The sequence below is a fragment of the Saccharothrix algeriensis genome (assembly GCF_016907655.1).
GTDB classification, from domain to species: Bacteria; Actinomycetota; Actinomycetes; order Mycobacteriales; family Pseudonocardiaceae; genus Actinosynnema; species Actinosynnema algeriense.
Window position 1 is genome coordinate 2,674,409 of the sequence record NZ_JAFBCL010000001.1, and the last position, 111,821, is coordinate 2,786,229.

Genomic DNA, 111,821 nt, shown 5'->3' on the forward strand with positions numbered 1-111,821 from the left:
GCGGATCCTCGCCTCCAGCGCGGCGACGGCGGCGCGGCGGAGATCACCGAGTTCGGGGGAGCTGAAGACCAGGCAGCCGCGCGGGTGGTCCGGGTCGGTGTACCGGGCGGCGGCCTCGCGCAGGACCCGCTCGACGGCGGCGCGCGCGGTGGGCTCCTCCTCGGCGGCGCGGGCGGCGAACGCGCCGCGGGTCCGCGCGTACCGCTCGACGACCTCGGCGAACAGCGCCTTCTTCGCGCCGAACGCCGCGTACAGGCTGGGCGGGTTGACGCCGGTCAGCTCGGTCAGGTCGGCGACGGAGGTCGCGTCGTAGCCCTTCCGCCAGAAGGCGCGCATCACCTGGTCGAGCACTTCTTCCCGGTCGAACCCCCGCCTGCGCCCCGCCACGGCCTCATTTTATAACGACCGCTACACAGACCTGTCCGGTGACCGGCGCGGAGCACGGGGCCCGCTGCGGACTGCGGGACGCCGGAGGCGGTGTCGACGGCGGTGGGCATCGCGGTGGTGACGGCGGTGGGGCTCCGTGACGGGCGACGCCCGCCGGAGCCGGTCCCCGGGACGACCGGCGGCTCGGGCCTCCGGCGCACCCGGCCCGCACACGTGTGCGCCGGGTGGCCTCCCGACGGGCATCGCGACCCCGCGATCCGCCGGACGACCACCCGGCACACGACCACCCGGCTGCGCGCCGGGAGGGTTAGTGGGGGCGGGGCGCCTCCGCAAACGCCCCGTCATCCCCGGTGAGCGCGTGGAAGGGGGGCCCGACGCGAGTCGGGCCCCTCCCCCGCGCGCGAAGCTTGCCGCTAGTTCGCGCGCGCCCACAGGGCGGGCACCGAAGGCGGATCCCAGCCGGTTTGGGACGTGTGCCCCTGCAAGCACCTGTACCCGACGCCGTCGTACGTCACGGTCGTGCCGATCGAGTACGCGACGCCTGGCTGCCAGGTCGTGCCGCCGGGGTTGCTGGAAGTCGTGGTCGGCGAGGTGGTGCTGGTTGGAGGCGTGCCGCCATCGAGGACCAACTGGAGCCCGTAGACCTGGAGGATCTCGTTCACCGGCTGGTAGTACGTCGTGCCGCCGGACGAACAGTTCCCGGAACCGCCGGAGGTGACGCCCTGGGCCTGGTCACCGGTGAGCCACGAGCCGCCCGAGTCGCCGGGCTCGGCGCAGGCGTTCGTGCGGACCACTCCGGTGATCGTGCCTTCAGGGTAGGTCACGGAGGTGTTCTTCTGCTGGATCGTGCCGCAGTGCCAACCGGTCGTGGAGCCGGACCGGCAGACCGACGCGCCGACGGGGGACTCGGTGGAGCCCTTCACCGGGACGGTGCCGGGGTACCGGTTGACCAGGCCGCGCATGGTGTTGCCCGCGCCGACCCGGACCCAGGCGTAGTCGTTGCCCGGGAAGCTGGAACCCGCGAAGGTGCCGGTGGGCTGGGTGGTCCCGGACCCGGTCCGGCCGCAGTGGCCGGCGGTCACGAAGCCGCCGTTGACCGAGAAGCCCACCGAGCAGCGGCCGCCGCCGCTCATGTAGTACGCGTTGCCGCCGATGACGTCGATCAGCGGCCGGGGGCTCTCGGAGGACTGCTCGATGCGGACGTCGGCCACGTCGACCCCGCTGGCCTCGGCGAACGCCTTGGCGCTCTCGGGGTTGTGGGCGAGCATGACGACCGAGTTGGCCTTCACGTCGACGTACCAGACCGGCACGTCCTTGGGCGCGTTCTTGTTCGCGTCCAGCTTGGCCTTCAGCTCGTCGAGCCGGGCCTGGCTGCGCTTGACCACCTTCGGCGTCGCGCCGGCGGCCTTGACCGCCTGGATCTGCGCCGCGTCGGTGACCGCGACGACCAGCTCGGTGGCGTCGTCGTTCAGCCACGAGCCGCCGTAGCCCTGGCCGAGCCGGGACTTGAGGCCGAACTCGGTGGTCGCCGCCTTGGCTTCCCTCGCCAGCCGGGCGCGGGCCTGGTCGGGCGTGATCTTGAAGTCGCGGGCCATGGCCGCGACCAGACCGCTCTCCTCTTGTTGCAGCGTCGGTGGGCCGGCCGTCGCGGTGGAGGTCAGAGCCACTGCCACGCCGGCAGCGCTCAGGACCGCCACGGCGACAGCAGCCGTGATGCGTCGAGTCATCCGTTGTCTCCTTGCAGGGGTGGTGACACGGGATGCGGGGCCGTGCGGAAGACGCTAGCCGGCGGAAGCGGACGGCGGATATGCCAGTCCGGTCATACCGCGGGCTTATGGTCCAGTCCACTTGTGATCTTGGGAGGACGGTTGGAGCAGGCTGAGCTGCGTCCCCCGCCTGCGCCGCTTCGGCTGGGCGTCGCCGATCCGCGTGAACTCCCGCAGCGACGCCAGGAACGGCGAGGGCGGTCGGTCTGCGGTGCGGCTGAGGAACAGCAGCCGCTGGGCGCGGGTCATGCCCACGAACAGCAGCCGCCGCTCCTCGTCCACCTCGTCACCGTCCTCTGTGGAGCCGGGCCGGCGCAGCGGGAGCAGCCCGTCCGCGCAGCCGACGACGAACACGACGGGGAACTCCAACCCCTTGGAGGCGTGCAGGGTCAGCAGCGAGATGCGGTCCGCCCGGGGGTCCCACGCGTCCACCTCCACGCCCAGCGCCAGCTCGGCGCGGAAGCGCCCGAAGTCCGGACCGCACTCCTCGGCGAGCGGCTTGAGCAGCTCGTACGCGGAGTGGTCGGAGCCGGCCGCCGCGCGCACCCGCTCCACCACCGAGCCGCCCGGCGCGGCACCGGCCTCCCGCACGATCCGGGCCACGCCGGGCCGGTCGGCCAGCCGGTCGTGGGAGCGCTTCTGGAACGGCAGCCCCGACCGGGTCAGCGCGTCGACCAGGGCCCGCGACTGCCGGTCCGTCCGGTACAGCACGGCGAAGTCCGAGAAGCCCAGCCCCGACACGCCTTCGGACACCGACACCCGACCGCTGTCGAACGCGTGGAACGACGTGCCGCCGAGCACCTGCTCCACCGTCCGCGCCACGAACGCCGCCTCGGCCTGCTCCGACGCCGCGTGGTGCACGCCGATCGGCGCGTCGCCGTGCGCGCCCACGGCCCGCAGCTCGCGCCCCGGCACCAGCGTCGACGGCGAGATGACCTGCAGCGCACCGGTCACGACCGGCTCGCTGGACCGGTAGTTGCGGGTCAGGTGCACCAGCCGGGCGCCGGGGAAGTCCTCGCGGAACCGCAGGAAGAACCCGACGTCCGCGCCGCGGAACCGGTAGATCGCCTGGTCCGGGTCGCCGATCGCGGTGAGGTTGCCGTCCGCCGGCGCGAGCAGCCGCAGCAGCCGGTACTGCCGCTCGTCGACGTCCTGGTACTCGTCCACCGAGATCCACCGGTACCGGTCGCGGTAGGCCGCGACCAGCCCGGGGTCGCCCTCCAGCAGCGCCGGCGGCAGCGCGACCAGGTCGTCGAAGTCCACGAGGTCCTGCGCCCGCAGGGCTTCCCGGTACCGCTCGCCGCCCTCGGCGACCAGCCGGCGGGCCGGCTCGCCCTCGCCCACCACGGACGCGGCGACCTCCAGCTGCCGCTGGGGGTCGGCGATGCCGAACGACGCCGACAGCCCGAACCGCGCGTGGTGCTCGCGCAGGATCCGCAGGCCCAGCGAGTGGAACGTCGCCACGGTCAGCCGGTCGGCGTGCCCGGGCGCCAGCGCGGCCAGCCGCTCCGCCAGCTCGCCGGCGGCGCGCCGGGTGAACGTGATGGCCAGGCACTCCTCCGGCGCGACACCGCGCTCGGTGACCAGGTGGGCGATGCGGTGGGTCAGCGTCCGGGTCTTGCCGGTGCCGGGCCCGGCGATGATCAGCAGCGGCCCGCCCTCCGCCGCGGCGGCGGCCCGCTGGTCCGGGTCCAGCCCGTCCAGCAGGGACCGCGCCGGCGCGGCGGCCACCGGCGCGGCTTCGTCCACAGTGGACACCGCCGGCGCGGCGGGTGCGCGGGCCGGCGCCGGGGCGGGTTCGGCGGGGGCGCACTCGAACAGCGCCGGCGACGCGCGGCGGCGGTCCAGCTCGCCCGGCTCGAACAGCCGGATCACGCCGTACTCGCCGTCGAACCCGGCCTCGCGCACCACCTGCCCGCGCCGCAGCCGCGCCACGGCCTCGCCCAGCAGCGCCGAGCGCGCCGCCAGGTCGTCCACCGGGACGTCCTGGAGGATCCCCAGCTCGGGCCCGAACGCGGCGGTCAGCCGGTCGACCTCGCCCAGCACCTTCTTGCTCTTCGGGCCGGTGCCGACGATCTCGCTCACGATCTCCGGCAGCGGCACCAGGTTGCGGAACCCGGCGGCGCCGGCCGGCCGGAACCCCTCGGCGCGGTCGGCCAGCTCCTCCACCCGGCTGAGCACGCCGACGGTCAGCGGCTTGCCGCACTCCGGGCAGGTCCCGCCGTGCGCCAGCGTCTCCCGCGGCTGCATCCGGACGCCGCACTTGCGGTGCCCGTCGACGTGGTACTTGCCCTCCTCGGGGAAGAACTCGATGGAGCCCGCGTGCCCGTCGCCGGTCTCCAGCGCCCGCTTCACCGAGTGGTAGTCCAGGCCGGTGTCGAACACGGTCGCCTCCCGCCCCAGCATCGGCGGCGAGTGCGCGTCGGAGTTGCTGACCAGCCGGTACCGGTCGAGGCCGGACACCCGCCAGTTCATCTCGGGGTCGCTGGACAGCCCCGTCTCCACCGCGAAGACGTGGTCGGCCAGGTCGGCGTAGCAGTCGGCGATCGCGTCGAACCCGGATTTCGAGCCCAGCACGGCGAACCACGGCGTCCAGACGTGGGCGGGCACCAGGTAGCCGCCGCACTCCAGGGTGATCTCCAGCAGGTCGCGGGAGTCCAGGCCCAGGATCGGCCGCCCGTCCGAGGCGATGTTGCCGATCCGGGCGAGCCTGCGGTTGAACCCCGCCGCCGAGTCCAGGTCCGGCATGTACACCAGGTGGTGCACCTTGCGGGTGCGGTCGTCGCGCTTGTAGATCGTGGAGATCTCCACCGACAGCATGAACCGCACCGGCGCGGCGGCCAGCGAGGGCGGCAGCGTGCGGTCGATGTCCCGGTCCAGCTCGGCGCGCAGCCGGAACAGCCCCGGCTCGGCGGGCACCAGGTTCTCCCGCAGGTGGTCGTGCCAGGCGGGGTGGGTGAAGTCGCCGGTGCCCAGCAGCGAGATCCCCTTGCGCCGCGCCCACCAGGTCAGGTGTTCCAGGTCGCAGTCCCGGCTGCACGCCCGGGAGTACTTGGAGTGGATGTGGAGGTCGGCCACGAAGCGCACCGGGACGATGCTAGCCGCGCTCCCCCGGGACTCGGCCCACGAGGCCCGGGAGCACCCGGGCCAGCTCCTGGGAGTGCTGCGGGCCGAGCCGGGCCCAGGGGCCGCACACCGAAAATGCGACGAAGCGAGCCCTCCACCCGACGCAACCACGGCACCGGGAGTCCGGGGGCGAAGCCCGCCGGGCGGGGCGTGGGGGTTGCACCCCCACAAAGCACAACGGGCGAGATGGTTCGCGCTTTCCGCGAACACACCTCACCCGAGCCCGTGGAGCTGAGGGGAATCGAACCCCTGACCTACTCGATGCGAACGAGTCGCGCTACCAACTGCGCTACAGCCCCGTGTTCTTTTGTCGCTCTCGCGTCGTGCGGGGGAAGCATATCAGTAGTCGGGGGGTGGTTCCGCCACCCCCCTCTACTCGCCCACCGCCCGCCGGTACGGGAGGGTCTCCGGGCCGTCCAGCTCGACGAACACCGGGTCCTCGTCGTCCGCGTCGACCACGACGGTGCCGGGGCGGACGTGGTGCTGGAAGCGCGGCTGCGGCGCCAGGCCGGACTCCTCGTGCTCCTCGTCCTCGGCGGCGCGCTCGTCCGCGACCGGGCGCGCGGGCCGGCGGCGGGCCTGGGCGAGCCGGGCCTGCCGGCGCGCGCGGACCTCCTCCTCGATGCGGACCTGGCGGCGCAGGTAGCCGAGGTAGCCGACGAGGGCCAGGTCGACCGCCGCGTGACCCCACCACACCAGCGAGTACAGCGCGCCCGCGACGACGCCCGTGACGATCGCCACCAGCAGCAGCGTGCCGACGACGCGGCGGCGGAACGCGTACTTCGCCTGCGCGACGATGGCGGCGCTCTCCGGGTCGTACCCGCCGCGGCCGGGGCGGTAGGGCCGGTGGGCCCACTCCTCCTCGAAGTCCGGGGCGTGGTCGGCGAAGTCCTCGTAGTCGTCGTACTCGGCATCAGGCATGGCGTCGTACTCCTCCTCCATGCTGCTCCGCGCGTCGGCGCGCTTGCGCGCGACCATCGGGACGAGGACGACCAGCCAGGCCACCACCAGTCCCACGACGATCAGCGAGCTCGGCATCCCCGTCACCTCCCCCTGCCCCGTGGCACGCGAACCGCGTACGCCACGCTAGCCACAACAGTCACACCTGTCTCGGAGGCTCGCCGACCGGCGTACGTACCAAAGTGTGGTCTATCACCCACTTTCGGGTGAGCGAACTGCGCTGCTCGGCCCTGTGATCAGGCAGTTCGGACGTACCCCTGAGCAACCAATCGGCGTACCAAACCCTCCGGTGAGGTCTCCTCGGCGGTCAGCGCGAAGCACAGGTGGTCCCGCCAGTCGCCGGCCACGTCGAGGTAGCGCCGGAACAGCCCCTCCTCGCGGAACCCGGCCTTGGTCAGCACCCGCACGCTCGGCGCGTTCTCCGGCCGCACGGTGGCCTCCAGCCGGTGCAGCCCGCCCTCGCCGAAGCAGTGGTCCACGACCAGCGCGAGCGCCGCGGTGGCGACGCCGCCCCCGGCCCGGTCCGCGGCCACCCAGTAGCCGACCCAGGCCGACCGCAGCGACCCGCGCACGACGTTGCCCACGGTGATCTGCCCGGCCAGCTCGCCGTCCACGGTGATCACGAACGGCAGCGCCTGGCCGCGCCGGGCCAGCGCCTTCAGCGACGACCACTGCGGCGGCCACGACAGCGCCGAGTTGCGCTCCGACCAGCCGTCGACCGCGGTGGGCTCCCAGTTCTCCAGGTAGACCTGGTCGCGCAGCCGGAGGCGGGACCACGCGGAGGCGTCGAACAGCTTCGGCGGGCGCAGCGCGACGACGCCGGCGTCCACCCGCAGCGGACCGAGCCGCGCGGGCCAGCCGGGGTGCCTGCCGCCCTCCCACGCCGGACCCGAAGCCATCCGTCCCTCTGCCCCTCCGCCGCGACCCGCACCCGGCTCCACCGGGCGCGGCCCTTCCGAGACCGGCCCACCCCGGGTCCGCGCCCGACCCGGCTCCTCCCAGCCCAGCCCACCAGAGATCGACCCCGTCGGGTTCGACCCTGCCGGGTTCAACTCTTCTGGGCCAGGAAGCTGACCGTCACCTCCTCGCCCACGGAGACGTCGGTCACGTCCTCGTCGACCATGATCAGGCAGTTCGCCTCGGCCAGCGACGCCAGCAGGTGCGAGCCGGAGATGCCCAGCGGCTGCACCAGGTACTCCCCGCTCTCCGCGTCGCGCAGCAACTGGCCCCGCAGGTAGCCGCGCCGGCCCTTGGTGGAGGTCAGCGGCGACAGCAGCCGGGCGCCCACCGCCCGCCGGTACGGGTTGCGCTTGCCCAGCGCGGCCCGGATCAGCGGGCGGACCAGCACCTCGAACACCACCAGGGCGCTCATCGGGTTGGCGGGCAGCAGGAACGTCGGCACCGCGTCCGGCCCGAGCCGGCCGAAGCCCTGCACGGAGCCGGGGTGCATGGCCACCCGCGTGACGTCCACGTCGCCGAGGTCGGCCAGCGCGGCCCGCACCTCGTCGCCCACCACGCCGCCGACGCCGCCCGCGACGACCACGACCTCCGACAGCAGCAGCCGGCCCTCGACGACCTCGCGCAGCCGGCGCGGGTCGGCGGAGAGGATGCCGACCCGGCTGACCTCGGCGCCGGCGTCCCGCGCGGCGGCGGCCAGCGCGTAGGAGTTGACGTCGTAGACCTGGCCCTGGCCGGGCGCGCGGTCGACGTCGACCAGCTCCTCGCCGACCGAGATCACCGAGACCCGCGGCCTCGGGTGGACGAGCACCTTGTTGCGCCCGACCGCGGCGAGCAGCCCCACCTGGGCCGCGCCGATGGTCGCGCCGCGGCGCACCGCGACGTCACCGGTCTGCACGTCCTCGCCGGTCCGCCGCACGAACCCGGCGGAGGGCACGGGCCGCTGCACGGTCACCTTGGCCGCGTGCCCGTCGGTGAAGCCGACGGGCACCACGGCGTCGGCCAGGGTCGGCAGCGGCGCGCCGGTGGCCACCCGGACGGCCTGGCCGGGCTGCAGCCGTCTGGGCTGGCGCGACCCCGCGGGGATCTCGCCGACCACCGGCAGCTGCACCGGTTCCTCGCTCGCGGCCTGCACGTCCACGCTGCGCACCGCGTAGCCGTCCACCGCCGCCTGGTCGAAACCGGGCAACGCCCGTTCCGCGACGACCTCCTCGGCGCAGAGCAGGCCCTGCGACTCGGAGATCGCCACGCGCACCGGCGCCGGCCGCACGGCGGCGGCGATCACCTTGGCTAGCTGCTCGTCCACTGACCTCATGTGTCGACCCTCGTTCAGGAGTTGCCGAGGCGTTCCCGCAACCACTCCCCCAGCTCGGGCCCGTAGTCCGGGTGCTCGAGTGCGAAGTCAACCGCAGCTTTGAGGAATCCCGCCGGATTGCCCAAGTCGTGTCGCCCACCCCGGTGCACGACGACGTGCACCGGGTGACCCTCGTTGATCAGCAGCGCGATGGCGTCGGTGAGCTGGAGCTCGCCGCCCGCGCCGGGCGTGATGCGCTTGAGCGCGTCGAAGACCGCCCGATCGAGCAGGTACCGGCCGGCCGCCGCGTACGTGGACGGCGCGTCCTCCGGCTTGGGCTTCTCGACCATGCCGACGACCCGCTTGACGTCGTCGTCGTCCGTCTCGTGGACGTCGAACACGCCGTAGGCGGAGATCTGCTCCTTGGGGATGTCGAACGCGCACAGCACGCTGCCCCCGAACCGCTCGCGCACGGCCGCCATGCGGGACAGCACGCCCGTGGGCAGCACCAGGTCGTCCGGCAGCAGCACGGCCACGGCCTCGTCGTCACCCGTCAGGTTGCCCTCCGCGCAGCCGACCGCGTGGCCGAGGCCCAGGGCCTTCTCCTGCAGGGCGGTCTCGACCCGGAGCAGGCCGGGCGCGCGCCGGACCTTCTCCACCAGGTCGGACTTGCCGCGGGCCTCGAGCGTCTGTTCCAGTTCGGGCTGCGGCCGGAAGTACTCGGCCACCGCGTCCTTGCCGGGGGAGGTGACGATCACCAGCCGGGTGGCGCCCGCCTGCGCGGCCTCGGTGGCGACCAGTTCGATACCGGGGGTGTCGACGACCGGCAGCAGCTCCTTGGGCACCGCTTTGGTGGTCGGGAGGAAGCGCGTGCCCAGTCCCGCCGCGGGCACGATTGCTGTCTGGAAGGCGCTCATGGGAAATGAGCGTAACGGCGTTCATAAGGTTACTCGGCATGACGTCCGATCAACGTAATCGGAAGAACACCCTGCGCACCCGGCTGCGGGCCGCACGGCGCACAGCGGCGCCCGCGCCGTTGTCGTCCGAGGTGCTGCAGGCCGTTGCTGCTTTTGACGTCGTTCCCGGTCGGACGGTGTGCGCGTACCTCGCCATCGGGGGCGAACCGGGGTCGGCGGCGATGCTGGAGTCGCTGCGCTCGGCCGGCTACCGCGTGCTGCTGCCGGTCGTGGTCGGGGACGCGCCGCTGGACTGGGCCGTGCACGACGGCGAGCTGCGCCCCGGGCCGCACGGCCTCCGGGAGCCGGCGGGGCCGCGGCTGGGCGCGGCGGCGATCACGGGAGCGGCGTTGGTGCTGGTCCCGGCGCTGGCGGTGGATCACCGGGGGGTGCGGTTGGGGCAGGGCGGCGGCCACTACGACCGGTCGTTGCCGCTGGCCGCCTGCCCGCTGGTGGCCCTGGTGCGCGACGAGGAGTTCGTGCCGGACCTGCCCGCCGAACCGCACGACGTCCGGATGAACGCGGTGCTGACGCCGCGGGCCGGCGTGGTCCGCCTGCCGCTGTGACGTTGACCAGCCATGTTTGCGCGGCGTATACCAGCCGGCGCATCATCGTGTTGGCACTCGTGATGTCCGAGTGCCAACGAGAACCCGCGGAGGGGCGAACCGTGCCGACCTACCAGTACGCCTGCACCGAGTGCGACCACCGGTTCGAAGCGGTGCAGTCCTTCTCCGACTCGGCGTTGACCGAGTGCCCGGAGTGCAAGGGCAAGCTGCGCAAGCTCTACGGGGCCGTGGGCGTGGTGTTCAAGGGCAGCGGCTTCTACCGCACCGACAACCGCGCGTCCTCGGGCTCGTCGTCGAAGAGCGAGTCGTCCAAGAGCGAGTCGTCCTCCTCGTCTTCCTCGTCCTCGGATTCCTCCGGGTCCTCGGCGAAGAAGAGCGAGACCTCGTCGGCGCCGGCGGCAGCCGCTTCCTGACCCGAGTTGTCCACAGGCCCCCGAGTTGTCCACAACTCGGGGGTTCGTGCTTCCCGCCCTCCGCCGGCCTTCCCTACCGTCGACCCCGTGAACCTCACCCGCAAGCTCGCAGCCCTGGCGTTGGTCCTGCTGGCAGCCCTGGTAGCGGCCTGGCCGCCCCCGCCGGCGGTGTCGCTGGCGGTCGCCGCGCGCGACCTGCCCGCGGGCGTCCCGCTGGCCGCCGAAGACGTCCGGACGGTCCAGGTGCCGCCCGAGTTATCCCCAGGCGGAGCCGTCAGCCGCGAGCAGGCGACGGGCCGCGCCCTGGCGGCGGCGGCGCGGTCCGGCGAGCCCCTGACCGACGCCCGCCTGCTCCCCGCCGACCCGGGCACGGCCTCGGTCGCCGTGCGTCTGGCCGACAACGCGGTGGCCGCCCTGCTGAGGACCGGCAGCCGGGTGGACGTGGTCGGCCCGGAGCAGGCCGTGCTGGCCGACGACGCTTCGGTGGTGGCGGTCCGGGGCGCCGAGGTGGTGCTCCTGTCGATGCCGCGCGAAGCCGCGACCCGGGTCGCCTCGGAATCCCTGGCCCAACCCCTGGCGGTGACCTTGCGCCGGCTGTGACGACTGATGGGGGTGCTGACGGCGCGTCGGGTCGAACACGGAGGACTTCCGGGCGGAGTGAGCGTGTCCCACGCACCCCATCGGCACGCGAAGGTCCTCGCGTGCGCAGCGACACCCGTACGACGGTCCACGTCCACAGGCCGACCGCGGCCCGCCGGGCGGTCGGGTGGCCGGGTGGCCAAGCGGTCGGGCGGCCAGGCGGTCGGGCGGCCAGGCGGTCGGGCGGCCAGGCGGTCGGGCGGCCAGGCGGTCGGGCGGCTGGGCGGCCGGACGGCTGGGCGGCTGGGCGGCTGGGCGGCCGGATAGCAGGGCCGTCGGGCGGCTTGCACCGCCGCGCAGCCGGGGCGTTCCTGGCCACGGCGCGCAGGTGGCCGTCTGGTGTCGGCGCAGGGGCCGGTATCGGTGCGAGGCCGGTATCGGTGCGGGGGCCGGTCGGGTCTGCTCGACCGTTCCTCACGCCCACATCGCAGCTCCCGTCGCCTCCCGGTCCAGGTGGAGCAGCGCACCCCCGCCTCCCTGCGGGCGGTGCGACGAGGCCCGGAGCACCCGGCGAGCGGCGCGATTGGCCCGGAGCACCCGGCGAGCAGTGCGGCGGGTCCGGAGCACCCGGCCGGGTTGTCCGGTCTGCCGCGAGCGGATGTGCGCCAGCGCCCTGGTGGGCTCGGGGGCTGCCGGCTCGTCGGCAAGGTGCCCCTGGCGACGCTGCGCCGGATCAACAGCGTCCTGGGCGCGGACTTCATCACCGGGTACGGCGCCAGGCAGGGGATCACCTTGTTCGGTCGGGTGGTCCCGTTCGACATCGGCGCGGTGATCGGCGGCGGCGCCAACACCGCCGGGGACACCGCTGGAGTCCACTCAGGAGCCCACGCAGAAGACACCACCAGAACCCACACCGTCGCCACCCTGACCGGAGCCCACGCCGGAAACCCTTCAGGACACCCCCCCGGGACACCCCAGGAGACACCGCCGGAAGAGGTGCCGAGGATGGTGCCGGAGTCCGCACCGGAGTCGAACCCGGGACCGAGGCCGCGGACCGGCTGAGGCCCCGTCCGAGCGATGCGGTCGTGCGGTCGGTGCGGTCGGTGCGGTCGGTGAGCGGTCCGGGTCTACTCGGCGGGGCCGGAGCGCCGGCGGCCTGCGGCCGGCACCGGCCCGGAATCCGGTCGTGTCCTGTTCGGACCGGACGGGAAGGGGACACGCCGGCTCGTGCCGCAACGGGGGTCCACCGGAGCCGTTACCCTCCGCTGGCCCCCACTCTCCCCCCGAACGGAGGAACCGGCTGTGATCAAGGGCTTCAAGGACTTCCTCATGCGCGGCAACGTGGTCGACCTCGCGGTGGCCGTCGTCATCGGCGCGGCGTTCAGCGCGATCGTCAGCGCGTTCACGAACAACCTGATCAACCCGATCATCGCGCTGTTCGGCGGTCACAACGTCCACGGCCTGGCGGTCCAGCTCGGCGACAACGAGAAGACCGTCATGGACTTCGGCGCGATCATCACCGCGGTGATCAACTTCCTGATCGTGGCGGCGGTCGTCTACTTCGTCTTCGTGCTGCCCATGAACAAGCTCAAGGAACGCCGCGAGAGGGGCAGGGAGCCCGGCCCCTCCGAGCCGACGGACGTGGAGCTGCTCAAGGAGATCCGCGACCTGCTGGCCGCCCGGCAGCGCCACGACGACACCCGGCCCTGACCCCCGCGGCCCCGGGCGGCCGGGTGCGCGCCGGCGTGGTCGGGCGGGGGCGGCTACTCGTGGTGGGGCGGGCGGTTCTCCAGGTACCACCGGTCGTCGCGGCGTTCGGCGGCGGGTTCGTCGGGGGTCTCCGGCAGGACCTCGCCGAACACCTCGGCCAGCCGACGACGCCGCTCCGCCTCCTTCGCGGCAGCGGCAGCGGCGTCGTCACCGGGCTCGCTCATGCCTCGTCGAGCCCGGACAGCTGCTCGATGACGTAGGGCACCAGCGCCGACAGCGTGGCCATCCCGTCCCGCACCGCCGAGCGCGAGCCCGCCAGGTTCACCACGAGGGTGCTGCCCGACACGCCGACGAGACCGCGCGAGATCCCCGCGTCGACCGCTCCCGCGGCCAGCCCCGAGGCGCGGAGCGCCTCGGCGATGCCCGCGATCGGCCGGTCCAGCACGCCCTGCGTGGCGTCCGGCGTGACGTCGCGCGGCGACACGCCGGTGCCGCCGACGGTGACGACCAGGTCCACGCCGCCGATGACCGCGGTGTTGAGCGCGGCGCGGATGCCCACGACCTCGCCCTCCACCGCGACGGTGCCGTCGACGATGAACCCGGCTTCCTCCAGCAGCTCGGTGACCAGCGGTCCCGTGCTGTCGTCGTGCTCGCCGTGCGCCACCCGGTCGTCCACGATCACGACGAGGGCGCGTCCGAGGCGCTGAGCGCTGCGTTCCATGCGGGTCACCGTAGCCAATCGGAGGAGTGGGCGGTTCTGCGACGTCGCGCTGCCACCGCCCGTGGGACAACGCCGTTCTTCACCGGATCCGGTGACGTGCGGATTCACCCGCCCGGTACCCGCCACGAGCACCCGACCGCACCTCCACCGGCCACGCCTGTGGCGCACCTGACAGCCGCACCTGACAGCCGCACCTGACAGCCGCACCTGACAGCCGCCCCTGACAGCCGCACCGGCCGGCGCCCCGCCGGCGGGCACGACGAGGCCGCACACCGGGGGGCGAGGGGACACCCGCCGGGATGCGGCCTCTGCACCGGCTCGGGGCACGTGAGCCGGGGTCTCTCGGGCGAGGGTTACTTCACCTCGACGGGCTGGCTGCCCAGGGTCACGTCGACCGTGCGGCTGCCGCCGACCGTGAGCTGCACCCTCTCCCCCGGCGCACGGGAGCGGACGGCCGCCACCAGGGCGTCCGAGCTGTCGATCGGCCGGTCGCCGAACTTGGTGATCACGTCACCCGTCCGGAGGCCGGACTGCTCGGCCGCGCCGCCCGGCGTCACCTCGCGGACCTGCGCGCCGCCGTCGGGGCCGTCGGTCACCTGGACGCCGAGCACGGTCTGCGTGGCCCGGCCGGTCTCGCTCAGCTCGGTGGCCGTGCGCCGGGCCTGGTCGATGGGGATGGCGAAGCCGATGCCCACCGAGCCGCCCTGCGACGACTGGGTGCGGTTGGGGCTGTAGATCGCCGAGTTGATGCCGACGACCTGGCCCTGCATGTTCACCAGCGGCCCGCCGGAGTTGCCGGGGTTGATCGCCGCGTCGGTCTGGATGGCGTTGAGCACGGTCGCCTGGCTGCCGCCCTCGCCGCCCGCCCGCACGGGGCGGTTGAGCGAGCTGACGATGCCCGAGGTCACCGTGCCGTTGAGGTCGAAGGGCGAGCCGACGGCGACCACCTGCTGGCCGATCCGCAGGTCGCCGGAGTTGCCGAGTTCGGCGGTGGGCAGGCCGGAGACGCCCTCGGCCCGCACCACGGCCAGGTCCGACGACGGGTCGCGGCCGATGATCCGCGCGCTCGCCGACCGGCCGTCCTGGAACTGCACCTTGATCGCGCCGCCGTTCGCGGCCGACTCCACCACGTGGTTGTTGGTCAGCACCAACCCGTCCGAGCTGAGCACGAAGCCCGACCCGGCGCCACCGCTGACCTGCACCTGCACCACCGTGGGCAGCACCTTTTGCGCCACCTGCTCGGTGGACCCGGCGGGCGCGTCGCCGGTCCGCTGGGCGGGCGGCGGGGCGTTGAGCGCGTTGGTGACCGGCGCGGAGCGCTCGGCCGCCTGGTAGCCGACGTAGCCGCCGAGCCCGCCCGCGACACCGCCGACGGCGAGCACGAGCGCGGTGACCCCCGCCAGGAGCTTGCCGCGGCCCTTGGCGCGCGGGGCGGCCGGCGCTTGGCCGGGCGCCGCGTAGTACGGACCGGGCGGGGGCTGGTGCGCCCCCTGGTGCGCTCCCTGATGCACACCCTGGTGCGCACCCTGGTGTGCACCGCCCCAGCCGTCCTCCGGCCGCGCGGCGCCCGGGAACCAGGCGCCGGACGAGCCGGTGTCGGGGGTCCCGGGGCTCCCCTGCGGAGCACCCGGCACCCCGACACCCGATGACGCGGCGCTCCCCTGCGAAGCGCCCGGCATCCCACTCACCGGTGGCGCGGCGCTCCCCTGCGAAGCACCCGCCACCCCGTACTCCGACGGCGCGGCGCTCCCCTGCGAAGCACCTCGCGCGTCGGTCACCGGAGGCGTGGCGCTCCCCTGCGGAGCACCCGCCTCACCGGTGCGCGGCGGCACGGCGTCTCCCTGCGAAACGCCCTGCGCGCCACCCGGTGGAACGGGGTCGCCCTGCCCGACCCCGTGCCCTCCGGTGTCCGGCCCACCAGCACCCTGCTGCCGGTGCCCGGCGTCCTCACGACCGGCGCTGCCCCTCGCCCAAGGGCTCGGCTGCGGCTCGGGCTGCGGCTCGTTCTCGGTCATGTCCACCACTCTGGGGTGTGCGCCTGAGAGCAGCCTTAAACAGACCTGGGCATCAGTTGTGAGTCCGCCGCCGGCCACCCGGCGCCGGCCGCCCTCCGCCGGTCACCCGGCGGCGCGCAGCCGTTCGGCGATCCGCTCGGGCGTCGCGTCGTTGATCCAGACGCCCATGCCGGACTCCGAGCCGGCCAGGTACTTGAGCTTGTCGGCGGACCGCAGCACGGAGAACACCTCCAGGCGCAGCCACGCCAGGTCGCGCCCGGTGCGCACGGGGGCCTGGTGCCACGCCGCGATGTAGGGCAGCGGTCGCCGGTAGAGGCCGTCGAGCCGGCGCAGGACCTCCAGGTAGAGGTGCGCGAAGTCGTCGCGCTCGGCGTCGGTCAGCGCGGGCAGGTCGGGCACCTGGCGGTGCGGCACGACGTGCACCTCCACCGGCCAGCGGGCGGCGGCGGGCACGAACGCCGTCCAGTGCTCGGACGCGCCGACCACGCGCGTGCCGGCGGCCCGCTCGGCGGCCAGCACGTCGCCCAGCAGCGGACGGCCGTGCCGGGCCCGGTAGTCGGCGGCGGCGGCGAGCACCCGCTCGGTCCTGGGCGTCACGAACGGGTAGCCGTAGACCTGGCCGTGCGGGTGGTGCAGGGTGACGCCGATCTCCTCGCCCCGGTTCTCGAACGGGAAGACCTGCTCCACGCCCGGCATCGCGCCCAGCGCGGCGGTGCGGTCCGCCCAGACGTCCACGACGGTCCGCACGCGCGAGGGCGGCAGCTCGCCGAACGACTTGTCGTGGTCGGGGGTGAAGCACACCACCTCGCAGTAGCCCCGGCCGGGCGCCCGCGCCACCATCGGCATCCCCTCCACGGTGGGCGGCAGTTCCGGCACCCCCTGGGCGAACGAGGGGAACCGGTTCTCGAACACCACCACGTCGTAGTCCGGCTCGGGGATCTCGGTGGGCCGGCCCGGCGCCGACGGGCACAGCGGGCACAGGTCCGCGGGCGGTTTGTAGGTGCGGGTCTGCCGGTGCGCGGCGATGGCCACCCACTCGCCGGTCAGCGGGTCGCGGCGCACCTCGGAGAGCGGCTGCGCCCGCGGCAGGTCCCTGGTGTCCACCGCCGTCCGCGGCGGCGCGCCCGGCGTGTCGTCGAAGTAGATGATCTCCCGGCCGTCGGCGAGCCTCCGCGCCGTGCGCTTCACCCGAGCCCTCCCTCTCCCCGTCCCGGCACGCGCGCCAGGACCAGTTCCCCGACCTGCTCCGCCAGCGCGGCGCGCGCCTGCTCGGCCAGGCCCTCGTCGGTGACCAGGACGTCCGCCCGGTCGAGGCCGACGATGGTGGAGATGCCGACCGTGCCCCACTTGGTGTGGTCGGCGACCACGACGACCCGCCCGGCCGCGTCGACCAGCGCCCGGTCGGTCTCGCCCTCGTCCAGGTTGGGCGTGGTGAAGCCGGAGCGCTCGGCCATGCCGTGCACGCCGAGGAACACCACGTCCAGGTGCAGCGACCGCAGCGCCCGCACGGCGACCGGGCCGACCAGCGCGTCCGACGGCGTGCGCACCCCGCCGGTCAGCACGACCGCCCGGTCGGCGCGCCCGCTGCGCTGCAGCACGTCCGCCACGCGGACCGAGTTGGTGACCGCGGTCAGGTCCGGGACGTCGTCGAGGAACCGCGCCAGCGTCCACGTGGTGGTGCCGGCGGACAGCCCGATCGCGGTGCCCGGCCGGACCAGCCGGGCGGCCCGCGCGGCGATGGCCTCCTTCTCCGGCAGCTGGCGCACCGACTTGGCCTCGAACCCCGGCTCGTCGGTGCTGCGGCCGACCACGGAGGTGGCGCCGCCGTAGACCTTCTCCACCAGCCCGCGCGCGGCCAGCACGTCCAGGTCCCGGCGCACGGTCATGTCCGAGACGCCCAGGCGCACGACCAGGTCGCCGACCCGCACCGCGCCCGTGCGCCGCACCTCCTCCAGGATCACCGCTTGCCGTTGCCGCGCCAGCACCGCCACACCTCTTCCCCGAGGACAGCCCCGCACCCGGCGGGCGGCCCGGCGCCCGCGTGGTCGATCAAGCCACGATACGGGCGTCGCCCCGACCGCGGCACGTCCTCCGGTCACGCCCCCAGGGTCGCCACCGGGTTCCCGCGAGTCAACACGAGCAAACAAAACCGATCGTTCGGGTTGTTCTCCACCACCCCGCTGCCACACAGCGTCGACGGGCCGGGCACGGGCGAGGGTCGGTGTCGCGGCACGGGCCGGGCGTGTGCGTTCTTGTTGGGCCCCGGACCCGGCTACGGGCGGCCGGGCAGGCGGAGGACGAACAGCGCGCCGCCCTCCGGCGCGCGCCCCGCGTAGGCCGCGCCGCCGTGCCGCTCGGCCGCCTGCTTGACGATCGCGAGCCCCAGCCCCGAGCCGGGCAGCGTGCGCGCCTCCGACGAGCGGTAGAAGCGCTCGAACACGTGCGGCAGGTCGTCGTCGGCGATGCCGGGCCCGGAGTCCGCCACCTCCAGCACCGCGCTCCCGTCGCCGAGCTGGCGCAGCTCCAGCCGCACCACGCCGTCGGACGGGCTGAACTTCACCGCGTTGTCCAGCAGGTTGAGCACGGCCCGCTCCAGGGCGCTGGAGTCGCCCAGCAGCGACCACGGCTGCAACCGCACGTCGAACCGCACGTCCGCGGGGGCCCGCCGGCGCGCGCGGTCCAGGGCGCGCTCGACCACCTCGACGAGGTCCACCGGCTCGTGCACCACCTGCGGCGCGTCCTCGCGGGCCAGCTCCACCAGGTCGCCGATCAGCGTGGTCAGCTCGTCCAGCTGCGCCCGCACGTCGGCGTTGATCTCCGCCTTGTCCTGGTCGGACAGCGTCGGCGCGTCCGGCCGCTCGGAGGCCAGCAGCAGCTCCAGGTTGGTGCGCATGGACGTCAGCGGGGTGCGCAGCTCGTGGCCCGCGTCGGCGACCAGCCGCCGCTGCCGCTCCTGCGAGTCGGCCACCGCGGCGAGCATCGCGTTGAACCGCTGGGTCAGCCGGGCCAGCTCGTCGTCACCGGTCACCGGGATCGGCCGCAGGTCGCCGGTCATCGCGACCCGCTCGGTGGCCTCGGTCAGCCGCTGCACGGGCCGCAGCCCGGTGCGCGCCACGGCCGTGCCCGCCGCCGCCGCGACCAGCACGCCGATGCCGCTGATCACGAACAGCACCACGGACAGCTTGCCCAGCGTCGTGTTCAGCGGCCCCAGGGACTGGGCGATCACCATCGCCCGGCCGTCGTCGTAGGGCACGGAGATCACCCGGAACCCGCTGCGGGTGTCGTCCCACAGGTTCTCGGCCAGGACGCCGCGCGCCACCTCCAGGTCGTCCGGCTGCCACGACGGCGCGGTCGTCCCCTTGGGGTAGTACATCTGGCCGCTGACCTCCAGCAGGCCGATGCGCACGTCGCCGGCCGCCAGGAACGCGCCGGGCACCTCGGTGACGTCGGTGTTCACCCGGGGCGCGGTCACCGCCGCCTTGGCCCGCTCCCGCAGGCTCAGGTCGAACTGCTCGTCCAGGTTGCTGCTGACGGTCATGTAGGCGCCCAGCGAGACCACGCCCACCACGCCCGCCACGCAGAACGCGGCCAGGAGGGTGACCCGGGCCCGCAGGGAGACCCGCTGCAGCCGCTCGCCGGCGGCGTTGATCACGGAGGCGTCTCCCGCAGCACGTACCCGACGCCGCGCACCGTGTGCAGCAGGCGCGGCTCGCCCTCCGCCTCCGTCTTGCGGCGCAGGTAGCCCACGTACACCTCCAGCGCGTTGCCGGAGGTCGGGAAGTCGTAGCCCCAGACGTCCTCCAGGATGCGACCGCGCGTGAGCACCTGCTTCGGGTGCGCCAGGAACAGCTCCAGCAGCGCGAACTCGGTGCGGGTGAGGCTGATCGGCCGCTCGCCGCGCCGCACGTCCCGCGTGCCCGGGTCCAGCTCCAGGTCGGCGAACCGCAGCACCGCGCCCGAGGGCTCGGCCGCGTCCGAGGCCGCCCGCCGCAGCAGCGCCCGCAGCCTGGCCAGCAGCTCCTCCAGGGCGAACGGCTTGGGCAGGTAGTCGTCGGCGCCCGCGTCCAGCCCGGACACCCGGTCGGACACCGCGTCCCGCGCGGTGAGCACGAGGATCGGCAGGTCGTCGCCGGTGCTGCGCAGCCGGCGGCACACCTCCAGCCCGTCCAGCCGGGGCATCATGACGTCCAGGACCATCGCATCCGGACGCTGGGCGACGACCGATTCGAGGGCCTGCCGGCCGTCGCCGGCCAGGTCCACCTGGTAGCCGTTGAACTGCAGTGAGCGGCGAAGCGACTCACGCACGGCCCGGTCGTCGTCGACAACGAGGATGCGCATGGGGGTCAGTCTCGCTCGTGGTCCTGAGAGCCGCCTGAGAAGGTGGTGTGAGCGGGCCGTCATGTCGCGCCGGGGCGCCCCCGGGCCTCACGCGCCGTCGGTCCTGCGCGCGATCGGCGCGTTCCACTTGCGCCACAGCGCCAGCACCCGCACCGCCACGATCAGCGCGGACGCCACGACCGCCACCGGGCCGGCGGGCAGGCCCAGCCAGTGCCCCACCGCCACGGTCACCGCGCCGCCCAGCGCCGCCACCGCGTAGATCTCCCGGCGCAGCACGAGCGGGATCTCGCGCAGCAGCACGTCCCGCACCGCGCCGCCGCCGATGCCCGTGGTCATCCCGACCAGGCACGCGGCGTACGGCGGCGCGCCCAGGTGCAGCGCCGTGGACGTGCCCGAGGTCACGAACAGCCCGAGCCCGACGGCGTCCAGCAGCAGCACCGACCGGCGCAGCTTCTCCACGGTCGGGTGAAACCAGAACACGATCAGCCCGGTGCCGCCGGCGACCGCGAGGTAGGGCCACGTCACCAGGGCGCTGGGCGGACGCACCCCGAGCAGGATGTCCCGGATCAGCCCGCCGCCCAGCGCCGTGGTCATGGCCAGCACGATCACGCCGAACAGGTCCAGCCTGGCGCGGACCGCCGCCACCGCGCCGGAGGCGGCGAACGCGGCGATGCCGATCAGTTCCAGGGCGGTGAGCACCCGCCGAGGCTAGAAGAAGTCCGCCAACCGGGGCACTCCCGGCGCGCCGACGAGCCGGTCCAGCAGCGCCGCGTCGCCGTCGAGCAGCCCGGCGCGGCGCAGCGCGTGGCTGTCCTGCATCCCGCTGAACCACGGGCCCAGCGCCCTGGCGCGCAGCCGCACCGCGCCGCTGCCGCCCGGCTCGACCCGCACCGCGCCGTCCTCCACGACCAGCCGCTGCCTGCCCGCGTGCCACGGCGCGTGCTCGTCCTGCACGTCCAGGTCCACCGCGGCGGGCTTGAGCGCCGCCGCCGCGGGCCAGCCCCGCGCCGCGACGGCCGCCGGCAGGTCGACCACCCGCAGCAGCCACGCCGAGGTGGTGACGGTGTGCCGGATGCCCTGGTTGGTCAGCAGGCCGGTCACCGCCGGGTCGACCACCCGCAGCGACACCCGGTCCAGCAGGCCCGCCCAGGTCGTCAGCTCGCGCAGCAGGCCGAGCTGGGTGGCCGCGTCCCGCCCGACCAGGTCGAGCACCCGCAGGCCCTCCCGGTCGCGCTCGGCGGTGAGGTACCCGCGCAGCTCGCCGTCGTGGCCGGGCACGACGGAGGCCACGTCCAGCCCGAGCACGTCGGCGACGTCGATCGCGGGCGGGGTCCGGTCGAGCAGCCCGTCCACGGTGGAGGCCACGTCGGTGTAGCAGGCGTGCAGGGCCGCCAGGTCGCCCCGCTCCACCGCCCGGGCCGCCACCCTCGGCGCGGCGGGCAGCCGGTCGATCGGGACGTCCAGCCACTCGAACACGCCGGCGCGCTCCCAGCCGCGCGACCGGTACAGCGCGGGCACCGTCGCGTACAGCGCCGACAGCGGCTGCCCGTGCTCGCGCAGGTCCCGCAGCGCGCGGTCGAGCAGGCCGCCGGCCAGGCCCCGGCCCCGCGCGTACTGGTCGACGGCGACGCCGCCGATGCCGCCCATGGGCACCGGCGCGCCGCCGTAGAACTGGTGGAACCCGTGGACGGTCAGCACCGCGGCCGGGCGGCCCGCCAGCTCGGCGACCAGCCCGCGCCTGCCCGGCCGCAGCGGGTCCTCCTCGGACGTGCCGCCGAACGCGACCTTGCGCAGCCTGCGCACGTCGTCGGCGTCGTCGTGGGTCAGCTCCCTGATCAGCACGCCGTCCTGCTTACCAGGTGAAGAAGCCCCGACCGCTCTTGCGACCCAGTTCGCCGCGCGCGACCTTGTCCCGCAGCAGCGCCGGCGGCGCGAAGCGCGGCCCTAGCTCGGCGGCCAGGTGCTCGGCGATGGCCAGCCGCACGTCCAGGCCGACCAGGTCGGTCAGCCGCAGCGGGCCCATCGGCCAGCCGTAGCCCAGCCGCATCCCCGTGTCGACGTCCTCGGCGGTGGCGACGCCCTCCTCCAGCATCCGGATCGCCTCCAGGCCGACCGCGACGCCGAGCCGGGAGGTCGCGAACCCCGGCGAGTCCCGCACCTCGACCACGGTCTTGCCCAGCTGCTCGGCCCACGCGCGGGCCCTGGCCAGGACAGCGGGCGCCAGGCCGTCGTGGCGGACCAGCTCCACCAGCTCCTGCACCGGCACGGGGTTGAAGAAGTGCATCCCGACGACCCGCTCGCCGGGCAGCCCCTCGGCCAGCGCGCCGATGGACAGCGACGACGTGTTGGAGGCCAGGACGGCGTCCGGGCAGGCGCTCGCGGCCGCGGCGAGCACCCGCCGCTTGAGGTCGAGGTCCTCCGGCACGGCCTCCACGACCAGGTCGGCGGGCACCCGCGCCAGCCGCCCGACCACGGTCAGGTTCACCAGCAGGTCGGCGGGGTCGCGATCCAGCCGGCCCCGGGCGGCGGCCTTGGCCAGCGACGCCTCCACGGCCCGCCGGGCGGCGGCGACCCGCTCCGCCCCGGCCTCGGCGAGCACCACCTCGTGCCCGCCGGCGAGCAGCAGGTGCGCGATGCCCGCGCCCATCGTGCCGCCGCCGATCACCACCGCGATCATGCTCCGACGACCTCCGCGGCGAACATGGCGACCAGGTCCAGGCCGCCGATCCCGGACAGGTTCGCGCCGGCCGCCTGCCACTGCGGCGAGGCGAACGCGGCCTTCATGGCGGCGGCGGACTCGAAGTACATCTCGGCCACGAGGTGCGGCTCGTGCTCGCCGAGGAAGCCGGGCACGAACACCCGCTCGACCTTCGCCACCTCGGCGCGCAGCAGGCCGGGGGTCTGCGCGACCAGGGGCAGGTGGGAGGAGAAGTAAGCCTCGTCGAACTCCTCGGCGTTCTCCGGTTTCCGGTACAGCGCGATGTACTTGATCATGTGACACCTTCCGTCCGGTTACGCCGCCGGACTGTAACACCGGCACGATGTCGGGGTGCGGATCATCCTGCTGCGCCACGGGCAGAGCCTGGGCAACGTCGACGAGCTGGCGTACTGCCGGGTACCCGACCACGCGCTGCCCCTCACGCCGCGCGGCGAGCGGGAGGCCGCCGAGGCCGGGCCGCGGGTGAAGGCCCTGCTCGGCGACGAGCCGGTGGCCGTCTACGTCAGCCCGTACGTCCGCACCCGCGCCACCCTGCGCGCCCTGGACCTCGGGGCGCGGGCCGAGCGCGTGGTCGCCGAGCCGCGGCTGCGGGAGCAGGACTGGGGCAACCTCCAGGACCCGGTGCGGCAGGAGGTGCTCAAGCACCAGCGGCACGCGTTCGGGCACTTCTTCTTCCGCCTGCCCAACGGCGAGTCCGGTGCGGACGTGGACGACCGGCTGGCCGCGTTCCTCACCGACCTGGAGGCCCGGGCGGAGCGGCCCGACCACCCGGACTCGGTCCTGGTGGTGTCGCACGGCCTGACCATCCGCCTGCTGTGCCGGCGGCTGTTCGGGTGGAGCGTCGAGCTGTTCGAGTCGCTGTCGAACCTGCGGACCTGCGAGCACCGGGTGCTGACCCGCGACGGCGGGCGCTGGACCCTGGACCGCCCGTTCGCCCAGTGGCGGGACTCCCCCGACGGCGACACCCAGTGCTGACGCCTCGACCCGGTCGGCCGACGGGGTCACGGCGACCGCCTCCGGTTGCGGGGCGCGGCGGACGGCGGTGAGCTACGGGTGTGCCCGCGAGCCCGGCCCGGTAGGAGGAAGCACGTGCCCAGGATCGAACGGCCGCCCAAGCGCCGGGTCAACCTCCTGCGCAAGGAGGGCGTGACCACTGTGGACTGGAAGGACGTCAACCTGCTGCGCAAGTTCATCTCCGACCGCGGCAAGATCCGCTCGCGCCGCGTGACCGGGCTGACGCCGCAGCAGCAGCGGCAGGTCGCGACCGCGATCAAGAACGCGCGGGAGATGGCGCTGCTGCCCTACCCCTCCCAGGGCCGCTGAACGTCGCGGCGCCGGCCGCCGCCAGCACCGCCAGCGCGGACCAGTCCGGCACCAGCAGGCCCGCCGAGCCGACCACGAAGCTGCCGTACAGGCCCCAGCACTGCGCGGCGGTCAGCGCGGCGCCCACCGGTGTCGTGACCAGCGACACCGCCGCCACCACCCCCGCCAGCAGGACCAGGGCGACCGGAGGCCACTGGTGCGCGACCACCGTCACCCCCACCCCACCGGCGAAACCGAGCGCGGACCCGTGCACACCGCCGACCCTGGACATGGCGGACCATTCAACGCCGGGTTGAGACCGACGCCACCGCCCGCACGCGAAGATCACCGGATCGCGTGAGGCACGATCGTCCGAATGAGCTTCTACGACGTGCTGCACCGCCGCCGGGACACCAGGGGCGAGTTCACCGGCGCCCCCATCCCGCCGGACGTGCTGCGCCGGGTGCTCTGCGCCGCGCACGCGGCCCCCAGCGTGGGCCTGTCCCAGCCGTGGGACTTCATCGTCGTGCGCGACGAGCACACCCGGCGCGCCTTCCGCGACCACGTCCAGGCCGAGCGCAGCGTGTTCGCCTCCGGGCTGGACGGCGAGCGCGCCGGGACGTTCGCCCGGATCAAGGTGGAGGGCATTCTCGAGTCGACCCTGGGCGTGGTCGTGACCTACGACCCGGAGCGCGGCGCGCCCGCCGTCCTGGGCAGGCACGCGATCGCCGACGCCGGCCTGTACTCGGTGTGCCTGGCGATCCAGAACCTGTGGCTCGCCGCCACCGCCGAGGGCCTGGGCGTCGGCTGGGTGAGCTTCTACCGCGAGGACGCGCTGCGCCGCCTGCTGGGCATCCCGCCGGCCGTGCGGCCGGTGGCGTGGCTGTGCGTGGGCCCGGTGGACGCCCTGCCCGACACCCCCGACCTGGAGCGCCACGGGTGGCGCAACCGGCTCCCGTTGGAGGACGTGCTGCACGAGGAGCGGTACACGCGGCGTCCGTCCCGGTAGCCTGTTGGGGCCGTACCGCTGGTGGGCGGGCCCGCGTACCCGCCCACCGAGTCGGAATGGAGTGTCGAGCACGGGTGGAGCAACGAGATCCGCTGGTAGCGGTGCCCCAAGAGGACCTCGAGGTCAAGGCGTTGCTGAACGCCGGCCGCCTGCCGGAGGCCAACACGCTGTTCGACGAGGTCGTGAGCCGCGTCCCGCCCGGCGCGGACCGGTGGTCGCGCTCCGCGGTGCTGGTCTACCGGGCCAAGCTGGCGTGGCGGCTGGGCCGCATCCCGCTCGCGCTGGAGCTGGCCGCCGAGGGCTGGACCGACCTGGACGCCGAGCACGCCGACAACCCGGCCGCGGCGCAGGCCATGCACGCCCTCGCGTACCTGCTGGAGGGCATCGGCGACCGCCGGGCCGCGGTCGACATGCTGCGGCTGTCGGTGCAGGTGGCGCGCCGCGCGGGCATCTCCGAGGTGCTCGGCCACTGCCTGCAGGGCCTGGGCGGCACGCTGAACTTCCGCGCGATCTCCTCGCCGCCGGACCTCGCCCCGGGCATCTTCGCCGAGGCCGCGGACCACCTGCGCGAGGGCTTGGAGCTGGTGCGCGACCAGCAGATGCGCCGCGCGCTGCTGGGCGCGTACAGCCGCTCGCTGGCGGGCGTCGGCGAGCTGGCGGCGGCGGAGGAGGCCGCCCTGGAGACCCTGCGCCAGGCGACCGGGGCCGACGACAAGTGGGCCCAGGCGGTGGCCAACTGGGTGCTCGCCGTGGTGCGCCGCGACCAGGGCGAGCTGACCGGGGCGCGCACCCTGGCCAGCCGCGCGGTCGCGGCGGCCCAGGCGATCAACGACACGTCGCTGCTGCTGCGGTTCTCCCTGGACCTGGCCGACATCTGCGCCCGGATGAACGACCCGGTCGGCGAGTCGGCCGCGCTGCGCTGCTCGGTCGCGGCGGGCCGGACGGCCACCGAGACCCTCCAGGAGGGCCTCGCGCAGGCGTTGGAGCAGCGCCGGGTCGCCGTGCAGGCCCAGCGCCTGGCCGTGGCCGCCCAGGAAGCCGCCGCCCGGGACCCGCTGACCGGCCTGGCGAACCGCCTCGGCCTGGAGCGCGCGGCGGCCGGCCTGCTGGAGGCCGCCGCCGCCCGCGGCCGGGTGCCGTGGCTGGTCCTGGTCGACGTCGACTGGTTCAAGGGCGTCAACGACGACGCCGGCCACGCGGCGGGCGACGCGGCGCTGCGCGAGATCGCGCGGCTGCTGCGCCGGGAGTGCCGGGCGGGCGACCTGGTGGCCCGGTGGGCGGGCGACGAGTTCGTGGTCCTGCTCGGCGACGCCGACGGCAATCCGCTCGACGTGGGGCCGACCGTCGCCGAGCGGATCCGCGCGGCGGTGGACGGCCACGACTGGACGGTGGTCCTGGGCGCCACCCGCCGCCCCACCGTCAGCATCGGGGTGGCGGCGGGCCCGGCGAAGCTGGACCAGCTGTTCGCCGCCGCCGACATGGCCCTGTACCGGGCCAAGCGGCACGGCCGCAACCGCGTCGAGGTCGAGCCGCCGGTCGGCCTGCCGGGCATCCGCAGCGGCTGACCGGCCCGGCGGTCAGGCGATCAGGCCGCCCCGGAAGGCCACCAGCGCCGCCTGCACCCGGTTCACCGCGCCGATCTTGCCCAGCACCGACGACACGTAGCCCTTCACGGTGGCCTCCGACAGGTGCAGCGTCCCGCCGATCTCGGCGTTGGACATGCCCTGTCCGATCAGGACCAGCACCTCGCGCTCCCGTTCGGACAGCGAGGCCAGCAGGCGCCGCGCGGGCTCCGCGGCCCGCTCGCCGTCCGCCACGGCGGTCAGCACGCGCGCGGCCACGCCGGGGTCGAGCACGGCGCCGCCGACGGCGAGGTCGCGGACCGCGCGCACCAGCTGCTCGGGCTCGGTGTCCTTGAGCAGGAAGCCCGACGCGCCCAGGCGCAGCGCCTCCGACACGTACTCGTCCACGTCGAACGTGGTCAGCATGGCGATCCGCGGCGGGTCCGGTATCGAGCGCAGCCGCCGCAGCGCCATGAGCCCGTCCGAGGACCTCATGCGGATGTCCAGCAGCACCACGTGCGGGCGGTGCTGGCGGGCCAGGTCGGCCACCAGGTGCCCGTCGTCGCACTCGGCCACGACCTCGATGTCACCCGCGCTGCTGAGGATCATGCGAAGGCCGGACCGGACGAGGTCTTCGTCGTCGGCCAGCATCACCTTGATCACGACGCCTCCCCGCTTTGGCGTTTCGTGCTCGTACCCGCCCAGCATCGCGCACGAACACGCAAGCTGACGTTAATTCACCGTTATCTCACCACGGAACCGCGTGAGGTCGTCCTTTTCACAGTTGCCAGGAAATCGGTCGGGCCGGCCGAGTGCCCGCGCAACTTCCTGGCGCGGACGCGGCAACAGGGCGTAGAGCTTGTCGCCCGGGTAGAGGGTGTCGCGGTGGTCGCGGTGGCCGAAAATCGCGCTGGGCGGGATGTCGTATCGCGCGGGCGCAAACGCGGAACGACGCCGGGGTTGCGCCGTCGGTTCGGCGGGCGGCCGGGCGCCCTCGCCCCCGGTGCCGACCGCCCCGGTGTTCCGCCCCGGGCAGTGCGCGCCGACGACCACGCGGTCGGCCGCGGGGCGTCGGGGTCGCCGTGCCCGCCTTCCAGCAGGAACCCGCTGCGACTGCCGGTGAAACGCGCCGGCCGGAACCGATCCGGCCGTTCCGGTCCACGTGCGGGCCCCGGACCCACCGCGCGAGGGCGCGGGCCCGCTCCGGGGCGCGGTCGGCGGTGTTCCCGGTGGCGGTGGTGGACCAGGATGCGCACCGCCCGACGGTGAACGACGGCCGGCGGTTCGGCGGGCGGTCGCGCCGACCGGTCGGCGCAGGTGCGGATCGGCGGGACGGGGGACGCGGGTGCGGCGGGCGCCGCCGCGAGGCCCGCCGCGGAGCCGGTCGTGGAACTCGTTGTGACGAGGCCGGCCGGCGGCCGTTCGGCGACACGTCGCGGAAGTCGTTTACCCGCGTCCTCGGCACGCGGACGAGCACTGCCACTGCGCCGGGCGAGCCACCAAAGAACGCGAATAGCTTTCGCAATTCTCTACCTGTCAGTAACGTGTGTTACGGCAGCCCAGCCTGGAGAGGGCTTCGCGCCCTGCGGAGCGCCACCCGAACCCTGACCGCGGTCCCGCTCCTCCACCGCCGCAGCCCTCTCCGCCGACTCGCGGGGCGTGGGCGCTGCCGGACGGCGCCGTGACCCCGAGCCGGTGGTCCACGACCTGGAGACCTTCGCACGGTCCATAGTGGAGGCACCGGACGACCTCGATGCGGTGCGGGGCTCTTCGCCGACGACGTGCTGCCCGCCGGCCTGCTGACCGGCAAGCGCGGGATGTCCGGCGCGCACACCGACACCGGCCGTCGCGCGCCGCACCGCACCGAGCCGGCCGGGAGGCGGCCCGCGCCAGGGCGTACCGGGCCGAGGTGTCGACGGACGGGGCGCGGTGGTGCGAGGTCCACGCGACGACGGCGGCCGGGACGTCGCGCCGTTCCCGCCGACGCAGGCGCGATTCGTACGAATGACGGGTATCCAACGGGCCACCGGGTACGGATACTCGCTGTACGAGCTCAAGGTCTACGACACGTAGGCCCATCCACAGGAAGACCCCGGTCCACCCCCAGGGACCGGGGTCTTCCTCATGCCCCCGTCAGGCCAGGAACAGGTAGTTGCGCACGTCGGGGCGCACGCGCTCGACGTGCTGCCAGGCGTCGCCGCGCCACGCGTGCATCCGGTAGCCGCGCTCGGCGAGCCAGTCGGCGACGTCCTGGGCGCGGTAGCCGAACCGCCGCACGTGGCGCTCCTCGATCTCCAGCAGGAGCTTGGGGCGCAACCGCTCGATGGTCTCCTCGCCGCCCTGCAGCACGCGCAGCTCTGCGCCCTCGACGTCGGCCTTCACGAAGTCCAGCCGGTCGATCCCGTTGGCCGCGCAGAACCGGTCCAGGGTGTCGGTCCGGACCACGACCTCCAGGTGCTCGTCGAACTCCGCGTTGGACCCCAGCCCGTCCGCGCCGGCGGTGAGGAACGACCGCCCGGTGACCGGCACCCCGTGCCGCACCGGCACGCTCATCACGTCCCGGCCCTCGCGGGCGCCCAGCGCCACGGAGTGCCGCACGACGTTGCGCCCCTCCCTGGGGCGCAGCAGGTAGGACAGGGCCGGGTGGGCGAACACCAGAGGTTCGACGCTGTGCACCGTCCCTTGTGGACCGACCAGGCGGGCCAGCGACACGGTGTAGAGCCCGAGCGCGGCGCCGATGTCGACGCACACGTCACCGGGCGCCACCACCTCGCGCAGGCCGATCAACTCCGGTTCGACGAACGGGGTCACCCGGGCCAGCACGCGCAGGGCGCCGGCCACGGCCGCACCCCGCACCTCGGTCAGATTGTGGTTCACCACGCCTACAGTAGAGAAATCACGGCAGCGGCTTCGCCCCGTTCTGGTGGGGCAGCCCGACCTGCTCGGCGAACTCGCCGGCCACCGCGGCGCCGCCGTAGATGCCCAGCGCCTTGGCCAGGTGCGCCCGCAGGTCCTGCCGGTGCCCGTCGGTCAGCCGGGGCAGCGCGCTCTCGAAGCTGCTCACCAGCGTGTCGGCCCAGTGCCGGTCGCGCCGCTGGGCGGCGATCCGCACCAGCTCGCCGAGCTGCTGCGCCAGCGCGACCGCCTGCTCGACCTGGTAGCCGTTGCGGTACAGCCACCAGATCGTGGCGGTGGAGACGTCGGTCAGCACCTCGTCCCGCAGGTACCGGATCTCGGCCCGCTCGGCGTCCCGCTCGGCCTGCCGGACGGTGGTGGTCCGCAGCAGCTCGATGTGCTTGCGGGCCATCTCCAGGTCGGCCTCGTCGACGGACAGCTCCAGCCCCTCCGCCCGCGCCCAGACGTGCGTGCCCTCGACCTGCCGCTCGGCCGCCAGCTCGTCGCCGAGCTGGTGCTGCAGCGGCGCGTGGTGCACCAGCATGGCCCGCTCGGTGACCACCCGCGCCCGCCGGACGATGTCGTTGATGGCGGCGCTGCGGGGCACGTTGTGCCGGGCGCCGGTGGTCAGGTCCAACCGCCAGTGCACGGTGAACCGCGCCCGGAAGTCCAGCCCGTACACGGCGCTGGGCAGCGGGGTCTCGAACGGGTGCTGGTGCGAGGAGGAGGGTGGCTCGAAGGTGAACTCCTCCCCACCCCGAACCCTCCGCCGCCGCCACCAGACCCCGAAGGCCCCCAGGGGGCCGGGCCGGAAGTCAGGCCAAGGTCTACCGCTCATCGAAGGTCTTCCGCCGAAGTCGCAAAGCCGCCTCCGTCTCTACCCGACCAGCCCACCACTTTGAAGGTGACCGCGACCACTTCCCCCCAACAGCGGAACCCCGCGCCCGCGAACCGGGCGGACCCGGTACAGCCGGCAACCCCCACCCGCCACCCGGGTGACCGACGGCCACCCAACCCACCCGACACCGGCCCGCGGCGGCCCGGTACGCTGCCCGGTGCGCCCTCGTAGCTCAGGGGATAGAGCATCGGTTTCCTAAACCGTGTGTCGCAGGTTCGAATCCTGCCGGGGGCACTCACCTTTCGCCGGGTGAATCAGGCCCTGAGCTGCGGCAACGCGGCCGGGGCCTGATCTTTGCCGTCAGTCGCCGTCAGCCGGAATCCGCCCCTGTTTGCCGGGGTCCACGGACTCACCACGGACTGGATCCGCCCACTGCCTGCCCAAGCCGAAGGCCCCCGGAGGGCATCCGAGGGCCTTCCCGACGGCTTGGCAGGTCACTTCCCGAACAATCCCTCGATGGTCCTGTTCACCGTCTCGCGCTGCCCGTCGATGCACTTCGCGTAGACCTTGAGCAGCACGTCCACCGAGTGCCCGGCACGCTCCGCTACCTCCGGGGCCGGAACGCCTCCGTTCAGCCAGAGCGATACTGCGGCGTGCCGAAGGTCGTACGGCCGCCCGGCCAGCGGAGAGGCCACCTGGGAGGGCGTCAGGGCGTACCGGCGCGCCTCCTCCCACACCCGGAAGTAGGTGGACGAGGACACCACCCCGCCGTTCGGCGAGCGGAACAGCCTGCCCTCCGGCCCGACGCCGTACCGGTCGAGGTGGTCTCGCAGGATGCCGACCAGAACCGGCGGAATCGGCACCTGCCGGACCTCCTTCCGCCCCCGGTGCTTGAGGCCCCGCCGGTCGTGAACCTCCCCCGAGTCCGTCCACCGCTTCCCCGCCGCCGGCCGCGACTCACCGAGCATGAGCACGCCCCACCCCTCCTCGGGCAGGGCGCAGTCGTCCTCCCGGAGCGCCAGGCCCTCAGCCGGCCGAGCCGCCGCGTAGTAGCCGACCGCGAAGAACGCCGCCGCCGCTGTTACCAGTGCCTCCACCATGCTCCCGGAGTCGTGGTCGCCGCATCGGGCCACTTCACATCCACATAGGACTGTGCGAACTCCAGGAAGGACAAGGAGTTGCGCTGCTTCAGCTCCAGCATCGAACGGCTCGCCCCGCCGAAGCGCCTGCGCCAACTCCGACCACCAACTGTTGGCCAGCGCCTTCGTCGCGAACCACTCCGAGTGCTGCTTCGTGCCAGTCACCCACCGCACGCCGTACGGTCGTGTCTTCTTCCTACCGTCCTTGGTCTTCCGCTTGGACCACGGCAACCCGCTGACGACCACATTCCGCAGGGTGCCGACCAAGTCACCGCCCCTCACGGCTACCCCTCCCAGCCCATTCGTTCGGGGACGGACCCACCGCACTCGTCGTCGGCCGCGATCGCCTCCGCCAGGGCGCGCTCACGGGTGACCCAGTACAGCGCCTCGTGGTGGTGCTGATCCACCTCTGCAATCCGCTCATAGACCTTCGCGCTGCGTAGGTAGAACTCCCGAGACACCGCCGGCGCGGCATCCGGCGCAGGCACCAACCTCCCCAACGCCTCGTGTGCGTCCTTCAACGTCCGGCTCGCCAACGCCCAGAGGTCAGGCTTGCTCTTGGCCACCACCGCTCCCTCCGTCATCACGTGACGCCCGGCCCGGCCTTCCAGGTGATCAACCACTTTGGCTGCCTCCCGCGCCAGCTCACAACAGAACCGCGGCAGCACTGATCACCGCCCGCAGCGTCCAAGGCCGCCAACCCCTCGGCAATCGCCGCAGCCAACCGGGGCAACGCCTCGTGGTCCACGACCAGCACCGTCGGAAACGCGTTGCCGAACCGCACCTCCACCCGCCCCGCGAACGCCAACGGCGCAACCCGGATGGGCAGGCTCGCGGTCACGTGCAACCGCACCAAGTCCTGCGCCACGGCTCACGCGGCCTTGGGGGCCGACTTGGCGACCACCGGCTTCATCGCCGAGGCCCGCAGGCTGTACCCGAGCTTGGCCCGGCACCGGTGCCTCTCACCCCCGTGCGTGCCCCGGCACGCCTTGTCGTCGATCCACGGCGTCACGGTCAACCCCTCGAACACCACCGGCCGCACGTCCGTCCCCGGAATCGCCTCCGGCGGAACCGGCTGCTGAGGAGCCGCGATCTTCACCGTCACCACCGCGTCGGCCTTGCGCTCCGCCGCCTGGTCGATCACCAGCACCAACCACACCAACAGCCCGGACTCCTTGCCACCGCCACATCATCGCGTCGATGGTCCACGAGACCGAGAACTACCTCTGACCCGACGCAGTGACCACCTAGCACAAAGCTGAGATCGCAAAGTCCGAAGTCGTCAAGGTCTACCCTCACCGCAACAATATCCCCGCGGACTTTTGGGACCGCCCCCTCAACAACGCCACCAAGCACATCGAGGTCTTGTCCCTGGTAGCCCTGTTCCTGGTCGAACGCCCGGCCTTCACCAGGGAGCTGCGCCACAAGGCCGAGAACGGCATCCGAATTCGCTTCCCGTTCGGCGACCCCACTGCCCGCGAGGCAGCCCGCCGCAGCAAGGGGGAACAGCTAGGCAAGGGCACAGTCGCAGCCCGCATCCGCAACGCCCTGGCGTTCGTCCGCCCGCTGACCGAGGTCCCCGGCATTGAGGTCCGCCTACACAAGACACCCCTCTACAACTCGGTATTCTGCTTCGATGACGGGATGATCGCCAATACCCACGGAAGTCCTCTGGGTAGAACCCAACCGTCTACCCGACCTAGGCATCCACCCGTTAACTCTCCTATGCATCGAATACGGCCTAGGCAACCGCGTCGAGCCCTACTTCACCTGACCTCAACCCAGCGGCCTCCAACCGAGCCTCCATACGCTCCACCGCTGCCACCAACTCGGGCTCCCCTAACGGATGAAGAACGTGAACAGATCTTCCGGCTCATATCGCGCCTGGGTCTCCGCAATCTACCCATGCACACCTGTAGCGCTCCCATTCAACCCGGTTGTCATGCCCGCCCACCACAGCGCATCCCGCAGCGGTGTCTCCTCATCCACTCAACGCGACAACTCGGCCGAATACCCTCAACCCCACCTCCCTATAAGCGCAGGAATGGTGTCCGATGAGAACACGCAAACGGACTGAAAAACCATGCCGTTCGAGGCACCGAGCCCCATCGAGCGAATGAAACCCTGCAACTATTACACCTGGCGAATAACCGATACCGTGTGGATAGCAAGAGATTCAACTCGTCGTGCGCTCAAGAACGCTGCAACAATCCCACCCCTACTCTATACTTTAACTTGTAGCCGCCTTTTCAAGGTGACGAGAGAGAAGGCCAGCCGCGAATTTTTAGGCATATGAGGCAACTTCCGCAATGTTCGTCATATACATGCAACCCGCACAAGACTACGCGACGACCGTTACTCCGTTCGGGGGAAGTATCGCAGCTTCGGTAACGATCCCGCATTCGTTAACGATTCTTCACCTAAAAGACTTTAGTGTTTACCCTGCCAAGATCAATGCTTGAAGCCTTGCGCTTAAGGACATCCGCCAGTGAGCAAAAATCACGTCATCCTTCTCAACCAAGCACTCGAGGAGTACCAACAGCGTAGCGATCCGCCTCTGGCTATTGATGTAGCTTTCGAACTGTTCGCAGCAGAACAGGTTCTTAAAGACTACGACCTGTCGCCCGATGAAGTGGAAGCAGGCAGGGTAGGCGGAGGCGGTGACGGAGGGCTTGATGGGATCTACGTTTTCCTCAACGACACGCTGCTGGTCGAAGACGATGACATATTCTCGGAAACAAAATCTCCAAGCGACTTTAGCCGCAACTCCCAATTGACCCTCTGGCTGATCCAAGCTAAGAACAAAGAGTCTTTCGAGGAAACGCCATTCGATAAGGCTCAAGCATCGCTCCGAAAGCTGCTGGAGATCGACACTGCGGAACAATTGCTACTGACGCAGTATTCGCCCGAAGTGGTGACACGTATTCGCATGTTCACGCAGGCATGGCGCAAGCTTGCAACGCGCAAGCCACGCGTTCGCGTGCTATTCACCTATGCGACTAAGGGCGATCGCGATAAAGTTAGCGGCAACGTGACACTCAAGACCGAAGAACTGCGGCAGGCAATCGCAGAGAAGGTCTATGGAGCAGACATTAGCGTCACGCTAGTAGGTGCAGAGCAGCTTTGGAATCTATACAACACGACCCCGTCATACAGCCTACGCTTGCGCTTCCAAGAGAACGCCAGCCCTGGACCGAGCCACGTAGCACTTGTTCACCTTAGCGACTACTGGAACTTTTTGGTCGACGAAAAGGGCGAACTGCGTAAACACATATTCGATTCCAACGTCCGTGACTATCAAGGCGACGTCGAGGTAAACAAAGAGATCCGAAGCTCTCTCGAAAATACCGCTAGCCCCGAGTTCTGGTGGATGAACAACGGGGCCACCATCATCTGTTCAAGCGCCACGATTAACGGAAAAGAGTTCGTACTCGACGATGTCCAAGTTGTGAACGGCCTTCAAACTTCTTACACGATCTTCGAAGTTCTTCGTAAAATTACGCCCGAAGAGCGCAGTAAGCAGACCAAGTCCGTCCTTGTTAGAATATTGGTAACGTCAGATGAAGCAACAAGCGACAAAGTAATCCGCGCCACGAATAGGCAGACTAGCGTTCCGGACGCTTCACTCAGGGCAACTGACGAAGTCCAGCGCAAGATTGAAGCTCATTTCGCATCAGCAGGTTGGTATTACGATCGTAGGAAAAACTACTATCGTAATATTGGAAAGAGCCCGGATCGCATCATCTCCATCCCGCTTCTCGGGCAGGCGGTGATGGGCGTCGCACTGAGCCAACCCAACGACTCTCGTGCTCGCCCTTCGTCGTTGCTCAAAAAGGATGAAGAGTACAAAAGGATATTTTCGGATGATATTCCCCTACCCACTTACCTGTGGATTGCACAATTGCAGAAGACGGTAGACAGCTATCTTATGTCCGGGGCAATTCCCGTAACTGCGAGCCAAAGAACAAATCTACGGTTCCATGTTTCGATGCTTGCAGTCGCACGTAAGATGAAGAAGAGGGTTCACTCGCCGCACCAGCTCAGGGAACTTGTCGAGTCCGGCACCGGAGTTAGCAAAAAAGATATAGAGGAAGCCTTCAACAGTGTCAATAGTTGGGCCGATGAACTGGTGAAGGGCAAGGGCTGGGCACTAGACCGAGTCGCAAAAAGCAAGAACCTCGTTGAGCACATCTTCGAGCAAGAGTTCGAAAAAGCAAAGCCAGCAACTAAGAAGACCTAGCCCTCAACATTCCGCTTGCCGAGTTCGGCTCTACGGCACCAAGGCGCGCCGCCTGCGGCGGTGCGCGGCCGGGCCGGGGGTCACGTTGGCACCGACTCCCCGCATTACGGCGCGCCGGGCTCCCGCTCCGCTCCGCCCGGCGGCCGTGCGCGGAGTCGGTGCACGTGGTCCGGAGGCGGCGCGTGGGAACTGCGGCTTACCCGCCCTCCGTACCGGCTTGGCAGCTTCCCCGGTCGGGACGATCGCGCGGTCACGCGGCTAGGGTGGGCTGGGCGCGGCGATCGGTGCCGCGACGGCTTCGCCGTCTTGCCGACGAGCCAGGTGCCCGGCTGCCGACGAGCAGCAGGCCGACGAGACACCGTCGCGCGGACTGCGGACTCCTCGCGGACTGGTGTCACCGCGCACAGGGCCGAGCGATCGGGTCTGAGCAGGTCAGCGAGCGTGGAGCGTTGTTCGCGCCACGCGCCTTCCTAACCGTGTGTCGCAGGTTCGAATCCTGCCGGGGCACTCACCTTTCGCCGGGTGATGCAGAGCCTCTGACCTGCTCATACAGGTCAGAGGCTCTCGCTTTCGGCAGGTACGCCCACCGCGGCCGTAGGGCCGCACGTGGTGTGAGGCCGGCGTAGTGGTTCACGGGCCCACCGCAGAAATGTCGTGAGCGGGACCTCTGCGCCCCGGACGCGGTCCGACGCGGGCAGCTCCGCGTCGGACCGCGTCCGGGTGACCCGACCCCTGCGCGCGAGCGGGTCCGGTGCGTGCGGAGGTGAGGGCCGGGTCCGGGCGACCCGGCACCGTCACGTCCGGGGCTGGTGGTTTTCCAGTTCGGCGGCCAGGGCCTCGATCTGGGCTGTGTGCTCGCGCTTGCGCCGGGCCTTGGTGGTCCGCTCCTCGTCGTCCAGGTCCCCGGTCTTGTTGCGCAGCTTCTGCTCCAGGCGTTGCGCCCGGATCTCCAGGTCGACGGTGTCCTGGCGTTCGTGGAGCTGGACGTGCTTGGCGTGCAAGCGCTTCGTCGACTCCAACTGGCGGGCGACCTTGGCGTCGTAGGCCGTCGCGCCGCTCATCACCTTGGTCAGCACGGGCATGCAGTCCACGGCTATCAGCAGCAGCCGCAGCAACCAGCTCGCGACCGCGACCACCGAACTGCTCCCGGCCAGCCGGTGCAGCGCGTCGAACTGGTCGAGCAGGCCCTGGTCGGTCAGGTTGCGGCGCTTCTCCGCCACCTTGTCCGCGATCGCCCGGCCGACCTGCTCGCCGCCGCGGTCGCGGGCCGCGCCGAGCTCCCGGTTCAGCTCGGTGAGGCGGGCGTCGAGCCCGACCAGGGCGTCCTGCTTCGCGTCGAGCTGGTTGTCGGCGCGGAACTGGTCGGCCTTCTCCCGGTTCCGCCGGCACTCGCCGCCCTCGCCCGCCTGCCCGGTCAGCCCCGGCCCGGCCCGCCCGGCGCACTCGTCGCGGGCGAGTCGCTCCAGCTCCTCCAGGCGGCCCTGCAACCCGTCCAGCTCGGTCCGGGCGGTGTCGCGCAGCCCGGTCGTCTCGGCCAGCTCCTGCTCCAGCGGGCGGACGCCGCCGACGTTGACCAGGTACCCGGCGCAGTCGAGCCCGGCGGGCGGTGCGCCCGTGACCGGGTTGCACTCCTTGAGCCGCCCCTCGTACCCCTCGACCTCCCGCTTGCGGTGCTCGGCGATCTCGTTGGACACGGACTGGTGGAACACCAGCAGGACCAGCGGCTCCGCGATGGTGGCCCCGAGCACCAGCGAGATCAGGAGCCTGGGCACGACCAGCCACGCCTTCGCGCCGTGCACGACGCCGTGCATGCTGGCGATCAGCCAGCTGTCCAGGGTGACGATCAGGTAGGCCCACAGCAGGCCGACCGGGACGAAGATCCACCAGGCGCCGCCGGACACGGTGCTCACCGCGACCATCATGGACAGCGCCGCCATGATCCCGGTGTTGACCACGATCGCGCCGAGCTTGGTGTACCGCGGTCGCTCCTCCGGCGCCCAGTCGAGGATGTCCTCCTTGACCCCGACCAGGCCGCGCAACCACCGCCCGACGCCGTACGCCGGCGCCACCGGCCGGTACAACCCGACGGGGGCGTCGTTGGGCAACGACGAGCGCACCGGCAACCGCTCGTCGACCGCGGTGGAGCCGCGGGGGCCGCCGACCTCAGTGGTCATCTTCCTCCCTCACCCCCGCGTCGAGCCCGTCCTCCTCCGCCTGCGCCGCCGCCGTCGGCCCGGCCTCGATCCCGTCCGGCGCGCCGGCCCCCGCGGTGATCGGCTCCGGCACGACGTCGAACACCGTTTCGAGCAGCCGGTCCAGGTTGAGGTTGACCATGTCCAGGTGGCCGCGCTCGGCCACCGCGCGCACGACCTCCAACTTGGCGTTGAGCCGCCGCCGCTGGTCCTCGCGGTCGTGCGAGGCGTCCTCGCGCTGCCACTCCCGGTCGCGGAGGCGCTCCGCGTGCTCCAGTTCCAGCCGCTGCCGGTCGAGCAGCGCCCGTTCCGACCGGACCTCGCGGTAAGCCTCCCAGCGCCGCCGGCCGACCTCCCGGTCCCACTCGCGCCTCTCGCGCGCGTCCTCCCGCTCCCACTCGCGGCGCTGCCGGTCGTCCGCGCGGTCCTCCGCGCGCCGGTCGGCTTCCCGCTGCCGCAGCTGCTCGACGAGTTCCGCCGAGGTGACGTCGCCGACCGCGTGCGCGTAGACGAGGCTGCTGACCGCGTCGGCGGGCACCGCGCCGGAGTGCTGCTCGAACTGGTAGCGCTCGTACTCGCGCCGGTCGGCGTCGAGGTCGAGCCGGTGCCGCTGCGCTTGGGTGGCGATGGCCTGCTCGTGCTCGACCTCGTCCCTGCGCAGGGTCTGCCTGCCGCGCTGGCGGGTGACGTCCGTCTCCGTCTGCCAGTGCTCCTCGCGCAGCGACTGCAGGAACCGGGCCAGCTCCTCCGGCGTGCGGACCTCCACGCTGGCCAGTTCCGCGGTCATGCCGAGGAACGCCGGCGGGCACACCGTGACGAACGCCTTGACCTGGGCGTTGAGCTTGCGGCGCGCCTCGTTGATGTCGGCGAGCGCGTAGTCCAGGCCCAGTTCGAAGAGGCGGCCGTGCCCCTTGAGGTAGGCGCGCAACGCGGCGGTGGCGTCCGGCACGCCCTCCCGGACGACCGCGATGGGGTCGATCACCGTGCAGGTGAAGGTGGCCTGCACGGTGAAGGTGTCCGCGTCCTTGGACGGGATGTCCAGGTCCACCAGGACCTCGACGTCGCGGGACACGTCGACCAGGCTCACGTGCGACGCCTCGACGACCTCGGCGGAGTCGAGCGGCCGTTCGGAGTTGTCGAGCACGTACTCGCCGTGCACCCGGTAGACCAGGCGGTGGTGGGCGTGCCCCTGCGGGATCTCCTCGGTGGTCCGGGTCCTGCGCGGGCCGAACAGCTTGCGGTTCGGGACCCGGTCCAGGCTCCGCTTGTCGACGATCGGGTAGGGCGTGGTCATCCGGTCTTCTCCCCTTGATCGGCTTCGAGGGCGGTGAACAGCGCGGTCAGCAGAGCGGCGACGGTCCGGTCGTCGAGCCCGTCCGAGCGCGCGACGAACCCGCGCAGGTCGACCTCCAGGCGGACCAGCTCGTCCGCCGCCAGCTCCGCCGCGAGCGCGGCGCCGAGCCGGCCGACCAGCCCGGCCGCCTGGTCGTCGTGGTCGGCGATGTCCTTGACGGCGCCGTGCAGCGACTGGATCCCGCGCAGGCGCGTGGGCCGGTTGCGCAGCACCGAGGCCCACAGCCGGGCGACCTCGCCGATGCGGTCCGGGTAGCGCTCCAGGTAGTGCAGGAAGGAGCGGCGGCCGGAGACGGGGTCGAGGTTCGACAGCACCGCGAGCGTGGCCGAGAGCGCCACCGCGCGCATCGCGGCGTCACCGCCCGGACCGCTGTGCCGGGCCGTCTTCCCGATCAGCGTCCGGACCACGATGCCCGCGTCGGGCGTCTCCCTGGCCAGGGTCCCGAAGAGCTCGGCCAGCGCCGCCTCGAAGTGCCCGCCCGCGCGGTGCGTCTGCGCGCACAGGTGCCACAGCCGCCTGGTCGCCTCGTGCGGGTAGCGGACGCCGAGGCCGGCGCAGAACGCCATGGCCGCGGTCCACCGCCGGGCCGTGTCGGACCCCGAGATCCACCGGGTCGTGGTCTGCAGCGCGGCCGGCGCCACGTCGTCGAGGTAGGCCGTCGTCCAGAGCACGATGAGCGCCGCCTGCTGGCCCTTCCAGCCGCGCGAGCCGGAGGACCACGACTCGAGCAGCGCGGCCACCTCCCCGTAGGCGAACTCGGCCAGGATCGCCAGCCCGAGCGCGACCTGCTCGTGGGAGTCCGCGACCACGTCGTCGAGCCAGGCCCGGACCGCGTCCCAGAAGGCGCGGTCCATGCGCTTGCTGAGCTGGCACAGGACGTGCCGGTGGTGCAGGTCGGAGCGGAACGCCAGCTCCGACCGTGGGCCGAGGTCGGAGGGGACGGTGCGGCGGACGATCAGGGAGCCCGGCCCGGTCACGCCGTGCCGCCGCTGCGGGAGGCTGCGCTCGGCCGGGACCTCGTCGGTGCTGTCGGGCTCGGGCATGTGGACCTCGAGGTGGCGTTCGAAGGCCGCCAGCATCGACTCGAACGGGCGCTCGGCCGTGCCGAGGCCGAACGCGAGCGTCGTCACCTCCGCGATCCGCCGCCGGCTGGGCTCCGCCTCGAACCACTCGGCGACCTCGGTCCACGACGTCGCGTCCAGGTGCCCGATCGCGGCGTCCGGCGATTCGCCCCGGTCGAGGCGGCGGGCGAGCTCGACCACGTCCCGCATCGGCGTCGTCGCGGTCAGCACCTCCGCGACCACGGCGAGGTGCTCGGCGGACAGGGGTTCGGTCAGCCGGGCGCGGAGGACCTCGACCGGGTCCGGCCGGGTCCACCGCACGTGCCGGACGGACTCGACGGCGGAGCTCGGCGTGACGGTGGTCGTGACCACCAGGTGGGCGTCCGCCTCCGCCAGCCGGTCGCGCAGCACCTGCCACTTGAAGTCGCCGTCCTCGGCGCTGTGCGGCCTGATGTGGTCCACGACGACGTAACCGGTCCGCGCCTCGTACTTGCGCTCGGCGAGGTCCGCCAGCGCGACCTGGGGCGACAGGAGGACCACGCGCCCGCCGGTCACCTCGCGCAGCAGGGCGAACGAGCCCGCCCGCTTGCCCGTGCCCGACGGCGCGTGCAGGACCACGACGCGGTCGTTCGCGAGCGCCGACTCGGCCTCCTGGAAGCACCGCGGGCGCAGGTAGCCGGTCAGCGCGTCCGCGATCTCGTGGTCGGCCACCCGGCCGGTCATGCGCGCGTGGCTCACCGCGGTGGGCGAGTTGACGCCGAACATCGCCGTTTGGATCGTCGTCGGCGAGGTGAACTGGGCGTAGACGCCGTTGAACGCCTCCGGGCCCATCGTCGTGAACGCCGGTTTCCCGGTCGCCTCCGCGGCGGCCGGCGGCCCTTCCGGCGCGCCTTCTTCCGCGCTCACCCTCAGCCTCCGAGGTTGGTGCCGAACACCACCGTCCCGGTGGTGAGCTGCGAATGGATGTAGTTGACGTTCTGCGCGTTCCACCGGTGCCCGGGAGCCGCCTCAGGAGCGCTTTCCGGAGCGCTTTCCGGAGCAGGGTCGAGGTGTTCTCCGGCGTCCTCCCCCGGGCTTCGGGACTCTGGCGCCGGCGGGCCGCCCAGGAAGAACTCGGCGTGTGGGCTCAAATCGGACGCTCCTCTGCGGATGCTGGTGTAGAGCGATTTCAGGCGGCCGTCCACGTAATCCCCGCCGAGGCTTTCCTCGTGCTGGTCGTAGGCGGACGCCAGGTAGCCGCGCTGCCCGGTCGCGTGCAGCGCGCACAGGTAGAGGCCGGTGATCGTCGTGTCGCCCGGCTGCTCCCGGAAGGCCCGCTCCAGGCGGGGCAGGGCCTTCCGGCTGCGACCGTTGCGGACGTCGATCTGCCGGGCCTGCACCTCGACCGCGAGCTGGAGGCGGCTCAGCTCGGCGCGGTAGCCGTCGACCTCGACGCCGTCCAGGTCGACGAGGGGTTCGCCGCGCCACAGCCCCAGCGCCTCGTCGAGCAGGGCGAGCCGCTGCTCCTCGTCGCACCCCTCGGCACGGCCGACCAGCTGGGCGAACCGGTGCACGTCGACGCACTCGGCGGGCACGTCCAGCCGGTAGGAGCCGCTCCGGGGGACCAGGGCGTCGCCGAGGTCGACCACGCGCAGGTAGCGGCGCAGGTGGCTGACCACCTCGTAGAGCGCCTCGTTCTCGTTCGGGGGCGGCGCGTCCCAGACCCAGTCGACCAGCCGGGCGCGGGAGACCTGCCTGCCCGGCTCGCGCAGCAGCGCGGTGAGCAGGCGGCGCTCCCGCCTGCCGCCGAGGCTCAGCGGGCGGTCGCCCGCGTAGAGCGACACCGGGCCGGTCAGGTGGAACCGCGCTTTCGGCGGTGCGTACCGCGCGATTTCCGTCATCGGTCTTCCTCTCCGTTCACGTGCGCGCCGGCGGTTCGCCGGCTTTTCACCCAGAGCTGTGCCGGCGACTGACCCCGGGCCGCGCCGGCCGGTCCGCACAACATGGACCACGAACGGCGACAAGAGATCGCCCGGAGCTCCTGGAGAATTCATGGACAGCATTGACGTGTCGATTTCCGCCACCGACCCGGTCGGTTTCCGGAAGAGCAGCTACTGCGAGGCCAACGGGTCGTGCGTCGAGGTCGCCGAGTACCGCGGGTGGATCGTGGTGGGCGACTCCAAGTGCCCGTCCTGCCCGGTGCTGTGGTTCACGCCGGACGAGTGGGAGGTGTTCGTGGCGGGCGTGCTCGCGGGTGAGTTCGCCTTCGGCCGGAAGTTCGACCGGGTGAAGCGCCTGGTCGGCCTGCTGTTCCGGCTGTTCGCCTGATCCGCGCCCCCCGGTGGGGTGGCGTCGCGCCCGCGGCGCCACCCCACCGGGTCACCGGGTCAGCGCGACCCGCCGCCCTGTTCGCGGATCCCCGTCGCGAGGTCGGCGAGGAAGCCGCGGGCGTCTTCGCCGAACAGCGCCATGCGGCGCAGCGCGGACCACCGCTCCTCGTACAGGTCGAGGCCCTCCTGCTCGCGGACGGCGAGCTTCGCGTGGACGGTCTCCACGGCCACCTCGGTCGACCGGTCCTCGTCCGCCAGGTCGTAGATCACGAACCCGTGCGAGTAGAACGTCACCGCCGGGGCGGAGTGCGGGATCAGTCCGATCGAGACGTTGGTCAGCGTGCCGACCGACATGATCCGGTCCAGTTGCGCAAGCAGGAGCCGCGGCGGGCCCGGCCGCCACCTCAGCGCCGCCTCCGTGATCAGGAACTCGAAGTCGCGCCCCTCCTCGAACAGCACCTCCTGCCGGCGCAGCCGGCCCATCAGCGCCGCCGAGAGGTCCGCCTCCGAGGTCGCGTTCCCGCCGAGCGAGAACACCGTCCGCGCGTACTCGGCGGTCTGCAGCAGGCCGGGCACCACGGAGGGCTGGTAGACCCGCACCTTCAGGGCGAGGTGCTCCAACTCCCGGATGTCGTCCTGGATGTGCCCCTTGGACCGCAGGACGGCCCCCCACGGGCGCACCTCCGTGCGCACGGCCTCGGTCAAGGCCAACAGCCGGTCCCGCATGTCCGCCGAAACCTCCAGTGCGGTGCTCCACCCCTTCACCTCCCGCGTCGTCGGCACCGTGGTCCCCGACTCGATCCGCGACACCTTGGACTGGCTGATCCCGATGCGCTGCGCCAGTTCCCGCCCCGACACGCCGGCCAGGTCGCGCACCCGTCGCAGCTCCGCCGCCAGCACTTCGCGATCCGTCGGCTCCGACTCGTCCGCGGCGTCCATCAACCCCGACTCTCCTGTCGCCCACGAACCCCAGTGACCCATGGTGATTCGTAGTGATGTGAAGTGAAGCGCTCGCGGGTTGACTCTGTCAAGGCTAGCAAGGTGCCCATCGCGGCTACACCTAGGGGTTGGTCCCCCACAAGGGGAAGGTGCTTGACGGACCGTACACGGTTTGATTCACTATGATTCATATTGACCCAAGGATGGCGACATGGTGATGCTCGTTCGGTCGTTGCCGCTGGTGGTGGCATGGCTGCTGTCCTGTCTCGTCTCGGCGCGGTCGGACGTGGTCCGGGGCCGGCCGCGCGGCCGGCCCCGGCGCCCGGGTCGCCGAAGGCTTCCCCCGCCGGGTCCACGGGCGTCGGTGACACCCACCGGCCGCCACCGGCGTCCGGCTGTCCTCGGTGGAGCACGCCGAACAGTGTTGTCGAGAGGGATGTCATGCGCGTGATCTGCGGGGTGTCGACCGTCGGCAAGCTGGTCCTGGCCGGGTTCGTCGCCGGGTTGGTGATCGGGCTCTTCCTGGCGCTGTGAGGCGGGGAGCACGTCCGATCAGGCGTGACCGGTCGCTCCGGGACGGACCGGCTCGCCTCCGGAGAGGACGGTCGGGCGCGGCACTGCGCTTCTCGGCACGGCTTTTCTCAGCGCTGCGCTCCTCGGCGCTGCATTCCGGGCGGCGCAACCCGGGCAGGCGGCTGTGCCGCGTCCGCGCGACGGGGTCCGGCCGACAGCGGGGTCTCCGCCCGCGCACCGGGTTCCCCACCCGGGCAGGCGCGTCCTATGTGGATGTTCCGGGCCACCGGACCGGTCGGGGGCGACCGCGGGGCTCGTCGCCGCCGGAACCGGCACGGCCACCGACGGGCCGCCGGCGCCGGGGGCCGGCCGCGGAGCGCGACGCCCGTGCTCGTGGGTCGCGGCGGATCACGCGCGTCAGCGGGCCGGCTCGGCCTCCTCCGCCGTCCGGCCCGCGTCGCCCGCGGTCGCGGTCACTCGCAGGCGAAGCCGTCCTTGTCGTGGTCCAGGCGGTAGACGTCGGTGCCGATGACGCGGATCGGGCCGGTCACGTAGGCGGGGCCGTCGCCGCTGCCGCCCTGGCAGTCCACGTCACTGGCGACGGGCACGCAGCCGCTGTAGTTCGGGTCGCAGGCGGACTGCGGGGCCGGCTCGGCGGGAGGCGGGGGCGGGGCCTGGGTGGTCTGCCGGGTGGTGGTCGTCGTCGGCGCCGCGGGCTGGACGGCTTGAGGGGACGGGACTGCCGCCAACGTGGTGGTGGTCGTCGTCGTGGTGGTGGTCGTCGTGGTGGTGGAAGTGGTCGTCGTCGTCGGAGAAGTGGCGGTGAGGGTCGTGGTGAGAGGGCTTGCCGCCCGGTCGTCCGGGGTGTTGCCGTTGGCCACCGCGGCGATGAAGACCACGGCCACGGCCGCGCCCGCCGCGATCCACACCGGGCGCCTCGTCCGCGGCGGGGACCTGCGCTGCGGCGGCACCGGGGGCAGCGCCTGGTAGGTGGGGTGCGGGGCCTGGTGGGCGGGGGCCGGGGCCGGCAGGGGGATGGTCCCGCTGCCGTCCTTGGGCAGGCGCAGGGTCACCTCCGTGCCCCGGACGCCCGCCTGGAGCACCGCCCGGCACCCCGGCCTGCTCCCCCGCGCGGTCAGCTGCACGACGAGCGGGGCGTAGCGCTGGGACATCAGGTGGGTCAGCTCGCCGACCCGGCGGCCGTCCAGGCGGACCTCGACGGCCCGCTCACCCCGGTGCCTGCCCGACTCGACGGTGCACCAGGCCAGCTCGACCGCGACGTGGCGCTGCATCCCCGGAGCCACCGGGTAACCCGCTAACTCCGCCTGGTGGTCCTCCTCGCGGGTCACCGTGACCGTTGTCTCGGCGTTCAGCAGCACCAGGTCTGCGGACGAGTTCTCGATCACGACTGTCCTCCGGGGCGCTCGCGGCGGCGTATGCCTGACCCATCGCCGCCACCCCGCGCGACCGTTACCGGCACGCGCCCGCGCCGACCGGGATCCGGTGTGGGCGCGGTGGTCCACACCGGACCGCCGGAAAAGCCGGGAAGGCCCCCGAACCGGTGTTCGGGGGCCTTCCGGTCGTACTGGGAGCGTGCACCGCGCGGCGCCGGGACTGCTGCCGAAGGCAGGGTGGGCGCGATCGGTGACCGGGGCCGCGGGTCGCCGGCGCTCGCTCAGCCGACGCGCCACAGGGCGGGCACGTTCGGCGGCTCCCAGCCGGGCTGGGCGGTGTGCGCCTGCTGGCAGACGTAGGTCACGTCGCCGTAGGTGACCGACGTGCCGGCCGTGTACTGCGTGCCGACCGCCCACGTGCCGCCGGGGACACCGGTGGTGGTCGTGGTCGGACCGGTCGTGTCGGTCGGCCGGGTCGTCGAGGTCGGCGTCTGCCGCACGTTGAGCACGAAGTCGTACTCGCCGATGCGGGTGGTGCCGCTGTTCGACATCGTCATCAGCAGGCGCGGGTCGTAGATCGTGTCGGTGTTGTTGCGCGGCTCACCCGGGAAGTACAGCTGGGTGGTCAGGATCCGCCCGCCGGGCGCCTGGACCTTCACGTGGATGTGCCGCGTGCGGCCCGGGTACAGGCCGGGCACGATCGTGCTCAGCGTGAACTTGCCCGCCGCGTCGGTGAACTGGTGCCCGCGGAACTTGAAGCCGGTGTTGTCGTAGACACCGTTGTTGTCCGCCTGCCAGAAGTCCAGCAGCGCGTTCGCGATCGGCTGGCAGGCCAGGCCGAACACGTACCCGGTGACGGTGAGCCGGGTGCCCACGGTGCCGGCGTCCACCAGGGACGTGCGGCGGGGCGAGTTGGGCTTGAAGTACGGGCCCTCGGTCTGCGCCGGCGTCGGGTCGTCGCCGTCGTCGCACTCCGGGGTCAGTTCGAGCGTTCCGCCGGTGCTGGGCACGGTGCGGGCCAGCGCCGGAACACCCATCAGCGCGGCGGGCACCGCCACGCCGGCGGCCAGGGCCGCGCGCAGGACGGGCCTGCGGCTGATGCTGCGGGAATCGGTCGATTCCTCGTCGGTGCTGTGATCGCCGTCCATGGGCGTGTCCATGACTGCTCCTCGTGGGGTGGCGGTCTCGGGAATTCATAACGAACCTATGGAGACCCCCTGGCGCGGACGATGGACTGAAGGGGCAGGTCGTGGTGAATCTCGTGGTCGGTCATAACTGTGAACGGCGTCACCCCCGGTGACGTCCCCCGTCCGGCGGAAGTCCCCCGGGCTCACCCCCGTCTCGCGGCGGAAGAACCGGCAGAAGTAGGCCGGATCGGCGAAGCCGACCCGCCCGGCGATCTGCCGCACCGTCAGGTCCGTCCGGGCCAGCAGCCGCTTCGCCTCGCTCGCCCGCGCCTCCCGGACCAGCTCCGAGGGCGTGCGCCCGGTCGCGGCCTTGACCGCCTCGGTGAGGTAGCCCGGCGTCACGCCGATCCGCTCCGCGTAGGCGCGCACCGACCACAGCTCCACGTCGGGCCTGCCCGCCAGCCGGGCGAACTCCTCGGCCACCGCCCCGGTCCGGGCGGGCGGCGGGGCGGCCGGGGTCTCCGGCAGCCGGGCCGCGCGCACGATGAGCACGTGCAGCAGGGAGCGCAGCACGGACTCGACGCCGTCCGCCCGGTTCCGGTACTCCTCGTCCAGCTCGGCGATCAGGGCGGACATGCCGGCGTGGGCGGGCGGGTCCAGGGTCAGCCAGGGCCGCTCGCTCAGCCGCCGCAGCAGCTCCCGGTCGCCGGGGTGGTCGATCAGGAAGTCGTCGGTGAACAGGACGACGTACCCCTCCAGCTGCCGCGTGTCGACCCAGTGGTGCACCTGGCCCGGCGCGATCGCGCACAGGTGCGGCGGGCGCAGTTCCCAGCGGGCCAGGTCGACCACGTGGGTCCCGGTCCCGCCCGTGACGTACACGATCTCGTGAAACGTGTGCCGGTGCGGGAAATCCGCCTGGGACATGGGGCCGATCGCCTGGAACGTGCCCACCGCGAACGGCAGGGCGTTCGGGACCGGCACCTCCAGCCGGTGCATCGGCAGCTCTCCCACGCGCGGTGCCTGGCAGGGCGTGCCTGGTAACACCGTGGTGCCGCGCATCGTCGCCATCCTTTCACTGCCGGACCTAAGGTCCAGACCAATCGTTGGTGAAAACACCATGACACGGACGAGCCCCGCGGGGAACAGAACGCGGCCACGAGGTGACGCCGGGTGTCCGCGCGATCGGCGCCCCCGGCGCCGGCCGCGCCCTCACCGGCGGAGCCTGCGCCGCAGCTCGGCGATCAGCTCCTCGTCGCCCAACCGGGCCGGATCCGGCTGCTCGGCGCGCAGCGCGGCCTCCTCCCGGCTGAGCAGGCCGGCCGCCACCATCACCTCCAGCGGGCTCACGCCGAACAGCGCCGCGACCGCCCGCGCGGACTCCACCGACGCCTTCCCGCCGCGCTTCCAGTCGGTCAGGCGGCTCCGGTCGACGCCCGCGCCGCGTGCCAAGTCCCCGGTCGACAGGCCGCGGCGCGCCAGATTGGCCTGGAGGTACGCCCACCACTGCGAGGGGGTGCTCTCGTCTTCGGTCATGCCACCCGATGCTAGTCGTGCGCGCGCAACGCCCGCAATGACCCCACAACGCGAACACCTCGTCCTTTCCACCCGACCTGTGTTCCGCGCGCGCAACCGAGCTACTGTTCCGGTGACAGAACCGAACGTTTTGCGCGCACAACACGGGGTGGCCATGTCGAAGACGATCAGGCTCCGCACCGAGGCATTCGCCAAGGCCGCGCTGCTGGCGGGCTACACCTCGGACTACGCGCTGGCCAAGGCCATGCAGGTGAACCGGTCGACGGTCGGGCGCGTGCTCAACGGCGACCTCCGGCCCGGCCCCGCGTTCATCGGCGGCGCGCTCACCGCGCTGGCGCCGATGCAGTTCCACGACCTCTTCGAGGTGGTGCCGGCAAGCGGCGGGGATGACTGACTGTCACCTGGCAACGCGGCAGAACGGCGTTTTGGCGGTGTCCCCAACTCACCCGATCGGTGGACACTGAATGATCATCGGAGACGGACCGGCGGCTTGCCCCGATGTGACCAGTGGCCGCGCAGGACGGCCCGGGGAAGCCCGCGCAGCGGACCGGGAAGGACGGCGGCAGGTGAGCGACCAGGCCAGGCAGTTGCTGCGGGACGTGCTGCGCGCGCGCCGCCTCCTCGGCCACGACGTCGAGGACCCGGGCCCGGCCGGACCGGGCGACGCCGACGACGTGCGCCGGTGGTTCGCCACGCGGCGCGACGAGGTGGTGGCCGCGGTGCGGGAGGCGGACGGGACCGCCGTCGCGCTGCTGGCGAACACCTGGCGCGCGCTGCCGCCGGACGCCGACGGGGCCTGGTGCCGGCAGCTCTACGACTGCGCGGAGCCGCTGGCCGCCGCGCTGCCCGGGTCGCGGGAGCTCGCGGCGGCGTTCCGGGCGGGCGCGGAGGCGCTGCGGGAGCGGGGGTGGCTCCGGCACGCCGCCGCCCTGGGGATGCGCGAGCTGGCGATCTGGCGGCTGCTGGACGAACCGGACCCGGCCGCCGGCGCGCTGGCCGACCTGGCCGCCACGTACCGCGCGCAGGGCCGCCTGCACCGGGTGGTCAACTGCGCGGACGAGGCGCTGGAGCTCTACGTCGCGCACGGGCGGCCGGACGGCATCGCGCGGTCGCTGGCCCACCTCGGCGCGCTGATGGTCGAGGCGGGCCGGCTCGACGCGGCGGTCAACTACCTGACCCGCGCGGACAGGGTGTTCGACGGGCTGGCGCGCGGGCAGGACCGGGCGCGGGCGCAGGTGCTGCTCGCGCGCGCCCTGTGGCTGTCCGGCGACGAGGCCGCCGCCCGCCGCCGGCTGCACCGCGTGCTGCCGGACCTGGCGGGCGACGACGCCCGGGAGGCCCGCGCGCTGCTGGACCTGCCGACCGGGGCGGGACCGGGCGCGGCGGGACCGAGTGCGACAAGACCGGGCACGGCGGGGCCGGGCGCGGCGGACCGGGCCGCCACGAGACCGACCCGACCGCCGGGCCCCTCAGCCGCGGAGCAGCACCAGGACCACCTGGATCAGCAGCCAGAGGGCTGACCGGACCCGCGGCGCGGTCCCGCGGCGGGGCGCGCGGCGGTGCCGGCCGCGACGGGGCGGGGTGCTCATGGGCCTTCTCCCGGGTGGTGGGGCGGGGCGGTGGTGTCCGGGTGGTCGGACAGCAGGCGCAGCACGTCCCGGCAGACGAACATCCGCCGGTAGTCCCGGTGGTCCCACGGGACGAGGATGCGGCGCTCGACCAGCCGCCGGGTGAGGTCGGTGGCGGCCTTCGTGGTCACCCCGTGCCGGTCGCGCAGGGCGCGGTGGTCGACCACGGGGAAGCCGATCAGCCCGGCGGCGACCTCCGGCAGCCGGCCCGTCCTGGGCAGCAGCCGGGCGTAGGAGCCGGCGAGGGCCTCCAGGTGGCCGATCAGCCGCAGCTGCGCCAGCGCCTGGTCGCGGACGGCGGTGGCGAAGAACGCGACCCAGCGGTGGATGCGCCCGGTGTCGACCACCGCGCGGATCTCCTCCTGGTACCGGGGCAGGGTGTCGTCCAGCCACACCGACAGCGGGAGGACCTGGTCGCGCAGCAGGCCGCAGCGCACCACCTCCAGCATCGAGAAGACCCGCGCCACGTGCCCGTTGGCCGTCGGGAACGGTTGCAGCACCTCGAGCTGGTAGTGCGCGAGCGCGATCTTGGCCAGCCGCGGCTGCTCGTCCTCCTCGCGCACCCACGTGGACCACTGCTCCAGCAGCGCCACGAGGTGCGCGCCGGTCGCGGTCAGCAGGTAGGCGCGCCGGGGGTCGGCGCCGAGCGCGCCGGGCTCCCGGCGCAGCAGGTCGCGCAGGCGCCGGCCCGGGTCGCCGGTCATGATCGCCGTCAGCTCGCCGACCAGCTCGGCGTCGACCACCGCGCCGGCCCGCACGCGCGCGAGGCCGTGGTCGTAGGCGGCCAGGTAGGGCGCGAGCAGCTGCTCGGGCGCGGACCGGTCCGACGGCGGGTCGCCGCGCGCGGCCAGGAGGTCCGCGGCGAGCGCCTCGCGCAGCCCGACGACCGCGCCGGTGAGGCCGGCCGAGCTCTGCGCGTCGCGCACCTGGGTGGCCCGGACCAGCCCGGACCGCACGCGCAGGCGCTCGGCGGCCTCGTCGAGCCGGCCGAGGGCGTGCTCGGCCTCGGCGACCAGCCGGTAGGTGGCCACCGGCAGCGGGAGGTCCGACGGCAGCGGCGGCGGCAGGTAGGCCCCTTCGCGCAGGCGGGCCGCGGGGATGCCGGGGAGGTGGGGTACCGGAGCCCACTGCCCTGGAGGCAGGGGAGGGACGTTCATGGGGAGCAGCATCCACCAGGTGAAGTGAAAGCGCAATGCACTTCACCTCTCCTTTCCCAATCAAGCAGTGGAATTCACCGATTCGCCGACGCGGCCGACCGGACGCATTCCCCGGCTGCCCCGGTTATAGCACCGACGGCCGACCGGACGTACCGCCGAGCAATTTCCGCAAATCTGCGGACAGTGGCCGCGAGCTGCGTCGATTCCACCCGGTCGGCACTCGGGCCGAGTATTCCACCCGACTGTCGGCGGTACGGCCGCGGCCGATCGGGCGCGGCGGAATGGCCGGGCAATGCGCCCGCCCGGCGCGGGGCCGAAACGGGCGCGCGGGGAAACGGGGGCGGGCCACCGGCCGGGTGCGGTCGTTTCGGCCGTGATGACCAGCGCGGACGCTACGATCACCGGGTGCGACCACGGGCATTCGGGCGGGGCGGCGGCGGACGGGCCCGCCGCGGGCGGGGCGGTCCACCGCGCGGGCGCACCGGCGGATGACCCCCCTGGAGCGGGACCGCGAGCTGGCGCGGATCGCGGGCGCGCTGGACTCGGCGGTGCGCGGCGAGGGCCGCGTCGTGGTGGTCGAGGGGCGCGCGGGCATCGGCAAGACCCGGCTCGTCGAGGCGACCCGCGAGCTGGCCAAGGCCCGCGGGTTCGGCCGCCTGCAGGCGGTGGGCGACGCGCTGGAGTCCGCGATGGCGTGGGGCGTCGTGCGGCAGCTGGTGGAGCGCTCGGTGTCCCGCTACCGCGGCGGGACCAGGGCGGCGATCCTGGCCGGGCCGGCCGGGGACGCGCTGCGGGCGCTGGACGCCGCGGCCGACGACCCGGGCGAGGCCGGACCGGCCCGCACCCTGCACGCGCTGTGGTGGGTGGCGGTCGACCTGTCCGCCACCCGGCCGCTGCTGATCACCGTGGACGACGCGCACTGGGCGGACCCGTCGTCGCTGCACTTCCTGGTCTACCTGGCCCGCCGGATCGCGGACCTGCCGATCGCGCTGGTGGTGGCGACCCGCCCGCCGGAGGCCAACACCGGGCCGCTCGCGCAGCTGTGCGACGCGCGCCGGGCCGAGCGCCTGCTGCCCCGGCCGCTCACCCCCGGCGCGCTGGCCGACCTGGTCGCGGCCCGGGGCGCGCGGCCGGCCGCCGACGTGGTCGCCGCGCTGCACGAGGCCAGCGCGGGCAACCCGTTCCTGGCCGGCGTCCTGGTGGACGAGCTGGAATCGCTCGGCCTGCCGCTGGACGCGCCGGCGACCGCCGACCGGGTGGGCGGGCTCGGGCCCGCCGCGGTGTTCCGGGCCGTGCTGGGCCGGTTGCCCGACGACGCGGTCCGGCTGGCGGGCGCGGTGGCCGTGCTGGGCTCGGGCGGCGACCCGTGGCTGGCGGGCGCGGTCGCGGGCCTGCCCCCGGCCGCGCTGCCCGACGCGGTCGGCGCGCTGGTCGGCGCGCACGTCCTGACCGGGCAGGACGACCACCTGGTGTTCGCGCACCCGGTGGTGCGCGAGGCGGTGCTGACCGAGCTGGGGCCGGTGGCGCGGGCCGCGCTGCACGCCGAGGCCGCGACCCGGCTGCGGGCGGCGCAGGCGCCCGCCGACCGGATCGCCGCCCACCTGGCCCGCGCGCCGCGGGGCGCCCTCCCGGACGCGGCGGACGTGCTGCGCCGGGCCGCCGCCGCGCTGCTGGCCGCCGGTGACGCCGGGACCGCCGCCGCGCACCTGGCCCGCGCCGTCGAGGAGCGCCCGGACGACGCCGGGCTGCGGGCCGAGTGGGGCCGGGCGCTGCTGCGCACCGGGGCCGCGGCCGAGGCGCAGCACCAGCTCCGGGCCGCCGCGCGGGACCTGCCCAACGCCGAGCTGGTCGCCGCCGCCGCGTCCGCGACCGCCGTCGTGGAGGGGCCGGAGGCCGCGATCGCCGAGCTGTCGCAGGCCGTGCGCGCGCTGCCCGGCGGCGACGGCCGGCTGCACCTGGAGGCCCGGCTGGCGGTCACCCGGTCGTTCCTGCGCGACCAGCGGCACGTCGCGTCCGAGCACCTCGGCCGGTACGCCGCGCTGCGCGGCGGCACGCCCGACGAGCGCACCCTGCTGGGGCTGCTGGCCCAGATGGGCCGCTACGAGGTGCGGCCCTCCCGGCAGGTGGCCGACACGGCGCTGCGCGCGCTGTCCAACGGCGCGTACTTCGACGACGCCACCGGCAGCACGGACGCGATGGTCGCGTGGGTCGTCGCGGTGATCGCGCTGGTGTCGGCCGACGGCGTGGAGGAGGCGCGCCGGGAGGTCGACCGGGCCCGGCTGCGGGTCCGGCGGCACGGGTCGCCGGTGGAGTTCGCGATGGTCGCCAACGCCGCGCTGTTCCTGAACTGGCGGCTGGGCAACGCGGACTTCGTGGAGGCCGAGGCGGAGGGCGCGCTGGCGGCGGTCAAGGACGAGGACCCGGTGCAGCACGTCGTCGCGCTGCGGGCGACGGCGACGCACTTCGCCGCGTACGCGGCGCTGGAGCACGACGACGTGGCGGGCGCGCGGCGCGCGCTGGCCCGGTTCGACGCCGAGCACCCCGACCCGCCGAGGATGATGCCGACGCTGTGGCTGCGCGAGCCGCGGGCGCTGGTCGCGCTGGCGGGCGGCGACCCGGTGGAGGCGCGGGCGCAGGCGCTCCTCCTGCGCGACGAGATGCTGGCCGCCGGGGTCGACCCGCCGACCGTCCCGTGGCGGGACCCGGCCGCGCGGGCGGCGATGCTGCTCGGCGCCGAGGCGGAGGCGCCGGCGCTGGGCGAGCAGCAGCTGGCCATCGCGCGGAAGTGGGGCGCGGCAACGGAAGTGGGCGCCGCGCTGCGGTTGCTCGCGCACGTCGACGCCACCCGCCGCGTCGAGCTGCTGGCGGAATCCGTCGCGGTGCTGGAGACCTCGCCCGCCCGCCTGCAGCTGGCCCGGTCGCTGGTGGACCTCGGGGAGGCGTTGCGGGTGGCCCGCCGCCGCACCGACGCGCGCGCGCCGCTGCTGCGGGGCATCGACCTGGCGGCCGAGTGCGGGTCGCCGGCGCTGCGCGCGCGGGCCGCGGAGGCGTTGGAGGCGTTGGGCGACCGGCCGCGCCGGCTGCCGGCCGCGGGCACGGCGGCGCTGACCGCGAGCGAGCGGCGGGTGGCGGACCTCGCCGCGGTCGGCCGGGCGAACCGGGAGATCGCGCAGGAGTTGTTCGTGACGCCCAAGACGGTGGAGAACCACCTCAGCCGCATCTACACCAAGCTCGGCATCAACGGCCGCCGCGAGCTGGCGCGCGTGCTCGCCCGGAAATCCGCCTGAGAAGATCGAGGAGCGGGTCTGGGGGGTGGTGGATACACCCAACTTCCGCGCGCCCGAGGTTGGGTGGCGACCCCTCATGCCCTCGCGGCTCCCGGGGCCCAGTCTTGTCCTACCGCACCACGACAGCCCTTCACGGGGGCTCGTCCACAGGAGGTAGGACCCATGATGCGCAAGGCTTTCGCCCTGACCGCCGCCGTCGCCGCCGGCACCGTCGCGTTCACCGGTGTCGCCGCCGCCGACAAGATCGGCACGCCGGCGCCGTGCACCCGCACCGGCGACGTGTCCGGCCCGGACTTCGACGTCAGGCTGTGCGGCGTGAGCGACGTCGACCAGCAGCGAGCCGGCCTGCACAGAGACGGCAACGCCTATTGCGGCCCCGCGTCGCTCTACAACGTGCTGCACTACTGGGGCCACGTGAAGGGCGCGCCGGTCGGCTGGCTCACCACCAAGGTCAAGGAGCTGGACCCGCGGGACCAGGCCGACTACACCGTGGTCACCAACTCGATCTGGCGCATCGGCGTGGACGCCGGGTACGACGGCAAGACCACCATGACGAACCTCCAGACCGCGTGGAACGTCGCCACCAAGCCCGCCCGCGACGCGTACTGGAAGACCGACGTGGGCAACGTCAACTCCGCCACCTCGCCCGACTTCTCCGGTGAGCTGGCCCGGAAGCTCGACGCGGGTCCCGTGCAGCTGGTCTACGGCCGCTACTCGGCGGGCCCGCAGGCGGGCAGCCTGCAGCGGGGCGGCGGGCACATCGTCACCGTCGTCGCGGCCAAGGGCTCGTTCGGCGGGGACACCGTGCAGCTCAAGCTGGCCGACCCGGGCCGGGCGGCCGACAAGTCCGACCCCGACCACCTCTACACCCAGTCGGACTACCAGTCGTTGGACGTGACGCTGACCAGGCGCACGGTCAACGAGTACCGGCCGGTCACCGACGACGAGGACACCGAGGTCGACGAGAGCCTCCAGCCCGGCACCTACCGGACCGTCGAGCGCTGGGAGCTGACCGGCCCGCAGTACGTCGGGACGACCCGGCAGATGGTGGAGACGTTCAACTGGTTCACCCTGCGCGCGCCCGGCGGCCACTCCGGCCACTGATCCCGAGGCGGACGCCGTCGCGCCGCCTCGTGATCGGGCCGCCGCTCCGGTCGAACAGATGTTCGATGCATCCACAGCTGTGGACAAGCCTGTGGACAACCGCCGCGAGGGCGCCCGGCCGCCCACCGGCGTAGGGGTTGGGCGGCGCGGAGGTCAGATGCGGCTGACCTCCGCGCCACCGGCGACGAACACGGAGTTCCGCTCGAGCGTCACGGAACCGGCAAGGGCGCGGAGCCGGTTCCCGCTGCGTCTCCAGGTCAGGTTCGTCGATGAGGGGGCGCGCCCCCTCCCCGCCCACCCGGGCGGGCAGCCTCAGCAGAGCCGGTCGTCGGGCAGTTCGAGCAGCTCGTCCAGCACGCTCGTCGCCGACCCGTGCCGGCGCCACGAGAACCGGCTCGGCGCCAGCACGTTCATCTCGTCCGCGGGCATCCGCACGGCCACCACGTCGTCCTCGGTGTGCAGGCGAACCACGTCGATCACCGCGTCGTGGGCGCGCACGCCGACCACCGCGGCCAGCTCGCCGCGCGCGTCGCGCGGGTGCAGGAACTGGAAGCCGCGCTCGATCAGCTGCCGCAGCTGGAAGGTCGTGCGGAAGGTCTGGTCAGTCGACGAGGTCATCGAACTCCCCGCCCCGGACGCCGGCCGCGAAAGCCTCGATCCCCGCTCGCGCGTAGACGAGGGCGGGGCCGTCCGGGAATCGGGAGTTGCGCACCGCGACGGCGCCGCCGTCGAGGCAGGCCAGTTCCACGCAGTTGCCCACAGCACCGCTGCGGGCGCTCTTGCGCCAGGTCGCATCCGGCAATTCGGCCGCGGACATGCCGTTGCGGGCCACGATGGCCATCGACATCACCAATCCACTCGCGACGGGGGGGTGCATCTGCACGTGCATCCGGCTGTGCACGGACGGTAGCACTCCGTGTTCCACTGGTAAATGCACGTGCAGATGCAGAGTCGCAATCTCCCCCGGACGGAGGAGCCCTACAGGTCCGCTCGGATTTTCATGAGCATCTGTCGACTTCTGTCGGGCGTCTCCGCGTCGACCGTCAATCGGTCGAAAACGCGGCTGTAGATTTCCAATTCCTCCAGTTTGTCCAGGTAGAGCGCGCCCGCCAGGTGTTCCAGGTACACGATGTCCGGCAGGTCCGGCTCACCGAACCGCAGCATCGTGAACGGTCCTTCCGCCGCGTAACCGCTCAACTGGTAAGGAACGATCTGCAGGGTGATGGGCGCGACCTTGGTCACGGAGAGCAAGTGGTCGATCTGGTCCAGCAGCACCTTCCGCCCGCCGATGGGCCGGTGCAGCACCGACTCGTCGACGACCGCCCACAGCCTCGGCGCGCCCGACCGGAACATGATCTTCTGCCGCCGCATCCGCAGCTTCACCCGCCGCTCGACCGGCGGACCGGCCAGCTCGGGCCGGCCGTGGCTCGCGATCGCCATCGCGTACTCCTCGGTCTGGAGCAGACCGGGCACGAACTGCGTCTCGTAGGTCAGGATCCGGGTCGCCGCCTCCTCCAGGCCGACGTAGTCCTGGAACCAGTCCGGCATCAGGTCGGTGTAGCGGTGCCACCAGCCCGGCTCGTTCGACCGCCGGACCATCGACAGGAACTTGTCCCGCGCGTCCGCGTCGGTCATCCCGTACATCGTCAGCAGGTCCGAGACGTCGCGCTCCTTCAGCCCGACGCGGCCCAGCTCCATCCGGCTGATCTTCGACTCGGAGCCGCGGATCGCGTACCCCGCGTCCGCCCGGGTGATCTCGACCGCCTCGCGCAGCCGGCGCAACTGCGAGCCGAGCACGATCCGGAGCGCGGTGGGACCGCTTTCCCGCTCGACCGGCGAACCTCCCGGGTCAACAGTCGTCATCGCTGATCCTCCCGGCAGTTCTCACTCGTGCGACGCCCCTCCACCCGAACAGCGGTTGTGCCCGAACGGGGCGAACTCGCATCGTCACCGAACGTACACCCTCGATCTCCGTCCATCCGCCGCGCACCTTCCGCTCACGCGTTAGAGCCATGCGCTTACGCTGAGTGGAGCACGATGTGGTGCGCAGCCACCGCCCCCCTGATCCCCATTGCGAGGTCATCCATGCCGAGCACGTCCTCGGGCATCACCGCACCGATCTACATCGACACCACCAAGGCCAGCATCGCCAGGGTCTACGACGCCTTCCTCAACGGCAAGGACAACTACGAGATCGACCGGGAAGTGCTGCGCCGCGTGCAGCAGGTCGCGCCGGAGGCCGCGACGCTGGCCGTGGACAACCGGTCCTTCCTCATCCGCGCCACCCGGTTCGTCGCCGGGCAGACCGGCATCACCCAGTTCCTCGACTGCGGCTCCGGCCTGCCCACCGCCGAGAACACCCACCAGGTGGCGCAGCGGATCCAGCCGGACTCGCGGGTCGTCTACGTCGACAACGACCCCGTGGTGCTGGCGCACGGCCGCGCGCTGCTGGAGGAGAACGACCGGACGCACTTCTCCGCGGCCGACATCTTCAAGCCCCGGGAAGTCCTGCGGGACGAGGTGGTGCGCAAGCACCTCGACTTCGACGAGCCGATCGCGCTGTTCCAGCTCGGCACCCTGCACCACTACAACGGCGAGTCGCCCACCACGGCCGAGATCATGGCCGAGTACGTCGAGGCGCTGCCGTCCGGTTCGTACGTGGCGATCAGCCACTTCCTCGACCCCGGGACCGAGGAGCACTCGGCGATCGCGCGGCGCATGGAGGAGACCTTCCTGCACTCCCCCATGGGCTCGGGCAGGTTCGCCACCCGCGCCGAGCTGCTGGCCCTGTTCGACGGCCTGGAGCTGGTCGAGCCCGGTCTGGTGATCTGCGCCGACTGGTGGCCGGACGGCCCGCGCCTGCGGAAGCTCGACGCGGTGTCGCACTGCATCGCGGGAGCGATCGCGCGCAAGCCGTAGCGGGCGCCGCGAGCGGGCGGCGACCACGCGTCGAGCGCCGTGCCATGTGCGGATGGCACGGCGCTTCTCGTCGCGGTGGGTCCCGGCGGACCGGGACGGCGCCTCAGCGGCGGAAGAACTCGACGAGCACGGGCGCGGTCACCGCCGGCTTGACCAGGTGGGTCTGTCCACTGAGGACTTTCAGCTCCGCGTCGGGCAGCGCGCGGGCCAGGCTCGCCTGCGCGTTGCGCAGGTACTCCGGGCTCTTGCCGCCGGCGATGACCAGGCCGGGCGCCTTCGCGCCGGCCCAGCGGTCGGCGGACGGCTGCCGGCCGTGCTGGAACTCGCCCACCAGCGCGAGGTCGTGCGGCAGGGTGTGCGCGACCGACTTCAGCTTCCGCCACGGCGGCAGGAGCCGCATCAGCAGCGTGAAGACCTTCGGCGTGCCCACGTAGTCCATGAACAGCTTCACCGCGTCGCCGCGCCGCCCCTCGGCCACCGCCCGGTCCACCCGCGCCGGGAAGTCGGCGGCCATCGGCCGGTGCGTGCCGTCGACGATCATCGGCGACTCGTAGACGGCGAACCGGTCGACGGCGACGCCCCGGTGCACGGCCTCGGCGACCAGCGTGCCGCCCGACGACATGCCGAACAGGTGCGCCCGGCCACCCGCCCGCCCGATCAGCGCGGCGATGTCCTCGACCTCGCGCTGCACGTCGTACGGCCCGCCGCCGCCGCTCCCGCCCCGCCCCCGGCGGTCGTAGGTCCAGACCGTGAAGTGCGGCGCCAGCGCCTCGGCCAACCGCTCGGCCGGGCCGAAGCCGCGGTGGCACAGCGCTCCGTCCACGATGATCAGTGCCGGCCCGGAACCCCTTGCGCTGCAAGCGATCCTCGTGCCGTCCTCGGACGTGACCACGGCCGTCCCCACCGCTGCGCCGGCCTTCGGCGCGCTGCTCGGCTGCGACTTCGTCATGCCAGTTCCCCCATCCACGCGGACCACGTGGTCTCGTCCCGGTCGTCGTCGGCGAAAACGGCGTGCATTGCGACCAAGGCGCCGGCGAACCCCTGGAAGAACCGGTACAGGGCGTCGGGGGTGCGAATGCCGATCGTCTGCGCGTTGGCGTAGTAGACGACGCCCGCCAGGCCGTCGACGTCCACCGCGTCGCCCGGCCGCGGCGCCCGGTCGAGCCCGAGCCGGCGGTGCAGCGCGGCCCACAGGGCGGGCCAGTCGGCCACCGCGGGGCCGAACGCGGTCACCGGCCTGGCGGTGCGCCCGGCGAAGTGCCGCAGGTACTCGACCAGCGTGCGCCGGAACATCGCGCCGCCCGCCACCATGGCCTCGAACTCGTCCTGCCAGTCGTCGCCGGGCAGGAAGCCGCTGGTCACCACGCGCACCACGGTGCTGCCCCGGTCGCGGCCCCCGATCAGGAACTCGTAGGCCACGAACCGGCCGTCGGGCCCCTTCTCGCCGCCGTACGCGAGGTGCTTGCCGGGCTCCCACGCCGTGATGCCGTGCCGGGGCCGGTAGCCGCCGAACGCGCCCCTGACCGCTTCGCCGGGCTCGACCTCGTTGTTGCCCATGAACCACGAGTCGATGCCGGGGCCGGTCGCGATGGCCTCCCAGACCTGCTCGGTCGTCACGCCTTCCAGCATGACCTCGTCGACCTCTTCGAACGCGTGCCCCATCAGGACTCCTTCGGGATGCTGGGGTGGACCGCGACGACGACGCGGTGCGCGCGCCCGCCCTCGGCGGTCTCGTCGTGGTACTTGGCGACCAGGTCGGTCACGGTGGCGGCCAGCTCCTCGGCGAACGCCGCGCGGTCCCGCGCGGTCGCGAACCTGACCTCGCCGTCGAGGGCGAAGGTGGCGACCCGCTTGCCGGCCTTGGCGCCGCCGGTGACCAGGTTGCCGACGTCGCGCACCAGCCGCGCGGCGACGGCCAGCAGCCACCGGGCGGACAACCGGTCCGGCGCCCGCGCCGGGTCGGGCTGCACGGCGGCCAGCGCCACCGGCGAGATGACGTAGGACGCCGCGGTGGCCCGCATGACCCGCTCGGTCATGTTGCCCTTGCGGCGCTCCTCGGCCAGCTCGACCAGCCCGTGCCGCTCCAGCGCGCGCAGGTGGTAGTTGACCTTCTGCCGGGGCAGCCCCACCTTGGCCGCCAGCGTGGTCGCCGAGCCCGGCTCGGCCAGTTCGGCCAGCAGCCGCGCCCGCACCGGGTCCAGCGAGACTTCGGCTGTCGCCGCGTCCTCGATCACCGCCACATCAAGCATGGGACAACCCTCGCACCGACAACTGGAATTGTCAAGACAACTAGATTTTTCGGAGACGCCGGTCCGGGCGCACCGGGCGCGCCCCCGCCCGCACCGCGCCGTCAGCGCTTCGTGCGCGGCCGGTCAGCGCCCGCCGCCAGAGTTCACCGCATGGTGGAGACACAGGTCAGGGTGAGCTGGTGGCGGCGGCCGTGGGTGCTGCCGCTGGGGGTGCTGGTGCTGGCGTTCGTGGCGTTCTCGCTGCCGCCGTACCTGACGCTGGACAGCGCGCAGTCGCGCGTCCCGCAGCCGGCGGGCCACGCGTGGCACTACCCCGTGCTGGCGGCGCACGTCGTCTTCGGGTCGATCGCGATGCTCACGTGCGTGCTGCAGATCTGGCCGGCCTTCCGGCGCAAGCACCCGCACTGGCACCGCCGGGCGGGCCGGGTCTACGTGTTCGGCGGTGTGCTGCCGGGCGGTGTGCTGGCGGTGGCGGTGGGCGCGGTCAGCCCGTTCGGCCCGGCGCTGCAGTTCAGCAACGTGCTCATGGGCCTGCTGTGGCTGGCGTTCACCGTCGCCGGGTACCGGGCGGGGCGGCGCAAGCGGTACGCCGAGCACCGGCGGTGGATGCTGCGCAGCAGCGCGCTGACGCTGTCGGTGATCACCAACCGGTTCTGGGCGGTGGGGCTGGGCCTGACCCTGCCCGCGCAGCTGGACACGACGTTCGGCGGCAGCGAGGTGGCGCTGACCCAGACCGTCGCCGGCACCTCGGCCTGGATGGGCTGGGTCGTGCCGCTGCTGCTGGTGGAGTGGTGGCTGGAGCGGGGCGACGCCCGCAAGCGCCGCACCCGCCGCGCGCAGCGTCAGGTGGACAGGACCGAGGTCGGCGTCTGAGCCTCGAAGTCCAGCAGCTGCCGCTTGCGGTCGACGCCGCCGCCGTAGCCGGTCAGGCCGCCGGTCGACCCGACGACCCGGTGGCACGGCACGATGATCCCGACCGGGTTGCGCCCGTTGGCCGCGCCGACCGCCCGCGCGGCGGCCGGCCGGCCCAGCGCCGCCGCCAGCTCGCCGTAGGACACCGTCCGCCCGTACGGGACGGTGAGCAGCGCGGACCACACCGCCCGCTGGAACGGCGTGCCGCGCAGGTCCAGCGGCAGGTCGAACACCGTCCGGCGGCGCGCGAAGTACTCCTCGAGCTGCTCGACGACCTCGCCGAACGGCCCGGCGTCGGCCGGGCCGAAGCTCTCCTGGGCCGGCCGGTGGCGCTGGTCGGTCATGTAGAGCCCGGACAGCACCCCGTCCGTGGCCACCAGCGTCAACGGGCCGACGGGGCTGTCGACCTCGGTGTGCGCCCGCACGGCGACCCCCTTCACGCGGGCAGCCGGTTGACCGCGTGGTCACCGGTGGCCCAGAGGTGTTGGACGGCGTAGGCCCGCCAGGGGCGCCACACCCGCGCGCGCCGCACCAGCGCGCCGGGGGTGTCGGGCAGCCCCAGGGCCCGCGCGGCGGCCCGGACGCCCAGGTCGCCGGGCAGGAACGCGTCCGGGTCGCCGAGCGCCCGCATCGCGATCACCTCGACGGTCCACGGGCCGAACCCGGGCAGCGCCGCCAGGTCCGCCCGCGCCTTGGCCCAGTCCGCGCCCACGCCCAGGTCGAGCGAGCCGGACGCCAGCGCGCCCACCAGCGCCGCCAGCGCCGCCTTCCGCGACTGCGGCAGGGCCAGCGCGGACGGGTCCAGCTCGACCAGCTCGGCGGGGGTGGGGAACAGGTGGGTCAGGCCGTGGTCGGTGATCGGCGTGCCGGCCGCCGCCACCAGCCGCCCCGCGTGCGTGCGCGCGGCGGCCGTCGAGACCTGCTGCCCCAGCACGGCCCGCACCGCGAACTCGGCGGCGTCCACGGTCCCCGGCACGCGGCGGCCGGGGTCCTTGTCCACCAGCGGTCTCAGCTCCGGGTCGGCGCGCAGCCGCTCGTCCACCGCCGTCGGGTCGGCGTCCAGGTCCAGCATCCGCCGGCACCGCGCGATGGCGATCGACAGGTCGCGCAGGTCGGTCAGCGCCAGCCGGCACGCCACGTGGTCGGGCTGCGGCCTCAGCGCGACCACGGCGTGCCCGTGCGGCAGCCGCAGCGTCCGCCGGTACGCGCCGTCCCGCCACTCCTCCACGCCCGGCACGGCCGTCGCGGCCAGGTGCCCGAACAGGTTGTCCGGGCACAGCGGCGCGCGGAACGGCAGGCGCAGCGACAGCACGCCGGGCGTGTCCGCCACCGCGCCGCGGCGCGACCGCAGGTCGGTGGGCGCCAGCGCGAACACCGACCGCACGGTCTCGTTGAACGCCCGGATGCTGGCGAACCCGGCGGCCATCGCCACGTCGGCCATCGGCAGCGAGGTGGTCTCGATCAGCAGCCGGGCGGTCTGGGCGCGCTGGGCGCGGGCCAGCGCGAGCGGTCCCGCGCCCAGCTCGGCCAGCAGCCGGCGCTCGACCTGCCGCACGCTGTAGCCCAGCCGCGCGGCCAGCCCCGGAACGCCTTCGCGGTCCACCACGCCGTCGGCGATCAACCGCATCGCCTTCGCGACCGAATCCGCGCGGTGGTCCCACAGCGGGGAACCGGGGCTGGCGTCGGGCCGGCACCTCTTGCAAGCGCGGAACCCCGCTTGCTGCGCCGCCGCCGCGCTCGGGTAGAACCGCATGTTCTCGGCCTTGGGCGGCGCCACCGGACAACTCGGGCGGCAATAGATGCGGGTGGTCAGCACCGCCGTGAAGAACCACCCGTCGAACCGCGCGTCCTTGGACCGCACGGCTCGAACACAACGTTCCGCGTCTTCGTGCACACCACCCAGCATCGGTCAACACCGGTCCTCGGGCCGGCAGGAACGCGACGTCGACGTCGACGCGACACGCCCGGCCGGTCGCACCACGCTGTGCGCGCCCCACATCGGGCGGTCACCGGTCCCGGGCGTGCAGCGGGCCCGCGAGCCGGGCGAGCAGCGCCAGCCCCACCTCCGCCCGGTCCCGGGCGTGCGCGTCGAGCACGGTCAGCAGGATCGGGCAGACCGGCGCCGGGCCGGAGCCGCCGTGATCCTCACGGAACGTGATCGCCGCCCGGTGACCCGAGCCCGGCTCAACCGCGGCCGGCATGGCAGGTCGCCGCGCCGTTCCACCGGCCGGGCCGGTTCGGTGCGCACCGCTGAGAAGACCCCCAGGACCCCTCAGCGGCGAACGGTCCACCACTGGTGGTAGTTGCTTGCGAAACCACTTCGACCGGTCCCTTCGCAGAACCCGAGACGTCCGCGCCAACGTCCCGGCCAGCTTGGCAGCGCCAGTCGTTAGGGTGGACTGGCCAAGGCCGCACCGGTCCACAAACGACCTGTTCACGCGCTCAAACCCGGTTTTCCGGTCCGGAACACCGGACCCTAGGAGGTCAGCCGCGGATGGCTGGTTCTGGTCAGGGGTCGGGGCCCCGCGCCGTCTTCGCGGAGCGGTTCGCGCTGCTGTACGCCGAGGCGGGCGACCCGCCCCTGAAGCGGGTGACCGAGTCGGTCGGCCGGGCCCGGCGCACCGACGAGCGGGGCCGCCCGATCCGGGCCACCGCCCAGCGGGTCAGCGACTGGCGGCGGGGGCGCAACGTGCCAGCCCGCTTCTCGGCACTGTCGGTAGTCCTCGAGGTGCTCATCGGCGAGGCGCGCAAGACCCGGCCCCAGCCGCCGGCCGGCGGCCTGTACGACCTGGGCGCGTGGCGCGAGCTGTGGGAGGAGGCCCTCGCCAGCCCCGCGACCGCGCCCCAGGACGAGGAGCCGCCCAGCTCCGACGAAATCGGCGTGTGCCCTTATCGGGGGTTGGCCGCTTTCCAGCCCGAGGATTCCTCGTGGTTCTTCGGCCGGGAGCGCAGCACCGCCGCCCTGGTCTCCCGGCTGGGCGCGACGGCGGAGTCCGGCGGAATCGTCATGCTGGTCGGCGCCTCGGGCGCCGGCAAATCGTCGCTGCTGCGCGCCGGGGTCATTCCGGCGATTCGGCGCGGCGCCCTCGCGGTGCCCGGTTCGGAGCACTGGCCGGCCGTCGTGCTGACCCCCGGCGGCGACCCGGTGAAAGAACTCGTGCGGCAGGTCCCGGAATTGTCCGACGTCCTCGACCTGGCGGTGCGCGCGGAGGCCGAACCCGCGGACGGGCCCGATCCGGAGACGCTGCTGGGGCAGGCCGTGGTCGGCGTGCACCGGTTCGCGGCGCGGATCCGGGCCGCGGTCACCACCCACGCCGCCCGCGGCGGCGGCGAGCGCGTGGTCCTCGTCGTCGACCAGTTCGAGGAGGCGTTCACGCTGTGCGGCGACGAGGACCTGGTGCGGGTGTTCGTGCAGGCCCTGCACGTGGCGTGCACGCCGGCGTTCCCGGGCGGCCCGGTGCCCGCGCTGGTCGTGCTGGGCGTCCGGGCCGACTTCTACGGCCGGTGCCTGGCGATCCCGGAACTGGCCGAGGCGCTGCAGGAGCGCCAGATGGTGCTGGGCCCGATGACGTCGGCCGAGCTGCGCGAAGCCGTGTCCCGGCCGGCCAGGGCCGCCGGCCTGCAGCTGGAGCCGGGGCTGATCGAGCTGATGCTGCGCGACCTGGGCGTGCGCGGCGGGCGCGGGCAGGGGCGGGCGGGCCGGGGCGCGTACGACGCGGGCGCGCTGCCGCTGCTCTCGCACGCCCTGCTGGCCACCTGGCAGCGCCGGGCGGCGGGCAAGCTCACCATCGCCGGCTACCGGGCGGCGGGCGGCATCCAGGGCGCGGTCGCCGCCACCGCCGAGCGGGCCTGGGCCGACCTCGCGCCGCAGGCGCAGCTCGCCGCCCGCCCGCTGCTGCTGCGCCTGGTGCGGGTCGGCGAGGACACCCAGGACACCCGCCGCCGCTCCACCCGGCACGAGCTGGTCGACCAGGCCGCGAACCGGGCCGCGGGCGAGGAGGCGCTGGAGGTGCTGGCCCGCGCCCGGCTGGTGACGCTCGACTCGGGCTCGGTGGAGATCACGCACGAGGCGCTGCTCCAGGCGTGGCCCCGGCTGCGCAGCTGGATCGACCAGGACCGCGAGGGCCAGCTGCTGCGGCAGCGCCTGGAGGAGGACGCGGGGACGTGGGCCCACCAGGACCGCGACCCGTCCCTGCTCTACCGGGGCGCGCGGCTGGAGACGGCGCGGCACTGGGCCGACGCCGCGGGGCCGGGCGGCCTGACCGCGGTGGGGCGGGACTTCCTCGCCGTGTCGATGCAGCACCGCAGGCGCGCGCTGTGGGGCAGGCGCAGCGCGGTGGCGGTCGTGGTGGTCCTGGCGGTCATCGCGGTCACCGCCGCCGTGCTGGCCGTGCGGCAGCGCGACGACGCGGTGTTCCGGCAGGTCGTCGCGGAGGCCGACCGGCTGCAGGAGACCGACGCCTCGCTGTCCGCCCAGCTCGGCCTGGTCGCGCAGCGGATGCGCCCGGGGGACAAGGAGTTCTACACCCGCATCCTGTCCACCCAGGGCACGCCGCTGGCCACCCCGCTCGTCGGGCACGAGGGCGCGGTCTACCTGGCGTCGTTCTCCGGCGACGGCAACACCCTGGCCACCGCGTCCTACGACTCGACCGTGCGGCTGTGGGACCTGCGCGACCGCGACGACCCCAAGCCGCTGGGCCCGCCGCTGCGCGGGCACAGGAGCTGGGTCAGCTCGGCGGTGTTCAGCCCGGACAGCCGGACCCTGGCCACGGCGGGCGACGACGGCAAGGTCCGGCTGTGGGACGTGAGCGACCCCGGCCGGCCGCGCGCGCTGGGCCAGCCGCTGGCCGGCAACAACGGCACCATCTACCTGGTCGCGTTCACCCCGGACAGCCGCACGCTGGTCACCGCCAACGAGGACCACACGGCGCGGCTGTGGGACGTCGCCGACCCCGCCGCGCCCCAGCCGCTCGGCGAGCCGCTGGGCCTGCACACCGGGCAGGTGCGCTCGGTCGCGTTCAGCCCGGACGGCAGGCTGCTCGCGGTCGGCGGCGACGACCGGACCGTGGTCCTGTGGAACGTGGCCGACCGCACCCGGCCCCAGCCGGTGGGCAGCCCGCTGACCGGCTTCGACGGCACCGTGCGCTCGGTGGCGTTCAGCCCGGACAGCCGGGTGCTGGCCACCGGCAGCGAGGACCGGACCGTCCGCCTGTGGGACGTGGCGGACCCGGCCGCGGCCACCCCGCTGGGGCTCCCGCTGGCCGACCACAACGGCGCGGTGTGGTCGGTGGCGTTCAACCGGGACGGGCGGGTGCTCGCGTCGGCGGGCGCGGACGGCGCCGCGCGGCTGTGGAACGTCACCGACCCGGCCCACCCGCTGGCCATCGGCCAGCCGCTGACCGGCCGCAACGGGACGGTCTACACCGTGGCGTTCAGCCCGGACGGCTACCGGCTGGCCACCGGCAGCCAGGACACCGCGGTGCGGCTGTGGTCCCTGCCGGGCACCGTCCTGGTCGGCCACTCGGCGCGCACCGCGGGCCCGGTGCTCACCCCGGACGGCAAGCGGCTGGTCACCGGTGGCCGCGACCGGGTGATCCGGGTGTGGGACCTGGCCGACCCGCACCACCCGCGCAGCGCGCTGCAGACCACGATCGCCGACGACGCCGGCGTGTGGGGCCTGGCGCTCAGCGAGGACGGCAGGACGCTGGCCGGTGTCAGCGACAAGGTGCTGCAGCTGTGGGACCTGTCCGACCCCGGGCGGATCCACCCGCTGGGGCCGCCGGTCGGGCTGGACACCCGGTACAACGCGCCGGTCGCGTTCAGCCCCGACGGCGCCGTGCTGGTGACCGGGTCGCGGGACGACTCGGTGCAGCTGTGGGACGTCCGGGACCGGACCGCGCCGCGGCGGCTGGGCAAGCCGCTGGTCGGGCACAGCGGCTACGTGCACTTCGCGGCGTTCACCCCGGACGGCCGCAGCCTGATCACCGGCAGCGCCGACCAGACCGTGCGGCTGTGGAACGTCACCGACCCGTCGGCGGCGCAGCCGCTGGGCCAGCCGCTGACCGGCCACGCGGGCCCCGTGCGGGCGGGCGCGATCAGCCGGGACGGCCGGACCCTGGCCACGGCGGGCGACGACAAGACCATCCGCCTGTGGGACCTGGCGGCGCCGACCAGGGTCCGGCAGCTCGGCGCGCCGGTGACCGGGCACGTGGAGGCGGTCGCGGCGGTCGCCTTCAGCCCCGACGGGAAGACCCTGGCCAGCGGCGGCGACGACCGGGCGATCCGCCTGTGGGACGTGCACGACCCGCTGCGGCCGGAAGCCCTGGGGCACGCGCTGACCGGCCACAACTCGGGGCTGCAGGGCATCCGGTTCACGCCGGACGGGCGGATGGTCGCGTCCACGAGCACGGACAGCACCGTCCGCCTGTGGGACCTCGACCAGCAGCGGACGGTCACCCGGATCTGCGCGAAGACGAAGGGCGTGCTGTCGGAGGAGGTGTGGCGCAAGCACCTGCCGCAGCTCGACTACCGGCCGCCCTGCCCGTGACACCCGCCCGCGGCGCCCGCCCGTCACGCCCGCCCGCGACGCCCGCCCGTGACACCCGCCCGCGGCGCCCGCCCGCGACCCCGCCGCCTGGGGCCGGTGCGGACCCCGAACCCGCGTCGGGCCGGGACCGTACGCGGCGGGGCCGTCGGGCACTCGTCGCCGTGGACTCGCCGCGGTTCGTGAGTAGGTTTCCCACCATGCGTCTACTCGATCGGGTGGGGAGTCCGCAGGCGGCGGTCGCGGTGCTCACGGCGATCAGCGCCGGCTACCTGGTTCTCGTCGTGCTGGGCAACATCACCGACTACGGGACCAACCACGCGTTCGTCCGGCACGTGCTCGCGATGGACACCACGTTCCGGTCGCCGGGCACGGCGTACCGCGCGATCACCAACCCGACCGCCGTGACCGCCGCCTACGTGCTGATCATCGCGTGGGAGGCGGCCACCGCGCTCGTGCTGTCCGCCGCGCTGGTCGCATGGGTGCGCGGGAAGGCCGCGGCGAGGCGGTTGTCGTCGCTGGGGTGGGTCATGCAGGCGCTGCTGTTCGGCGGCGGGTTCGTCGTCATCGGCGGCGAGTGGTTCCAGATGTGGCAGTCGCAGGACTGGAACGGGCTCGCGGCGGCGTACCGGAACCTCGCGGTCGCCGTCCTCGGCCTGGTCCTGCTCCACTCGTCCACGCGCCCCGGGGACCGGCCCGACGCCGAGCGCTGACCGGCGCGGGTCCTACCCGTCCTCCCGGGTCGCCAGGGTCCGGCGGAGCTGGTCCAGCAGCTCCGCCCGGCTCGCGCAGCCCAGCCGCTGCCGCATCCGGGCCACGTGGTGCTCCACCGTCTTCGCCGAGATGAACAGCCGGTCGCCGACCTGCTTGTAGGTCATCCCGGCGACGACCAGCTCGGCCACCTCGCGCTCCCGGTCGCTGAGCCTGCCCGCCGCCGCCACCGGTTCGGCGGCGGGCTTGCGGCCCGCGGCGGCCGGCCGGCCCTGCAGCAGCCGCGCGCAGTCCAGCAGCCGCACCATCGCCTGCCGGTCGGAGGTCCGGATCGCCGCCTGACCGGCCAGGCGCGCCGCGTCCCACCACTGCCCGGCCGCGTGCAGCCCGCGCGCCGCCGCCTCGACCCGGTCCGCGTCGACCTCGCCCGCCAGGACGTCCAGCCAGCTCTCCGCCGCCGTCGAGATCGCGGCGGCGTACCGGCTCCGGTCGCGGCAGGACGCCAGCGCCGCCGCGTGCTCCTCGGCCTCGGCCGCCTCCTCGGCGGTGATCGCCGCGTGCAGCCCGCTCCAGTGCAGCGGGACGGCCCACAGCGGCGGGTCGCCCAGCCGCCGCAGCAGGTCCCGGGCCGCCGCCAGGTGCGGCGCCAGGCGCTGCTGGTCGCGCAGCCGCGCCGCCGCCGCCGCGAACTCGCCCAGCGGCAGGAACGTGTAGAGGTCCACCGGGTGCCGCAGCACGGCCTCGCACGCCTGCTCCCAGGTCCGCTTCAACGTCGCCAGGTCGCTGGTGCGCCGCGCGATCCCCACCTCCAGCGCCACCGCGAAGACCCAGTCGCGCGGCTCCAGCGGGCGGCCCGCCTTCCGCAGCGCCACGAGGGTTTCCCGCGCTCGCCCGAGGTCGCCGCGCACCATCGCGACCCACGCCCGCAGCAGCCGGTGCCGCACCGCCATCAGCGCACCGCCCAGCGACGTCGACAGGGCCCGCTCCAGCACCGACTCCGCCACCGGCAGCTCACCGCCGTGCAGCGCCACCAGCGCCGCCAGCGCGGCCGGCGAGTCGGGCAGCAGCAGGGCCCGCCCGGCGGGTTCGAGCAGGCCGGTGGCGCTGACCAGGGTGGACAGCGCGGTGGTGGGCGAGCCGGTGACGGACTCCAGCACGCCGTGCGCCATCAGCGAAGCGCCGCCGTCGAGCATGGTCGGCGGCGCGTCGGGCAGCGTCCCGGCCGGCAGCCGCCCGGTGCCGACCCGGCCGACCACCGCGAACGCCGCGGACGTCGCGCTCGGCGACCACCGGTGCAGCTCGGTGCTGCGCGCCAGCTGGCCCCGGTGCGCCAGCGCGATCGCGGCGACCTCCGCCGCCGCGCCGCGGTGCTCGGCGTCGCCGCCGGAGAGCACCTGGTCGGCCAGCCGCAGCGCCGCGTCCAGGTCGCCCGACATGGCCGACGCCGCCGCCCGGCGGACGGCCAGCGAGGCGGTGGGCGTGCCGACGGCGGCGAGCAGCCGCGCCGACAGCGCGGGGTCGGTCGGCAGCGCTTCCCGCGCCGCCGCCTGGAAGGCGGCCGACACCGCGGGCCCGCCGGCGCCCGTGCCCAGCAGGGGCCGCACCAGCTCCAGCACCGGGCCGCCGGACCGCAGCTGCAGCTCCGCCAGCCGCTGCCGCACGGCGATCCGCCGGTCGGTCCGGATCAGCGCGGCCACCGCGGTCCGCACGACCGGCGGCAGCGTCCCGTCCGCGGCCGGCAGCCCGGTCGCCCGGCCGGCCTCGATCACCTCGCCGACGGCGTCGACGTCCCGGTCCAGCAGCGCCGCCAGCAGGTCCAGCCGCAGCGCCGCACCCGCCTCGGCGGCGAGCAGGTACTTCTGCACGTCCGGCTCCAGCCAGTCCAGGTCGGCCCGGAACGACGCGATCACCTCGGGGGGCACCTCCGGCGAGGTCAGCCCGGCCAGCCGCGCCACGAACCGGGGCACTCCCCCGGTCTGGTGGTGCACGAAGTCGGCCACCGCCCGCCCGGCCGGCGGCAGCACGGCCCGCACCTGCTCGCGCGTGAACGCCGAGGGCATCAGCGGCGGGCGCACCCGCCCCAGCGACTCCGCCAGCGCGGCCAGCGCCCGCGACCGGGGCCACGGCCGGTACGCGACGACGACGGTGCTCCCGCCCCGCTCGACCAGGGAGCGCAGGGCCAGCAGCTCGGCGTCGCCCAGCAGGTGGGCGTCGTCCACGACGGTGGCCTCGACGCCCGCGTCCCGGCAGGCGCGCTCGACCTCCCGCAGCACCGTCGTCTTGCCGTACCCGCCGGGCGCCAGGACGCCCAGCCGCAGCGCGGCGTCCGGTGCGGCGGCGATGCCCGCCAGCACCTGGCGGGTCGCGGCGTCCAGCAGCGGGCGGTCCGTGGTCATGCGCAGGCTCAACGGCCGTCCTCGGCGTTGCGGGAGCGCCCGATCGGCGCGAGCCCCCGCACGACGCGCCGGACCGAGCGCCGCCCCGGCAGGTCCAGCGGCGTGATGTCGATCGGGGGGCGCGGCGGCGGCGCGGTGAAGTCGGCGTCGGAGGGGACCGCGGTGGACCCGCCCACGGGGAAGCGCAGCAGCGGGTCGTCGTCCCGCACCAGCACCGAGGTCTCGCCGTCCTCCGGCTCGTCCAGCCCGAGCAGCAGGTTCCGCCCGGCCAGCGCCGCGCCGCGGGCCGCGGCCGTCTCCGGCGCGGCCTCGACCACGACCCGCCCCGGCAGCAGCGACGGGATGAGCGGGATCCGGGCGCTGCCGCCGACCGGCACGGTGGCCTCCAGGGCGGCGCCGCGCGCGACCCGCTCGAACACCGCCACGGCCTGCTCGACGGCCGGCCGGATCAGCTCCTCGAACCGCGCCCGGCTCAGCGGCACCTCCACCGGGCCGTCGGGCAGGTGCACGGGGATCGCGGTGCCGACCGTGCCGGACAGGACGCGCTTCGCGGCCTCGCAGTCGCGCCGCAGCCGCCCGTGCAGCCCGCGCGTGCGGGGGTCCTCGGGGTCCAGCTCGCGCAGCGCGCGCCCCAGCGTCGCCCGGACGTGCTCGAACACCAGGTCGTCGAAGTCGGCGCCGGCCGCCTGGTCGACGCCCTCGGCCCACGCCACCACCTCGCCCGAGCGCACGACCGCCGCGCTGAACGCGTGGCTGCCCAGGCTGAAGACGCCGACCGGCCCCCTGCCGAACGGGTGGTTCGCCGCGGCGGCCAGCGGTTCGGCGAGCAGGGTGACCTCCGCCAGGCCCACCGCGCGCAGCGCCCGGCGCAGCAGGCCCTTGGCGTGCGGCCCCCACCCCGGCGGGTGCGCGAGCACGACGTGCGAGGCGGGTTCGCCCTCGCGCTCGGCGACCTGCCCGGCCACCCACACCACCATGAGCGCGGTCAGCTCCTCGGCGGCGCACCGCTCGGTCCCCAGCACGACGGGCACGTCGTCGCCGACCCGGCGGGCGAACCCGACGGCCGTCCAGCGCGGGTCGCCCGGCTCGCCCACCGCGAACGCGCCGTCCGCGGTGAGCTGCAGCGACGTCGCGACACCGCCGCCCGGCCCGCCGAGCCCCACCACTTCGGGCTCCGCGCGGCCGGCGCCGCCGAGGCGGCAGACGGCGGCGGCCGTGCGGGTCGTGCCCACGTCGACCCCGAGGACGTACGGCAACTCCGGGAGCCTCCTCGTCTCAGTAGCGGGTCCCAGTTGGTACACGGACCTGCCGAAGGGTCACAAGCGCATCCCCTAATCCCCTAGGGAGTGAACGAGAACCACCCCTTCGTGGTTGCGGCATCTACAGGGAGTTATCCCCGATGGCCTCGCATCCCCCGGTCAATACCGTGATCGCAGGCCGGACCTCCCCTGCCGGTCCAGCTCCCGCACACCGAGATCCCGACCAGGAGACACCCACCATGGGCACCAGCCCCACCACGCTGCACGACTTCGTCCTCGACCTGCTGAGCAACCCCGCCGCGCTGGCCGACTTCCAGGCCGACGCCGAGGGGACCTTGGCCGCCGCGGGCCTGAGCGACATCAGCGCTCTGGACGTGCAGGAGGTCCTGCCGCTGGTCCTGGACTACGTGCCCGCCGGGAGCCTGCCCGCTCTCGACGGCGCGGTGCTCACCGACCTGCCGCTGGACCCGGAGGACGCCAACGGCGCCATCGGCCAGCTCCAGGCCGTGGCCCAGCAGCTGTCCCTCCCGGGCGTGGCCGGCACGTCCGACGTGAACCTGGCGGCGGCGGGCGCGCTGAGCGCCGACGCCAACGGCGTGGACGTCTTCGGCGGCTTCGCCGGCTGGGGCGTGGCCGACGCCGTCGGGTCCGTCGACGCCTCCGTGGCGGGCGACTTCTCCGCGGTGGGCGACGTGGCGGACACCCTGGACGTCGCGCTGCCCCCCACCGCGGGCACCGTCGCCGGTCCGGTCGACGGGTCGGCCGGCACCCTCGACGGCGCCCTCGCCGGCGGGGTCACCGGCGCGGTGCCGAGCGCGGACGGCCTGACCAGCCCCGTGTTCGGCGCGGTCGACACGCTCGACGGCGTGGTCGGCACCGTGTCCGGTGGCCTCGCCGGCACCCTCCCGGCGAACCTGGCCGGCGGGCTGGAGCCCTCCCAGCTCGGCGAGACGCTGAACCTGGACGGCCTGGGCGCGCTGCCCGAGCGCGACCTGACCCCGGAGACCGCGGTCGACGTGGCCGAGGACACCGCGGGCCGGCTGTCCTACCACTCCGGCGTGAGCAACGTCACCGACCACGTCGGGGCGGTCGACGTGCCGGGGCTCGGCATCGGCCTGAACGACCTGCCGCTCGTCGGCGGCGAGGACATCAGCGACGCGCTGTTCTAGGCGATCGCCCACCGCGCCGGGGGCCGGTCCCGCCGACGGGCGGGGCCGGCCCTGTCTTCCACGTCACCGGGTGAACACGGCACACTCTGCCGCGTGATGTCCGCACCCTGGCTCGACGTGCTCGACGACACGATCCGGTCCTGCGCCGCCCACCACCGCCCCGACCTGGCCGAGCGGCTGCGCGAGCAGCGCGCCCGGCAGCTGGACCCGAAGCTGCGGGTGCTCGTGCTGGGCGAGCCCAAGCAGGGCAAGAGCCAGCTCGTCAACGCCATGGTCAACGCCCCGGTGTGCGCGGTCGGGGACGACGTCACGACCACCGTGCCCACGTTCGTGCAGCACGCCGAGACGCCCAGCGCGGCCCTGGTGCGGACCATCGCGAACACGCCGACCGAGCGCGTCCCGGTGCCGCTGGACCAGCTCGCCGACCAGGTCGGCGCGGCCCGCACCGGCGAGCTGGTGCGCGCGGAGGTCGGCCTCCCGCGCGCCCTGCTCACCTCCGGCCTGGTGCTGATCGACACCCCGGGCGTCGGCGACCTGCGGCCCGCGCACACCGCCAGCACGTTCGCCGCGCTGCTGCAGGCCGACGCCGTGCTGATGGTCTCCGACGCCACGGCCGAGCTGACCGCGTCCGAGCTGGAGCTGCTGCGGCAGGTCATGACCTGCTGCCCGAACGTCACCGTGGTGCTCACCAAGATCGACATCACCGCGCAGTGGCGGCGGGTCGTCGAGCGCAACCGCGCGCACCTCGCGCGGGCGGGCGTGGCGGCCAAGCTCATCCCGGTCTCGGCGGCGCTGCGGCTGCGGGCCGCGCGGACCGGCGACCCGGCCCTCAACGCCGAGTCCGGGTTCCCCGAGCTGCTGGCGTGCGTGCAGCACGACATCGTGGCCGCCGCCGACGTGCTGGCCCGCCGCACGGTCGCGGTGACCGCCGCGTCCGCGATCAGGCAGCTGGTCGCGCCGGTCGCCGAGGAGCTCAACGGCCGCGGCTCGCACGGCGCGCAGGCCACCATCGCCGCGCTGAACGAGGCGCAGCGCCGCGTCGACGAGCTGCGCCGCCGGTCCGCCCGCTGGCAGGCCGTGCTGGCCGACGAGATGGCCGACCTGGTCTCCGACCTCGAGTACGACCTGCGCGACCGGACCCGGCGCATCCTGCGCGAGGTGGACCGGACGTTCGAGACCGCCGACCCGGCGCTGGGCTGGGAGGCGTTCGAGGACTGGCTGGAGGCCAACCTCACCGAGGCAGCCGCCACGAACTTCGCCTGGCTGCTGGACCGCTCGGCGTGGGTGGCGGAGAAGGTGGCCCGCAGCTTCCCGGTGCACCGCGACGACCTGCTGCCCGAGTCGGTGTTCCCGGCCGACGTGCTGGACCGGGTGTCCAAGATGGACAGACCGGTGATAGAGAAGTTCGGCGCGGGGCAGAAGGTGTTCACCGGCCTGCGCGGCTCCTACGGCGGCGTGCTGATGTTCGGCCTGGTCACCAGCCTGGCCGGGATGCCGCTGATCAACGCGATCTCGCTGGGCGCGGGCGCGCTGTTCGGCGGCAAGTCCGTCCTGGACGAGAGCCGGCAGCGGCTGCGCCGCCGCCAGGCCGCGGCCCGCGCCGCCGCGCAGCGGCACGTGGACGACTTCTTCCTCAAGTTCGGCAAGGACTTCCGGGACGCGGCCCGGCACATCCAGCGCAGCCTGCGCAACCACTTCAGCACGCTGGCCGACGAGCTGCAGGAGACGCTGCTGGAATCGGCGCGCAGCGCCCGGCGGGCCGTGCAGGACGACACCACCGAGCGGGAGCGCCGCACCCGCGAGGCGCGGCGGGAGCTGGACCGGCTGGTCCAGCTCCACCAGCGGGCCCAGGCGCTGGTGGGCGGCCAGGCGCCGCCGCTGGGCATCAGCGCGTGACGCTCGCCGCCGGGGTCCTGGCGCTGCTGGACGAGGCGCTGGCGGTCTACCGGGACAGCCCCCGCGCCGTGGCGTGGCTGCGCGGCCACCGGGCGCGGTTCGCCGAACCGGTCCGGGTGGCGGTCGCGGGCGCGCCGCGCAGCGGGAAGTCGACGCTGGTCGGCGCGCTGATCGGCGAGGAGTTCGCGCCCACCGGCACGACCACCTGGTACCGGGACGGCCCGCGGCCCCGGGCCGCGGTCGGCGCGCACGAGGTGCCGATCGCGCGGCGCGACGGGCGGGCGTTCGTGGACGCCCCCGACGCGGACCGGGTCACCGTCGAGTGGCCCTCGCGGTCGCTGCGCGACCTGACGCTGATCGACACCCCGCCGGACGCGCCGGTGGAGCAGGTCTACGGCGAGGCGGACGCCGTGCTCTACCTGACCCGGCACGTGCACAGCACCGACCTGCGCTACCTGCGGGCCGCGCACGACCACCCGGTCGCGCGGGCCGCCCCGGTGGGCACCGTGCTGGTGCTGGCGCGGGCCGACGAGATCGGCGGCGGCCGGATCGACGCGCTGACCTCGGCCAAGCAGATCGCCCGCCGCTACCGCCGCGAGGCGCAGGTCGTGCCGCTGTGCCAGAACGTGGTCGCGGTCGCCGGCCTGCTCGCCGCGGCGGCCCGGACCCTGCGGGCGGAGGAGTTCGCCGCGCTGTCGTCGCTCGCGTCGCTGGCCCGCACCGAGCTGGAGGACCACCTGCTGTCGGCGGACCGGTTCGTCGGCGAGGACTTCCCGGTCCGGCTGGAGCCCGCGGTCCGGCGGCGGCTGGTGGAGCGGTTCGGGATCTTCGGCGTGCGGCTGACCACGACGCTGATCCGCCAGGGCTTCGACACGCAGGTCAAGCTGACCGGGCAGCTGGTGCAGCGCAGCGGCCTGGGCGAGCTGCGCGAGTCGGTCGGCGCCTACTTCACCGAGCGCCACGACGTGCTCAAGGCGCGCTCGGCGCTGCTGGGCCTGGACGTCGTGCTGCGCAACGAACCCCGGCCCGACTCGGTCGGGCTGGCGGCCGGCGCGGAGCGCCTCCTGGCCTCCGCGCACGACTTCCGGGAGCTGCGGCTGCTCGCGGCGCTGCAGGGCGGGCGCGCGAAGCTGCCCGACGGGCTGGCCGCCGAGGCGAGCAGGCTGGTCGGCGGGCTCGGCACGGACCCGTTGGCGCGCCTGGGGATGGAGTACGAGCCGACCGCGGACGAGCTGCGGCACGTCGTGCTGGACGCCCTGGGCCGGTGGCGGGAGCAGGCCGCGAACCCCGCGCTGGACCACGGGCAGCGCCGGGCGGCGGCCGTGGTCGTGCGCAGCTGCGAGGGGATGCTGGTCGACCTGGGCTGAACCGCCGGCGCCTCAGCCGACGGCCCCGGCGGCCCCGACGGCCCCGGCGACCACCCGGGCCGCGGCCGACGGCGTCCGGCGCGGGTCGGTGAGCAGGAACAGCGTGCTGCCGGGCAGCTCCCGCACGCGGCGCAGCGCGCCCGCGTCGAGCTGCTCGGCGACGGCGACGCGCGGCAGCACCGCCCGGCCCAGGCCCGCCACCACGCACGAGCGCACGGCCTCGATGCTGCCGAACCGGGTGATGGTGGGCGTCGCGGTCAGCTCGCGGACGAACCGGTCGGTGTAGGAGCAGCCCTCCTCCAGCAGGAAGTACCGCTCGTCGGCGCCCGGCGCGCCGGGCGCGGCGACGAGTTCGATCGGCTCCGCGCCGACGACGTCGACCGCCAGGCCGGGAGCCACCACGGCCTCCTCCAGCACCAGGCCGAGGTCGAGGTCGCCACCGCGCACGCCCGCGATCGCGTCCCGCGTGCCGACCGGCGTCAGGTGCACGGTGATGCCCGGCCACCGCAGCGCCACGTCCGCGATCCGCTGCGGCAGCCGGTACGCGCACACCGACTCGGGCGCGCCGACCCGGACGTCGCCCTCGACGGCCGTGCCGCCCCGGACGGCGTCGCGCAGCCGCTGCTCGGCGGCCAGGACCTCCCGCGCGTGCTCGACGGCCCGGCGGCCCGCCTCGGTCAGCCGCGCGCCGGTGGGCAGCCGGTCGAACAGCCGCGCGCCCAGCTGCCGTTCCAGGGCCTTGACCTGGCTGGTCACCGTGGACTGCACCAGGTGCAGCTGCGCCGCGGCGGCGGTGAAGCTGCCCGTGCGCGCCAGCACCAGGAGCGTGCGCAGGAGGCGGGTGTCCATGCCATCGACAATAGCGATCGAGGTCATCACGCAGGATCGTTGGATTCGATGGCGGTGGTGGGGGAGGCTGGCCGCATGACCGACGTGCTGCGCTACACCGCCTTCACCACCGAGCCGACCGGCGGCAACCCGGCCGGGGTCGTGCTCGACGCCACCGGGCTGGACGACGCCGCGATGCTCGCGATCGCCGCCGAGGTGGGCTACTCCGAGACGGCGTTCGCGACGCCCCGCGCCGAGGCCGGCTCGTTCGACGTGCGCTACTTCAGCCCGGAGGTGGAGATCCCGTTCTGCGGGCACGCCACCGTGGCCACCGCGGTGGCGCTGGGCACGACGGGCGCGCTGCGCTTCCACACCCCGGCCGGGCTCGTGGAGGTCGAGGCCGGGGCGGGCACGGCGACGCTGGTCAGCGTGCCCGCGTCGTCCTCCCCCGCGCCGGCGCAGGACGTGCGGGCGGCGTTGCGGGCGCTGCGGTGGTCGGCCGACGACCTGGACCCGGGGCACCCCGCGCACTGGTCGTCCGCCGGGGCCCGGCACCTGGTGCTGGGCGTGCGGACGCGGGAGCGGCTGGCCGACCTGGACTACGACTTCCAGGCCCTCGGCGACCTGCTGCGGGCGAACGGCGCCGTGACCGCGCACCTGTTCCACGCGCGGTCGCGCGACGTCTTCGACGCCCGCGACCCGTTCCCGGTCGGCGGCGTGGTGGAGGACCCGGCCACGGGGGCCGCCGCGGCGGCGTTCGGCGGCTACCTGCGGGCGCTCGGGCGCGTCACCGAGCCGCGCGAGCTGACCATCCACCAGGGCGTCGACCTGGGCCGGCCCAGCGTGCTGGGCGTCGCCGTGCGACCCGACGACGACCGCGTGCGGGTCACCGGCGCGGCGGTGCCGATCCCGGTGGGTGCGTAGGGCGCAGGGCGCGGGCCTAGGCCGGGTCGAGGACCACGACCGGGATCTCGCGATCGGTCCTGGTCTGGTACTCGGCGTAGTCCGGCCAGACCTCGTTCATCAGGTCCCACAGCCGGGCCCGCTCCTCGCCGGTCGCGGTGCGGGCCGTCACGGCGAACTCCCGGGGGCCGACCCGCACCCGCGCGGCGGGGTCGGCCTGGAGGTTCCTGTACCAGGCCGGGTGCTCCGGCGCGCCGCCGTGGGAGGCCACGACCACGTGCGCGTCGCCGTACGGCTGGTAGATCAGCGCGGTGCGGCGGGGGTTGCCCGACTTCCGGCCCGTGGTGGTCAGCAGGAGCGTGTAGACGCCGGGCTGCCACTCGTGGCCCTTCGCGCCGTCGGACTCGACGTAGTCGCGGATGTGCTTGTTCACCCAGTCGACGGGGCTGTCCACTACTGCCATGCACCCGACGCTACCCAGAACGCGGCGGGGCCGCCGGTCGCTACTCCGCAGTCACGACCGGCGGCCCGCAGCGGGGTGGGGACGTCCGCCTCGCACCCCCTTGGCTCGCCTCCGGCTCCCCGGCGCCTCCCGGGACATCCGCCCGCGTAAACGGTGTCCGGGTCGCTCGACCACGCCCGCGTTGCAGCGTGGTGTGGGACGGGACGGCCACAGGTGTGTGGTGCCCGCACTCAGTAGATCTGGCTGGCGCTGCGCATCTCTTCCTCTCCACTGCACGGGGACTCCGCCAACTATGGCGGCCGTGAGGGGTGGCGGCTCATTCAAAAGGGGGATAGAAGAGCGTTATGCCCGAGCTTGAACTCCGCCACCTCCGCGCGGTGTGCGCGATCGCCGAAGAGGGCAGCCTCACGAAGGCCGCGAGCAGGCTCGGCCTGACGCAGCCGGCGATGAGCGCCCAGCTCCGGACGGTCGAGCGCATCGTGGGCGGACAGCTGTTCGACCGCACACCGGGCGGCAGCGCCCCCACCGACCTGGGCAAGCAGGTCGTGGGCACGGCGCGCCTGGTCCTGGACGAAGTGGAGCAACTGGTCAGCCTGGCCAAGGGGAGGACTCGCGACGGAACACCCGGGCCGCTCATCGTCGGCGGCGTGCCCACCCTGTTCTTCGGCCACTTCGTGGAGGAGCTGCGCCGGGCCATCCCCTGTTCGGAGGTCCGCACCCAGATCATGCCCGGTGGCTCGGACCTGCTGGAACTGCTGGTCAACGGCCAGGTCCACCTGGGCGTGCTGGACCGGTTCGAGGGCATGGAGCGGCGCGAGCTGCGCGGCCTGGAGATCCGCAGGCTGATCAGCGAACCGCAGTTCGTGGCCCTGCCGGACTGGGACCCGCTGGGCGGGCAGGAGGAGGTGGACCTGGCCCAGCTGGCCGACCGGGACTGGGTGTCGCCGCCGGACGAGCTGGTCGGCAACCGCCTCCAGATCTTCTCGGTGTGCGCGGAGGCGGGCTTCACCCCCCGCCTGACCCACCACGTCAACGAGGCGTCCACGGCCCGCAGCCTGGTCGCCAACGGCGCGGTGTCCTTCGCCCTGCCCCAGTCCCGCAGCGGCGACGGGATCGTCATCCGCCCGCTGCGCGGCGCCCCGCTGATGGTCGACCTGATGCTGGCCACCCGGCGGGAGGGCCCGGCGGCGGGCCGGGCGCACGACGTGTTCGCGTGCGCGGCCCGCGCCTACCGGGCCGTGCTGCCCCGCAACCCCGGCTACGCCCGGTGGTGGGAGGACAACCCGCAGGCCCACCCCGAAATCGACGCCGCGCTCATCCTGACCGGCCGCTGAAACCGGCGGCGCCCGCGATCGGGGGCTCCGGGGGGATTGTTCCGCACCCCCCGAGAGCCCTCTTTCCCCGGCGGCGTTCCGCGGTGCGCGTGCCCCCCGCGGCCGGCGGCCGGGCGGGACGGGCCTGGTCGGAGCCGCTTCGGTACCGCGCAACAGGTGCGAACGTGTGACAGATCACGTCGAGACCTCCGATCTGAATCGGTCGCGAACAGCGGCCACACGCGCAACTCACCAGCCGACAGCTGGAAAGGTCCGACCTCTTCCGTGACGAAAAAACCAACATCGGGTGAATTCGGTGTGCGCTGCGCCAGAATGGGGGGTATGACGCAACCGTTCACGGACGATAGCCACCCGGCCGAGCCCTACCCGGGCGCTCGGCCGGGACACTGCTTCGTGCACCTCGACGGCGCGGGCTGGCCGGTCGCCCCGGACCCCGCGGCCGACTCCGGGTGGCGGGTCGCGCCCGACGGCCGAGACCTCGACGACTGGCTCGCCGACCACGGCGAGCCGCCCCTGACGGGCCGGATGCCCGTGCTCGCCTACGGCTCCAACGCCAACCCCGCCAAGGTCACCTGGCTGCGGGAGGAGCTGGGCCTGACCGGGCCCGCCGTCGTCCTGCGGGCCCGCTGCGAGGGCCTCACCGCCGTGTGGGCGGCCGGGCTGCGCGCCACCGACGGGCAGCGCCCGGCGACGCTGGCCGCCGCGCCCGGCGTCGAGGAGGAGCACGCGGTGTGGTTCGCCACCGCCGAGCAGCTGCGCGTGCTCGACCGCTGCGAGGGCCGCGGCCTGCGCTACCGGCTGGTCCGCGTGCACACCGGGCGCGTCACCCTGTTCAACGGCGCCGTGGTCGACTCGGTCCTGGCCTACACCGGGGCGGGCAAGCGGCGGATGCCCCTGCTCGCCGGCGGCGGGCCCGTGCGGTGCGCCGACGTCGACCAGCGCGGCGCGCGCACCCTCGGCGGCCGGCCCGCCGACAGCGACGGCCTGGACGTGACCCCCGTGCTCGGCGACCCGTCGCCCGACGACTGGCCCGACCGCCTGTTCGTCTACGGCACCCTCCAGCCCGGCCTGAGCGCGTGGCGCCTGGTGGAGCCGTTCACGACCGGTGACGCCCCGGTGCCCGCGCGGCTGCCCGGCACGCTGCACGACACCGGCCGGGGCTACCCCGCGCTGCGCCCCGGCGACGGTCCGGGCGTCCCGGGGCACGTCCTGCGGCTGGAGTCGCCGGAGGTGGCGCTGCCGGTGCTGGACGAGTACGAGGGCGGGGACTACCGGCGGGTCCGCGTGGTCCTGGCGGACGGCCGGGTGTGCTGGACCTACCTGTGGACGGCGGCCGTGCACGACATGCCCGTGCTCGCCGACGGCTGGGTCGAGAAGCAACTGTGACGGGCACGATACGGTGAATTCTTCCCCGACCGACCCGACCGCCCGCCCGCTGGGTACGTCCCCCTGGTAGGACCAGGACCCAGGAGGTGGACATGAGGCGATTCGCCGTCTGCGGCGCCCTGTTGGCGCTCACCGCGTGCGGAAGCCCCCGGCCGGCGGCCGACCAGCAGGCGCTCCCGAGCGGTCCGCCGCCCTCCGCGAGCAGCGCGTCGTCCACCGCCACCACCACCCTCACCTCCCCCGTCTCCCCCGTGCCGCCCCCGCCCCCGACCTCGCCGACGCCCGACTCCACGAGGTGCACCGCGGCGACCCTGAGCGGGCGGGTCGAGCCGACCGAGGCGGCGGCGGGCAACCGCGGCGGCAAGCTGGTCGTGACGAACACCGGCCCGGCCCCGTGCACGCTCAACGGCTACAGCGGCTTCCAGCTGCTCGACGCCTCCGGGCAGCCGGTGGCCACCGACCTGCGGCGCACCCGGGACCCGGGCCCGTCGCCGGTCACCCTGGCGCCGCAGTCGTCCGCCGCGGCCAACCTGCACTGGACCGTCGTGCCGACCGGTGACGAGCCCGTGGAGCAGCCGTGCCGGCCGGAGGCCGCCGACGCCGCCGCCATCCCGCCCGACGAGACGCAGCCGCTGACCGTGCCGTGGGGCCTGGGCCCGGTGTGCGGTGGCGGGAAGATCGAGATCAGCGCGTTCTACGCTGCGTAGGTGATCGAGTCGAACATCCCCGGCCACGCCGGCGAACTCGTGGTGCGGACCTGGCCGAACCTGGAGGCCACCTGGCTGGCGGTCCTCGTGCACGGGTACGGCGAGCACGGCGGCCGGTACGGGCACGTGGCCGAACGCCTGGTGGAGGCCGGCGCCCTGGTCGTGGCGGCCGACCACCTCGGCCACGGCGGTTCGGCCGGTGAACGGGCCCTGATCACGTCGTTCGACGGCGTGGTGGAGGACGTCGGCGCCGCGATCTCCTCGGCGGCGACCGACCTCCCCACCGTCCTCGTCGGCCACTCGATGGGCGGCCTGATCGCCACCCGCCGCGCGCAGCTGCACCGACCCGCCGCCCTGGTCCTGTCCGCGCCGATGCTGGGCACCTGGCAGGGACTGGACGTGCTGGGGTCGGCCGAGATCCCGGACACCCCCGTCGACCCGGACGTGCTGTCCCGCGACCCGGAGGTCGGCAAGCGGTACGCTGCCGACCCGCTGGTGTGGCACGGGCCGTTCCGACGGGAGACCCTGGAGGCGCTGGAGCGGGCGCTGGACGAGGTGAACTACGGACCGACCCTGGAGGACCTGCCGACGCTGTGGCTGCACGGCGACGCCGACGAGCTGGTGCCGTTGGCGGACACCAGGACGGGCACGGACCGGATCCGGGGGCTGCTGTTCGAGGAACGCGTCTACCCCGGCGCGCGACACGAGGTCTTCAACGAGACCAACCGCGACGAGGTCTTGGACGACGTGGTGTCCTTCGTGCGCCGGGCGCTGAAGCTGAACTAGCAGGACAGCACCGCCCCCAGTGCGCTTCGCACGCAGCGGCGCCGCACCCAGTGCGCTTTGCACGCAGCGATGCTGCACCTAGTGCACACACCGGTCGCTTCGTGTTCTCCTCCCCGTACGGCCTGGGCGCAGCCCGATCGCATTTGTCGGGGGGTGTCAAGCACGCTCTTCGCTTGACACCCCCCGACAAATGCGATTGCCTCCGGCAGGCCGTGCGGGGAGGAGAACACGACCGCCCTTTCTTTTCCTCCTCCTTGGGGGCCTCTCGGCCGCTCTTCATACCTGGGTCGCGCACCGATCTGGGTGAGATTTGGTGCGGTACGGATCTAATCAGTTCGGTAGCGCTTGAAGCTGAAAATATTAAAAGAGTCCTCGCCGGACAGGCAGGCCGCCAAGGAGAAGGAAAAGAAACAGCGGTCGTGTTCCCCCCGCATGACCTGTCAAAGACGACCATGCTTTCTTGGGGGGTGCAAGCGAAAAGCGTGCTTGCACCCCCCAAGAAAGCATGGTAGCCCTCCGGGCAGGCCATACGGGGAGAACACGAAGGCACCGGACTGCACGGGGCGTGCTGCCCTAACTGCACTGGGCGTGCTGGCCTGACAGCACGGGGCGTGCCGGTGCCGAGCTGGGCGAAAAGGGATTTGCCGTCGGTCAGTAGACCTGGTCGGTGGGGCGCACCATGATTTCGTTGACCGCCACGTGCTCGGGCTGCGTCACCGCGTAGCGCACGGCCTCCGCGACGTCCTCGGGCGTGAGTTGCCGCATTCCCGCGATCCGCCCCTCGATGCTCTCCCGCGCCCGCGCGTCGGTGATGTGCTCGCGCAGTTCGGTTTCCACGACGCCCGGCTCGACCACGATCACCCGCACGCCGCGCCCGGTGACCTCCTGGCGCAGGGCCTCGCTGAAAGCGTTGAGCGCGAACTTCGTCGCGTTGTAGACACCGGCCCCGCCGCGCGCGACCCGCCCGGCCGTGGAGGACACCTGGACGACCGACCCGCGCCGGTCCAGCAGGTGGGGCAGGGCGGCGTGGGTGAGGAACAGGGGGCCGAGGACGTTGGTCGAGACCATGCGGGTCCAGTCGGTGGTGTCCGCGCCCTCGATCTCGCCCAGCAGCATCACGCCGGCGTTGTTGACCAGGACGTCGAGCGCGCCGAACGCCTCGACCGCGCGCTCCACCGCCCGCCGGCAGGCCGCCTCGTCGGTCACGTCGAGTTCCACGGCCAGCGCCTTGACCCCTTCGGCCGCCAGCCGCTCCTCCAGCGCGGCCAGCCGCTCCACCCGCCGCGCGGCCACGACGACCGAAGCGCCCGCACGGCCCAGCGCGACCGCCGTCGCCTCGCCGATGCCCGACGAGGCTCCGGTGACCAGCGCGACCTTGCCTTCGAGGTTGTTCGTCATGGCTCCAGCCAACACGGTGGGGCGCACCCCGGGTCAAGCCGGGGGAGACTCGCGGGCCGCGTTCGTGGACAATCTGCCCCGCGATGGTGGGTGAAGAGCTGGAGCTGCTGATCACCGTGGTGGTCGGGGCGCAGGACGAGCGGCAGGCCCGCACGGCCTGCGCCGGGTTGCTGCGCCGCGTCGGCGGGCGGGTCGTGCAGGCCGACGACTGCTCCGACGAGGAACCGGGCTGCTGGTCGGTCACCGTCAGCCTGGTCAGCGGCGAGCGCGCGACGCAGAACGTCGCCGGCGCGCTGGCTCGCGCCGTCCGGGCGTTCGTCCGGTCGCTGGGCGACGAGTTCCCGATGCCGCGCGTGTCCTGCGAGCCGCCGACGGCCTGGACGGTGCTGGAGGACCCGCCCCGGCTGGACGGGCTCGTGCCGGGCGCCGAACGGCTGCTGGTGGAGGCGTGGGCGGGCGGCGACCCGCAACGCCGGCCGGCCCGCCCGGAGCCCGCCGCGCAGGAGCGCCCCGAACCCGCGGCGCGGACCCACCCCGAACCCGCGACGCGAACCCACCCGGAAGGCGCGGCGCAGGCCCGCCCGGGGGCCGCGGCGCGGGTCGACGCGGAGCCCCCACCCGACACCCGTCCGGCGCCCTCGCCCGGGGCCGGCGCGGAGCCGGCCCCGGACACCCGGCTGCTGCTGCGGGTCGACGTGGCGGCCGACCGGTCGGCCGGGGCCGAGTGGCAGGCGCGGGCGGTGGCCAGTCGGGTCGCGCGCGATGGCAAGATCACCCGAGTGGCTCCGCAGGGGGATCTACTGAGCGTGCACGTCGACCTCGGTTCGAGCGCCGAACCGCCCGAGGCCGCGCTGCGCGGCGCCGTCTCGTCGTTGGGCCGTTCGGGGTGGACCCCCGTGCGGTGGGCCGGCCCGTCGGCGGTGATCCGCTGGTCAGCGGCCCCCGTCCCGCCCAGTGGGATCGCCGCCCTGGAACTCACCGCGACGCCGGCCTCGGCATTCGTGTGGACGGTGCCCGACTGACCTCGGAAGCGCTCATCCGATCGAGTGGAGTTCCGCTACCACCCGGTCAGCCGATCTTGCTTGTGGAACGTCCGATCACGGGTACTACTTTCAACAACAGGAACTTCCAGCGCTGTGGGAGGGGTCGGGGATAGACATGGCCAGCATCGAAGAGGTCCGCGCTGCGATCGCCCAGGCCGTCGACAAGGCGGGCCAGAGCGCACAGGCCCTGCAACAGGCCGCCGACCTGGCCGAGGACGCCCAGGCGCTGCTGAGCACCGCGACCCAGGGCAGCGTCCAGGCCGACGTGGAGCAGGCCAACGCGCAGTTCGCGGAGGTGGTGAGCGGGGTGACCGACCTGCAGAAGTTCCTCGGCGCGGGCATCTCGCAGGCCGAGAGCATCAACGGCCGGCTGTGAGCGCGAAGGCTGCGACGTGACGTCGGTCGGGGAGGTCAGGCTCGCGCTCGAGCAGAGCTGCGAGCTGCTCCGCGACGCCTACCGCAGCGTCCGCGAGGCGCAGGCCGCGCTGGACGAGGCGGTGGACGTCCTGGTCGACGCGAGCGCGAACCACCACGAGTCCCTGGTCCCCGCCGGGTTCCTCAAGGCCAGGGAGCGGTTCGCCGACGAGCTGGAGCTGATCGTCGGCAGCCTGGACCTGGTCCAGCGGCTGGCCGTGGAGCTGTGACGTGAGCAGGCGCGACGAGCGCCGGAGGCGGATCGAGGACTCCTTCGAGGAGTTCCGCCGGGCGGTGGCCGCCACCCTCGGCAACGCCTCGCGCGAGCTGCGCCGGCTCGCCGACGACCGCGCGCGCGACATGTTCGAGGTGATGGTGCGCGGCCAGGGCGTCGACCGGGCGCTGGCCGACCCGCTGCTGGCGAGGGCGCTGAAGAAGGAGGAGTTCGAGCAGCGCCTCGCGGCCACGCTGGTCGACCGCGTGGAGGCGTTCCGCGAGTGGTCCGAGCGCGGCCCCGGCCGGCTGACCGCCCTGGTCGACGCGGTCTCCCCCGGTCCGGCGTCGTGGCCGCCGGAGCGGTGGCTGGGCACGCCCGGCACGGCCGACGGCAGCGAGGGCGTGCCGGAGCTGTGGCGCATCGGCACGGGCGTGGTGCGCAGCGCGCCGGAGCCGCAGTCGTTCCCGGTGGCCGTGCCGCTGCTGGACCACGCGCACCTGCACGTGACCTCCACGCCCGAGAGCAGGCAGACCGCCGACGCGGTGGTGGAGAACCTGCTGCTGCGGCTGGTCAGCTACTTCCAGCCGGGGCTGGTGCACGTCCACGTGTGGGACGTCGACCAGCTCACCGGCTCGCTGCCCGGCCTGTACCCGCTGACCAGGGCGGGCCTGCTGACCGTGCACGACCCGGCGCGGCTGCACGAGCTGCTCGACGAGCTGTCCGACCACATCCGCCGCGTGCACACCGGCGTGCTGGTCGAGGGCCACCAGTCGGTGCGGGCGGTCGGCGGCAGGCGCACCGAGCCGTGGCGGGTGGCCGTGCTGTTCGGCAACCGCCGGGCGCTGCGGGAGGAGCACCAGCAGCAGCTGCAGCGCGTGGCGCGCAACGGCCTGGCCTGCGGCGTGCAGCTGATCATCGTGGACATCCCGGTCACCGTGAACTCGCCGATCGAGACCGTGGCGATCGCGGCCGACCGGACGGCGACCACGACCATGACCGGCAAGCACGTCGCGGTCGCGCTCGACCCGCCGTTCCCGCCGAACCAGGTGCCGCGCGCGTGCGCCGCCATCGCGGACAAGCGCGAGGAGCGCCGCCTGCGGCTGAGCGCGTTCGCCGACCTGCTGCCCGAGCGCCTGTGGCAGGACAGCTCCGCCGCCGGCGTGGTGGCCCCGGTCGGCTACGACGAGGGCGAGCCGGTGCACGTGGCGCTGGGCGACACCTCGCCGCACGCGCTGATCGGCGGGCCGAGCGGGTCGGGCAAGACGAACTTCCTGTACGCGATGCTGGGCAGCCTGGCGGCCCGCTACCACCCGGACGAGCTGGAGCTGTACCTGCTGGACTTCAAGGAGGGCGTGTCGTTCGCGCAGTTCGCGCCGGGCCGCAAGGACCCGACGTGGCTGCCGCACGCCCGCCTGGTCGGCGTCAACGTCAACACCGACCGCGAGTTCGGCGTGGCGCTGCTGCGGTTCCTCGCCGACGAGATGCGCCGGCGGGCCGACGCGGCCAAGCAGCACGAGGTCGTGAAGCTGGAGCAGCTGCGCGAGGAGGACCCGGGGGGCCACTGGCCGCGCATCATCGCGGTGATCGACGAGTTCCAGTACCTGTTCGGCGAGCGCGACCAGGTCACCGCGCAGGCCACCGCGCTGCTGGAGGACGTGGCCCGGCGCGGCCGGTCGCAGGGCATCCACCTGGTGCTGTCCAGCCAGGACGTGTCCGGCATCGAGGGCTTCTGGGGCAAGTCGGCGATCTTCGAGCAGTTCACCCTGCGCATCGCGCTGCCCAAGGCCCGGCGGGTGCTGGCCGAGCCGCAGAACGACGCCGCCGTGGAGCTGCCGCGCTGGCACGCGGTGGTCAACCACGAGTCGGGCGTGCGGCCGGGCAACGAGATCGCGCGCATCCCGGACGCGACCGGCCGGGGCACGTTCGACAAGCTCCAGGCCGAGCTGCACGCCCGCCGCCCGCCGGAGCTGGCCGAGCCGATCCTGTTCGACGGCAGCCGGGTGCCCGACCTCCGGGCGCTGCCGGACTTCCGGTCGCTGGGGCCGGTCGACGGCAGCCCGACCGTGCTGCTGGGCCAGGTCATCGACGTGGCGGGCAGCGCGGCCAGGGTGCGGTTCGCGCGCACGCCGGGGCGCAACATCGCGGTGCTCGGGTCGCTCGCCGAGGACGCGGCGGCGGTGCTGGGCAGCGCGGCGCTGTCGCTGGCCCGGCAGCACGAGCCGGCACGGGCGCGGTTCAGCCTGGCCTGTCTGGCCGAGGACGCCTGGCCGCACGCGGAGAAGCTGTGCAAGCGGCTGCAGGACGCGGGCCACACCGCCGACCTGCTGCGGCTGGACGGCGTGGCGGGCCTGCTGTCGGAGGTGGCGGGGGAGCTCACCGAGTCCGTCACCGGCGAGCGCGAGCTGCCGCTGGACCCCCATTACCTGGTGGTGTACGCCGTCGACGCCGCGCACACCCTGCTGGAGCAGCAGAAGGGGCCGGGCCGGGTGTCCGGGCTCGACCACCTGCGCACGGTGCTCAAGCACGGCCCGGAGAACCGCACCCACCTGCTCGGCTGGTGGCGCGGCGTGCAGCGGCTGAAGAACAGCCTGCCGCCCGGCGTGTACGACGACATCGGCGCGTGGCTGGCCTTCGACGTCCAGGGCAAGGAGCTGCTGTCGTTCGGTCCGGAGCAGGTGATGGCGTGGTCGCCCAGGCCGCGCCGGGCGCTGTTCTTCGACCGGTTCGAGCACTCCCGGCCGCAGGTGGTCATCCCGTTCGACACCGGGGAGGAAACATGATCGGCAACGCCTCGGTGGTGCCCGCGCAGCGCGCCGGCGCCGCACCGGAAGCCCCGCCGGCCCAGGGGACCCCGCCGGTTCCGGGGTTCTCGGGGGGCTCGGCGGTCGAGCGGTACAAGGAGGTCGTCGCGCTGGCCGGGGAGTCGGTGCGGCGGATGCGCGAGCGGGACCGCGAGCGGGTGGCCGAGCTGCTGGCGCGGCTGGCCGCCTCGCAGGACCGGGTGGCCGACCTCCTGGAGCAGGAGAAGATGGCCCGGGTCGGCGTCCGGCTGCTGTGGGAGGCGGCGGTGGAGGCGCTGTGGGAGGAGCGGTGGATGCGGATGAAGCCGGTCCCCGAGCCGGACGAGTCGGTGCCGCCCCGCGACCAGGACGACTACCTCATCGCGATGGACACGGCCTACCAGGCGCTGGAGGACACCCTCCAGAAGCGCGGCCTGCTGCGCCGCAAGGGCTTCTAGCGCCGCACGGGCCCCACGGCCGCGGGACCTCCGCGTCGGGCGGGGCCGGCCCGTCGGCGATGATGCGGGTATGCGAGTTCTGCGCACCCCGCACGAGGTGGCGGCGGCGAACCCGGACCCGCTCGTGCGCTGGGCGGCCCAGTGCCTCGCGCCCGGCCGGGGCGGCGCGGCCTGGGGGCACGGCGGCGCGGTGGGCGTGCTGGCCCCCGCGCTGAACCGGTACGACCGGCTCGTGCTCGCCGGCCCCGCCGAGGACGTCGCCGCGATCCTGCGCGCCCGGCTGCGCCCCGGCCTGCGACCGCTGGTCCCCGCGGAGGTGGCCGCCGGGCTGCCGGACTTCCCGGCGGCGGCGACGTTCGGGTGGATGGAGCGCACCGGTTCGCTGGCGGCCCCCGACCACGTGCGCTGGCTGGGCCGGGACGAGTGGGACGACGTGGGTGCGCTGCTGCGCGAGGCGAGCCCGAATTCCTACGTCCGGCCCCACGAGCCGGGGCCGCGCCGCTGGGCGGGCCTGCGCGCGGCCGACGGCGCGCTCGTCGCGGTGGGCGCCGACGCCTGGTCGGCCGCGGACCTCGGGTTCATCGCGGGCGTCGCGACGCGCCCCGACCACCGCGGGCGCGGCCTCTCCACCCGCGTCTGCGCGTTCCTGGCCGGCGCGCTGCTGGCGGAGACGGGCGGGTGCGCGCTGATGGTGGACCGGGAGAACCCCGCCGCCATCAGGGTCTACGAGCGGCTGGGGTTCGCCTACCGGAGCGTGTCCGCGCTCCGCGCCGCCGGCTAGACCAGCTCCCCGCCGGCCGCGACCACCCGCCCCGCGCGCACCACCAGGGTGCGCGGGGCGCGGTCCATCACGGCGGCGGTCACGGTGTCCCCCGGCACCACCACCAGGTCCGCGGGCGAGCCCTCGGTCAGCCCGTGCGGCACGCCCAGCACCGACGCCCCGCCGCGGGTCGCGATGTCGACGCACATCCCGACCAGCTCGTCCTGCCGGAACCCGCTGCGGTAGGCGAGCTGCCACGCCCGGTCGAGCATGTCGCCGTTGCCGTACGGCGACCAGTAGTCCCGCATCCCGTCCTGGCCCAGCCCCAGCCGCACGCCCTCCCGGCGCAGCCGCCGCAGCGGCAGCGGCTCGCGCGCGCCGGGCGCCACCGTCGTCACCGCCACGTCGTGCGCCGCCAGCAGCTCCACCAGCTCCCGCTGCCGATCGGAGTCCACAGTGGATAGTGCGAAGGCGTGGCTCACCGTCACCCTGCCGCGCATGTCCAGCGCCGCCACCCGCTCGCAGATCAGCTCGACCTGGAACGCCCCGAGCGAGCCCGCGTCGTGCAGGTGCACGTCCACCCCGCGCTGGTGCTTGTCCGCCAACCCGAAGACCACGTCCAGGTGCCGCACCGGGTCGCGGTCGTAGCCCGCCGGGTCCAGCCCGCCGACCAGGTCCGCCCCGGCCAGCAGCGCCGCCTCCAGCAGGTCGGCGGTGCCCTTCTCGCGCAGGACGCCGCACTGCGGGAACGCCACGACCTCCACCGCGGCGCGGTCGGCGTGCGCCTCGCGCGCCGCCAGCACGCCCTCCAGCCGGTCCAGCCCGGAGTCCACGTCCACCTGCGCGTGGCTGCGGACCAGGGTCGCGCCGGCCGCGATGGTCCGCCCCAGCGCGTGCGTCGCCCGCTCGGCGACGCCCCGCTCAGCCGTGCGCCAGTGCCGGCGGTCGTTCTCGACCAGGTCGGCCAGCCCTGGGCCGGCGGTGTGCGGCCGGAACGGCAGGCCGAGCCGGTTCGAGTCCAGGTGCGCGTGGACGTCGGCGAACGACGGCAGCAGGACGCCGCCGCGGCCGTCCACGACGGGCACGCCCGGCGGCGCCTGCAGGGCGGGGCCGAACGACGCCAGCGCGCCGTCGGCGCACAGGACGTCCACGGCCGGCGCGTCGGGGCTGTCGGGCCACGGCCGCACGGAGCGGATCAGCAGGTCACCGGTCACGCCGGTCAAGCTAGCCCGCCCGGGAGCAGCTTGCCAGGGTTGAGCACCCCGGTGGGGTCGAGCGTCCGCTTGACCGCCGCCAGCACCTCGACGCCCAGGCCGCCGATCTCGGCCTCCAGGTACGGCGCGTGGTCCACGCCGACCGCGTGGTGGTGGCTGATCGTGCCCAGGCCGCCGATCGCCTCGCTCGCCGCGGCCTTGGCCACCTGCCACTGCCCGACCGGGTCCTCGGCGTCCCGCGCCGCCAGCACCGTGAAGTACAGGGACGCCCCGGTCTCGTAGACGTGCGAGATGTGGCACATCACCACGCAGTCGCCCAGCGCGTCGGTCAGCGCGCGGCGGACGGCGGCGCGCAGCTCGGGCACCCGCGACCAGCGCGTCGCCGTCTCCAGCGTCTCGACGCACACGCCGACGTCCATCAGCGCGTCCCGCTGACGGGGTCCGCCGAACCGCCCGTGCCGCCAGGCTTCGCCGAGGGCGCGGCCCAGCGGCGCCACCCGCTCGCCCCGCAGGGCCTCCCCGCGCCGCCGCCGCACCTCGTCCTCGGACGCGCCGTGCCACCCGAGGACCAGCAGGCACGGCCGGGCGATCCCGCGTGCGCGCAGCAGGGCCTTGAGCGCCTTGGTCTTCCACCCGCCGGCCAGGGCCAGCGAGACCTCCGTCTCGTCCTCGTCGGACAGGCGCGTCACGTCGGCCGGCACGCGGCGCTGGGCCAGCGAGCGCACGACCGCCGACCCGCGGTCGAAGCCGTCGACCGCGAAACCCTCGTAGCGCTCGACCGCGGGCCGTGGCCGCACGCGCACGGCGACCTCCGTGATGACCCCGAGAACGCCTTCGCTGCCCACCACGAGCTGCTTCAGGTCCGGCCCCGCCGCCGAGGCGGGCGCGGCGCCCAGCCGCCACTGCCCGACCGGCGTCGCCAGCCGGACGCCCTCCACCAGGTCCTCGAACCGCCCGTAGCCCGCCGACGCCTGCCCCGCCGACCGCGTGGCGGCGAACCCGCCGATGGTGGCGCGCTCGTAGGACTGCGGCACGTGCCCGATGGTCAGCCCGTGCGGCGCCAGCAGGCGGTCGGCCTCCGGCGCGGGCAGGCCGGCCTGGAGCACCGCGACCCGGGACACCGGGTCGACCGACACCAGCCGGTCCAACCGGGACAGGTCCAGCGCGATCACCGCCGCCTTGTCCCCGCGCAGCGCCGCCACTCCCCCGACCACCGACGTCCCGCCGCCGAACGGCACCACGGCCACGTCGTGCTCGACGCACGCGCGCAGCACGTCCAGGACCTGCTCCGGCGTCCCCGGCAGCACGACGGCGTCCGGCACGGCCGGCCCGCCCGAGCCGCGCCGCCCGAGCAGGTCCACGTAGGACAGACCGCCGGCCCGCCCGAGCCGCGAGTCCCGGTCCACGCGGGCGAAGCCCGGTCCCACGACCGCGGCCAGGGCGTCGCGCGCGTCGTCGGACAGGGCGGAGCCGGGCACGTCCGGCACGCGCGCCGGCGTCCTGACCGCCGCGAGCCCCGTCCGCCGCCGGAGCCACCGGAGGGCGTGCGGCGGCAGCGCGCCCGGGGTGGGGGCCCACCTGTCGCGCAGGGTGTGGTCGATGCGCTCGGTCACCGCTACAGTGTGACACATGACGTCTCAACGTCACAGCGACGACGCGCTCCTCGACGCGGCCCGCGACCGCGTGGTCGAGGTCGGCGTCCGCCGCACCACGCTGACCGACATCGCCAAGCGCGCCGGCGTCAGCCGGATGACGCTCTACCGCCGGTTCCCGGACGTCCGCACCCTCGTGCGGGCGCTGATGACCCGGGAGTTCGGCGCCCTCCTGCGCCGCGCCGACGAGGCCGGGCCCGCCGGCGGCAACGCCCGGGAGCGGCTGGTCGGCCGCGCCGTCGCGGGCATCCGGCTGCTGGCCGCCGACCCGCTGCTGCGGCGCGTGCTCGACCTGGACGCCGAGCTGCTGCTGCCCTACCTCGTGCAGCGGCTGGGCGGCACGCAGCGGCTGGTGGAGGCGTTCCTGCTGGACCAGGTCGAGGCGGGCCACGCGGACGGCTCGATCCGGCCCGGCGACCCCGCCGCGCAGGCCCGCCTGGTGCTGCTGACCACCCAGTCGCTGGTCCTGTCGATCCGGCCCGCCACCACCGACCTGGAGTTCGACGGGCTGCTCGCCGAGCTGGCCCGCTTCCTGGACGCGGCGCTGTCGTGAGCACGTCCCTGAACGCCGCCCGCCGCCGCCGCGACCTCGCCGCGGTCGCCGACGCGACCGTGGACCTGCTGGTCGTGGGCGGCGGCGTCACCGGCGCGGGCGTCGCCCTGGACGCCGCCTCGCGCGGCCTGGACGTGTGCCTGGTGGAGGCCCGCGACCTGGCGTTCGGCACGTCCCGCTGGTCGAGCAAGCTGGTCCACGGCGGCCTGCGCTACCTGGCGCGGGGCGAGGTCGGGCTCGCCCACGAGAGCGCGGTCGAGCGGGGCGTGCTGATGACCCGCACCGCGCCGCACCTGGTCCGCGCGCTGCCGCAGCTCGTCCCGCTGCACGGCCGGGCCCACGACCCCCTGGTGCTGGCCGGCCTGCGCGCGGGCGACGTGCTGCGCCGCCTCGCGGGCACCCCGTCCCGCGTCCTGCCCGGCCCCCGCCGGGTGCCCGCCGCCGAGGCCCTCGCCCTCGTGCCCGGCCTGCGGTCCCGCGACCTGCGCGGCGGCCTGCTCGGCTTCGACGGGCAGCTGGTCGACGACGCCCGGCTGGTCGTCGCCCTGGCCCGCACGGCGGCCGGGTTCGGCGCGCGGGTCATCACCCGGGCCGAGGTCACCGCGCTCACCGGCCGCGCGGCGCACGTGCGCGACGGCCTGACCGGCGAGACCTTCACCATCCGCGCGCGGGCCGCGGTGAACGCGGCCGGCGTCTGGGCGGGGAACCTGGTCGACGTGAAGCTGCGCCCGTCGCGGGGCTCGCACCTGGTGCTGCGGGCGGACGCCCTCGGGGTGGGCCGGACCGCGCTGACCGTGCCGGTGCCCGGCCGGCGCGACCGCTTCGCGCTGGTGCTGCCCCAGCTGGACGACCGCGTCCACGTGGGGCTGACCGACGAGCCGGTGGCCGGCCCGATCCCGGACGTGCCGCGGGTGCCGGAGTCCGATGTGGACTTCCTGCTCGGCGTCGCCTCCTCGGTGCTGGAGCGGGAGCTGACGCGCGCGGACGTGCTGGGCGGCTTCGCGGGCCTGCGCCCGCTGCTGGACACCGGCGACGGGCCGAGCGCCGACCTGTCCCGGCGGCACGCCGTGCTCACCGACGGCGGCGTCACGACGGTCGTCGGCGGCAAGCTCACCACCTACCGGCGGATGGCGGCCGACGCCGTGGACGCGACCGGCCTGACCCGGGTCCGGTCGCGCACGAAGTGGTTGCCGCTCGTCGGTTCCGGACCCGCGCGCGGCCCGGCGCGCCTGGTCGCCCGCTACGGGTCGGAGGCGCACCGGGTGGCCGAGGTCGGCGAGTTCGCGTGGGCGGTGCGGCACGAGGGGGCGCTGGACGCGGACGACGTGCTCGACCGCCGGACCCGCATCGGCCTGGTGGCCGCGGACCGGCGGGCCGCCGAGGACGAGGCGCGCCGGCGGGTCGCGGAGGAACTCGCCGCCCTCGCCTGACACCCCGGCCCGGACGGCCGTGAGGGGGCCTCCCGCCCGGGAGGCCCCCTCACGGACCCGCTCGCCTACTCGCCGATGATCGGCTTGGCCGCCTTCGGCGCCTCTTCGATCAGCGGCTCGCCCTCCAGCCGCACCTTGCGCTGGTGGTCCTTGGCGTCGCCCTGGCCGGGCTGCCCGGCCATGGGCGGCACCATGCCGCCCATCATGCCGCCGCCGACACCGCCCCGGCCGCCGGCCGCGCCGCCGGCGCCACCACCGGCCGCGCCGCCGGGCGCACCGGAGCCCGCGGGCAGCACGCCGGACGAGCCGCCCGCCTGGAGCGTCTGCCCGGCCCCGCCGGCGCCACCGGCGCCCGCGCCGCCACCACCGCCGCCGACGAAGCCACCGCCGCCGCCCGCGAAGCCGCCGCCGACACCACCGCCGCCACCGCCGCCGGAGAACCCGCCGCCACCGCCGCCACCGCCGCCACCACCGGTCGAACCCGGCAGGTCGGTCGTGGAGAACGGGCGCACGGTCGGCACGTGGGGAGTACCGGGCGTGGTGGTGTTCGTGGCGTGCGTGACGTCACGGGTCCCGGCCGGATACGTGATCGGGTTGACGCGCGGGACGGAGGGCGAACCGCTGCCCGCCGGCACCCAGCGCCCCGGCTCCCAGTGCCCGCCGCTGCCCCCGCGGCCGCCCGAACCGGAGCCGGACCCCGAACCCGAGCCCGTGCCCACCTGCGGCGGGCGGTTCACCACGGGACCGCCGGTGCTCACGCCGCCGGGGTAGGTGCCGCCGCCGGGGCCGCCGACGCCGTCCGCGCCGGTCTGCCCGCCGAACGACGGCGGGCGGCTGACCACGGGGCCGGCGCTGTGCGAGCCGCCGCTGCTGGGGTTGGTGTTCCCGCCGCCGCCACCGCCGGACGCGTACTGGTCGCGCGCGTTGCGGTCCATGTCCGCCAACTGCTCCTGGGTGAGCCCCAGCCCGCCCTGCGTGTTGCGCGGGCCCGCCCCGCCGCCGCCGCTCGCGCCCCTGTTGGAGTGCGTCATGGCGGTGATCGCCTGGAGGATCTGCTTGGCGGTGGCCGCGATCTGCTGCACCGACTTGATCAGGTCGATCAGCTTCTTGAGCGAGTTGCCGAGCTTCTTGAGGAAGTCCGCCAGCTTCTTGGCGTAGTTCACGGCCATCTGCACGATGTCCGAGATCGCCGCCGCGATCGCCGCGCCGAAGGTCAGGAACGACGCCGCCAGCCACTGGATGATCTTCATGACCATGTCGGACACGGCCTGGCTGATCAGGTCCATGATGGTCTTGCGGACCTGCGCCACCAGCTCGCCCGCGCCCTTGGCCGCGCCGGAGATGCCCTGCGCCGCCTTGGCGAGCGTCTCCAGGCCGCTGGCGTGCTTCTTGCTGGCCGCGCGGTAGCCGTCGGCGGAGCGGCCCTGCCAGCCCCGGGTCTCCTCGACCGACGTGCGCCGGTAGTCGGCGACGATGCCCTCGATCTGCTTGGCCGCCGACGCCCAGTTGTCGGACATCCGCTGGATGGCCTGCGGGCTGCCCAGCAGCGCGTCGAACGGCTCGCGCAGGAAGTCCACGTGCTGGATGGCCCAGCTGAACCCGGCGGACAGGAAGCCCGACAGCGGGTTGGTCGCGAGTCCCACGATGCCCATGGCCGTGTTCGCCATGCCCAGCCCGGCCTGCACCCAGTCGCCGCGCTCGACGGCCGCGACGGTGCCCTGCACGTCACCGATCAGGTAGGACGGGTCGCGCCCCTGCGTGGTCGCCTGGGTCGTCATCCGCGCGCCTTCCCGGTGAACCCGAACGCGTTGTCCAGGTCGACGTTCTCGTACAGCTCGGCGACCTCTTTGAGGCCCTGGCACATGTCGGCGACGGTCTCGGTCGCCTGGCCGAGGATGTCCTGGGAGGCGCCGGCCGTCTTGAGCAGGAACGAGGCCAGGAAGGAGCCGAAGACCCCGAAGGCGTCGGTGGACAGCGACGGGTCGGCGGTCTGCGTGGCCGAGAGCATCCTCTGCGTCAGCTGGTCGACCGTGCCGGCGTGGGCCCGGATCTGCTCCGGGCTCACGTGGAACGACACGAACATGGACATCTACCCCCTGCTCAGGCCATCACGTCTGGTGGATTGGTGAAGTAGTCGTCGTCGGGCCTGGTGTCTCGACGCTGGATCTCCGGCTCCGGTTCCACCGGGTCGGAGCCGTCACCCGAATAGCCGTTGGGCATGTTCGCCTTGACGAAGTCCAGGGCCGGACCCTCCCCGACGAAGTCGTTCATGATCTGCACGACCTGGCCGGCGGCGGCGCGCTGGGCCTGGCCGACCGCCGTCATGATCGCGCCGGAGACGCGCTCCGGGTCCTCACCGCGCAGGGCGGGCCGCAGGATCAGGTTGGTCAGCGCGCCCGACGCGTTGACCGTCACGGTGATCAACCCGTCCGGGGACGTGGCGCTGCCGCCGACCTCGCCCAGCCGGCCCTGCGCCTGCTCGGCGTTCTGCTTGGCCTGCTCGATCTTCCGGCCGTACTGCGCGAGCCACTGGTCCGGCTCCATCGGCTCCATAGAGTCACCCCTCCAGGCAACGGGGCCCGCGGCCCACGACGCGTTCGACCGGTCGTCGGTCGATTCGGTTCCCGGCCCCGTATCGTTTCACCGAATCGTGATTTCCGGGTCCGCCGGACCTGGATACCGCCGTTCGGCCTATTGTGTGAATAGTTTACTTGCCGTTCTGTTGGGTTTTCGCAACACTTCGTAACATGAGTCCGGCACGCCGGGGACCCGCCCAGCGGATCCACAACCGGATCCAGGTGCTGCGGGTCGAACGGGGTATGACGAGGGTGGTGCTGGCACGGGCGGTGGGGGTGAACCCCCAGACGATCGGGGCGCTGGAGCGGGGCGACCACTACCCCGGCCTGGACCTGGCGATGCGGATCTGCGAGGTGTTCGGCCTGCCGGTCGAGGCCGTGTTCAGCCGCGAGCCGTTCGAGCCGCTGTCGAAGCAGGTCTACGGTGCTTGACCGAGAAGGGGAGGCGGGGCGTGGCACAGGGCGTGCTGGAGGTCGACCGGGTCTCCAAGCGCTACGGCGAGGTCGTCGCGTTGCGGGAGATGACGTTCGACGTCCGGGCGGGTGAGCTGTTCGGGTTCGTCGGCAGCAACGGGGCGGGCAAGACCACGACCATGCGGATCGCCCTGGGCGTGCTCGCCGCCGACTCGGGGGAGGTGCGCTGGAACGGCGAGCCGGTGACGCTGGAGACCCGGCGGCGCATCGGCTACATGCCGGAGGAGCGCGGCCTCTACCCGAAGATGAAGGTGCTCGACCAGCTCGTGTACCTGGCCGAGCTGCACGGCCTGTCCACCAACGAGGCGCTGCGCTCGGCGGAGACCTGGGTGGCCCGGCTGGGCCTGCGCGACCGGCGCGGCGACGAGGTGCAGCGGCTCAGCCTGGGCAACCAGCAGCGCGTGCAGCTGGCGGCGGCGCTGGTGCACGAGCCGGACGTGCTGGTGCTGGACGAGCCGTTCTCCGGGCTGGACCCGGTGGCGGTGGACGTGATGAGCACCGTGCTGCGGGAGAAGGCCGCCACCGGCGTGCCGGTGGTGTTCTCCAGCCACCAGCTCGACCTGGTGGAGCGCCTGTGCGACCGGGTGGGCATCGTCCGCAGCGGTTCGCTGGTCGCCTCCGGCACGGTCGACGAGCTGCGCGCGGGCGGCGCGGTGCGGCTGGTGGTGGACGCGCCCGGGGCGCGGGCGGGCTGGGCCGACGCGCTGCCCGGCACGCGCGTCGTGGCGGCGGAGGGCACCCGCGTCGTCCTGGAGCTGGCGCCCGGCGCCGACGACCAGGCCGTCCTGCACGCGGCGCTGGCCACCGGGCCGGTCCGCGAGTTCAGCCGGCAGCGGCCGTCGCTGGCCGAGCTGTTCCGCAGCGTGGTCACCGAGGAGCGCGGCGCATGAGCACCCTGACCCCGGGCCGGGCGGTGTTCCTGGTGGCGCGCCGGGAGTTCCTGGCCAAGGTGCGCACCAGGTCGTTCCTGTGGGGGACGCTGGTCGTCGTCGCCGTGCTGGCCGGCTACGTGCTGCTGCAGACCGCCCTGTTCGACCGCTCGGGTCGGGACGCGGTGGCGCTCAGCGGCCAGGCGACCGTCCTGGCGCAACCGCTGGAGCAGACGGCGAGGTCCTTCGGCCGCGAGGTCGACGTCGTCGACGTGACCGACGTCGCCGCCGCCGAGGAGCAGGTCCGCGCGGGTGAGCTGGACGCCCTGGTGACCGGCGCGCCGGACGCCCTGCGCGTGGTGGTGAAGGACCGGCTCGACGACGGCCTGCGCAACTCGATCGACCTCATCGTCAAGCAGCAGGTGCTCAACGCCCAGCTCGCCGAGGCCGACCTGGACCCGGAGGTCGTGGCGCGCAACGTGGAGGCGGCGAAGGTCGACGTGGTCGCGCTCGACCCCGAGGACTCCCAACGGGGGCAGCGGCTCGCCATCGGCCTGGTGATCGCCGTGCTGCTGTACTACTCGCTGCTGGTGTACGGGACGATGGTCGCGCAGGGCGTGGTGGAGGAGAAGTCCAGCCGCGTCGTGGAGATCCTGCTGGCGACCCTGCGGCCGTGGCAGTTGTTGCTGGGCAAGGTGATCGGCCTCGGGCTGGTCGGCCTGGTCCAGCTGGTGCTGATCGGCGGCATCGGCCTGGTGCTGTCGTCGGTGTCCGGGGTGATCGACGTGACGGGCGTGGCGGGCGGCGCGCTGGCCACCGGTGTGCTCTGGTACCTGCTCGGCTTCTTCCTGTACGCCACCATCTTCGCCGCTGCCGCTTCGCTGGTGTCGCGGCAGGAGGAGCTCCAGTCCGTGCTGACGCCGATCAGCATGGCGATCGTGATCGCCTTCGTGGTCGGCATCAACCTGATGATCCAGGACGCGTCGGACACCTTGGTGGCGGTCCTGTCGGTGCTGCCGCCTTTCGCGCCGATCCTGATGCCGGGCCGAATGGCGATGGGCGTCGCGCCGACCTGGCAGGTGCTGCTGGCCATCGTGCTGGCCATCGGCACGGCGGCGGCGATCACGTGGCTGGGCGGCAAGGTCTACTCGAACGCCGTGCTGAAAACCGGTGCCCGCGTGAAACTCCGGGACGCCCTCCGCTGACCCGCTGAAGCTCTTGGCTTGTGGCACGCCCCGTGCAGTCAGGGCGGCACACGCTTGGGGCAGCACGCCCCGTGCAGTCAGGGCGACACGCTTAGGGCAGCACGCCCCGTGCAGTCCGGTGCCTTCGTGTTCTCCCCGTATGGCCTGCCCGGAGGGCTACCATGCTTTCTTGGGGGGTGCAAGCACGCTTTTCTCTTGCACCCCCCAAGAAAGCATGGTCGTCTTTGACAGGCCATGCGGGGAGAACACGACCGCTCTTTCTTTTCCTTCTCCTTGGCGGCCTGCCTGTCCGGCGAGGACTCTTTAATCCCTTCAGCTTCGCGCTCTACCGCACCAATGAGATCGGCACAGCACCGAATCTCACCCGGATCGGTGCGCGATCCTAGTAAGAAGAGCGGCCGAGAGGCCCCCAAGGAGGAGGAAAAGAAAGGGCGGTCGTGTTCTCCTCCCCGTACGGCCTGCCGGAGGCAATCATGTCGAGCAGGGGGTGTCAAGCGGTGAAGCGTGCTTGACACCCCCTGCTCGACATGATTGGGCTGCGCCCAGGCCGTACGGGGAGGAGAACACGAAGACACCGGTATGTGCACTAGGTGCAGCACCGCTTCGGGCAAAGCGCACCAGGTGCAGTACCGCTGCGTGCAACGCGAAGAGGGGTGGTGATCCTCTGTGGAGGGAGCGGAGGTGTGGCCGTCCTCTATGGATTCCCCGTGGTGCTCTGTGGACGCGACGAGGCCCGCGCTCCCGGTGGGGGGCGCGGGCCTCGCGGGTGGTGTGCGTCAGCGCTGTTCGAGGGGCACGAACTCGCGCTCCGGGGAGCCGACGTAGATCTGCCGCGGGCGGCCGATCTTGGTGGCCGGGTCCTTGATCATCTCGCGCCAGTGCGCGATCCAGCCGGGGAGGCGGCCCAGTGCGAACAGGACGGTGAAGAACTTCGTCGGGAAGCCCATCGCCCGGTAGATCAGGCCGGTGTAGAAGTCCACGTTGGGGTAGAGCTTGCGCGAGACGAAGTAGTCGTCCGCGAGCGCGGTCTCCTCCAGCTTCTTGGCGATGTCGAGCAGCTGGTCGTCCGCGCCGAGCTTGCCGAGGATCTCGTCGGCCGTCTTCTTGATGATCGCGGCGCGCGGGTCGTAGTTCTTGTAGACCCGGTGGCCGAAGCCCATCAGGCGGACGCCGTCCTCCTTGTCCTTGACCTTGCGGACGAACGCGTCGACGTTGCCGCCGTCGGCCTTGATCTTCTCCAGCATCTCCAGCACCGCGCTGTTCGCGCCGCCGTGCAGCGGGCCGAACAGGGCGTTGATGCCGGCCGAGATGGACGCGAACAGGTTGGCCTCGGACGAGCCGACCAGGCGGACCGTCGAGGTGGAGCAGTTCTGCTCGTGGTCGGCGTGCAGCACGAACAGCAGGTCCAGCGCGCGGACCAGGTCCGGGTCCACGTCGTAGGGCTCGGCCGGGAAGCCGAACGTCATGCGCAGGAAGTTCTCCACCAGGCCCAGCGAGTTGTCCGGGTAAAGGAACGGCTGGCCGACCGACTTCTTGTACGCGTACGCCGCGATGGTCGGCACCTTGGCCAGCAGGCGGATGGTCGAGATCTCCACCTGGTGGGCGTCGAACGGGCTGAGGCTGTCCTGGTAGAACGTGGACAGCGCGGACACCGCGGAGGACAGCACCGGCATCGGGTGCGCGTCGCGCGGGAAGCCGTCGAAGAACCGTTTCAGGTCCTCGTGCAGCAGGGTGTGTCGGCTGATCTTGGACGAGAACTCGTCCAGTTGCGCCTGCGTCGGCAGCTCGCCGTAGATGAGCAGGTAGCTGACCTCGATGAAGTTCGAGCGCTGGGCGAGCTGTTCGATCGGGTAGCCGCGGTAGCGCAGGATCCCCGCGTCACCGTCGATGTAGGTGATCTCGGACGAGCAGGACGCGGTGTTGACGAAACCGCTGTCCAGGGTGACCAGGCCGGTGGTGGCCAGGAGCTTGCCGAGATCGATACCGGGCGCACCCTCGGTGGCCGGTACTACCTTCATCTCGTGCTCTCCGCCCTGATGGCGCAGCGCGACGGTACGGGTGTCGTTCGGCGCAGTCGTCGCGTCGGGCATTCAGAGTCCCTCTCACGCTAGGGCGGGGTGGACTCGTGCGGTCGGTCGCACGCGCGGGCGCGCGGACGTGGGGCGTCCCGCACCACAGCACCACCCCGTTGGGGTCCTGTCAGTTGTGCCACGCTAGTCGGCGGCCAACCCGCTCCACAGCCGCGGCATGGAACCGATTCTGCGAGGTGGGACCGGCATCACACTCGGATGCACGGGTGCCTAGCGTGCATCCACCACCGTAGCCCGTCGGCCGTGTTTCTCCACCTCACAGCGGGTGAGAGCTAGGTCATCTCCAGCTCGCGTTTGAACGGCGGTTCCGCTCCGGCCCTCGAACAGGTAATGGCCGCCGCCGCGCCGGCGTGGCCCAGCGCCTCGGTCCAGCGCGCCGCGTCCATACCGCGAACGGCCTCGGTGGACAGCGCGTCGTGGTCGTGCAGCCACGCCAGCAGGGCGCCCTGCACGGTGTCGCCCGCACCGATCGTGTCGACCACCGCGACGGGGACGGGTGGGACGCGGATCACTTCACCCGCGCCGGTGAGCACGGCCAGCCCGTCGCCACCGAGGGTGAGCACGACCGCCGCCGGCCCGGCGTCGCGCCAGTCGCGCACGACGTCGAGCACGTCCTCCTCGGGCGCGTCCCCGGGCAGCCCGGCCAGCCAGCGGGCGTCGTCCGCGGAGACCTTGAGCAGGCCCACGTGCGCCAGCCACGAGTCGTAGCGGTCGCGGTAGGCCGACGGGTCGCGGATGAGGCCCGCGCGGACGTTCGGATCGAGCACGGTCAGCGCGCCGCGCTCGGCCTCCCGCCACAGCACGCGCTCGTAGGTGCTCGCACCCGGCTCCAGGACCAGCGACAACGTGCCGAACGACACCGCGCGCACGGCGGCCGGGAGCGGTCCCGGGTCGGTGACCCGGCGGTCGGCGGTGCCCTCCACGTAGAACGAGTAGCGCGCCGAGCCGTCCTCGCCCAGGCCCACCACGGCCAGCGTGGTCGGCTCCGGGCCGCGCTGCACCAGGTCGGTGCCCACGCCGGCGGCGTGCAGCCGCTCGACCAGGCGGTCGCCGAACAGGTCGGTGGACAGCCGGGACAGGAAGCCGACCGGCGCGCCCAGCCGGCCCGCGGCGACCGCCGCGTTGTACGGCCCGCCGCCCATCCGGGGCGCGAGGTGGCCCTCGGCCGTCGGCACGAGGTCGACCAGGGCCTCACCGGCCACGACGATCACGACTGGCTCCGTTCCCGGCGCAACCCGTCCAGCAGCAGTTCGCCCAGCGCGGTGAACGCCTCGGCGTCGGACACCCCGGCCCGGCTGGTCAGCACACCGGTCTGGATGCCCTCGATGAGCAGCCCCGCCATCTCCGCCACCAGGGTGGCGTGGACCTCGCGGAACACGCCCTCCTTGACACCCTCCTGGATGAACGAGCGGATGCGCTCGGCCGCCGCTCGGGCGTTGCGCTCGTAGGTGGACCGCGTCGGCGCGAACGCCGACACGTCCGCGATGAACTGGGCGGACGCCCGGCGCAGCTCGTCGGCCGCGCCGGCGAGGTAGGCGCCCACCCGCACCCGCACGTCCCCGATCCCGGACACCCGCCGCTCGATGCGCTCGGCGGCGCCCATGAAGTACCGGCCGACGACGCGGACGGCGAGCTGCTCCTTGCTGGCCGCGAGCGCGTACAGGGTGGACTTGGAGCAGCGCAGGCGCGCGGCGAGGTCGTCCAGCGTGAAGTGCGCGAACCCCTCGGCGAGCACCAGCGACTCCAGCCGCCCGAGCAGGTCCACCTGCCGGGGCGTGAGCGGTCGGCGAGCTGGCGCGGTCATGGGCGGACTCTGTCACACTCCCTGGCGGCAGTACTGGCGTACGTCCTACAGTACTGCCAACAGTACGCCGCCTGACTGACGGCCCTGCCGTCCCGGAGGTCGACGATGCCCGCCGAGCGCCTGCTGCCCACCACCGAGGCCGAGGACCTGCTCGCCCTGGTCCGCGAGATCGCCCGCGAGGAGCTCGCGCCGCGCGCGGCGGAGGCCGAGGAGCAGGGGCGGTTCCCCCGGGACGCGTTCCGCCTGCTCGGCAAGAGCGGGCTGCTGGGCCTGCCGTACCCGGAGCGGTTCGGCGGCGGCGAGCAGCCCTACGAGGTCTACCTCCAGGCGCTGGAGGAGGTCGCGTCCGCGTGGATGTCGGTCGGCGTGGGCCTCTCGGTGCACGTGATGTCCAGCCACGCGCTGGCGGCCTTCGGCACGGACGTCCAGCAGAACCGCTGGCTGCCGGAGATGCTGGAGGGCGACCTGCTCGGCGGCTACGCCCTGTCGGAGTCGCACGCGGGCTCGGACGCGGGCGCGCTGTCCACCCGCGCGGTGCGCGACGGCGACCGGTACGTGGTCAACGGCACCAAGGCGTGGATCACGCACGCCGGCGTGGCCGACTTCTACACCCTCATGGCCCGCACGGCGGACACCGGCGGCAAGGGCATCAGCTGCTTCCTCGCCCCCGGCCACGTCGACGGCCTGACCGCCGCCGCACCGGAGCGGAAGATGGGCCTCACCGGCTCCGTCACCGCCCAGCTGCGGTTCGAGGACGTCGCGCTCGACCACGACCGCCTGATCGGCGCCGAGGGCGACGGGCTGAAGATCGCGCTGTCCGCCCTGGACTCCGGCCGGCTGGGCATCTCGGCCTGCGCGGTCGGGCTGGCCCAGGCCGCCCTGGACCAGGCGGTGGACTACGCCAAGCAGCGCACCCAGTTCGGCCGCGCGATCATCGACTTCCAGGGCCTGGAGTTCCTGCTGGCCGACCTGGCGGCGGCCGTCGAGTCGGCCCGCGCCACCTACCTGGCGGCGGCCCGCCGCCGCGACCGGGGGTTGCCGTTCACCCGCCAGGCGGCCATCGCGAAGCTGGTCTGCACCGACGCGGCCATGAAGGTCACCACCGACGCCGTGCAGGTGCTCGGCGGGGCCGGCTACACGCGCGACTTCCCGGTGGAGCGCTACATGCGCGAGGCGAAGGTGCTCCAGATCTTCGAGGGCACCAACCAGATCCAGCGCGTGGTGATCGGTCGCGAGCTGCGCCGCTGACCGGCGGTCGGGGCTCCCGGTGGGACGGGAGGTCGATCGGCGCCACCGGGTGGTCGGCCACGAGGTGGCCCCGGCGCCGGACCGGCTCACCGGCCACCGGGACGACGCGGCCACCCGTGATCGCGACGCGCACAGCCGGCGACGCCGACGACCTACGCCAGCGGGCGCAACCCCCACCGACCCGACCAGGACCGGCCGGGGTCGAGCCACAGCAGGTCCACGCCCGAGTTCAGCGCGTCCGGCGGGCACGTCATGGGCTCGACCGCCACCGCGCGACCGCGGCCGGGGAAGTCCGCCGGCGTGTAGACCTGCACCCACTTGAAGTCCGGGTCGCCCCACACCTCCACGGCGCCGGCCGGCCCGCGCAGCACGTGCCGCACCAGGCCGTCGACCGGCTCGCAGCCGCCGAACGGGGTGTCCAGGTCCACGCCCGCCAGCAACCGCGCGGTGCGGAAGTCGTGGTCGCCGCCGACCGGGACCGCCGGCCCCGACGGGACCATCGTCGCCGGGTCCAGCGGCAGCACCGTGGTGGCCGCCAGCGACAGCGACGTCTCGTCGGTGGCGGACAGCCCCGCACGCGGGTACGGGTGCGCCCCGACCCCGAACGGCGTCCGCCCGGAACCGGTGTTGTGCACCGCGTGGGACACGCTCAGGCCGTCGTCGTCCAGGGCGTAGGTGATCGACGTCCGCAGCTCCACCGGCCACCCGGCCCCGGCGACGCGCGCCTCCAGCGTCACCCGCGAACCGGCGTGCTCCACGACGTCCCACGGGATCCGCCGCACCAGGCCGTGGATCGCGTTGCCGCGGGCGGGTTCGGTGACGTCCAGCCGCTGCTCCGCGCCGTCGAGCACCCACCGCCCGCCGGCGGTGCGGTTGGGCCACGGCACCAGCACCGCGCCGCACCCCATCGGCGGCTCGTCCTCGTAGGTCTCGACGTACGGCACACCGCCGACCTCGAACGACTTGAGCCCTGCGCCTTCCGCGACGATGCCGGCGCGCGCCGCGCCGTACGCGATCTCCAGCATGGCCGCCATCCTCCCACCGCGAGGCGCCCGGTGCCGATCACGTCCACCCCGGTGCGGGCGGACCCGATGCGGGCGGACCCGGTGCGAGCAGGCCCTGCGCGGGCGGTCCGGTCGGTACAGTGGCGGCCGGCCCGCGCGCGTCGCGACCCGCCCCCGCCCCACGCCGCCGGCGCGCGCCCCGGCGCCCCGCTCGGAAGGCCCACCGGATGAAGGTCCACCACCTCAACTGCGGCACCATGCGCCCGTTCGGCGGCCGGCTGCTCGACGGCTCGGGCCCGCTGCTCGGCGCCGCGACGATGGTCTGCCACTGCCTGCTGCTGGAGACCGACGACGGCCTGGTGCTGGTCGACAGCGGGCTGGGCCTGGCCGACGTGCGCCACCCCGGGCGCACCCTCGCCAAGCCCTGGCGGCTGCTGTGCCGCCCGGTCCTGGACGAGGCCGAGACGGCGGTCCGCCAGGTCGAGGCCCTGGGGCACCGCGCGCAGGACGTGCGGCACGTCGTGCTGACCCACCTCGACCTGGACCACGGCGGCGGCCTGCGCGACTTCCCGCACGCCGAGGTGCACGTCCTGGCCGAGGAACTGGCGGACGCCCTGCGTCCGGGCAAGTCCGCCAACGAGCGCATCCGCTACCCGGACCGGCAGTGGGCGCACGGCCCGAAGTGGGTCACCCACGAACCGACGGGCGAGCGGTGGTTCGGCTTCGCCGGCGTCCGCGAGTTCCGGCCGGACGTCCTGCTGGTGCCGCTCATCGGCCACACGCGCGGCCACACCGGCGTCGCCGTCGACACCGGGGACGGCTGGCTGCTGCACGCCGGCGACTCCTACTTCCACCACGGGGAGATGGCCGCGCCGCCGCACTGCCCGCCAGGGCTGAAGTTCCTGCAGGGCCGCATGGACACCGTGCGCGAGCTGCGACTGTCCAACCAGGACCGGTTGCGCGAGCTGGTGCGGGACCACGGCGACCGCGTCGACGTCTTCAGCGCGCACGACGCGGCGGAGCTGCGCCGCCACCGGATCCGGGCCGCCGGGTAGCCCTACTTGGCGAGCTTCTCCGCGTCGAACTCGACCTTGCCGTGGGCGACCCGGTTGATCAGCCACAGCACGAGCCCGGCGCCGAGCAGGTAGAGCGCGATCACGTAGTCCTCGGCCGGCCGCCCGGACAGCGGGCTGGCCAGGTAGGCGCAGGTGAGCGCGCCGAGCACCGGCACCCAGGTGGGCGCCCGGAAGTGCCGGTGCCCCACCGGGTCCTTGCGCAGCACCAGGACCGCGACGTTGACGATGGTGAACACCACCAGCAGCAGCAGCGCGGTCGTGCCGCCGAGCTTGGCGATGTCGGTGGTGGACACCAGGACGATCGCGACACCGCTGGTGAAGACGATCGCGGTCCACGGCGTCCGCCGGAACGGGTGCACGGCCCCGAACACCTTCGGGATGATGCGCTCGCGCGACATCCCGTAGACCAGCCGGCTCGCCATCAGCATGTTGATCAGGGCCGAGTTGATGACCGCGAACAGGCCGATCAGCGAGAACACCCACAGCGGGAAGCCGGGCGCGCCGACCTGCACCACCCGCAGCAGGGCGGAGCTGCCCGCGCCGGCCAGCTCGTCGGCCGGGATCAGCAGCGAGGACGTGACCGCCACCAGGACGTAGACCAGCGCCGCGATGCCCATGCCCCACAGCACGGCGCGCGGGAAGATCCGCACCGGGTCGCGGCACTCCTCCGCCATGTTGACGGAGTCCTCGAACCCGACCATCGCGAAGAACGCCAGCGCGGTGGCCGAGGTGACCGCGACCAGGGCCGACTGGCCGGGCGCGGGGTCGACCTGCGTCAGCCGGCCCGCGTCGCCGTCCCCGCTCACGACGGCGTAGACCCCGATCGCGATCACGATCACCAGCCCGGACAGCTCGATGCAGGTCAGGACGACGTTGGCCTTGACCGACTCCGACACGCCCCGGAAGTTCACGACCGCGAGCCCGGCGATGAACAGCACCGCGACCAGCGTCGCCGACACCGTGAACGCGTCGGAGAGGAACTCGTCCACGAGCGCCTGGAGGTAGGCGCGGCCGAACGCGAGCGCGGCCGACGAGGCCGAGGTGATGCCCGAGCTCATCACCGCGAACGCCACCATGAAGGTGAGGAACTGGACCTTGAACGCCCGGTTGGCGTAGAGCGCCGCGCCGGCCGCGCGCGGGTACTTGCCGACCAGTTCGAGGTAGCTGAACGCGGTCAGGAACGCGACCAGGAACGCGATCAGGAACGGCAGCCAGAGCGCGCCGCCGACCTTGCCCGCGACGTTGCCCGTCAACGCGTAGATGCCGGTGCCGAGGATGTCACCGACCACGAAGAACAGCAGCAACTTGGGGCCGATGGCCCTCTTCAGCTCCGGTTGCGCCGGTGCGCTCGTCGCCTCCGCCATGCCGGTGGGGTGTGCCCGATCACACCGCTTTCAAACAGCGGAGCACGCGCGACTTCGGCGAGCCCCGGCGTTCAGCCCGCCCCGCACCCCTCGCGGAGGTCCGCCTCGGCCCGTTCGACGGCCTCGTCCAAGGCCGCCCGGAAGGCGACGGCCTGCCCCGGTTCGAGCCGGATGCAGTCGACGTCGACCGGCAGGTGGACCTCCACCGTCCCCAGGCTCACCCCCAGCTCGAACACCTTGCCGGCGGCGCCCTCGCACCGCAGCACCCAGTCGCGCTTCTGCTCGTTGATCTGTTCTTGGGTCATGCGAATAGATTGCAGCGCTTCAAAATTTGCAGCAATGCCACGATAGAGTGAACACCCTAGCCTGCTCACCTGCATTAGTTCTAACGTCGCTCCCATGGCACGCCGCGCCGGACGCTCCGTCCGCTCCCGACGACTCGCCCACATCCTCCGGAAGCTCCGCAGCGCCACGGGGTTGAGCACCGATGCCACCGGTGAGGCGGTGGGCATGTCCGGCAGCAAGATCAGCCGCATCGAGACCTCCGAGATCGGCATCTACATGGACGACCTCGAAAAGCTGCTCGATTTCTACGGCGTGACCAAGAAGGAGCGGGTCTACCTGCTCGATCTCGCACGGCACGCCGAACAGCGCGGTCTGCTGCGCATGAACAACGCCCACCTGCCGGAGGACTGGCAAGCCTGGACCGACTTCGAGGACGAGGCGAGCACCCTCCTCAACTACGAGCCGCTGGTGATCCCCGGCCTGCTCCAGACCGCGGAGTACGCCCGAGCACTCATCCGCGCCACCGGGCACGCCCTTTCCGAGGAGGAAGTCGACGCGCTGGTGGCGAGCCGACGCGTTCGACAGGGCTTGCTCACCCGCAGCAGGCCGGTGAGGTTGCACGCGGTCATCGAACAAGGTGTGCTCGATCGGCCCTTCGGCGCTCCCGGGACCAACGCCCGTCAGATGCGGCACCTCGCGGATGCCGCGCAACTGCCCAACATCACGGTCCAGGTGCTGCCGACCACTGCGGCCTTGCACCCTGGCCTGAACGGCCCCTTCGTGATCCTCGAATACGATGACGACCCGAGCCTGGTCCTGCTCGAGAACAAGGTCGCGAGCCTCTTCCTCGACGACGACGATCAGATCGAGGTGTTCGAGAAGACCTGGTCCACGCTGGTGGGACTGGCGTACACCGTCGAGGAGACGGCGGAGTTGCTGCGCAGCCTCGCGTGACACCATGGGCGCATGACCTTGTGGCGCAAGAGTTCCCGCAGCAACAGCACCGCCAACTGCGTGGAGGTGGCGCACCACGCCGACCGAGTGGCGGCACGGGACTCCAAGAACCCCCAACCGGTGATCAGCCTACCCACCAACTCCTGGGAACGGTTCCTCCAGCAGCACCGCTAGCAGCACCTCACCCCAGATGCTTGACGCCCTCGATCCTGGCCCACGACGTCGCGAGACGGCGGGTTCTTGCAGCACTTGGCGTGACACCATGGCGGCATGACCTTGTGGCGCAAGAGTTCCCGCAGTGCCAGTTCCGCCAACTGCGTCGAGGTGGCGCACCACGCCGACCGAGTGGCGGCACGGGACTCCAAGAACCCCCAACCGGTGATCAACCTGCCCACCAACTCCTGGGAACGGTTCCTCCAGCAGCACCGCTAGCAGCACCTCACCCCAGATGCTTGACGCCCTCGATCCTGGCCTACGACGTCGGCGAGACGGCGGAGTTCTTGCAGCGCCTGGCGTGACACCATGGCGGCATGACCTTGTGGCGCAAGAGTTCCCGCAGTGCGAGCACCGCCAACTGCGTCGAGGTGGCGCACCACGCCGACCGAGTGGCGGCACGGGACTCCAAGAACCCCCAACCGGTGATCAGCCTGTCCGCCGACTCCTGGGAGCGGTTCCTCCGACAGCACCGCCGGCAGGACCTCACCGCGGGTGCTTGATGCTCTCGATGATGCGGGCGAAGCCCTCCTTGCCGTGCCCCGCGTCGACCTGGCGGCGGATGAGGGTCTGCACCGCGTCGACCACCTCGGTGCTGATGCCCTGGGCCGCGCCGGCGTCGATGATGTCGCGCAGGTCGGAGAACTCCAGGCTCTGCTGCCCCGCGACGGTGTAGTCCCCGCCGTCGATGACCTCGGCGAACCCGGCCAGCTCACCGGTCATGGCGGTCAGCCAGGACGCGGCCCGCCCGGCGAACTCGCCGGCCGTCACCCCGGCCCCGGCGACCATGGCCGCGCCGTGCGCGAAACCGGCGAACATGACGTACATGGCGGACAGCAGGGCCAGGTCGTACAGCGACGCGACGCCGGCGTCCTCGCCCAGGTAGGCGCTCTCGCCCCACAGGTCCAGCAGGGGCCGGTGCTGCTCGAACACCGCCGCCGACCCGCTGTAGAGGACCGACGACCCGGGCTCGCCGATCATCGACGGCACGGCCATGATGCCGCCGTCGAGGTGTGCCACGCCGTGCCCGGCCGCCCAGGCGGCGATCTCCCGGGACTGCTCCGGGGAGGTGGTCGTGACGTTGACCAGCACCCGGCCGGCGAGCCGGTCCACCACCGGGTCCAGCACCTCGTGCACCGAGGCCGCGTCGAGCAGGCACGCGACCACCACGTCGCCGGCCGCGACCGCCTCCCCCGCCGTGCCGACGGCGGTCGCGCCCAGGGCGACCAGGCCCTCGGCCCTGCCCGCCGTCCGGTTCCACACCGCGGTGGTGTGCCCGGCCTCCACCAGGGCGGTCGCGAGGGCCGTCCCCATCGCGCCCAACCCGAGGACGCTCACCCGGACACCGTTGCCGCCACTCATGATCCCCACCCCTCCGCTCGACTGGTGCGTCGATCATCACCCACGCCGGTAAGGTCGACCAGTACCGACTAATTAGTGCACTACTTACCTTTTGGTAAGCGGGTTCGAGGAGGGCGGATGGCGACGAAGGCGCGACGCGGCCCCTACTTCTGCGGCATCGACGCAGCGATGGACGTGGTCTCCGGCAAGTGGAAGTCGCTGATCCTGTGGGAGCTGCAGGAGCACGGCGTCCGCCGGTTCGCCGAGCTGCGCCGCGGCCTGCCCGGCGTGAGCGAGAAGATGCTGATCCAGCACCTGCGGGAGATGGAGGAGGACGGGCTGGTGCACCGCGAGGTCTACCGGGAGGTGCCGCCCAGGGTGGAGTACTCGCTGACCGAGCACGGCCGGTCGCTCAACCGGGCCCTGGACGCGCTGGGCGAGTGGGGCGTCGAGCGGATGCGGCGGATCGGGGCCGGGAAG

The 111,821-nt window shown here is 73.6% G+C and carries 107 protein-coding genes and 2 tRNA genes (2 of these 109 running past the window's edge); 46 read left to right on the forward strand and 63 right to left on the reverse strand.

What is annotated here, in order from left to right; all coding sequences use genetic code 11:
* The 8 genes from JOE68_RS12000 to JOE68_RS12035 all read right to left on the reverse strand — a co-directional run.
* Positions 1–387: the 5' portion of a TetR/AcrR family transcriptional regulator gene (locus tag JOE68_RS12000; RefSeq protein ID WP_307819642.1), read on the reverse strand. The gene continues 174 nt to the left of window position 1, outside the view; 387 of the gene's 561 nt are visible here — the first part of the coding sequence; its start codon is at positions 385–387; its stop codon lies off the left edge, out of view.
* A 413-nt stretch (positions 388–800) separates the two neighbouring features.
* Positions 801–2,114, reverse strand: a complete 1,314-nt coding sequence (locus JOE68_RS12005) for a carbohydrate-binding protein (RefSeq protein ID WP_204842435.1) — start codon at positions 2,112–2,114, stop codon at positions 801–803.
* 105 nt (positions 2,115–2,219) lie between these two features.
* On the reverse strand, positions 2,220–5,240 hold the full coding sequence (locus JOE68_RS12010) for a UvrD-helicase domain-containing protein (protein ID WP_204842436.1): 3,021 nt from the start codon (positions 5,238–5,240) through the stop codon (positions 2,220–2,222).
* Positions 5,241–5,505: 265 nt separating this feature from the next.
* Positions 5,506–5,578: transfer RNA gene (locus JOE68_RS12015), tRNA-Ala, on the reverse strand.
* Between the two features lie 73 nt (positions 5,579–5,651).
* Positions 5,652–6,317 (reverse strand): divisome protein SepX/GlpR, encoded by a 666-nt coding sequence (sepX, locus tag JOE68_RS12020; protein WP_204842437.1) that lies wholly within the window; start codon positions 6,315–6,317, stop codon positions 5,652–5,654.
* A 158-nt stretch (positions 6,318–6,475) separates the two neighbouring features.
* A complete protein-coding gene (locus JOE68_RS12025; RefSeq protein ID WP_204842438.1) occupies positions 6,476–7,138 on the reverse strand; it encodes a GNAT family N-acetyltransferase in 663 nt (220 codons plus the stop codon).
* A gap of 149 nt (positions 7,139–7,287) precedes the next feature.
* A complete protein-coding gene (gene glp, locus JOE68_RS12030) occupies positions 7,288–8,511 on the reverse strand; it encodes a molybdotransferase-like divisome protein Glp (protein WP_204842439.1) in 1,224 nt (407 codons plus the stop codon).
* A 14-nt stretch (positions 8,512–8,525) separates the two neighbouring features.
* Positions 8,526–9,407 (reverse strand): UTP--glucose-1-phosphate uridylyltransferase, encoded by an 882-nt coding sequence (locus JOE68_RS12035; protein WP_204842440.1) that lies wholly within the window; start codon positions 9,405–9,407, stop codon positions 8,526–8,528.
* Between the two features lie 38 nt (positions 9,408–9,445).
* Here JOE68_RS12035 and JOE68_RS12040 point away from each other — a divergent pair, with 38 nt between their 5' ends.
* The 5 genes from JOE68_RS12040 to mscL all read left to right on the forward strand — a co-directional run bounded on the left by JOE68_RS12040 (position 9,446) and on the right by mscL (position 12,714).
* The gene (locus JOE68_RS12040; protein WP_204842441.1) at positions 9,446–10,012 is read left to right on the forward strand and encodes a 5-formyltetrahydrofolate cyclo-ligase; all 567 of its coding nucleotides are present in this window, start codon (positions 9,446–9,448) and stop codon (positions 10,010–10,012) included.
* Positions 10,013–10,113: 101 nt separating this feature from the next.
* Positions 10,114–10,425, forward strand: coding sequence for an FmdB family zinc ribbon protein (locus JOE68_RS12045; protein ID WP_204842442.1), 312 nt, complete (start codon positions 10,114–10,116; stop codon positions 10,423–10,425).
* Between the two features lie 87 nt (positions 10,426–10,512).
* Positions 10,513–11,025, forward strand: a complete 513-nt coding sequence (locus JOE68_RS12050) for an SAF domain-containing protein (protein WP_204842443.1) — start codon at positions 10,513–10,515, stop codon at positions 11,023–11,025.
* 402 nt (positions 11,026–11,427) lie between these two features.
* Positions 11,428–12,066 carry a leucine zipper domain-containing protein gene (locus JOE68_RS32445; protein WP_372443357.1) on the forward strand — a complete coding sequence of 213 codons (639 nt, stop codon included), beginning with the start codon at positions 11,428–11,430 and terminating at the stop codon, positions 12,064–12,066.
* 240 nt (positions 12,067–12,306) lie between these two features.
* On the forward strand, positions 12,307–12,714 hold the full coding sequence (gene mscL, locus JOE68_RS12055; protein WP_204842444.1) for a large-conductance mechanosensitive channel protein MscL: 408 nt from the start codon (positions 12,307–12,309) through the stop codon (positions 12,712–12,714).
* 53 nt (positions 12,715–12,767) lie between these two features.
* Here mscL and JOE68_RS12060 read toward each other — a convergent pair whose 3' ends face one another.
* From JOE68_RS12060 to JOE68_RS12110, 11 genes are all read right to left on the reverse strand, one after another.
* The gene (locus JOE68_RS12060) at positions 12,768–12,938 is read right to left on the reverse strand and encodes a hypothetical protein (protein ID WP_204842445.1); all 171 of its coding nucleotides are present in this window, start codon (positions 12,936–12,938) and stop codon (positions 12,768–12,770) included.
* Complete coding sequence (locus JOE68_RS12065) at positions 12,935–13,435, reverse strand: MogA/MoaB family molybdenum cofactor biosynthesis protein (RefSeq protein ID WP_015098113.1); 501 nt, start codon at positions 13,433–13,435, stop codon at positions 12,935–12,937. Before JOE68_RS12065 ends, JOE68_RS12060 begins: the two co-directional genes overlap by 4 nt.
* Positions 13,436–13,788: 353 nt before the next feature.
* A complete protein-coding gene (locus tag JOE68_RS12070; protein WP_307819643.1) occupies positions 13,789–14,946 on the reverse strand; it encodes a S1C family serine protease in 1,158 nt (385 codons plus the stop codon).
* 606 nt (positions 14,947–15,552) lie between these two features.
* A complete protein-coding gene (gene galT, locus JOE68_RS12075; protein ID WP_204842447.1) occupies positions 15,553–16,638 on the reverse strand; it encodes a galactose-1-phosphate uridylyltransferase in 1,086 nt (361 codons plus the stop codon).
* Positions 16,635–17,435: a DeoR/GlpR family DNA-binding transcription regulator gene (locus JOE68_RS12080; RefSeq protein WP_204842448.1), complete on the reverse strand. Its 801-nt coding sequence runs from the start codon at positions 17,433–17,435 to the stop codon at positions 16,635–16,637. The genes galT and JOE68_RS12080 overlap by 4 nt, the downstream gene beginning before the upstream one ends.
* A gap of 287 nt (positions 17,436–17,722) precedes the next feature.
* Positions 17,723–19,102, reverse strand: a complete 1,380-nt coding sequence (locus JOE68_RS12085; protein ID WP_204842449.1) for a HAMP domain-containing sensor histidine kinase — start codon at positions 19,100–19,102, stop codon at positions 17,723–17,725.
* Positions 19,099–19,788, reverse strand: a complete 690-nt coding sequence (locus JOE68_RS12090) for a response regulator transcription factor (protein WP_204842450.1) — start codon at positions 19,786–19,788, stop codon at positions 19,099–19,101. The genes JOE68_RS12085 and JOE68_RS12090 overlap by 4 nt, the downstream gene beginning before the upstream one ends.
* 87 nt (positions 19,789–19,875) lie before the next feature.
* A complete protein-coding gene (locus JOE68_RS12095; RefSeq protein WP_204842451.1) occupies positions 19,876–20,487 on the reverse strand; it encodes a trimeric intracellular cation channel family protein in 612 nt (203 codons plus the stop codon).
* A gap of 9 nt (positions 20,488–20,496) precedes the next feature.
* Positions 20,497–21,630 (reverse strand): GNAT family N-acetyltransferase, encoded by a 1,134-nt coding sequence (locus tag JOE68_RS12100; RefSeq protein WP_204842452.1) that lies wholly within the window; start codon positions 21,628–21,630, stop codon positions 20,497–20,499.
* 10 nt (positions 21,631–21,640) lie between these two features.
* Positions 21,641–22,465, reverse strand: a complete 825-nt coding sequence (locus tag JOE68_RS12105) for a 3-hydroxyacyl-CoA dehydrogenase family protein (RefSeq protein WP_204842453.1) — start codon at positions 22,463–22,465, stop codon at positions 21,641–21,643.
* Positions 22,462–22,782 carry an EthD family reductase gene (locus JOE68_RS12110; RefSeq protein ID WP_204842454.1) on the reverse strand — a complete coding sequence of 107 codons (321 nt, stop codon included), beginning with the start codon at positions 22,780–22,782 and terminating at the stop codon, positions 22,462–22,464. The genes JOE68_RS12105 and JOE68_RS12110 overlap by 4 nt, the downstream gene beginning before the upstream one ends.
* Before the next feature lie 55 nt (positions 22,783–22,837).
* Between JOE68_RS12110 and JOE68_RS12115 the strand changes: the two genes are divergently transcribed.
* Together JOE68_RS12115 and rpsR are read left to right on the forward strand one after the other, a co-directional pair.
* On the forward strand, positions 22,838–23,482 hold the full coding sequence (locus tag JOE68_RS12115; RefSeq protein WP_204842455.1) for a histidine phosphatase family protein: 645 nt from the start codon (positions 22,838–22,840) through the stop codon (positions 23,480–23,482).
* Positions 23,483–23,596: 114 nt separating this feature from the next.
* Complete coding sequence (gene rpsR, locus JOE68_RS12120; RefSeq protein ID WP_204842456.1) at positions 23,597–23,830, forward strand: 30S ribosomal protein S18; 234 nt, start codon at positions 23,597–23,599, stop codon at positions 23,828–23,830.
* On the opposite strand, the gene JOE68_RS12125 is transcribed toward rpsR, so the two are convergent.
* A complete protein-coding gene (locus tag JOE68_RS12125) occupies positions 23,778–24,101 on the reverse strand; it encodes a hypothetical protein (protein WP_204842457.1) in 324 nt (107 codons plus the stop codon). The genes rpsR and JOE68_RS12125 overlap by 53 nt on opposite strands.
* Positions 24,102–24,185: 84 nt before the next feature.
* Between JOE68_RS12125 and bluB the strand changes: the two genes are divergently transcribed.
* Positions 24,186–24,818, forward strand: a complete 633-nt coding sequence (gene bluB, locus JOE68_RS12130; protein WP_204842458.1) for a 5,6-dimethylbenzimidazole synthase — start codon at positions 24,186–24,188, stop codon at positions 24,816–24,818.
* A 101-nt stretch (positions 24,819–24,919) separates the two neighbouring features.
* On the forward strand, positions 24,920–26,383 hold the full coding sequence (locus JOE68_RS12135; RefSeq protein ID WP_307819644.1) for a GGDEF domain-containing protein: 1,464 nt from the start codon (positions 24,920–24,922) through the stop codon (positions 26,381–26,383).
* Between the two features lie 12 nt (positions 26,384–26,395).
* On the opposite strand, the gene JOE68_RS12140 is transcribed toward JOE68_RS12135, so the two are convergent.
* From JOE68_RS12140 to JOE68_RS12150, 3 genes are all read right to left on the reverse strand, one after another.
* The gene (locus JOE68_RS12140; protein WP_204842460.1) at positions 26,396–27,043 is read right to left on the reverse strand and encodes a response regulator; all 648 of its coding nucleotides are present in this window, start codon (positions 27,041–27,043) and stop codon (positions 26,396–26,398) included.
* 1,470 nt (positions 27,044–28,513) lie between these two features.
* Entirely contained in the window at positions 28,514–29,257 is a 744-nt protein-coding gene (locus JOE68_RS12145) for an FkbM family methyltransferase (protein WP_204842461.1), read from the reverse strand.
* Positions 29,258–29,276: 19 nt separating this feature from the next.
* Complete coding sequence (locus JOE68_RS12150) at positions 29,277–30,113, reverse strand: hypothetical protein (RefSeq protein ID WP_204842462.1); 837 nt, start codon at positions 30,111–30,113, stop codon at positions 29,277–29,279.
* Positions 30,114–30,334: 221 nt separating this feature from the next.
* Here JOE68_RS12150 and JOE68_RS12155 point away from each other — a divergent pair.
* Positions 30,335–30,407: transfer RNA gene (locus tag JOE68_RS12155), tRNA-Arg, on the forward strand.
* A gap of 200 nt (positions 30,408–30,607) precedes the next feature.
* On the opposite strand, the gene JOE68_RS12160 is transcribed toward JOE68_RS12155, so the two are convergent.
* The 4 genes from JOE68_RS12160 to JOE68_RS12175 all read right to left on the reverse strand — a co-directional run bounded on the left by JOE68_RS12160 (position 30,608) and on the right by JOE68_RS12175 (position 32,414).
* Positions 30,608–31,213 (reverse strand): tyrosine-type recombinase/integrase, encoded by a 606-nt coding sequence (locus tag JOE68_RS12160; RefSeq protein WP_204842463.1) that lies wholly within the window; start codon positions 31,211–31,213, stop codon positions 30,608–30,610.
* 323 nt (positions 31,214–31,536) lie between these two features.
* Positions 31,537–31,818: an AMED_5909 family protein gene (locus JOE68_RS12165; RefSeq protein ID WP_307819645.1), complete on the reverse strand. Its 282-nt coding sequence runs from the start codon at positions 31,816–31,818 to the stop codon at positions 31,537–31,539.
* A 17-nt stretch (positions 31,819–31,835) separates the two neighbouring features.
* Positions 31,836–32,093 (reverse strand): hypothetical protein, encoded by a 258-nt coding sequence (locus tag JOE68_RS12170; protein WP_204842465.1) that lies wholly within the window; start codon positions 32,091–32,093, stop codon positions 31,836–31,838.
* A 30-nt stretch (positions 32,094–32,123) separates the two neighbouring features.
* Positions 32,124–32,414 carry a hypothetical protein gene (locus JOE68_RS12175; RefSeq protein WP_204842466.1) on the reverse strand — a complete coding sequence of 97 codons (291 nt, stop codon included), beginning with the start codon at positions 32,412–32,414 and terminating at the stop codon, positions 32,124–32,126.
* Between the two features lie 1,326 nt (positions 32,415–33,740).
* Here JOE68_RS12175 and JOE68_RS12180 point away from each other — a divergent pair.
* Positions 33,741–35,492 carry an AIPR family protein gene (locus tag JOE68_RS12180; RefSeq protein WP_204842467.1) on the forward strand — a complete coding sequence of 584 codons (1,752 nt, stop codon included), beginning with the start codon at positions 33,741–33,743 and terminating at the stop codon, positions 35,490–35,492.
* 794 nt (positions 35,493–36,286) lie between these two features.
* Here JOE68_RS12180 and JOE68_RS12185 read toward each other — a convergent pair.
* Genes JOE68_RS12185 through JOE68_RS12200 form a run of 4 tightly spaced genes read right to left on the reverse strand, consistent with a single transcriptional unit; the run spans position 36,287 to position 41,979 of the window.
* Positions 36,287–37,666, reverse strand: coding sequence for a DUF4407 domain-containing protein (locus JOE68_RS12185; RefSeq protein WP_204842468.1), 1,380 nt, complete (start codon positions 37,664–37,666; stop codon positions 36,287–36,289).
* A complete protein-coding gene (locus tag JOE68_RS12190) occupies positions 37,656–38,978 on the reverse strand; it encodes a hypothetical protein (protein ID WP_204842469.1) in 1,323 nt (440 codons plus the stop codon). Before JOE68_RS12190 ends, JOE68_RS12185 begins: the two co-directional genes overlap by 11 nt.
* Positions 38,975–41,005, reverse strand: a complete 2,031-nt coding sequence (locus JOE68_RS12195) for a DEAD/DEAH box helicase family protein (protein ID WP_204842470.1) — start codon at positions 41,003–41,005, stop codon at positions 38,975–38,977. Before JOE68_RS12195 ends, JOE68_RS12190 begins: the two co-directional genes overlap by 4 nt.
* Positions 41,006–41,007: 2 nt before the next feature.
* Positions 41,008–41,979: an AfsR/SARP family transcriptional regulator gene (locus JOE68_RS12200; RefSeq protein ID WP_204842471.1), complete on the reverse strand. Its 972-nt coding sequence runs from the start codon at positions 41,977–41,979 to the stop codon at positions 41,008–41,010.
* Between the two features lie 151 nt (positions 41,980–42,130).
* Between JOE68_RS12200 and JOE68_RS12205 the strand changes: the two genes are divergently transcribed.
* The gene (locus JOE68_RS12205) at positions 42,131–42,406 is read left to right on the forward strand and encodes a DUF397 domain-containing protein (protein ID WP_204842472.1); all 276 of its coding nucleotides are present in this window, start codon (positions 42,131–42,133) and stop codon (positions 42,404–42,406) included.
* Positions 42,407–42,465: 59 nt separating this feature from the next.
* Here the strand turns inward: JOE68_RS12205 and JOE68_RS31795 are convergent, their stop codons facing one another.
* The 5 genes from JOE68_RS31795 to JOE68_RS12230 all read right to left on the reverse strand — a co-directional run bounded on the left by JOE68_RS31795 (position 42,466) and on the right by JOE68_RS12230 (position 47,914).
* Positions 42,466–43,347, reverse strand: coding sequence for a helix-turn-helix domain-containing protein (locus JOE68_RS31795; RefSeq protein ID WP_204842473.1), 882 nt, complete (start codon positions 43,345–43,347; stop codon positions 42,466–42,468).
* A 986-nt stretch (positions 43,348–44,333) separates the two neighbouring features.
* Positions 44,334–45,266, reverse strand: a complete 933-nt coding sequence (locus tag JOE68_RS12215; protein ID WP_204842474.1) for a hypothetical protein — start codon at positions 45,264–45,266, stop codon at positions 44,334–44,336.
* 269 nt (positions 45,267–45,535) lie between these two features.
* Positions 45,536–46,414: a dioxygenase family protein gene (locus tag JOE68_RS12220; protein WP_204842475.1), complete on the reverse strand. Its 879-nt coding sequence runs from the start codon at positions 46,412–46,414 to the stop codon at positions 45,536–45,538.
* A gap of 33 nt (positions 46,415–46,447) precedes the next feature.
* Positions 46,448–47,440: a helix-turn-helix transcriptional regulator gene (locus JOE68_RS12225; RefSeq protein ID WP_204842476.1), complete on the reverse strand. Its 993-nt coding sequence runs from the start codon at positions 47,438–47,440 to the stop codon at positions 46,448–46,450.
* A 150-nt stretch (positions 47,441–47,590) separates the two neighbouring features.
* A complete protein-coding gene (locus tag JOE68_RS12230; protein ID WP_204842477.1) occupies positions 47,591–47,914 on the reverse strand; it encodes a helix-turn-helix domain-containing protein in 324 nt (107 codons plus the stop codon).
* Positions 47,915–48,068: 154 nt separating this feature from the next.
* On the opposite strand from JOE68_RS12230, the gene JOE68_RS12235 reads away from it, so the two are divergent.
* Together JOE68_RS12235 and JOE68_RS12240 are read left to right on the forward strand one after the other, a co-directional pair.
* Complete coding sequence (locus JOE68_RS12235; protein ID WP_204842478.1) at positions 48,069–48,308, forward strand: transcriptional regulator; 240 nt, start codon at positions 48,069–48,071, stop codon at positions 48,306–48,308.
* Positions 48,309–48,480: 172 nt separating this feature from the next.
* Positions 48,481–49,434, forward strand: a complete 954-nt coding sequence (locus JOE68_RS12240; RefSeq protein ID WP_204842479.1) for a tetratricopeptide repeat protein — start codon at positions 48,481–48,483, stop codon at positions 49,432–49,434.
* Between the two features lie 65 nt (positions 49,435–49,499).
* Here the strand turns inward: JOE68_RS12240 and JOE68_RS12245 are convergent, their stop codons facing one another.
* Positions 49,500–50,699, reverse strand: a complete 1,200-nt coding sequence (locus JOE68_RS12245) for a Fic family protein (protein WP_204842480.1) — start codon at positions 50,697–50,699, stop codon at positions 49,500–49,502.
* A gap of 488 nt (positions 50,700–51,187) precedes the next feature.
* Here JOE68_RS12245 and JOE68_RS12250 point away from each other — a divergent pair, with 488 nt between their 5' ends.
* Both JOE68_RS12250 and JOE68_RS12255 read left to right on the forward strand, forming a co-directional pair.
* Positions 51,188–53,986, forward strand: coding sequence for an ATP-binding protein (locus JOE68_RS12250; protein ID WP_204842481.1), 2,799 nt, complete (start codon positions 51,188–51,190; stop codon positions 53,984–53,986).
* Between the two features lie 162 nt (positions 53,987–54,148).
* Positions 54,149–55,090, forward strand: coding sequence for a hypothetical protein (locus JOE68_RS12255; RefSeq protein ID WP_204842482.1), 942 nt, complete (start codon positions 54,149–54,151; stop codon positions 55,088–55,090).
* 312 nt (positions 55,091–55,402) lie between these two features.
* On the opposite strand, the gene JOE68_RS12260 is transcribed toward JOE68_RS12255, so the two are convergent.
* The 3 genes from JOE68_RS12260 to JOE68_RS12270 form a co-directional block, all read right to left on the reverse strand.
* Positions 55,403–55,708, reverse strand: a complete 306-nt coding sequence (locus tag JOE68_RS12260) for a hypothetical protein (RefSeq protein ID WP_204842483.1) — start codon at positions 55,706–55,708, stop codon at positions 55,403–55,405.
* Positions 55,692–55,937, reverse strand: coding sequence for a DUF397 domain-containing protein (locus tag JOE68_RS12265; protein WP_204842484.1), 246 nt, complete (start codon positions 55,935–55,937; stop codon positions 55,692–55,694). The genes JOE68_RS12260 and JOE68_RS12265 overlap by 17 nt, the downstream gene beginning before the upstream one ends.
* Positions 55,938–56,068: 131 nt before the next feature.
* Positions 56,069–56,953 (reverse strand): Sco1979 family transcriptional regulator, encoded by an 885-nt coding sequence (locus tag JOE68_RS12270; RefSeq protein ID WP_204842485.1) that lies wholly within the window; start codon positions 56,951–56,953, stop codon positions 56,069–56,071.
* A gap of 222 nt (positions 56,954–57,175) precedes the next feature.
* Between JOE68_RS12270 and JOE68_RS12275 the strand changes: the two genes are divergently transcribed.
* The gene (locus JOE68_RS12275) at positions 57,176–58,009 is read left to right on the forward strand and encodes an SAM-dependent methyltransferase (protein WP_204842486.1); all 834 of its coding nucleotides are present in this window, start codon (positions 57,176–57,178) and stop codon (positions 58,007–58,009) included.
* A 103-nt stretch (positions 58,010–58,112) separates the two neighbouring features.
* On the opposite strand, the gene JOE68_RS12280 is transcribed toward JOE68_RS12275, so the two are convergent.
* From JOE68_RS12280 to JOE68_RS31805, 3 genes are read right to left on the reverse strand one after another with little or no spacing between them, the layout of a single operon-like run.
* Positions 58,113–58,958: an alpha/beta fold hydrolase gene (locus JOE68_RS12280; protein ID WP_204842487.1), complete on the reverse strand. Its 846-nt coding sequence runs from the start codon at positions 58,956–58,958 to the stop codon at positions 58,113–58,115.
* On the reverse strand, positions 58,955–59,671 hold the full coding sequence (locus JOE68_RS31800; protein WP_204842488.1) for an SRPBCC family protein: 717 nt from the start codon (positions 59,669–59,671) through the stop codon (positions 58,955–58,957). The genes JOE68_RS12280 and JOE68_RS31800 overlap by 4 nt, the downstream gene beginning before the upstream one ends.
* Positions 59,671–60,258: an ArsR/SmtB family transcription factor gene (locus JOE68_RS31805; RefSeq protein ID WP_204842489.1), complete on the reverse strand. Its 588-nt coding sequence runs from the start codon at positions 60,256–60,258 to the stop codon at positions 59,671–59,673. Before JOE68_RS31805 ends, JOE68_RS31800 begins: the two co-directional genes overlap by 1 nt.
* Before the next feature lie 150 nt (positions 60,259–60,408).
* Here JOE68_RS31805 and JOE68_RS12295 point away from each other — a divergent pair, with 150 nt between their 5' ends.
* Positions 60,409–61,131 (forward strand): DUF2306 domain-containing protein, encoded by a 723-nt coding sequence (locus tag JOE68_RS12295; RefSeq protein WP_204842490.1) that lies wholly within the window; start codon positions 60,409–60,411, stop codon positions 61,129–61,131.
* Here the strand turns inward: JOE68_RS12295 and JOE68_RS12300 are convergent.
* From JOE68_RS12300 to JOE68_RS12310, 3 genes are all read right to left on the reverse strand, one after another.
* On the reverse strand, positions 61,101–61,595 hold the full coding sequence (locus JOE68_RS12300) for a methylated-DNA--[protein]-cysteine S-methyltransferase (RefSeq protein ID WP_204846061.1): 495 nt from the start codon (positions 61,593–61,595) through the stop codon (positions 61,101–61,103). The genes JOE68_RS12295 and JOE68_RS12300 overlap by 31 nt on opposite strands.
* An 11-nt stretch (positions 61,596–61,606) precedes the next feature.
* On the reverse strand, positions 61,607–63,064 hold the full coding sequence (locus JOE68_RS12305; protein WP_204842491.1) for an AlkA N-terminal domain-containing protein: 1,458 nt from the start codon (positions 63,062–63,064) through the stop codon (positions 61,607–61,609).
* 112 nt (positions 63,065–63,176) lie between these two features.
* Positions 63,177–63,371 carry a hypothetical protein gene (locus tag JOE68_RS12310; protein WP_204842492.1) on the reverse strand — a complete coding sequence of 65 codons (195 nt, stop codon included), beginning with the start codon at positions 63,369–63,371 and terminating at the stop codon, positions 63,177–63,179.
* 293 nt (positions 63,372–63,664) lie between these two features.
* On the opposite strand from JOE68_RS12310, the gene JOE68_RS12315 reads away from it, so the two are divergent.
* A complete protein-coding gene (locus JOE68_RS12315) occupies positions 63,665–67,717 on the forward strand; it encodes an nSTAND1 domain-containing NTPase (RefSeq protein ID WP_204842493.1) in 4,053 nt (1,350 codons plus the stop codon).
* Positions 67,718–67,914: 197 nt separating this feature from the next.
* The gene (locus tag JOE68_RS12320) at positions 67,915–68,427 is read left to right on the forward strand and encodes a DUF2165 domain-containing protein (RefSeq protein WP_204842494.1); all 513 of its coding nucleotides are present in this window, start codon (positions 67,915–67,917) and stop codon (positions 68,425–68,427) included.
* Between the two features lie 12 nt (positions 68,428–68,439).
* Here JOE68_RS12320 and JOE68_RS12325 read toward each other — a convergent pair whose 3' ends face one another.
* Positions 68,440–70,821 carry a helix-turn-helix transcriptional regulator gene (locus JOE68_RS12325; protein ID WP_204842495.1) on the reverse strand — a complete coding sequence of 794 codons (2,382 nt, stop codon included), beginning with the start codon at positions 70,819–70,821 and terminating at the stop codon, positions 68,440–68,442.
* Between the two features lie 8 nt (positions 70,822–70,829).
* The gene (locus JOE68_RS12330) at positions 70,830–72,077 is read right to left on the reverse strand and encodes an Hsp70 family protein (protein ID WP_204842496.1); all 1,248 of its coding nucleotides are present in this window, start codon (positions 72,075–72,077) and stop codon (positions 70,830–70,832) included.
* Positions 72,078–72,319: 242 nt separating this feature from the next.
* On the opposite strand from JOE68_RS12330, the gene JOE68_RS12335 reads away from it, so the two are divergent.
* From JOE68_RS12335 to JOE68_RS12345, 3 genes are all read left to right on the forward strand, one after another.
* Complete coding sequence (locus tag JOE68_RS12335; protein ID WP_204842497.1) at positions 72,320–73,249, forward strand: IniB N-terminal domain-containing protein; 930 nt, start codon at positions 72,320–72,322, stop codon at positions 73,247–73,249.
* Positions 73,250–73,345: 96 nt separating this feature from the next.
* Positions 73,346–75,145: a dynamin family protein gene (locus JOE68_RS12340; protein WP_204846062.1), complete on the forward strand. Its 1,800-nt coding sequence runs from the start codon at positions 73,346–73,348 to the stop codon at positions 75,143–75,145.
* On the forward strand, positions 75,142–76,512 hold the full coding sequence (locus JOE68_RS12345; protein ID WP_204842498.1) for a GTPase domain-containing protein: 1,371 nt from the start codon (positions 75,142–75,144) through the stop codon (positions 76,510–76,512). Before JOE68_RS12340 ends, JOE68_RS12345 begins: the two co-directional genes overlap by 4 nt.
* Positions 76,513–76,524: 12 nt before the next feature.
* Here JOE68_RS12345 and JOE68_RS12350 read toward each other — a convergent pair whose 3' ends face one another.
* On the reverse strand, positions 76,525–77,361 hold the full coding sequence (locus JOE68_RS12350) for a LysR family transcriptional regulator (RefSeq protein WP_204842499.1): 837 nt from the start codon (positions 77,359–77,361) through the stop codon (positions 76,525–76,527).
* A 75-nt stretch (positions 77,362–77,436) separates the two neighbouring features.
* On the opposite strand from JOE68_RS12350, the gene JOE68_RS12355 reads away from it, so the two are divergent.
* Positions 77,437–78,264: a PhzF family phenazine biosynthesis protein gene (locus JOE68_RS12355; protein ID WP_204842500.1), complete on the forward strand. Its 828-nt coding sequence runs from the start codon at positions 77,437–77,439 to the stop codon at positions 78,262–78,264.
* A gap of 16 nt (positions 78,265–78,280) precedes the next feature.
* Here the strand turns inward: JOE68_RS12355 and JOE68_RS12360 are convergent, their stop codons facing one another.
* Positions 78,281–78,706: a nitroreductase family deazaflavin-dependent oxidoreductase gene (locus JOE68_RS12360; protein WP_204842501.1), complete on the reverse strand. Its 426-nt coding sequence runs from the start codon at positions 78,704–78,706 to the stop codon at positions 78,281–78,283.
* A gap of 344 nt (positions 78,707–79,050) precedes the next feature.
* Here JOE68_RS12360 and JOE68_RS12365 point away from each other — a divergent pair, with 344 nt between their 5' ends.
* The 4 genes from JOE68_RS12365 to JOE68_RS12380 all read left to right on the forward strand — a co-directional run bounded on the left by JOE68_RS12365 (position 79,051) and on the right by JOE68_RS12380 (position 82,919).
* The gene (locus tag JOE68_RS12365) at positions 79,051–80,040 is read left to right on the forward strand and encodes a LysR family transcriptional regulator (RefSeq protein ID WP_204842502.1); all 990 of its coding nucleotides are present in this window, start codon (positions 79,051–79,053) and stop codon (positions 80,038–80,040) included.
* A 321-nt stretch (positions 80,041–80,361) separates the two neighbouring features.
* Entirely contained in the window at positions 80,362–81,426 is a 1,065-nt protein-coding gene (locus tag JOE68_RS12370; RefSeq protein WP_204842503.1) for a gamma-glutamylcyclotransferase, read from the forward strand.
* 92 nt (positions 81,427–81,518) lie between these two features.
* The gene (locus tag JOE68_RS12375; RefSeq protein WP_204842504.1) at positions 81,519–82,133 is read left to right on the forward strand and encodes a DUF4232 domain-containing protein; all 615 of its coding nucleotides are present in this window, start codon (positions 81,519–81,521) and stop codon (positions 82,131–82,133) included.
* On the forward strand, positions 82,134–82,919 hold the full coding sequence (locus JOE68_RS12380) for an alpha/beta hydrolase (protein ID WP_307819646.1): 786 nt from the start codon (positions 82,134–82,136) through the stop codon (positions 82,917–82,919). It abuts the gene before it with no gap.
* A 651-nt stretch (positions 82,920–83,570) separates the two neighbouring features.
* On the opposite strand, the gene JOE68_RS12385 is transcribed toward JOE68_RS12380, so the two are convergent.
* Complete coding sequence (locus tag JOE68_RS12385) at positions 83,571–84,317, reverse strand: SDR family NAD(P)-dependent oxidoreductase (protein WP_204842505.1); 747 nt, start codon at positions 84,315–84,317, stop codon at positions 83,571–83,573.
* A gap of 83 nt (positions 84,318–84,400) precedes the next feature.
* Between JOE68_RS12385 and JOE68_RS12390 the strand changes: the two genes are divergently transcribed.
* From JOE68_RS12390 to JOE68_RS12415, 6 genes are all read left to right on the forward strand, one after another.
* Entirely contained in the window at positions 84,401–85,339 is a 939-nt protein-coding gene (locus JOE68_RS12390) for a hypothetical protein (RefSeq protein ID WP_204842506.1), read from the forward strand.
* A 136-nt stretch (positions 85,340–85,475) separates the two neighbouring features.
* Positions 85,476–85,736 carry a hypothetical protein gene (locus JOE68_RS12395; RefSeq protein ID WP_204842507.1) on the forward strand — a complete coding sequence of 87 codons (261 nt, stop codon included), beginning with the start codon at positions 85,476–85,478 and terminating at the stop codon, positions 85,734–85,736.
* A 16-nt stretch (positions 85,737–85,752) separates the two neighbouring features.
* Positions 85,753–86,004 carry a hypothetical protein gene (locus tag JOE68_RS12400; RefSeq protein ID WP_204842508.1) on the forward strand — a complete coding sequence of 84 codons (252 nt, stop codon included), beginning with the start codon at positions 85,753–85,755 and terminating at the stop codon, positions 86,002–86,004.
* A 1-nt stretch (position 86,005) separates the two neighbouring features.
* On the forward strand, positions 86,006–88,771 hold the full coding sequence (locus JOE68_RS32220; protein ID WP_204842509.1) for an FtsK/SpoIIIE domain-containing protein: 2,766 nt from the start codon (positions 86,006–86,008) through the stop codon (positions 88,769–88,771).
* Positions 88,768–89,229, forward strand: coding sequence for a hypothetical protein (locus JOE68_RS12410; RefSeq protein WP_204842510.1), 462 nt, complete (start codon positions 88,768–88,770; stop codon positions 89,227–89,229). The genes JOE68_RS32220 and JOE68_RS12410 overlap by 4 nt, the downstream gene beginning before the upstream one ends.
* A gap of 70 nt (positions 89,230–89,299) precedes the next feature.
* Positions 89,300–90,010, forward strand: a complete 711-nt coding sequence (locus tag JOE68_RS12415) for a GNAT family N-acetyltransferase (RefSeq protein ID WP_204842511.1) — start codon at positions 89,300–89,302, stop codon at positions 90,008–90,010.
* Here the strand turns inward: JOE68_RS12415 and JOE68_RS12420 are convergent.
* Both JOE68_RS12420 and JOE68_RS12425 read right to left on the reverse strand, forming a co-directional pair.
* Positions 90,007–91,203: an amidohydrolase gene (locus tag JOE68_RS12420; RefSeq protein WP_204842512.1), complete on the reverse strand. Its 1,197-nt coding sequence runs from the start codon at positions 91,201–91,203 to the stop codon at positions 90,007–90,009. The two genes, JOE68_RS12415 and JOE68_RS12420, sit on opposite strands and share 4 nt — an antisense overlap.
* Before the next feature lie 5 nt (positions 91,204–91,208).
* A complete protein-coding gene (locus JOE68_RS12425; RefSeq protein ID WP_307819647.1) occupies positions 91,209–92,816 on the reverse strand; it encodes an FAD-binding oxidoreductase in 1,608 nt (535 codons plus the stop codon).
* Positions 92,817–92,832: 16 nt separating this feature from the next.
* On the opposite strand from JOE68_RS12425, the gene JOE68_RS12430 reads away from it, so the two are divergent.
* Positions 92,833–93,408, forward strand: a complete 576-nt coding sequence (locus tag JOE68_RS12430) for a TetR/AcrR family transcriptional regulator (protein ID WP_204842514.1) — start codon at positions 92,833–92,835, stop codon at positions 93,406–93,408.
* Complete coding sequence (locus JOE68_RS12435; protein WP_204842515.1) at positions 93,405–94,838, forward strand: glycerol-3-phosphate dehydrogenase/oxidase; 1,434 nt, start codon at positions 93,405–93,407, stop codon at positions 94,836–94,838. The genes JOE68_RS12430 and JOE68_RS12435 overlap by 4 nt, the downstream gene beginning before the upstream one ends.
* A gap of 65 nt (positions 94,839–94,903) precedes the next feature.
* On the opposite strand, the gene JOE68_RS12440 is transcribed toward JOE68_RS12435, so the two are convergent.
* The 3 genes from JOE68_RS12440 to JOE68_RS12450 are packed head-to-tail and all read right to left on the reverse strand — an operon-like array spanning position 94,904 to position 97,391.
* On the reverse strand, positions 94,904–96,616 hold the full coding sequence (locus tag JOE68_RS12440) for a WXG100 family type VII secretion target (RefSeq protein WP_204842516.1): 1,713 nt from the start codon (positions 96,614–96,616) through the stop codon (positions 94,904–94,906).
* Positions 96,613–96,927, reverse strand: coding sequence for a type VII secretion target (locus JOE68_RS12445; protein ID WP_204842517.1), 315 nt, complete (start codon positions 96,925–96,927; stop codon positions 96,613–96,615). Before JOE68_RS12445 ends, JOE68_RS12440 begins: the two co-directional genes overlap by 4 nt.
* An 11-nt stretch (positions 96,928–96,938) precedes the next feature.
* Positions 96,939–97,391 (reverse strand): YbaB/EbfC family nucleoid-associated protein, encoded by a 453-nt coding sequence (locus JOE68_RS12450; protein ID WP_204842518.1) that lies wholly within the window; start codon positions 97,389–97,391, stop codon positions 96,939–96,941.
* A 194-nt stretch (positions 97,392–97,585) separates the two neighbouring features.
* Between JOE68_RS12450 and JOE68_RS12455 the strand changes: the two genes are divergently transcribed.
* The 3 genes from JOE68_RS12455 (at position 97,586) to JOE68_RS12465 (ending at position 99,962) form a co-directional block, all read left to right on the forward strand.
* Positions 97,586–97,846: a helix-turn-helix transcriptional regulator gene (locus JOE68_RS12455; protein WP_204842519.1), complete on the forward strand. Its 261-nt coding sequence runs from the start codon at positions 97,586–97,588 to the stop codon at positions 97,844–97,846.
* An 89-nt stretch (positions 97,847–97,935) separates the two neighbouring features.
* The gene (locus JOE68_RS12460; protein WP_204846064.1) at positions 97,936–98,778 is read left to right on the forward strand and encodes an ABC transporter ATP-binding protein; all 843 of its coding nucleotides are present in this window, start codon (positions 97,936–97,938) and stop codon (positions 98,776–98,778) included.
* Positions 98,775–99,962 (forward strand): ABC transporter permease, encoded by a 1,188-nt coding sequence (locus JOE68_RS12465; RefSeq protein ID WP_204842520.1) that lies wholly within the window; start codon positions 98,775–98,777, stop codon positions 99,960–99,962. The genes JOE68_RS12460 and JOE68_RS12465 overlap by 4 nt, the downstream gene beginning before the upstream one ends.
* Before the next feature lie 776 nt (positions 99,963–100,738).
* On the opposite strand, the gene JOE68_RS12470 is transcribed toward JOE68_RS12465, so the two are convergent.
* From JOE68_RS12470 to JOE68_RS12480, 3 genes are all read right to left on the reverse strand, one after another.
* On the reverse strand, positions 100,739–102,052 hold the full coding sequence (locus tag JOE68_RS12470; RefSeq protein ID WP_204842521.1) for a citrate synthase: 1,314 nt from the start codon (positions 102,050–102,052) through the stop codon (positions 100,739–100,741).
* A 272-nt stretch (positions 102,053–102,324) separates the two neighbouring features.
* A complete protein-coding gene (locus JOE68_RS12475) occupies positions 102,325–103,263 on the reverse strand; it encodes a carbohydrate kinase family protein (protein WP_204842522.1) in 939 nt (312 codons plus the stop codon).
* Positions 103,260–103,856, reverse strand: coding sequence for a TetR/AcrR family transcriptional regulator (locus JOE68_RS12480; RefSeq protein WP_204842523.1), 597 nt, complete (start codon positions 103,854–103,856; stop codon positions 103,260–103,262). The genes JOE68_RS12475 and JOE68_RS12480 overlap by 4 nt, the downstream gene beginning before the upstream one ends.
* 105 nt (positions 103,857–103,961) lie before the next feature.
* Here JOE68_RS12480 and JOE68_RS12485 point away from each other — a divergent pair, with 105 nt between their 5' ends.
* Complete coding sequence (locus JOE68_RS12485) at positions 103,962–105,104, forward strand: acyl-CoA dehydrogenase family protein (RefSeq protein WP_204842524.1); 1,143 nt, start codon at positions 103,962–103,964, stop codon at positions 105,102–105,104.
* A gap of 152 nt (positions 105,105–105,256) precedes the next feature.
* Here the strand turns inward: JOE68_RS12485 and JOE68_RS12490 are convergent, their stop codons facing one another.
* Positions 105,257–106,129 carry an aldose 1-epimerase family protein gene (locus JOE68_RS12490; RefSeq protein WP_204842525.1) on the reverse strand — a complete coding sequence of 291 codons (873 nt, stop codon included), beginning with the start codon at positions 106,127–106,129 and terminating at the stop codon, positions 105,257–105,259.
* A gap of 206 nt (positions 106,130–106,335) precedes the next feature.
* On the opposite strand from JOE68_RS12490, the gene JOE68_RS12495 reads away from it, so the two are divergent.
* Positions 106,336–107,163, forward strand: coding sequence for an MBL fold metallo-hydrolase (locus JOE68_RS12495; RefSeq protein ID WP_204842526.1), 828 nt, complete (start codon positions 106,336–106,338; stop codon positions 107,161–107,163).
* 2 nt (positions 107,164–107,165) lie between these two features.
* Here the strand turns inward: JOE68_RS12495 and JOE68_RS12500 are convergent, their stop codons facing one another.
* Together JOE68_RS12500 and JOE68_RS12505 are read right to left on the reverse strand one after the other, a co-directional pair.
* Complete coding sequence (locus JOE68_RS12500; protein WP_204842527.1) at positions 107,166–108,548, reverse strand: APC family permease; 1,383 nt, start codon at positions 108,546–108,548, stop codon at positions 107,166–107,168.
* Positions 108,549–108,619: 71 nt separating this feature from the next.
* Entirely contained in the window at positions 108,620–108,853 is a 234-nt protein-coding gene (locus tag JOE68_RS12505) for a hypothetical protein (protein ID WP_204842528.1), read from the reverse strand.
* A 94-nt stretch (positions 108,854–108,947) separates the two neighbouring features.
* Between JOE68_RS12505 and JOE68_RS12510 the strand changes: the two genes are divergently transcribed.
* The 4 genes from JOE68_RS12510 (at position 108,948) to JOE68_RS12525 (ending at position 110,503) form a co-directional block, all read left to right on the forward strand.
* Positions 108,948–109,787 carry a helix-turn-helix domain-containing protein gene (locus tag JOE68_RS12510; RefSeq protein WP_204842529.1) on the forward strand — a complete coding sequence of 280 codons (840 nt, stop codon included), beginning with the start codon at positions 108,948–108,950 and terminating at the stop codon, positions 109,785–109,787.
* 12 nt (positions 109,788–109,799) lie between these two features.
* Complete coding sequence (locus JOE68_RS12515) at positions 109,800–109,961, forward strand: DUF397 domain-containing protein (protein WP_204842530.1); 162 nt, start codon at positions 109,800–109,802, stop codon at positions 109,959–109,961.
* A 96-nt stretch (positions 109,962–110,057) separates the two neighbouring features.
* The gene (locus tag JOE68_RS12520) at positions 110,058–110,219 is read left to right on the forward strand and encodes a DUF397 domain-containing protein (RefSeq protein WP_204842531.1); all 162 of its coding nucleotides are present in this window, start codon (positions 110,058–110,060) and stop codon (positions 110,217–110,219) included.
* A gap of 98 nt (positions 110,220–110,317) precedes the next feature.
* Entirely contained in the window at positions 110,318–110,503 is a 186-nt protein-coding gene (locus tag JOE68_RS12525) for a DUF397 domain-containing protein (protein ID WP_204842532.1), read from the forward strand.
* Here JOE68_RS12525 and JOE68_RS12530 read toward each other — a convergent pair.
* Positions 110,487–111,362 (reverse strand): NAD(P)-dependent oxidoreductase, encoded by an 876-nt coding sequence (locus tag JOE68_RS12530; protein WP_204842533.1) that lies wholly within the window; start codon positions 111,360–111,362, stop codon positions 110,487–110,489. The genes JOE68_RS12525 and JOE68_RS12530 overlap by 17 nt on opposite strands.
* A 117-nt stretch (positions 111,363–111,479) precedes the next feature.
* Here JOE68_RS12530 and JOE68_RS12535 point away from each other — a divergent pair, with 117 nt between their 5' ends.
* Positions 111,480–111,821, forward strand: the 5' portion of a protein-coding gene (locus JOE68_RS12535; protein WP_204842534.1) for a winged helix-turn-helix transcriptional regulator. It continues 21 nt past the right edge of the window; 342 of the gene's 363 nt are visible here — the first part of the coding sequence; the start codon lies at positions 111,480–111,482; its stop codon lies beyond the right edge, outside the window.

Bases quoted from the DNA above. Each gene is read 5' to 3' on its own strand.
- JOE68_RS12490 (WP_204842525.1), bottom strand. From the start codon at position 106,129: ATGCTGGAGATCGCGTACGGCGCGGCGCGCGCCGGCATCGTCGCGGAA.
- JOE68_RS12310 (WP_204842492.1), bottom strand. From the start codon at position 63,371: ATGCCGGCCGCGGTTGAGCCGGGCTCGGGTCACCGGGCGGCGATCACG.
- JOE68_RS12150 (WP_204842462.1), bottom strand. From the start codon at position 30,113: ATGAGCGGTAGACCTTGGCCTGACTTCCGGCCCGGCCCCCTGGGGGCC.
- JOE68_RS12325 (WP_204842495.1), bottom strand. From the start codon at position 70,821: ATGACCACGGACCGCCCGCTGCTGGACGCCGCGACCCGCCAGGTGCTG.
- JOE68_RS12390 (WP_204842506.1), top strand. From the start codon at position 84,401: ATGGTGGGTGAAGAGCTGGAGCTGCTGATCACCGTGGTGGTCGGGGCG.
- JOE68_RS12275 (WP_204842486.1), top strand. From the start codon at position 57,176: ATGCCGAGCACGTCCTCGGGCATCACCGCACCGATCTACATCGACACC.
- JOE68_RS12410 (WP_204842510.1), top strand. From the start codon at position 88,768: ATGATCGGCAACGCCTCGGTGGTGCCCGCGCAGCGCGCCGGCGCCGCA.
- JOE68_RS12335 (WP_204842497.1), top strand. From the start codon at position 72,320: ATGGGCACCAGCCCCACCACGCTGCACGACTTCGTCCTCGACCTGCTG.
- JOE68_RS12265 (WP_204842484.1), bottom strand. From the start codon at position 55,937: ATGTCGATGGCCATCGTGGCCCGCAACGGCATGTCCGCGGCCGAATTG.
- JOE68_RS12125 (WP_204842457.1), bottom strand. From the start codon at position 24,101: ATGTCCAGGGTCGGCGGTGTGCACGGGTCCGCGCTCGGTTTCGCCGGT.
- JOE68_RS12255 (WP_204842482.1), top strand. From the start codon at position 54,149: ATGATGCGCAAGGCTTTCGCCCTGACCGCCGCCGTCGCCGCCGGCACC.
- JOE68_RS12520 (WP_204842531.1), top strand. From the start codon at position 110,058: ATGACCTTGTGGCGCAAGAGTTCCCGCAGTGCCAGTTCCGCCAACTGC.
- JOE68_RS12225 (WP_204842476.1), bottom strand. From the start codon at position 47,440: ATGCGCGGCACCACGGTGTTACCAGGCACGCCCTGCCAGGCACCGCGC.
- sepX (WP_204842437.1), bottom strand. From the start codon at position 6,317: ATGCCGAGCTCGCTGATCGTCGTGGGACTGGTGGTGGCCTGGCTGGTC.
- JOE68_RS12480 (WP_204842523.1), bottom strand. From the start codon at position 103,856: ATGACCGCGCCAGCTCGCCGACCGCTCACGCCCCGGCAGGTGGACCTG.
- JOE68_RS12060 (WP_204842445.1), bottom strand. From the start codon at position 12,938: ATGAGCGAGCCCGGTGACGACGCCGCTGCCGCTGCCGCGAAGGAGGCG.
- bluB (WP_204842458.1), top strand. From the start codon at position 24,186: ATGAGCTTCTACGACGTGCTGCACCGCCGCCGGGACACCAGGGGCGAG.
- JOE68_RS12110 (WP_204842454.1), bottom strand. From the start codon at position 22,782: ATGATCAAGTACATCGCGCTGTACCGGAAACCGGAGAACGCCGAGGAG.
- JOE68_RS12450 (WP_204842518.1), bottom strand. From the start codon at position 97,391: ATGGAGCCGATGGAGCCGGACCAGTGGCTCGCGCAGTACGGCCGGAAG.
- JOE68_RS12005 (WP_204842435.1), bottom strand. From the start codon at position 2,114: ATGACTCGACGCATCACGGCTGCTGTCGCCGTGGCGGTCCTGAGCGCT.
- JOE68_RS12525 (WP_204842532.1), top strand. From the start codon at position 110,318: ATGACCTTGTGGCGCAAGAGTTCCCGCAGTGCGAGCACCGCCAACTGC.
- JOE68_RS12515 (WP_204842530.1), top strand. From the start codon at position 109,800: ATGACCTTGTGGCGCAAGAGTTCCCGCAGCAACAGCACCGCCAACTGC.
- JOE68_RS12465 (WP_204842520.1), top strand. From the start codon at position 98,775: ATGAGCACCCTGACCCCGGGCCGGGCGGTGTTCCTGGTGGCGCGCCGG.
- JOE68_RS12445 (WP_204842517.1), bottom strand. From the start codon at position 96,927: ATGTCCATGTTCGTGTCGTTCCACGTGAGCCCGGAGCAGATCCGGGCC.
- JOE68_RS31795 (WP_204842473.1), bottom strand. From the start codon at position 43,347: ATGGACGCCGCGGACGAGTCGGAGCCGACGGATCGCGAAGTGCTGGCG.
- JOE68_RS12065 (WP_015098113.1), bottom strand. From the start codon at position 13,435: ATGGAACGCAGCGCTCAGCGCCTCGGACGCGCCCTCGTCGTGATCGTG.
- JOE68_RS12280 (WP_204842487.1), bottom strand. From the start codon at position 58,958: ATGACGAAGTCGCAGCCGAGCAGCGCGCCGAAGGCCGGCGCAGCGGTG.
- JOE68_RS12530 (WP_204842533.1), bottom strand. From the start codon at position 111,362: ATGAGTGGCGGCAACGGTGTCCGGGTGAGCGTCCTCGGGTTGGGCGCG.
- JOE68_RS12485 (WP_204842524.1), top strand. From the start codon at position 103,962: ATGCCCGCCGAGCGCCTGCTGCCCACCACCGAGGCCGAGGACCTGCTC.
- JOE68_RS12230 (WP_204842477.1), bottom strand. From the start codon at position 47,914: ATGACCGAAGACGAGAGCACCCCCTCGCAGTGGTGGGCGTACCTCCAG.
- JOE68_RS12040 (WP_204842441.1), top strand. From the start codon at position 9,446: ATGACGTCCGATCAACGTAATCGGAAGAACACCCTGCGCACCCGGCTG.
- JOE68_RS12440 (WP_204842516.1), bottom strand. From the start codon at position 96,616: ATGACGACCCAGGCGACCACGCAGGGGCGCGACCCGTCCTACCTGATC.
- JOE68_RS12365 (WP_204842502.1), top strand. From the start codon at position 79,051: ATGCCCGAGCTTGAACTCCGCCACCTCCGCGCGGTGTGCGCGATCGCC.
- JOE68_RS12455 (WP_204842519.1), top strand. From the start codon at position 97,586: ATGAGTCCGGCACGCCGGGGACCCGCCCAGCGGATCCACAACCGGATC.
- JOE68_RS31805 (WP_204842489.1), bottom strand. From the start codon at position 60,258: ATGCTTGATGTGGCGGTGATCGAGGACGCGGCGACAGCCGAAGTCTCG.
- JOE68_RS12320 (WP_204842494.1), top strand. From the start codon at position 67,915: ATGCGTCTACTCGATCGGGTGGGGAGTCCGCAGGCGGCGGTCGCGGTG.
- JOE68_RS12250 (WP_204842481.1), top strand. From the start codon at position 51,188: ATGACCCCCCTGGAGCGGGACCGCGAGCTGGCGCGGATCGCGGGCGCG.
- JOE68_RS31800 (WP_204842488.1), bottom strand. From the start codon at position 59,671: ATGGGGCACGCGTTCGAAGAGGTCGACGAGGTCATGCTGGAAGGCGTG.
- glp (WP_204842439.1), bottom strand. From the start codon at position 8,511: ATGAGGTCAGTGGACGAGCAGCTAGCCAAGGTGATCGCCGCCGCCGTG.
- JOE68_RS12510 (WP_204842529.1), top strand. From the start codon at position 108,948: ATGGCACGCCGCGCCGGACGCTCCGTCCGCTCCCGACGACTCGCCCAC.
- JOE68_RS12395 (WP_204842507.1), top strand. From the start codon at position 85,476: ATGGCCAGCATCGAAGAGGTCCGCGCTGCGATCGCCCAGGCCGTCGAC.
- JOE68_RS12260 (WP_204842483.1), bottom strand. From the start codon at position 55,708: ATGACCTCGTCGACTGACCAGACCTTCCGCACGACCTTCCAGCTGCGG.
- JOE68_RS12295 (WP_204842490.1), top strand. From the start codon at position 60,409: ATGGTGGAGACACAGGTCAGGGTGAGCTGGTGGCGGCGGCCGTGGGTG.
- JOE68_RS12205 (WP_204842472.1), top strand. From the start codon at position 42,131: ATGGACAGCATTGACGTGTCGATTTCCGCCACCGACCCGGTCGGTTTC.
- JOE68_RS12370 (WP_204842503.1), top strand. From the start codon at position 80,362: ATGACGCAACCGTTCACGGACGATAGCCACCCGGCCGAGCCCTACCCG.
- JOE68_RS12090 (WP_204842450.1), bottom strand. From the start codon at position 19,788: ATGCGCATCCTCGTTGTCGACGACGACCGGGCCGTGCGTGAGTCGCTT.
- JOE68_RS12035 (WP_204842440.1), bottom strand. From the start codon at position 9,407: ATGAGCGCCTTCCAGACAGCAATCGTGCCCGCGGCGGGACTGGGCACG.
- JOE68_RS12460 (WP_204846064.1), top strand. From the start codon at position 97,936: ATGACGTTCGACGTCCGGGCGGGTGAGCTGTTCGGGTTCGTCGGCAGC.
- JOE68_RS12160 (WP_204842463.1), bottom strand. From the start codon at position 31,213: ATGGTGGAGGCACTGGTAACAGCGGCGGCGGCGTTCTTCGCGGTCGGC.
- JOE68_RS12190 (WP_204842469.1), bottom strand. From the start codon at position 38,978: ATGACCACGCCCTACCCGATCGTCGACAAGCGGAGCCTGGACCGGGTC.
- JOE68_RS12500 (WP_204842527.1), bottom strand. From the start codon at position 108,548: ATGGCGGAGGCGACGAGCGCACCGGCGCAACCGGAGCTGAAGAGGGCC.
- JOE68_RS12470 (WP_204842521.1), bottom strand. From the start codon at position 102,052: ATGCCCGACGCGACGACTGCGCCGAACGACACCCGTACCGTCGCGCTG.
- JOE68_RS12375 (WP_204842504.1), top strand. From the start codon at position 81,519: ATGAGGCGATTCGCCGTCTGCGGCGCCCTGTTGGCGCTCACCGCGTGC.
- JOE68_RS12355 (WP_204842500.1), top strand. From the start codon at position 77,437: ATGACCGACGTGCTGCGCTACACCGCCTTCACCACCGAGCCGACCGGC.
- JOE68_RS12185 (WP_204842468.1), bottom strand. From the start codon at position 37,666: ATGACCACTGAGGTCGGCGGCCCCCGCGGCTCCACCGCGGTCGACGAG.
- JOE68_RS12350 (WP_204842499.1), bottom strand. From the start codon at position 77,361: ATGGACACCCGCCTCCTGCGCACGCTCCTGGTGCTGGCGCGCACGGGC.
- JOE68_RS12105 (WP_204842453.1), bottom strand. From the start codon at position 22,465: ATGATCGCGGTGGTGATCGGCGGCGGCACGATGGGCGCGGGCATCGCG.
- JOE68_RS12360 (WP_204842501.1), bottom strand. From the start codon at position 78,706: ATGGCAGTAGTGGACAGCCCCGTCGACTGGGTGAACAAGCACATCCGC.
- JOE68_RS12270 (WP_204842485.1), bottom strand. From the start codon at position 56,953: ATGACGACTGTTGACCCGGGAGGTTCGCCGGTCGAGCGGGAAAGCGGT.
- JOE68_RS12025 (WP_204842438.1), bottom strand. From the start codon at position 7,138: ATGGCTTCGGGTCCGGCGTGGGAGGGCGGCAGGCACCCCGGCTGGCCC.
- JOE68_RS12495 (WP_204842526.1), top strand. From the start codon at position 106,336: ATGAAGGTCCACCACCTCAACTGCGGCACCATGCGCCCGTTCGGCGGC.
- JOE68_RS12340 (WP_204846062.1), top strand. From the start codon at position 73,346: ATGTCCGCACCCTGGCTCGACGTGCTCGACGACACGATCCGGTCCTGC.
- JOE68_RS12200 (WP_204842471.1), bottom strand. From the start codon at position 41,979: ATGACGGAAATCGCGCGGTACGCACCGCCGAAAGCGCGGTTCCACCTG.
- JOE68_RS12505 (WP_204842528.1), bottom strand. From the start codon at position 108,853: ATGACCCAAGAACAGATCAACGAGCAGAAGCGCGACTGGGTGCTGCGG.
- JOE68_RS12430 (WP_204842514.1), top strand. From the start codon at position 92,833: ATGACGTCTCAACGTCACAGCGACGACGCGCTCCTCGACGCGGCCCGC.
- JOE68_RS12235 (WP_204842478.1), top strand. From the start codon at position 48,069: ATGTCGAAGACGATCAGGCTCCGCACCGAGGCATTCGCCAAGGCCGCG.
- JOE68_RS12385 (WP_204842505.1), bottom strand. From the start codon at position 84,317: ATGACGAACAACCTCGAAGGCAAGGTCGCGCTGGTCACCGGAGCCTCG.
- JOE68_RS12245 (WP_204842480.1), bottom strand. From the start codon at position 50,699: ATGAACGTCCCTCCCCTGCCTCCAGGGCAGTGGGCTCCGGTACCCCAC.
- JOE68_RS12220 (WP_204842475.1), bottom strand. From the start codon at position 46,414: ATGGACACGCCCATGGACGGCGATCACAGCACCGACGAGGAATCGACC.
- JOE68_RS12315 (WP_204842493.1), top strand. From the start codon at position 63,665: ATGGCTGGTTCTGGTCAGGGGTCGGGGCCCCGCGCCGTCTTCGCGGAG.
- JOE68_RS12415 (WP_204842511.1), top strand. From the start codon at position 89,300: ATGCGAGTTCTGCGCACCCCGCACGAGGTGGCGGCGGCGAACCCGGAC.